The 110,782-nt window shown below is 72.2% G+C and carries 109 protein-coding genes and 3 pseudogenes (1 of these 112 cut by a window edge); 57 read left to right on the top strand and 55 right to left on the bottom strand.

Annotated elements, in window-relative coordinates; genetic code table 11:
* Positions 1–94 precede the first annotated feature (94 nt).
* Positions 95–817, top strand: coding sequence for a SigE family RNA polymerase sigma factor (locus ACFWV2_RS15775; protein ID WP_384405576.1), 723 nt, complete (start codon positions 95–97; stop codon positions 815–817).
* A 169-nt stretch (positions 818–986) separates the two neighbouring features.
* Here ACFWV2_RS15775 and ACFWV2_RS15770 read toward each other — a convergent pair whose 3' ends face one another.
* Positions 987–1,682, bottom strand: a complete 696-nt coding sequence (locus tag ACFWV2_RS15770) for a uridine kinase (RefSeq protein WP_384405575.1) — start codon at positions 1,680–1,682, stop codon at positions 987–989.
* 52 nt (positions 1,683–1,734) lie between these two features.
* Between ACFWV2_RS15770 and ACFWV2_RS15765 the strand changes: the two genes are divergently transcribed.
* Positions 1,735–2,133 (top strand): hypothetical protein, encoded by a 399-nt coding sequence (locus tag ACFWV2_RS15765; RefSeq protein WP_384405574.1) that lies wholly within the window; start codon positions 1,735–1,737, stop codon positions 2,131–2,133.
* 124 nt (positions 2,134–2,257) lie between these two features.
* Here ACFWV2_RS15765 and ACFWV2_RS15760 read toward each other — a convergent pair whose 3' ends face one another.
* From ACFWV2_RS15760 to deoC, 3 genes are read right to left on the bottom strand one after another with little or no spacing between them, the layout of a single operon-like run.
* Positions 2,258–3,154, bottom strand: a complete 897-nt coding sequence (locus ACFWV2_RS15760) for an aldehyde dehydrogenase family protein (protein WP_384405573.1) — start codon at positions 3,152–3,154, stop codon at positions 2,258–2,260.
* Positions 3,147–4,583: an aldehyde dehydrogenase family protein gene (locus ACFWV2_RS15755; RefSeq protein ID WP_384405571.1), complete on the bottom strand. Its 1,437-nt coding sequence runs from the start codon at positions 4,581–4,583 to the stop codon at positions 3,147–3,149. Before ACFWV2_RS15755 ends, ACFWV2_RS15760 begins: the two co-directional genes overlap by 8 nt.
* A gap of 5 nt (positions 4,584–4,588) precedes the next feature.
* On the bottom strand, positions 4,589–5,548 hold the full coding sequence (gene deoC, locus ACFWV2_RS15750) for a deoxyribose-phosphate aldolase (protein ID WP_384405570.1): 960 nt from the start codon (positions 5,546–5,548) through the stop codon (positions 4,589–4,591).
* 291 nt (positions 5,549–5,839) lie between these two features.
* On the opposite strand from deoC, the gene ACFWV2_RS15745 reads away from it, so the two are divergent.
* The gene (locus ACFWV2_RS15745) at positions 5,840–6,526 is read left to right on the top strand and encodes a PH domain-containing protein (RefSeq protein WP_384405569.1); all 687 of its coding nucleotides are present in this window, start codon (positions 5,840–5,842) and stop codon (positions 6,524–6,526) included.
* 151 nt (positions 6,527–6,677) lie between these two features.
* Here the strand turns inward: ACFWV2_RS15745 and ACFWV2_RS15740 are convergent, their stop codons facing one another.
* From ACFWV2_RS15740 to ACFWV2_RS15730, 3 genes are all read right to left on the bottom strand, one after another.
* Positions 6,678–8,330 (bottom strand): phospho-sugar mutase, encoded by a 1,653-nt coding sequence (locus tag ACFWV2_RS15740; protein WP_384405568.1) that lies wholly within the window; start codon positions 8,328–8,330, stop codon positions 6,678–6,680.
* Positions 8,331–8,588: 258 nt separating this feature from the next.
* Complete coding sequence (locus ACFWV2_RS15735; protein WP_384405566.1) at positions 8,589–9,392, bottom strand: purine-nucleoside phosphorylase; 804 nt, start codon at positions 9,390–9,392, stop codon at positions 8,589–8,591.
* 190 nt (positions 9,393–9,582) lie between these two features.
* The gene (locus tag ACFWV2_RS15730; protein WP_352016873.1) at positions 9,583–10,020 is read right to left on the bottom strand and encodes a gamma-glutamylcyclotransferase; all 438 of its coding nucleotides are present in this window, start codon (positions 10,018–10,020) and stop codon (positions 9,583–9,585) included.
* Positions 10,021–10,259: 239 nt separating this feature from the next.
* Here ACFWV2_RS15730 and ACFWV2_RS15725 point away from each other — a divergent pair, with 239 nt between their 5' ends.
* Positions 10,260–11,699, top strand: coding sequence for an NAD(P)H-quinone dehydrogenase (locus ACFWV2_RS15725; RefSeq protein WP_384405565.1), 1,440 nt, complete (start codon positions 10,260–10,262; stop codon positions 11,697–11,699).
* A gap of 132 nt (positions 11,700–11,831) precedes the next feature.
* A complete protein-coding gene (locus tag ACFWV2_RS15720) occupies positions 11,832–12,794 on the top strand; it encodes a DeoR/GlpR family DNA-binding transcription regulator (RefSeq protein ID WP_360785612.1) in 963 nt (320 codons plus the stop codon).
* Between the two features lie 169 nt (positions 12,795–12,963).
* Here ACFWV2_RS15720 and ACFWV2_RS15715 read toward each other — a convergent pair whose 3' ends face one another.
* Positions 12,964–13,509, bottom strand: a complete 546-nt coding sequence (locus ACFWV2_RS15715) for a TetR/AcrR family transcriptional regulator (protein ID WP_384405563.1) — start codon at positions 13,507–13,509, stop codon at positions 12,964–12,966.
* A 79-nt stretch (positions 13,510–13,588) separates the two neighbouring features.
* Complete coding sequence (locus ACFWV2_RS15710) at positions 13,589–15,343, bottom strand: acetyl/propionyl/methylcrotonyl-CoA carboxylase subunit alpha (RefSeq protein WP_384405561.1); 1,755 nt, start codon at positions 15,341–15,343, stop codon at positions 13,589–13,591.
* 355 nt (positions 15,344–15,698) lie between these two features.
* On the opposite strand from ACFWV2_RS15710, the gene ACFWV2_RS15705 reads away from it, so the two are divergent.
* Positions 15,699–16,154 (top strand): hypothetical protein, encoded by a 456-nt coding sequence (locus ACFWV2_RS15705; protein WP_384405559.1) that lies wholly within the window; start codon positions 15,699–15,701, stop codon positions 16,152–16,154.
* A gap of 74 nt (positions 16,155–16,228) precedes the next feature.
* Here the strand turns inward: ACFWV2_RS15705 and ACFWV2_RS15700 are convergent, their stop codons facing one another.
* The 3 genes from ACFWV2_RS15700 to ACFWV2_RS15690 all read right to left on the bottom strand — a co-directional run bounded on the left by ACFWV2_RS15700 (position 16,229) and on the right by ACFWV2_RS15690 (position 17,741).
* A complete protein-coding gene (locus ACFWV2_RS15700) occupies positions 16,229–16,834 on the bottom strand; it encodes a nucleoside triphosphate pyrophosphatase (RefSeq protein ID WP_384405558.1) in 606 nt (201 codons plus the stop codon).
* A 25-nt stretch (positions 16,835–16,859) separates the two neighbouring features.
* On the bottom strand, positions 16,860–16,988 hold the full coding sequence (gene mmpB, locus ACFWV2_RS15695; RefSeq protein WP_261993113.1) for a morphogenic membrane protein MmpB: 129 nt from the start codon (positions 16,986–16,988) through the stop codon (positions 16,860–16,862).
* An 84-nt stretch (positions 16,989–17,072) separates the two neighbouring features.
* Positions 17,073–17,741 carry a TetR/AcrR family transcriptional regulator gene (locus tag ACFWV2_RS15690; RefSeq protein ID WP_384405557.1) on the bottom strand — a complete coding sequence of 223 codons (669 nt, stop codon included), beginning with the start codon at positions 17,739–17,741 and terminating at the stop codon, positions 17,073–17,075.
* Between the two features lie 36 nt (positions 17,742–17,777).
* Between ACFWV2_RS15690 and ACFWV2_RS15685 the strand changes: the two genes are divergently transcribed.
* A complete protein-coding gene (locus ACFWV2_RS15685; RefSeq protein ID WP_384405556.1) occupies positions 17,778–19,142 on the top strand; it encodes an MFS transporter in 1,365 nt (454 codons plus the stop codon).
* 75 nt (positions 19,143–19,217) lie between these two features.
* Here the strand turns inward: ACFWV2_RS15685 and ACFWV2_RS15680 are convergent, their stop codons facing one another.
* Both ACFWV2_RS15680 and ACFWV2_RS15675 read right to left on the bottom strand, forming a co-directional pair.
* The gene (locus tag ACFWV2_RS15680; RefSeq protein ID WP_384405555.1) at positions 19,218–19,430 is read right to left on the bottom strand and encodes an acyl-CoA carboxylase epsilon subunit; all 213 of its coding nucleotides are present in this window, start codon (positions 19,428–19,430) and stop codon (positions 19,218–19,220) included.
* Positions 19,431–19,457: 27 nt separating this feature from the next.
* The gene (locus ACFWV2_RS15675; protein ID WP_384405553.1) at positions 19,458–21,050 is read right to left on the bottom strand and encodes an acyl-CoA carboxylase subunit beta; all 1,593 of its coding nucleotides are present in this window, start codon (positions 21,048–21,050) and stop codon (positions 19,458–19,460) included.
* 134 nt (positions 21,051–21,184) lie between these two features.
* On the opposite strand from ACFWV2_RS15675, the gene ACFWV2_RS15670 reads away from it, so the two are divergent.
* The 6 genes from ACFWV2_RS15670 (at position 21,185) to hutH (ending at position 27,483) form a co-directional block, all read left to right on the top strand.
* A complete protein-coding gene (locus tag ACFWV2_RS15670) occupies positions 21,185–22,030 on the top strand; it encodes a biotin--[acetyl-CoA-carboxylase] ligase (protein ID WP_384405551.1) in 846 nt (281 codons plus the stop codon).
* Between the two features lie 173 nt (positions 22,031–22,203).
* Entirely contained in the window at positions 22,204–23,343 is a 1,140-nt protein-coding gene (locus ACFWV2_RS15665; protein ID WP_384405549.1) for an adenylate/guanylate cyclase domain-containing protein, read from the top strand.
* 64 nt (positions 23,344–23,407) lie between these two features.
* Positions 23,408–24,205, top strand: a complete 798-nt coding sequence (locus tag ACFWV2_RS15660) for an enoyl-CoA hydratase/isomerase family protein (protein WP_384405548.1) — start codon at positions 23,408–23,410, stop codon at positions 24,203–24,205.
* An 80-nt stretch (positions 24,206–24,285) separates the two neighbouring features.
* Positions 24,286–25,515, top strand: a complete 1,230-nt coding sequence (locus tag ACFWV2_RS15655) for a diguanylate cyclase domain-containing protein (protein ID WP_384405547.1) — start codon at positions 24,286–24,288, stop codon at positions 25,513–25,515.
* 55 nt (positions 25,516–25,570) lie between these two features.
* Positions 25,571–25,861 carry a hypothetical protein gene (locus ACFWV2_RS15650; RefSeq protein ID WP_384405545.1) on the top strand — a complete coding sequence of 97 codons (291 nt, stop codon included), beginning with the start codon at positions 25,571–25,573 and terminating at the stop codon, positions 25,859–25,861.
* An 80-nt stretch (positions 25,862–25,941) separates the two neighbouring features.
* Positions 25,942–27,483 carry a histidine ammonia-lyase gene (gene hutH, locus ACFWV2_RS15645; RefSeq protein ID WP_384405591.1) on the top strand — a complete coding sequence of 514 codons (1,542 nt, stop codon included), beginning with the start codon at positions 25,942–25,944 and terminating at the stop codon, positions 27,481–27,483.
* Between the two features lie 39 nt (positions 27,484–27,522).
* On the opposite strand, the gene ACFWV2_RS15640 is transcribed toward hutH, so the two are convergent.
* Positions 27,523–27,792, bottom strand: a complete 270-nt coding sequence (locus ACFWV2_RS15640) for a hypothetical protein (RefSeq protein WP_360785639.1) — start codon at positions 27,790–27,792, stop codon at positions 27,523–27,525.
* Positions 27,793–27,902: 110 nt separating this feature from the next.
* Between ACFWV2_RS15640 and ACFWV2_RS15635 the strand changes: the two genes are divergently transcribed.
* A complete protein-coding gene (locus tag ACFWV2_RS15635) occupies positions 27,903–28,268 on the top strand; it encodes a hypothetical protein (RefSeq protein WP_384405544.1) in 366 nt (121 codons plus the stop codon).
* 203 nt (positions 28,269–28,471) lie between these two features.
* Positions 28,472–29,743, top strand: coding sequence for an Ig-like domain-containing protein (locus tag ACFWV2_RS15630; RefSeq protein WP_384405543.1), 1,272 nt, complete (start codon positions 28,472–28,474; stop codon positions 29,741–29,743).
* Positions 29,744–29,830: 87 nt separating this feature from the next.
* Here the strand turns inward: ACFWV2_RS15630 and ACFWV2_RS15625 are convergent, their stop codons facing one another.
* The gene (locus tag ACFWV2_RS15625; RefSeq protein WP_384405542.1) at positions 29,831–30,697 is read right to left on the bottom strand and encodes a helix-turn-helix domain-containing protein; all 867 of its coding nucleotides are present in this window, start codon (positions 30,695–30,697) and stop codon (positions 29,831–29,833) included.
* A 129-nt stretch (positions 30,698–30,826) separates the two neighbouring features.
* Here ACFWV2_RS15625 and ACFWV2_RS15620 point away from each other — a divergent pair, with 129 nt between their 5' ends.
* Both ACFWV2_RS15620 and ACFWV2_RS15615 read left to right on the top strand, forming a co-directional pair.
* Positions 30,827–31,879, top strand: a complete 1,053-nt coding sequence (locus tag ACFWV2_RS15620; protein ID WP_384405540.1) for an NAD(P)-dependent alcohol dehydrogenase — start codon at positions 30,827–30,829, stop codon at positions 31,877–31,879.
* 93 nt (positions 31,880–31,972) lie between these two features.
* Positions 31,973–32,332 carry a DUF1330 domain-containing protein gene (locus ACFWV2_RS15615; protein WP_384405539.1) on the top strand — a complete coding sequence of 120 codons (360 nt, stop codon included), beginning with the start codon at positions 31,973–31,975 and terminating at the stop codon, positions 32,330–32,332.
* A 14-nt stretch (positions 32,333–32,346) separates the two neighbouring features.
* On the opposite strand, the pseudogene ACFWV2_RS15610 reads toward ACFWV2_RS15615, so the two are convergent.
* Positions 32,347–32,433, bottom strand: a pseudogene (locus ACFWV2_RS15610) (peptide-methionine (S)-S-oxide reductase); the annotation flags it as partial.
* A gap of 57 nt (positions 32,434–32,490) precedes the next feature.
* Between ACFWV2_RS15610 and ACFWV2_RS15605 the strand changes: the two are divergent.
* Complete coding sequence (locus ACFWV2_RS15605; RefSeq protein ID WP_384405538.1) at positions 32,491–33,975, top strand: recombinase family protein; 1,485 nt, start codon at positions 32,491–32,493, stop codon at positions 33,973–33,975.
* Between the two features lie 480 nt (positions 33,976–34,455).
* Here the strand turns inward: ACFWV2_RS15605 and ACFWV2_RS15600 are convergent, their stop codons facing one another.
* From ACFWV2_RS15600 to ACFWV2_RS15590, 3 genes are all read right to left on the bottom strand, one after another.
* Positions 34,456–35,061, bottom strand: a complete 606-nt coding sequence (locus ACFWV2_RS15600; protein ID WP_384405536.1) for a hypothetical protein — start codon at positions 35,059–35,061, stop codon at positions 34,456–34,458.
* Complete coding sequence (gene msrA, locus ACFWV2_RS15595) at positions 35,058–35,726, bottom strand: peptide-methionine (S)-S-oxide reductase MsrA (protein WP_384405534.1); 669 nt, start codon at positions 35,724–35,726, stop codon at positions 35,058–35,060. Before msrA ends, ACFWV2_RS15600 begins: the two co-directional genes overlap by 4 nt.
* Positions 35,727–35,808: 82 nt before the next feature.
* Positions 35,809–36,915, bottom strand: coding sequence for a hypothetical protein (locus ACFWV2_RS15590; RefSeq protein WP_384405533.1), 1,107 nt, complete (start codon positions 36,913–36,915; stop codon positions 35,809–35,811).
* A 71-nt stretch (positions 36,916–36,986) separates the two neighbouring features.
* On the opposite strand from ACFWV2_RS15590, the gene ACFWV2_RS15585 reads away from it, so the two are divergent.
* The gene (locus tag ACFWV2_RS15585) at positions 36,987–38,141 is read left to right on the top strand and encodes a cystathionine gamma-synthase (RefSeq protein ID WP_384405531.1); all 1,155 of its coding nucleotides are present in this window, start codon (positions 36,987–36,989) and stop codon (positions 38,139–38,141) included.
* Positions 38,142–38,328: 187 nt separating this feature from the next.
* On the opposite strand, the gene ACFWV2_RS15580 is transcribed toward ACFWV2_RS15585, so the two are convergent.
* Genes ACFWV2_RS15580 through ACFWV2_RS15565 form a run of 4 tightly spaced genes read right to left on the bottom strand, consistent with a single transcriptional unit; the run spans position 38,329 to position 39,903 of the window.
* Positions 38,329–38,520, bottom strand: a complete 192-nt coding sequence (locus ACFWV2_RS15580; RefSeq protein ID WP_384405530.1) for a DUF1059 domain-containing protein — start codon at positions 38,518–38,520, stop codon at positions 38,329–38,331.
* Between the two features lie 42 nt (positions 38,521–38,562).
* Complete coding sequence (locus tag ACFWV2_RS15575) at positions 38,563–38,814, bottom strand: hypothetical protein (protein WP_384405529.1); 252 nt, start codon at positions 38,812–38,814, stop codon at positions 38,563–38,565.
* Positions 38,811–39,320: a sigma factor-like helix-turn-helix DNA-binding protein gene (locus ACFWV2_RS15570; RefSeq protein WP_384405527.1), complete on the bottom strand. Its 510-nt coding sequence runs from the start codon at positions 39,318–39,320 to the stop codon at positions 38,811–38,813. The genes ACFWV2_RS15575 and ACFWV2_RS15570 overlap by 4 nt, the downstream gene beginning before the upstream one ends.
* A 31-nt stretch (positions 39,321–39,351) precedes the next feature.
* Positions 39,352–39,903 carry a MarR family winged helix-turn-helix transcriptional regulator gene (locus ACFWV2_RS15565; protein WP_384405526.1) on the bottom strand — a complete coding sequence of 184 codons (552 nt, stop codon included), beginning with the start codon at positions 39,901–39,903 and terminating at the stop codon, positions 39,352–39,354.
* 147 nt (positions 39,904–40,050) lie between these two features.
* On the opposite strand from ACFWV2_RS15565, the gene ilvA reads away from it, so the two are divergent.
* From ilvA to ACFWV2_RS15550, 3 genes are all read left to right on the top strand, one after another.
* Positions 40,051–41,280: a threonine ammonia-lyase gene (gene ilvA, locus ACFWV2_RS15560; protein WP_384405524.1), complete on the top strand. Its 1,230-nt coding sequence runs from the start codon at positions 40,051–40,053 to the stop codon at positions 41,278–41,280.
* Between the two features lie 142 nt (positions 41,281–41,422).
* On the top strand, positions 41,423–42,454 hold the full coding sequence (locus tag ACFWV2_RS15555) for an ATP-binding cassette domain-containing protein (RefSeq protein WP_384405522.1): 1,032 nt from the start codon (positions 41,423–41,425) through the stop codon (positions 42,452–42,454).
* Positions 42,451–43,245 (top strand): ABC transporter permease, encoded by a 795-nt coding sequence (locus tag ACFWV2_RS15550; protein ID WP_384405521.1) that lies wholly within the window; start codon positions 42,451–42,453, stop codon positions 43,243–43,245. Before ACFWV2_RS15555 ends, ACFWV2_RS15550 begins: the two co-directional genes overlap by 4 nt.
* On the opposite strand, the gene ACFWV2_RS15545 is transcribed toward ACFWV2_RS15550, so the two are convergent.
* The 5 genes from ACFWV2_RS15545 to ACFWV2_RS15525 all read right to left on the bottom strand — a co-directional run bounded on the left by ACFWV2_RS15545 (position 43,242) and on the right by ACFWV2_RS15525 (position 46,987).
* Complete coding sequence (locus ACFWV2_RS15545) at positions 43,242–44,336, bottom strand: sensor histidine kinase (protein ID WP_384405519.1); 1,095 nt, start codon at positions 44,334–44,336, stop codon at positions 43,242–43,244. The two genes, ACFWV2_RS15550 and ACFWV2_RS15545, sit on opposite strands and share 4 nt — an antisense overlap.
* Positions 44,329–45,009 carry a response regulator transcription factor gene (locus ACFWV2_RS15540; protein ID WP_384405517.1) on the bottom strand — a complete coding sequence of 227 codons (681 nt, stop codon included), beginning with the start codon at positions 45,007–45,009 and terminating at the stop codon, positions 44,329–44,331. The genes ACFWV2_RS15545 and ACFWV2_RS15540 overlap by 8 nt, the downstream gene beginning before the upstream one ends.
* Before the next feature lie 36 nt (positions 45,010–45,045).
* Positions 45,046–45,750, bottom strand: coding sequence for a VanZ family protein (locus tag ACFWV2_RS15535; protein WP_384405516.1), 705 nt, complete (start codon positions 45,748–45,750; stop codon positions 45,046–45,048).
* A gap of 147 nt (positions 45,751–45,897) precedes the next feature.
* On the bottom strand, positions 45,898–46,395 hold the full coding sequence (gene greA, locus ACFWV2_RS15530; protein WP_384405515.1) for a transcription elongation factor GreA: 498 nt from the start codon (positions 46,393–46,395) through the stop codon (positions 45,898–45,900).
* A 190-nt stretch (positions 46,396–46,585) separates the two neighbouring features.
* Entirely contained in the window at positions 46,586–46,987 is a 402-nt protein-coding gene (locus ACFWV2_RS15525; protein WP_384405513.1) for a DUF4307 domain-containing protein, read from the bottom strand.
* A 98-nt stretch (positions 46,988–47,085) separates the two neighbouring features.
* Here ACFWV2_RS15525 and mca point away from each other — a divergent pair, with 98 nt between their 5' ends.
* The 4 genes from mca (at position 47,086) to ACFWV2_RS15505 (ending at position 51,199) form a co-directional block, all read left to right on the top strand.
* Positions 47,086–47,967, top strand: a complete 882-nt coding sequence (gene mca, locus ACFWV2_RS15520) for a mycothiol conjugate amidase Mca (protein WP_384405511.1) — start codon at positions 47,086–47,088, stop codon at positions 47,965–47,967.
* Positions 47,960–48,232 carry a hypothetical protein gene (locus tag ACFWV2_RS15515; RefSeq protein WP_384405510.1) on the top strand — a complete coding sequence of 91 codons (273 nt, stop codon included), beginning with the start codon at positions 47,960–47,962 and terminating at the stop codon, positions 48,230–48,232. Before mca ends, ACFWV2_RS15515 begins: the two co-directional genes overlap by 8 nt.
* Before the next feature lie 369 nt (positions 48,233–48,601).
* Entirely contained in the window at positions 48,602–48,988 is a 387-nt protein-coding gene (locus ACFWV2_RS15510) for a rodlin (protein WP_384405509.1), read from the top strand.
* A 144-nt stretch (positions 48,989–49,132) separates the two neighbouring features.
* Entirely contained in the window at positions 49,133–51,199 is a 2,067-nt protein-coding gene (locus ACFWV2_RS15505) for a thioredoxin domain-containing protein (protein ID WP_384405508.1), read from the top strand.
* 62 nt (positions 51,200–51,261) lie between these two features.
* Here ACFWV2_RS15505 and ACFWV2_RS15500 read toward each other — a convergent pair whose 3' ends face one another.
* Both ACFWV2_RS15500 and ACFWV2_RS15495 read right to left on the bottom strand, forming a co-directional pair.
* The gene (locus ACFWV2_RS15500; RefSeq protein ID WP_384405507.1) at positions 51,262–52,305 is read right to left on the bottom strand and encodes an LCP family protein; all 1,044 of its coding nucleotides are present in this window, start codon (positions 52,303–52,305) and stop codon (positions 51,262–51,264) included.
* A 455-nt stretch (positions 52,306–52,760) separates the two neighbouring features.
* Entirely contained in the window at positions 52,761–54,173 is a 1,413-nt protein-coding gene (locus ACFWV2_RS15495; protein WP_384405505.1) for an ATP-grasp domain-containing protein, read from the bottom strand.
* Between the two features lie 156 nt (positions 54,174–54,329).
* On the opposite strand from ACFWV2_RS15495, the pseudogene ACFWV2_RS15490 reads away from it, so the two are divergent.
* Positions 54,330–55,448, top strand: a pseudogene (locus ACFWV2_RS15490) (glycoside hydrolase family 26 protein); the annotation flags it as partial.
* Positions 55,449–55,972: 524 nt separating this feature from the next.
* On the opposite strand, the gene ACFWV2_RS15485 reads toward ACFWV2_RS15490, so the two are convergent.
* The 8 genes from ACFWV2_RS15485 to ACFWV2_RS15450 form a co-directional block, all read right to left on the bottom strand.
* Positions 55,973–57,121: a GNAT family N-acetyltransferase gene (locus tag ACFWV2_RS15485; protein ID WP_384405504.1), complete on the bottom strand. Its 1,149-nt coding sequence runs from the start codon at positions 57,119–57,121 to the stop codon at positions 55,973–55,975.
* Positions 57,118–57,717, bottom strand: coding sequence for a lipopolysaccharide biosynthesis protein (locus ACFWV2_RS15480; RefSeq protein WP_384405503.1), 600 nt, complete (start codon positions 57,715–57,717; stop codon positions 57,118–57,120). The genes ACFWV2_RS15485 and ACFWV2_RS15480 overlap by 4 nt, the downstream gene beginning before the upstream one ends.
* 113 nt (positions 57,718–57,830) lie before the next feature.
* Complete coding sequence (locus ACFWV2_RS15475; RefSeq protein WP_384405501.1) at positions 57,831–58,976, bottom strand: glycosyltransferase; 1,146 nt, start codon at positions 58,974–58,976, stop codon at positions 57,831–57,833.
* Complete coding sequence (locus tag ACFWV2_RS15470; protein ID WP_384405499.1) at positions 58,973–59,773, bottom strand: polysaccharide deacetylase family protein; 801 nt, start codon at positions 59,771–59,773, stop codon at positions 58,973–58,975. Before ACFWV2_RS15470 ends, ACFWV2_RS15475 begins: the two co-directional genes overlap by 4 nt.
* Positions 59,670–61,316 (bottom strand): lipid II flippase MurJ, encoded by a 1,647-nt coding sequence (locus ACFWV2_RS15465; protein WP_384405497.1) that lies wholly within the window; start codon positions 61,314–61,316, stop codon positions 59,670–59,672. Before ACFWV2_RS15465 ends, ACFWV2_RS15470 begins: the two co-directional genes overlap by 104 nt.
* Before the next feature lie 364 nt (positions 61,317–61,680).
* Positions 61,681–63,012, bottom strand: coding sequence for an O-antigen ligase family protein (locus ACFWV2_RS15460; protein ID WP_384405495.1), 1,332 nt, complete (start codon positions 63,010–63,012; stop codon positions 61,681–61,683).
* A gap of 2 nt (positions 63,013–63,014) precedes the next feature.
* On the bottom strand, positions 63,015–64,475 hold the full coding sequence (locus tag ACFWV2_RS15455) for a sugar transferase (protein ID WP_384405493.1): 1,461 nt from the start codon (positions 64,473–64,475) through the stop codon (positions 63,015–63,017).
* Positions 64,472–65,632, bottom strand: a complete 1,161-nt coding sequence (locus ACFWV2_RS15450) for a glycosyltransferase family 4 protein (protein WP_384405491.1) — start codon at positions 65,630–65,632, stop codon at positions 64,472–64,474. The genes ACFWV2_RS15455 and ACFWV2_RS15450 overlap by 4 nt, the downstream gene beginning before the upstream one ends.
* Positions 65,633–66,130: 498 nt before the next feature.
* Here ACFWV2_RS15450 and ACFWV2_RS15445 point away from each other — a divergent pair, with 498 nt between their 5' ends.
* From ACFWV2_RS15445 to ACFWV2_RS15425, 5 genes are all read left to right on the top strand, one after another.
* Positions 66,131–66,370: a chaplin gene (locus ACFWV2_RS15445; protein WP_384405489.1), complete on the top strand. Its 240-nt coding sequence runs from the start codon at positions 66,131–66,133 to the stop codon at positions 66,368–66,370.
* Positions 66,371–66,927: 557 nt separating this feature from the next.
* Entirely contained in the window at positions 66,928–67,194 is a 267-nt protein-coding gene (locus tag ACFWV2_RS15440; protein ID WP_384405488.1) for a hypothetical protein, read from the top strand.
* A gap of 431 nt (positions 67,195–67,625) precedes the next feature.
* Positions 67,626–68,579 carry a hypothetical protein gene (locus ACFWV2_RS15435; protein WP_384405486.1) on the top strand — a complete coding sequence of 318 codons (954 nt, stop codon included), beginning with the start codon at positions 67,626–67,628 and terminating at the stop codon, positions 68,577–68,579.
* A gap of 199 nt (positions 68,580–68,778) precedes the next feature.
* Entirely contained in the window at positions 68,779–69,255 is a 477-nt protein-coding gene (locus ACFWV2_RS15430; protein ID WP_384405485.1) for a hypothetical protein, read from the top strand.
* A 294-nt stretch (positions 69,256–69,549) separates the two neighbouring features.
* Positions 69,550–69,828 (top strand): chaplin, encoded by a 279-nt coding sequence (locus ACFWV2_RS15425; protein WP_360785702.1) that lies wholly within the window; start codon positions 69,550–69,552, stop codon positions 69,826–69,828.
* A gap of 83 nt (positions 69,829–69,911) precedes the next feature.
* Here the strand turns inward: ACFWV2_RS15425 and ACFWV2_RS15420 are convergent, their stop codons facing one another.
* Complete coding sequence (locus ACFWV2_RS15420; protein ID WP_384405483.1) at positions 69,912–70,778, bottom strand: tyrosinase family protein; 867 nt, start codon at positions 70,776–70,778, stop codon at positions 69,912–69,914.
* Positions 70,762–71,175, bottom strand: a complete 414-nt coding sequence (locus ACFWV2_RS15415; protein ID WP_384405482.1) for a tyrosinase family oxidase copper chaperone — start codon at positions 71,173–71,175, stop codon at positions 70,762–70,764. The genes ACFWV2_RS15420 and ACFWV2_RS15415 overlap by 17 nt, the downstream gene beginning before the upstream one ends.
* A gap of 172 nt (positions 71,176–71,347) precedes the next feature.
* Here ACFWV2_RS15415 and ACFWV2_RS15410 point away from each other — a divergent pair, with 172 nt between their 5' ends.
* Genes ACFWV2_RS15410 through ACFWV2_RS15400 form a run of 3 tightly spaced genes read left to right on the top strand, consistent with a single transcriptional unit; the run spans position 71,348 to position 73,539 of the window.
* Positions 71,348–71,851: a DUF5949 family protein gene (locus ACFWV2_RS15410; protein ID WP_384405481.1), complete on the top strand. Its 504-nt coding sequence runs from the start codon at positions 71,348–71,350 to the stop codon at positions 71,849–71,851.
* Position 71,852: 1 nt separating this feature from the next.
* Positions 71,853–72,521: a vitamin K epoxide reductase family protein gene (locus ACFWV2_RS15405; protein ID WP_384405479.1), complete on the top strand. Its 669-nt coding sequence runs from the start codon at positions 71,853–71,855 to the stop codon at positions 72,519–72,521.
* 1 nt (position 72,522) lies between these two features.
* On the top strand, positions 72,523–73,539 hold the full coding sequence (locus ACFWV2_RS15400; RefSeq protein WP_384405477.1) for a glycoside hydrolase family 26 protein: 1,017 nt from the start codon (positions 72,523–72,525) through the stop codon (positions 73,537–73,539).
* A 16-nt stretch (positions 73,540–73,555) separates the two neighbouring features.
* Here the strand turns inward: ACFWV2_RS15400 and ACFWV2_RS15395 are convergent, their stop codons facing one another.
* On the bottom strand, positions 73,556–74,239 hold the full coding sequence (locus tag ACFWV2_RS15395) for a hemolysin III family protein (protein ID WP_384405476.1): 684 nt from the start codon (positions 74,237–74,239) through the stop codon (positions 73,556–73,558).
* 195 nt (positions 74,240–74,434) lie between these two features.
* On the opposite strand from ACFWV2_RS15395, the gene ACFWV2_RS15390 reads away from it, so the two are divergent.
* The gene (locus tag ACFWV2_RS15390; protein ID WP_384405475.1) at positions 74,435–76,291 is read left to right on the top strand and encodes a phosphoenolpyruvate carboxykinase (GTP); all 1,857 of its coding nucleotides are present in this window, start codon (positions 74,435–74,437) and stop codon (positions 76,289–76,291) included.
* A 125-nt stretch (positions 76,292–76,416) separates the two neighbouring features.
* On the opposite strand, the gene ACFWV2_RS15385 is transcribed toward ACFWV2_RS15390, so the two are convergent.
* The 6 genes from ACFWV2_RS15385 to ACFWV2_RS15360 all read right to left on the bottom strand — a co-directional run bounded on the left by ACFWV2_RS15385 (position 76,417) and on the right by ACFWV2_RS15360 (position 82,929).
* Positions 76,417–77,007 carry a hypothetical protein gene (locus tag ACFWV2_RS15385; protein ID WP_384405474.1) on the bottom strand — a complete coding sequence of 197 codons (591 nt, stop codon included), beginning with the start codon at positions 77,005–77,007 and terminating at the stop codon, positions 76,417–76,419.
* On the bottom strand, positions 76,994–78,619 hold the full coding sequence (locus ACFWV2_RS15380) for a substrate-binding domain-containing protein (protein WP_384405473.1): 1,626 nt from the start codon (positions 78,617–78,619) through the stop codon (positions 76,994–76,996). Before ACFWV2_RS15380 ends, ACFWV2_RS15385 begins: the two co-directional genes overlap by 14 nt.
* Positions 78,616–79,836, bottom strand: coding sequence for a toxic anion resistance protein (locus ACFWV2_RS15375; protein WP_384405472.1), 1,221 nt, complete (start codon positions 79,834–79,836; stop codon positions 78,616–78,618). Before ACFWV2_RS15375 ends, ACFWV2_RS15380 begins: the two co-directional genes overlap by 4 nt.
* On the bottom strand, positions 79,833–80,966 hold the full coding sequence (locus ACFWV2_RS15370) for a hypothetical protein (RefSeq protein ID WP_384405471.1): 1,134 nt from the start codon (positions 80,964–80,966) through the stop codon (positions 79,833–79,835). Before ACFWV2_RS15370 ends, ACFWV2_RS15375 begins: the two co-directional genes overlap by 4 nt.
* 272 nt (positions 80,967–81,238) lie before the next feature.
* On the bottom strand, positions 81,239–81,640 hold the full coding sequence (locus tag ACFWV2_RS15365; protein ID WP_360785713.1) for a hypothetical protein: 402 nt from the start codon (positions 81,638–81,640) through the stop codon (positions 81,239–81,241).
* Positions 81,641–81,717: 77 nt separating this feature from the next.
* Positions 81,718–82,929, bottom strand: coding sequence for a pyridoxal phosphate-dependent aminotransferase (locus ACFWV2_RS15360; protein ID WP_384405470.1), 1,212 nt, complete (start codon positions 82,927–82,929; stop codon positions 81,718–81,720).
* A gap of 313 nt (positions 82,930–83,242) precedes the next feature.
* On the opposite strand from ACFWV2_RS15360, the gene mptB reads away from it, so the two are divergent.
* Entirely contained in the window at positions 83,243–84,676 is a 1,434-nt protein-coding gene (mptB, locus tag ACFWV2_RS15355; RefSeq protein WP_384405468.1) for a polyprenol phosphomannose-dependent alpha 1,6 mannosyltransferase MptB, read from the top strand.
* Positions 84,677–84,715: 39 nt separating this feature from the next.
* Here the strand turns inward: mptB and ACFWV2_RS15350 are convergent, their stop codons facing one another.
* Positions 84,716–86,308 (bottom strand): amidohydrolase family protein, encoded by a 1,593-nt coding sequence (locus tag ACFWV2_RS15350; RefSeq protein ID WP_384405466.1) that lies wholly within the window; start codon positions 86,306–86,308, stop codon positions 84,716–84,718.
* An 11-nt stretch (positions 86,309–86,319) separates the two neighbouring features.
* A complete protein-coding gene (locus ACFWV2_RS15345; RefSeq protein ID WP_384405464.1) occupies positions 86,320–87,585 on the bottom strand; it encodes an alanine racemase in 1,266 nt (421 codons plus the stop codon).
* Between the two features lie 123 nt (positions 87,586–87,708).
* Between ACFWV2_RS15345 and ACFWV2_RS15340 the strand changes: the two genes are divergently transcribed.
* From ACFWV2_RS15340 to ACFWV2_RS15330, 3 genes are read left to right on the top strand one after another with little or no spacing between them, the layout of a single operon-like run.
* Positions 87,709–88,839: a sugar kinase gene (locus ACFWV2_RS15340; protein ID WP_384405463.1), complete on the top strand. Its 1,131-nt coding sequence runs from the start codon at positions 87,709–87,711 to the stop codon at positions 88,837–88,839.
* Entirely contained in the window at positions 88,836–89,597 is a 762-nt protein-coding gene (locus tag ACFWV2_RS15335) for an IclR family transcriptional regulator (protein ID WP_384405461.1), read from the top strand. Before ACFWV2_RS15340 ends, ACFWV2_RS15335 begins: the two co-directional genes overlap by 4 nt.
* Entirely contained in the window at positions 89,594–90,055 is a 462-nt protein-coding gene (locus ACFWV2_RS15330; RefSeq protein WP_384405460.1) for a RidA family protein, read from the top strand. Before ACFWV2_RS15335 ends, ACFWV2_RS15330 begins: the two co-directional genes overlap by 4 nt.
* A 62-nt stretch (positions 90,056–90,117) precedes the next feature.
* Here ACFWV2_RS15330 and ACFWV2_RS15325 read toward each other — a convergent pair whose 3' ends face one another.
* Positions 90,118–91,476, bottom strand: coding sequence for a M14 family metallopeptidase (locus ACFWV2_RS15325; protein WP_384405459.1), 1,359 nt, complete (start codon positions 91,474–91,476; stop codon positions 90,118–90,120).
* Between the two features lie 171 nt (positions 91,477–91,647).
* Between ACFWV2_RS15325 and ACFWV2_RS15320 the strand changes: the two genes are divergently transcribed.
* Positions 91,648–92,895, top strand: coding sequence for a serine/threonine-protein kinase (locus tag ACFWV2_RS15320; protein WP_384405590.1), 1,248 nt, complete (start codon positions 91,648–91,650; stop codon positions 92,893–92,895).
* A 72-nt stretch (positions 92,896–92,967) separates the two neighbouring features.
* On the opposite strand, the gene ACFWV2_RS15315 is transcribed toward ACFWV2_RS15320, so the two are convergent.
* Complete coding sequence (locus tag ACFWV2_RS15315) at positions 92,968–94,689, bottom strand: chitinase (protein WP_384405458.1); 1,722 nt, start codon at positions 94,687–94,689, stop codon at positions 92,968–92,970.
* A gap of 324 nt (positions 94,690–95,013) precedes the next feature.
* Between ACFWV2_RS15315 and ACFWV2_RS15310 the strand changes: the two are divergent.
* The 12 genes and pseudogenes from ACFWV2_RS15310 to ACFWV2_RS15255 all read left to right on the top strand — a co-directional run.
* Positions 95,014–95,829 (top strand): annotated as a pseudogene (locus tag ACFWV2_RS15310) (hypothetical protein); the annotation flags it as partial.
* A gap of 379 nt (positions 95,830–96,208) precedes the next feature.
* Positions 96,209–96,916: a Flp pilus assembly protein CpaB gene (gene cpaB, locus ACFWV2_RS15305; protein ID WP_384405456.1), complete on the top strand. Its 708-nt coding sequence runs from the start codon at positions 96,209–96,211 to the stop codon at positions 96,914–96,916.
* Between the two features lie 7 nt (positions 96,917–96,923).
* Entirely contained in the window at positions 96,924–98,207 is a 1,284-nt protein-coding gene (locus ACFWV2_RS15300) for a CpaE family protein (protein ID WP_384405455.1), read from the top strand.
* A gap of 3 nt (positions 98,208–98,210) precedes the next feature.
* Complete coding sequence (locus ACFWV2_RS15295) at positions 98,211–98,585, top strand: TadE/TadG family type IV pilus assembly protein (protein WP_384405453.1); 375 nt, start codon at positions 98,211–98,213, stop codon at positions 98,583–98,585.
* Positions 98,582–98,971 (top strand): TadE/TadG family type IV pilus assembly protein, encoded by a 390-nt coding sequence (locus ACFWV2_RS15290; protein ID WP_384405452.1) that lies wholly within the window; start codon positions 98,582–98,584, stop codon positions 98,969–98,971. Before ACFWV2_RS15295 ends, ACFWV2_RS15290 begins: the two co-directional genes overlap by 4 nt.
* Positions 98,968–100,314, top strand: a complete 1,347-nt coding sequence (locus ACFWV2_RS15285; protein WP_384405450.1) for a CpaF family protein — start codon at positions 98,968–98,970, stop codon at positions 100,312–100,314. Before ACFWV2_RS15290 ends, ACFWV2_RS15285 begins: the two co-directional genes overlap by 4 nt.
* A 193-nt stretch (positions 100,315–100,507) precedes the next feature.
* Positions 100,508–101,449: a type II secretion system F family protein gene (locus tag ACFWV2_RS15280; protein WP_384405449.1), complete on the top strand. Its 942-nt coding sequence runs from the start codon at positions 100,508–100,510 to the stop codon at positions 101,447–101,449.
* A gap of 11 nt (positions 101,450–101,460) precedes the next feature.
* Positions 101,461–102,348 (top strand): DUF5936 domain-containing protein, encoded by an 888-nt coding sequence (locus ACFWV2_RS15275; RefSeq protein WP_384405448.1) that lies wholly within the window; start codon positions 101,461–101,463, stop codon positions 102,346–102,348.
* Between the two features lie 227 nt (positions 102,349–102,575).
* Positions 102,576–102,788: a Flp family type IVb pilin gene (locus tag ACFWV2_RS15270; protein WP_384405446.1), complete on the top strand. Its 213-nt coding sequence runs from the start codon at positions 102,576–102,578 to the stop codon at positions 102,786–102,788.
* Between the two features lie 11 nt (positions 102,789–102,799).
* The gene (locus ACFWV2_RS15265; protein WP_384405445.1) at positions 102,800–103,429 is read left to right on the top strand and encodes a pilus assembly protein TadG-related protein; all 630 of its coding nucleotides are present in this window, start codon (positions 102,800–102,802) and stop codon (positions 103,427–103,429) included.
* Between the two features lie 65 nt (positions 103,430–103,494).
* On the top strand, positions 103,495–104,040 hold the full coding sequence (locus ACFWV2_RS15260) for a hypothetical protein (protein ID WP_384405444.1): 546 nt from the start codon (positions 103,495–103,497) through the stop codon (positions 104,038–104,040).
* A 9-nt stretch (positions 104,041–104,049) separates the two neighbouring features.
* Positions 104,050–104,664 (top strand): OmpA family protein, encoded by a 615-nt coding sequence (locus tag ACFWV2_RS15255; RefSeq protein ID WP_384405443.1) that lies wholly within the window; start codon positions 104,050–104,052, stop codon positions 104,662–104,664.
* On the opposite strand, the gene ACFWV2_RS15250 is transcribed toward ACFWV2_RS15255, so the two are convergent.
* Entirely contained in the window at positions 104,661–105,581 is a 921-nt protein-coding gene (locus ACFWV2_RS15250) for a hypothetical protein (protein WP_384405441.1), read from the bottom strand. The two genes, ACFWV2_RS15255 and ACFWV2_RS15250, sit on opposite strands and share 4 nt — an antisense overlap.
* A 312-nt stretch (positions 105,582–105,893) precedes the next feature.
* Here ACFWV2_RS15250 and ACFWV2_RS15245 point away from each other — a divergent pair, with 312 nt between their 5' ends.
* Positions 105,894–106,238 (top strand): hypothetical protein, encoded by a 345-nt coding sequence (locus ACFWV2_RS15245; protein WP_384405440.1) that lies wholly within the window; start codon positions 105,894–105,896, stop codon positions 106,236–106,238.
* Between the two features lie 30 nt (positions 106,239–106,268).
* On the top strand, positions 106,269–107,387 hold the full coding sequence (locus ACFWV2_RS15240) for a glycosyltransferase family 39 protein (protein WP_384405439.1): 1,119 nt from the start codon (positions 106,269–106,271) through the stop codon (positions 107,385–107,387).
* Between the two features lie 193 nt (positions 107,388–107,580).
* Here the strand turns inward: ACFWV2_RS15240 and ACFWV2_RS15235 are convergent, their stop codons facing one another.
* Positions 107,581–107,937, bottom strand: coding sequence for a DUF192 domain-containing protein (locus ACFWV2_RS15235; protein WP_384405438.1), 357 nt, complete (start codon positions 107,935–107,937; stop codon positions 107,581–107,583).
* Positions 107,938–107,977: 40 nt separating this feature from the next.
* On the opposite strand from ACFWV2_RS15235, the gene ACFWV2_RS15230 reads away from it, so the two are divergent.
* Complete coding sequence (locus ACFWV2_RS15230; RefSeq protein WP_384405436.1) at positions 107,978–108,715, top strand: prepilin peptidase; 738 nt, start codon at positions 107,978–107,980, stop codon at positions 108,713–108,715.
* 277 nt (positions 108,716–108,992) lie between these two features.
* Here the strand turns inward: ACFWV2_RS15230 and mgrA are convergent, their stop codons facing one another.
* A complete protein-coding gene (gene mgrA, locus ACFWV2_RS15225; RefSeq protein ID WP_384405434.1) occupies positions 108,993–110,030 on the bottom strand; it encodes an L-glyceraldehyde 3-phosphate reductase in 1,038 nt (345 codons plus the stop codon).
* 127 nt (positions 110,031–110,157) lie between these two features.
* Between mgrA and ACFWV2_RS15220 the strand changes: the two genes are divergently transcribed.
* On the top strand, positions 110,158–110,782 hold the 5' portion of the coding sequence (locus ACFWV2_RS15220; protein WP_360785763.1) for an isoprenyl transferase. 137 nt of this gene lie beyond the right edge of the window; 625 of the gene's 762 nt are visible here — the first part of the coding sequence; its start codon is at positions 110,158–110,160; the stop codon falls past the right edge of the window.

Here is a 110,782-nt window from a genome sequence, read left to right as displayed (position 1 = left end):
CCTGTGACAGTCGGCGGACAGCGCCATGAAGTCCGCTGGGCAAGCTTCTCGGCACACGGACCCACACACACTCCAGATCGACGGGGGGCGCGAGATGAACGCACTGCACAGCACCACCTCGAGCGCAGTAGTCACGCGTCTCCACGATGTCGTACGGAGCACGGAGAAGTCCGGCGGTGTGAACCCGCGGGGGTGCGTTCGCAGTGTCGGACGTCAGCGCAAGGCGCCGTACATGGTGGCCGTCGCTGACGGGGGAGCGGCGTACGGGGAGGGCACGGGGGAACGCGCCACCTGTTCGGAAGCCGAGTTCACGGCTTACGTCCAGGAGCGTCGTGCCTCCCTGTACGCCACCGCCTACCACCTCACCGGTGACCGGTTCGAGGCCGAGGACCTGCTCCAGAGCGCGTTGTTCTCCACGTACCGGGCCTGGGAGCGGATCAGCGACAAGGCCGCCGTCGGCGGATACCTCCGCCGCACCATGACCAACCTGCACATCAGCGCCTGGCGCCGACGCAAGCTCAACGAGTACCCGACCGAGGAGCTGCCGGAGACGGTCGGCGAGACGGACGCGATGCGCGGCACGGAGCTGCGCACGGTGCTGTGGCAGGCCCTCGCCCGGCTGCCCGAGCTCCAGCGGACGATGCTGGTGCTGCGCTACTACGAGGGCCGGACCGATCCGGAGATCGCGGAGATCCTGGACATCAGTGTCGGCACGGTGAAGTCGAGCATCTGGCGCTCGCTGCGGCGACTGCGCGAGGACGAGGTGCTGAGCTTCGGCCGTGACGAGGAGGAGTCCTTCGGCGAGTTGGTGGCCTGAGGTCTGGGGGGACCCCACGACGGCCTACGGGGGAACGGGGCCGGCGCGGGGACCGTACGGGGGTACGGGGGAAGAGAAGCGGGCTGTACGAGCCGGGGGGTCTCGTACGGCCCGCTTCCGCGTGTGCGGCCCGCCGCGACGCACGGAGGCGGGACGTCGGCCCGGGGGCTCAGTGCGGGGTCGGGGTGCGGTGGTGGTCCGCCGCCGCTGTCGTCAGGCGGCTCAGGGCCTCGTTCCTGGCGCAGGGGTGGGCGCCGAGGGCCGTCTGGCGGGCCACGATCGCCCGCTCCGCCCGCATCAGCCGCCATCCCCGCCGCAGCAGGAACGGCACCGACTTGCGCCCCTCCCGGAGGTCGCGGGCGAGCCGTCGGCGGAACGTCGTCGACGGGCGGCCGCGCAGACAGAGCGCGTCGGCGAGGACGTCCAGCTCACGGCAGCGGGTCACGATCTCCGCCGCGAAGATCCCCTCCGCCACGAAGAGCGGCGTCCGCTCGATGTCGAGCCGCTCGCGGTCCACCCGGGAGCTGGTGGCGAGGTCGTACACGGGGACCTCCGTCCGCCCCGTACGGCACAGTTCGACGATGGCGGCGACGGCGGCGTCCGCGTCCCAGGACCGTGGAGAGTCCCAGTCGATGTCCGAACTGCCGTCGACGACGGGGAGGGACGGGTCGTCACCCTCCTTGTAGAAGTCGTCGAGGCGCAGGACCGGAAGGCCGGTGACGGCGGCGAGGGACGACTTGCCGGAGCCGGAGGGGCCCGCGAGCAGGACGACCCGGGTCGGGATCGGTAGGGAACTCACGGGACACCAGTGTGAACCATCCCCCCGTGCAGGGGACCCCCGAGGAAGACCGTTGGTATCGAGCATCACACCTGAACTACTGTCGGTGTCCGTCCGGTCACGCCTCGGAAGGATCGTCATGTCCCGTCACGCAGCCACCCCTCGTCCCCGCCGCAGCGCCCTGCTCAGGGCAGGTCTCACCGTCACGGCGGTGGGCGCCGCCGTACTCGGCGCGGGCGGCGGGGCGCAGGCGGCGGCCCCCGTGCCGCTGCCCGTCGACGCGCCGACCAGGACGGACGCCGCCGCGGCCGGGGCGGGCGCCCTGTCGGGCGTCACCCACGGCCTGGGCCCGCTGACCCGGCTCCAGCTCGACCCGCTGGCCAACACCGGGGTCGACCCGCTCGACAACGGCCTCGGCGCCCAGGTCGCCGACTTCAAGCCGGTGGGCACCGGCCTGGTGACCGACCACCTCACGAAGGGCGGCGCGGTCGCCGACCTGCCGGTGGCCGGAGCGCTCACGCAGAGCCTGCTCCCCTAGGGCACCGGGGGACGCGGACACATGCGTTCGAGGGGCTCTGGGACAACTCCCGGGGGGAAGGGGACCGGGAACGCGGGACGGCCCCCGGGTGCGTGCACCCGGGGGCCGTCCTGCCGCGAGGGAGTCAGTACGAGGAGCCGCTCGCGCCCAGCGAACCCGTCGGGTGCCAGACCGTCTTCGTCTCCAGGAAGGCGGTCATGCGGTCCGTGGTCGGGGACTCCGCGAAGTCCTCGGCACGCGGGCGCAGGACGCGCTTCAGGTTGTCCGCCGCCGCGATCTCCAGGTCACGGGCCAGTTCGGCGTCCGTGCCCGTGAGGTCGATGCCGTTGACGTCCTGGTGGGCCGCGAGGTGGGGGCCCATCTCCGCGGCCTTGCCGGAGAGGATGTTCACGACGCCGCCCGGCAGGTCGGAGGTGGCGAGCACCTCGCCCAGGGAGAGCGCCGGCAGCGGCGACCTCTCGCTCGCGATCACGACGGCCGTGTTGCCCGTCGCGATCACCGGGGCGATCACCGACACCAGGCCGAGGAAGGACGAGTCCTGCGGGGCCACCACCGTGACGACACCGGTCGGCTCGGGCGTCGAGAGGTTGAAGTACGGGCCCGCGACCGGGTTGGCGCCGCCCACGACCTGGGCGATCTTGTCCGTCCAACCCGCGTACCAGACCCAGCGGTCGATGGCCGCCTCGACGACGACCGCGGCCTTCGACTTGGGCAGGCCCTCCGCGTCCGCCACCTCGTGCACGAACTGGCTCTTGCGGCCCTCCAGCATCTCGGCGACGCGGTAGAGGATCTGGCCCCGGTTGTACGCGGTCGCGCCCGCCCAGCCGCCGAACGCCTTGCGGGCGGCGACGACCGCGTCACGGGCGTCCTTGCGGGAGGAGAGGGGCGCGTTCGCCAGCCACTTGCCCTTGTGGTCCTGCACTTCGTACACCCGGCCGCTCTCGCTGCGGGGGAACTTGCCCCCGACGTACAGCTTGTAGGTCTTGAAGACGCTCAGACGCTGCTCGGACTTCTCAGACATCGAGGTAGGCCTCCAGACCGTGACGGCCGCCCTCGCGGCCGAAGCCCGACTCCTTGTAGCCGCCGAAGGGCGAGGTCGGGTCGAACTTGTTGAACGTGTTGGCCCAGACGACACCCGCGCGGAGCTTGCCGGCCACCGCGAGGATGCGGGAGCCCTTCTCCGTCCAGATGCCGGCCGACAGGCCGTACTGGCTGTTGTTGGCCTTCGCCACCGCCTCGTCGGGCGTACGGAACGTCAGCACCGACAGGACCGGGCCGAAGATCTCGTCGCGGGCGACCGTGTGCGCCTGCGTGACGTTCGTGAAGAGCGTCGGGGCGAACCAGTAACCGGCCGACGGGAGGTCGCAGGCGGCGCTCCAGCGCTCGGCACCCTCCGCCTCGCCCTGCTCCACGAGGGTGGTGATACGGGCCAGCTGCTCGGACGAGTTGATGGCACCGATGTCGGTGTTCTTGTCGAGCGGGTCGCCGAGACGGAGCGTCGACAGACGGCGCTTCAGGCTGTCCAGCAGCTCGTCCTGGATCGACTCCTGGACCAGGAGCCGGGAGCCCGCGCAGCAGACCTGGCCCTGGTTGAAGAAGATGCCGGTGACGATGCCCTCGACGGCCTGGTCGATGGGGGCGTCGTCGAAGACGATGTTGGCGCCCTTGCCGCCCAGCTCCAGGGTCAGCTTCTTGTCCGTGCCGGCGACGGAGCGCGCGATGGCCTTGCCGACGGCGGTCGAACCGGTGAAGGCGACCTTGTTGACGTCCGGGTGCCCGACGAGCGCGGCGCCGGCGTCCCCGTACCCGGGAAGGATGTTGACGACGCCCTTCGGCAGCCCGGCCTGGCGGCAGATGTCCGCGAAGAACAGGGCGGAGAGCGGGGTCGTCTCGGCGGGCTTCAGGACGACCGTGTTGCCGGTCGCGAGCGCCGGGGCGATCTTCCACGCCAGCATCAGCAGCGGGAAGTTCCACGGGATGACCTGGCCGGCCACGCCGAGCGGGCGCGGGTTCGCCCCGTAGCCTGCGTGGTCGAGCTTGTCGGCCCAGCCCGCGTAGTAGAAGAAGTGCGCGGCGACCAGGGGAAGGTCCGCGTCGCGGGTCTCCCTGATCGGCTTTCCGTTGTCCAGGGTCTCCAGGACGGCCAGCTCGCGGCTGCGCTCCTGGATGATCCTGGCGATCCGGAAGAGGTACTTGGCGCGCTCGGAGCCGGGCAGTGCCGACCACTTCTCGAAGGCCCTGCGCGCCGCCTTCACCGCACGGTCGACGTCCTCGGCACCCGCCCGGGCGACCTCGGACAGGACCTCCTCGGAGGCGGGGGAGACGGTCTTGAAGACCTTGCCGTCGGCCGCCTCGACGAACTCGCCGTCGATGAACAGGCCGTACGAGGGGGCGATGTCGACGACGGACCGGGACTCGGGCGCCGGTGCGTACTCGAATGCAGATGCCATGTTGATCAGTCCACCGTCACGTAGTCGGGGCCGGAGTAACGGCCGGTCACCAGCTTCTGGCGCTGCATCAGCAGGTCGTTGAGCAGGCTGGAGGCGCCGAAACGGAACCAGTGGTTGTCCAGCCAGTCCTCGCCCACGGTCTCGTTGACGAGGACCAGGAACTTGATCGCTTCCTTGGTGTTGCGGATGCCGCCGGCCGGCTTCACACCGATCTGGACGCCGGTCTGGGCGCGGAAGTCGCGCACGGCCTCCAGCATCAGCAGGGTGTTGGCCGGGGTGGCGTTGACCGCGACCTTGCCGGTCGAGGTCTTGATGAAGTCCGCGCCGGCCATCATGCCGAGCCAGGAGGCGCGGCGGATGTTGTCGTACGTGGACAGCTCGCCGGTCTCGAAGATCACCTTGAGGCGGGCGCGGTCACCGCACTCCGCCTTGATCGCGGCGATCTGCTCGAAGACCTGGAGGTAGTGACCGGAGAGGAAGGCGCCACGGTCGATGACCATGTCGATCTCGTCGGCGCCCGCGGCGATGGCGTCCGCCGTGTCAGCGAGCTTCACGGGGAGCGCGGCGCGGCCGGCCGGGAAGGCGGTGGCGACCGAGGCGACCTTGACGTCGGAACCCGCGAGGGCCGCCTTGGCGGTGGCGACCATGTCGGGATAGACGCAGACGGCGGCGGTCGTCGGGGCCGTGCGGTCGGTCGGATCGGGACGGACGGCCTTGGCGGCGAGCGCCCGGACCTTGCCCGGGGTGTCCGCGCCTTCGAGCGTCGTCAGGTCGATCATGGAGATGGCCAGGTCGATGGCGTACGCCTTGGACGTGGTCTTGATCGAGCGGGTGCCGAGGGACGCGGCGCGCGCCTCCAGGCCGACGGCGTCGACGCCGGGCAGCCCGTGGAGGAAACGGCGCAGCGCACTGTCGGACGCGGTCACGTCGGCGAATGCGAGAGCTGCGGGTGCAGTGGTGGGCATGGTCACCAGTCGAGCATATCTACGCGCGTAGCGACCTGTACAGGGGGCAGGCTTCGCCGAGCCCGAGGTCACACCGCCGCGCCGGCGCCCGCCGAGGACCGGGCGCGAGACGGATGGCTCCGCCGCCCTCCGGCGCCGTCCGCGAGCACCTGGCCGACGGCCACCGCACGGACGGCATCACGTAGCGCCTGGCCGGCGGACACCGCCCGGACGGCATCGTTCTGTACGCGGATGCCGTGGCCACGCGGGCCGCCTGAGTCCCCACGGGTCCGCTGAGGCACAATCGGCGGCATGACGACCCCCGAGCCGACCCCCGAGCCCAGCCACGAGCCGAGCCGGGAGTCGACCCCCGAGCAGCCGTCCGCGAGGCAGCCGTCCCCCGACCGTGTCTTCCGGTCGCCGCTGGGGATCGCCAGCGGCGTCTTCCTGCTGCTCCTCGCGATCGTGTTCGCCGGTGACGTGGTGCTGCGCGGCGAGGGCCGCTCGCCGTGGATCGCGCTCGCGGCTCTCGTCCTGGCCGTCCCGCTGATCGTCGCCTTCACCATCCGGCCCGCCGTGTACGCCGACGACGACCGGCTCAGGATCCGCAACCCGTTCCGGTCGATCACGCTGCCCTGGGCGACGGTCGCCGACGTCCGCGCCGGGTACTCCAGCGAGGTCCTCACCCGGGACGGCACCAAGTACCAGCTGTGGGCCGTCCCCGTGTCGCTGCGCCAGCGCAAGCGGGCGGCCCGTCGCGCCGCCCGCGCCTCCCAGGACGACCCGCACGGCCGTACCTCGGTCAACGTCGACGTACGGGACGCCGCCTCGCGGACGGCGCCCACCGACCAGACCGTCGCCGACCTGCGTGAACTCGCGGAGCACCGCTCCGGGACGCCGGGGGCGCAGGGCGAGCCGCGGGTGCGCTGGGCGTACGAGATCGTCGGGCCCGCCGCGGCCGGGCTGCTGCTCCTGGTGGTCCTGCTGGCGACGGGCTGATCCGTAGCCGGGAGCCGGGAGCCGGGAGCCGGGAGCCGGGAGCCGGACGCCGGACGCTTCGGCCGGGCGCCGCCGTACGGGCCCCCGGAACGACGAAGGGCCGGTACGGGGTGGATTCCCGTACCGGCCCTGCCGTGTCCGCCCGGTGGGGTCAGAGCCCGGCGGCCGCCGACAGGTCGCGCTTGACCGCGACCAGCAGCTCCGTGGCCTTCGCGCGCGCCGTGGCGAGGTCGGCCGCCGACGCGACCGGCACCACGACCTCCAGGTAGCACTTGAGCTTGGGCTCCGTACCGCTGGGCCGGACGATCACCCGGGCCCTGTACGCGCCCTCCAGGTGGTAGCGCAGCCCGTCCGTCGGGGGCAGCGACTCCGTCCCCTTCGTCAGGTCCTCCGCCGAGACGACCGTCAGGCCGGCCAGCGAGACCGGCGGCCGCTCGCGCAGCGCCGCCATGGCGTTCGCGATGACGCTCAGGTCCTCGACCCGCACCGACAGCTGGTCCGTGGCGTGCAGCCCGTGCTCCACCGCCAGGTCGTCGAGCAGATCGGTCAGGCTCCGGCCCTGCTCCTTGAGCACCGACGCCAGCTCGGTGACGAGCAGCGCCGCCGTGATGCCGTCCTTGTCGCGGACGCCCTCCGGGTCGACGCAGTAGCCGAGCGCCTCCTCGTACCCGTACCGCAGGCCCTCGACCCGGGCGATCCACTTGAAGCCCGTCAGGGTCTCCTCGTAGCCGACGCCCGCGGCCTCGGCGATCCGGCCGAGCAGCGAGGACGACACGATCGACTCGGCGAAGACGCCCGTGGCGCCCTTGTCGACGAGGTGCGCGGCGAGCAGCGCCCCGACCTCGTCGCCGCGGAGCATCCGCCAGCCGCCGACGACCGACGGGTCCGGCACGGCCACCGCGCAGCGGTCGGCGTCCGGGTCGTTGGCGATGACCAGGTCGGGGTCGACGGCCCGGGCCGCCTCGAAGGCCAGGTCCATGGCCCCCGGCTCCTCCGGGTTGGGGAAGGCGACCGTCGGGAAGGCCGGGTCCGGCTCGGCCTGCGCGGCGACGAGCGCCGGCGGCGGGAACCCGGCCCGGGCGAACGCGGCCGTCAGGACGTCCTTGCCGACGCCGTGCATGGCCGTGTAGACGGTCCGGGCGGTACGGGGGGACCCGGCGGTCAGGACGGCGTCCGTACGCTCCAGATAGGCGTCGAGCACCTCGTCGCCGAGGGTCTCCCAGCCTTCCGTCGGACGCGGTACGTCGGCCAGCGAGCGGACCGCGGCGATCTCCGCGGCGATCTCCGCGTCGGCGGGCGGCACGATCTGTGAGCCGTCGCCCAGATAGACCTTGTAGCCGTTGTCGCGGGGCGGGTTGTGGCTCGCGGTCACCTCGACACCGGCGACGGCGCCCAGATGCCTTATGGCGTAGGCGAGGACGGGCGTCGGCAGCGGGCGGGGGAGGAGCGCGGCGCGCAGCCCGGCGCCGGTCATCACGGCGGCGGTGTCGCGGGCGAAGTCGGCGGACTTGTAGCGGGCGTCGTAGCCGATGACGACGAGCCCGCCCTCCTCGCCCTTCGCCTTGAGGTACGCGGCGAGCCCGGCGGCCGCGCGGATGACGACCGAGCGGTTCATCCGCATGGGCCCGGCGCCCAGCTCCCCGCGGAGCCCGGCGGTGCCGAACTGGAGGGTGCCGGCGAACCGAGCGGCGAGCTCGGCGCTCGCGCCGCCGTCGATGAGCTGCGCGAGCTCGTCACGGGTCTCCGGGTCGGGGTCCTCGGCGAGCCATGCCTGGGCCTGGGTGAGGAGATCGTCCTGCGTCACGGTGTGCCTTTCGGGGAGTCGGCGGGGGCGGGTACGGGTGGGCGGTGCGGGTGCCGCTGCGCGGAGCCTTCCCCCACCCCGCCCCTTCCCGAAACCGGGCGGGAACCAGCCCCGGCGGTCGAGGCGCCGGCCCTGGGACGGAGCCCGTGCGGGAAGGGGCTGGGGCGCCGGCCCTGGGACGGAGCCCCGGTGCGGGAAGGGGCTGGGCGGCCGTGGCGCTGCCGGGTCGGGAAGGAAGCCCCGCGGCCCCGACCGGTGTCAGATGCGGTCGAGCACCCGGGTCAGCAGCTCGCCCATCCGCGCCGCCGAGTCCCGCCCGGCCTGGAGGACCTCCTCGTGGTTCAGCGGCTCGCCCGAGAGCCCCGCCGCCAGGTTGGTGACCAGGGAGATGCCGAGGACCTCCGCGCCGGCCTCGCGGGCGGCGATGGCCTCCAGGACGGTGGACATGCCGACCAGGTCGCCGCCGAGGACGCGGACCATGTTGATCTCGGCCGGGGTCTCGTAGTGCGGGCCGGGGAACTGCACGTACACGCCCTCTTCGAGGGTCTCGTCGACCTCCTTGCACAGCGCGCGCAGCCGCGGCGAGTACAGGTCGGTGAGGTCGACGAAGTTCGCGCCGACGATGGGGGAGGCCGCCGTCAGGTTGAGGTGGTCGCTGATGAGGACGGGCTGGCCGGGGCGCATGCCCTCGCGCAGGCCGCCGCAGCCGTTGGTGAGGATGACGGTCTCGCAGCCGGCGGCGACGGCGGTACGGACGCCGTGGGCGACGGACGCGACACCGCGGCCCTCGTAGAAGTGGGTGCGGCCGAGGAAGACGAGGGCGCGCTTCGCGCCGATCTTGTACGAGCGGATCTTGCCGCCGTGGCCCTCGACGGCGGGCGGCGGGAAGCCGGGCAGGTCGGTCACCGGGAACTCGGCCTCGGGGGCGCCGAGCGCGTCGACGGCGGGCGCCCAGCCCGAGCCCATGACCAGGGCGACGTCGTGCTTCTCGACTCCGGTCAGCTCGCGAAGACGTGCGGCAGCGGCCTCGGCGGCCTCGTACGGGGTGGCAGTTGCGTTCACTGACTCTCTCGCCTCGGGGAGGGGGGTCCGAGGCGGGCCCCGGACGGATTTCCTACGCGCAGAAGCGTAGCCGGAGATTGCCTACGCGCGTAGATGACGATGCCGACGGACATGCGATCGTTGTCTTGTCGTTTCCGACGAAAGGCGCACACCTACCCCCGTCCCCGTCCCTGGGGTGTTCGCACACGTGTCAGCAGGGGCGCTTGCGCAACTCCATCACGTAGTCGTGCGGCGCGCCCGCGGACTCGGCCGCGTCGGCGACCTCGCCCAGGTACCGCGCCGACGGCAGCCCTCCCTCGTACGCGTTGAGCACGTACACCCAGGCGGCCTCCTCACCGTCCAGGGTGTGCACCCGCACCCGCATCCGGCGGTAGATGTCGAGGCCGACGCCCTCCCACCGGTCCATGGAGTCCTCGTCCATCGGCGCGATGTCGTACAGCGCCACGAAGACCTGGGAGCGGGGGGCCTCCACGATCGTGGCCAGCGCTCCCTCCCAGCCCATCTGCTCGCCGCCGAAGGTCAGCCGCCAGCCGTTCAGCCAGCCGGTGCCGCGCAGCGGGGAGTGCGGGGCGCGGCGGCTCATCAGCCGCGCGTCGAGGTTGCCGGCGAAAGCGGCGTAGAGCGACATGGGACCGAGGGTACGGGAGGGGGCGGGGTGTCCGCCGAACTCCGAGGTGGCGACCGGGCGGCCCCCGCCGCCGGGGAGCCGCGCCGCCGGGGGCTCGCCCCTTCACAGGCCCCGGCGTGAGACCGCGCCGGACGTGCGGGAGAATGGGGTACGCACTTGAAGCGTGCGGGACAATGGTGTACGCACTGCATCCCACGGGGGACCCCCCGGCAGAACGAGAGCGCGAGGCGTAGATCCCAGTGACCCGGATCGTGATCATCGGCGGCGGACCCGGCGGATACGAGGCGGCCCTGGTGGGCGCCCAACTCGGCGCGGAGGTGACCGTCGTCGACTGCGACGGCCTCGGCGGCGCGTCCGTCCTGACCGACTGCGTCCCGTCCAAGACGCTCATCGCCACGGCGGAGGTGATGACCACCTTCGACTCCTCCTACGAGGAACTCGGCATCATCGTCGCGGACGACACCCCCCACCTGGAGCAGGCCGCCCGGGTCGTGGGCGTGGACCTCGGCAAGGTCAACCGGCGGGTGAAGCGCCTCGCGCTCGCCCAGTCGCACGACATCACCGCCTCCGTCACCCGGGCCGGCGCCCGGGTCCTGCGCGGCCGCGGCCGGCTCTCCGGCCGGCAGGCGACGGACGGCTCCCGCCAGGTGATCGTCACCGCGGCCGACGGCACCGAGGAGACGCTGACCGCCGACGCCGTGCTCATCGCGACGGGCGCCCACCCGCGCGAGGTGCCGGACGCCAAGCCGGACGGCGAGCGCATCCTGAACTGGACGCAGGTCTACGACCTCAAGGAGCTCCCGGAGGAGCTCATCGTGGTCGGCTCCGGCGTCACCGGCGCCGAGTTCGCCGGCGCCTACCAGGCGCTCGGCTCGCGGGTCACCCTGGTCTCCTCCCGCGACCGGGTGCTGCCCGGTGAGGACCCGGACGCGGCGGCCGTCCTCGAGGACGTCTTCCGGCGGCGCGGCATGAACGTCATGGCACGCTCCCGCGCCGCGTCCGCCAAGAGGGTCGGCGACCGGGTCGAGGTGACCCTCGCGGACGGCCGGGTCATCTCCGGCACGCACTGCCTCATGGCGGTCGGCGCGATCCCGAACTCGGCCGGGATGGGGCTGGAGGAGGCGGGCGTCAGGCTGAAGGACTCCGGTCACATCTGGACCGACAGGGTCTCCCGTACGAGCGCCCCCGGCGTGTACGCGGCCGGTGACGTCACCGGCGTGTTCGCGCTGGCCTCGGTGGCGGCCATGCAGGGCCGTATCGCGATGTACCACTTCCTCGGTGACGCGGTGGCCCCGCTCAACCTGAAGACGGTCTCGTCGAACGTCTTCACCGACCCGGAGATCGCCACCGTCGGCTACACGCAGGCCGACGTGGACGCGGGCAAGATCGACGCCAAGGTCGTCAAGCTGCCGCTGCTGCGCAACCCGCGCGCGAAGATGCAGGGCATCCGGGACGGCTTCGTGAAGATCTTCTGCCGTCCGGGCACCGGCATCGTGGTCGGCGGCTGTGTCGTCGCCCCCAAGGCGAGCGAACTGATCCATCCGATCTCGATCGCGGTCGACAACAATCTGACCGTCGAACAGATCGCAAACGCCTTCACCGTGTACCCCTCCCTGTCGGGTTCGATCGCGGAAGTGGCACGGCAGTTGCACACCCGGAAGTCCGCGGGCGAGGTGTAACTCCCCGTACCGGCACAAGCCGCAGCAACGACGGGGTCTCCCATACCACTTGGAGGCCCCGTCTGTGTTCATCTTCTGCAAATCGGCGCATACTGCTGAAAACTATCGGCCGGTCACGTTACTGTCAGTTTCGTGTTCGCTGCAGAACGTCGCCAGTTGATCCTCGAAATGGTGCGAGCCAATGGGGCCGTGTCGCTCCGCGAGCTCGCCCGCGTCGTCCAGACCTCAGAGGTGACCGTACGGAGAGACGTACGGGCCCTCGAGGCAGAAGGACTCCTCGACCGCCGGCACGGCGGTGCGGTGTTGCCGGGCGGATTCACGCGAGAATCCGGCTTCCCGCAGAAATCCCATCTCGCGGCCGCGGAGAAGACGGCCATCGCCGACCTCGCCGCGAGCCTGGTCGAAGAAGGCGAGGCCATCGTCGTCGGCGCCGGGACGACCACGCAGGAGCTGGCCCGTCGGCTCGCCCGCGTGCCCGGTCTGACCGTGGTCACCAACTCCCTGCTCGTCGCGCAGGCCCTCGCCCACGCCAACCGGGTCGAGGTCGTCATGACCGGCGGCACCCTGCGCGGCTCCAACTACGCGCTCGTGGGCAGCGGGGCCGAGCAGTCGCTCCAGGGACTCAGGGTCTCCCGCGCCTTCCTCTCCGGGAGCGGACTGACCGCCGAGCGCGGCCTGTCCACGTCCAACATGCTCTCCGCGAGCGTGGACCGGGCGCTCGTCCAGGCCGCCGCGGAGGTCGTGGTCCTCGCCGACCACACCAAGCTCGGCGCCGACACCATGTTCCAGACGGTGCCCACGGACGTCATCACCCGACTGGTGACCGACGAGCCGCCCGCCCACGACGACCGGGCCGCCACCGAGCTCCAGGCCCTCGCGGACCAGGGCGTCCAGATCACCGTCGCCGGTACGGGCGCCGCCGGCGGACCCCCGGGCGGTGAGCAGGTCCCCCCGGGCGTCCGGCCCCGTCGTGACATGCCGCTCCCGGTCCAGCGCGGACGGATGGCGGCCGGTCAGTTCAGGGGCCCGGGCGGAGGAATGGCCGCCGAGACACTGGAGCGCACGGCCCGCGTCGCGGACATGCGCCGCCGCTGAGGTGGTGCCCCGAGGAACCTCGCCCCGGGGGTCCCCCCACGCCCTGGGCCCCCGCGCGCCCGGCCCGACGCGTCCCCCCCCCCCGGCTCTCGGTCCCCGCGCGCCCGGCCCGACGCCTACCGCACGTCCTGGGCCCCCGCGCGCCCGGTCCGGCACGTACCGCCCGTCCTCAGTCCTTGATGCCCCGTAGCGTCAGCGCGAGCAGGCGGTCCGCCAGCCCGTCGTCCTCCGGGCACTGTTCCGCCGCCAGCGCGATCGCGTTGGTCAGCTGCATCAGGTCGCCGATCGACACGTCGGCCCGCACCTGACCCGCCTCCCGAGCACGCCCGAGCAGCCGCTCACCGGCCGCGCGCAGCGGCTCGCTGCATCCGGCGAGCGCCGAACTCCGGTCGTACGAGGCGGACATCAGCGCGTGCGCGAGGCCCCGGTACTCGCCGGCGTGGGCGATCAGGGCCCGCAGCCACTCCACCAGGGCCCGGCACGGTTCCTCGGTCTCGGCCAGCTCCCGGGACCGGCTGAGGAGTTCGGCCAGGGCCTCCTGGAAGACGGCGTTCAGCAGCTCTGCCCGGGTGGGGAAGTGGCGGTAGAGGGTGCCGATCCCCACACCCGCGCGACGCGCGATCTCCTCCAGGGACGCGTCGGCGCCCTGCGCGGCGAAGGTGCGGCGGGCCTCGGTGAGCAGCCGCTCGTGGTTGCGGCGCGCGTCGGCTCGCATGGTGTGACGATGCCTCCCCTTGACGAAGGGCCCGCAGGCGGGTGCCTGCGGGCCCTTCGTACCGTACTCGGTGCGCCGGTCAGTCCTTGATGTCGCAGATGACGGCGCCGGAGGTGACCGAGGCGCCGACCTCGGCGCTCAGGCCCTTGACGGTGCCGGAGCGGTGCGCGTTGAGGGGCTGCTCCATCTTCATGGCCTCGAGGACGACGATCAGGTCGCCCTCCTTGACCTCCTGGCCCTCCTCGACCGCGATCTTCACGATCGTGCCCTGCATCGGGGAGGCGAGGGTGTCGCCGGAGGCGGCCGGGCCGGACTTCTTCGCCGCCCGCCGCTTCGGCTTCGCACCCGCCGCGATGCCCTGACGGGCCAGGGTCATGCCGAGGCTGGACGGCAGGGAGACCTCAAGACGCTTGCCGCCGACCTCGACCACGATCGTCTCGCGGCCCGACTCGTCCTCGTCGGCGTCCGCGCCGGCCGGGGCGAACGGCTTGATCTCGTTGACGAACTCCGTCTCGATCCACCGGGTGTGCACCCGGAACGGGTCGGCGGTGAAGTCGGGGTCGACGACGACGGCCTGGTGGAAGGGGATGGCCGTGGCCATGCCCTCGACCTTGAACTCCGCCAGCGCCCGCGCGGCACGCTGGAGGGCCTGCTCACGGGTCGCGCCGGTCACGATCAGCTTGGCGAGGAGCGAGTCCCACGCCGGGCCGATCACCGAGCCGGACTCCACGCCCGCGTCCAGACGGACACCGGGGCCGGACGGCGGGTCGAACAGGGTGACGGTGCCGGGCGCGGGCAGGAAGCCACGGCCCGGGTCCTCGCCGTTGATGCGGAACTCGAAAGAGTGACCCCGCACCTCCGGGTCGCCGTAACCGAGCTCCTCACCGTCCGCGATACGGAACATCTCCCGCACCAGGTCGAGACCCGTGACCTCCTCGGTCACCGGGTGCTCCACCTGCAGACGCGTGTTGACCTCCAGGAAGGAGATCGTGCCGTCGGTGCCGACGAGGAACTCGACCGTGCCGGCGCCGACGTAGCCGGCCTCCTTCAGGATCGCCTTGGAGGCCGCGTACAGCTCGGCGTTCTGCTCGGGGCTGAGGAACGGCGCGGGGGCCTCCTCCACCAGCTTCTGGTGGCGGCGCTGCAGCGAGCAGTCACGCGTCGAGACGACGACGACGTTGCCGTGGGTGTCGGCCAGGCACTGCGTCTCCACGTGGCGGGGCTTGTCGAGGTAGCGCTCGACGAAGCACTCGCCCCGGCCGAAGGCGGCGACCGCCTCACGGACGGCCGAGTCGTACAGCTCCGGGACCTCCTCCAGCGTGCGGGCGACCTTCAGACCACGCCCGCCACCGCCGAACGCGGCCTTGATCGCGATCGGAAGGCCGTGCTCCTCCGCGAAGGCCACGACCTCGTCCGCGCCCGACACCGGGTCCGGCGTACCGGCGACCAGCGGGGCGCCGGCGCGCTGCGCGATGTGACGCGCCGCCACCTTGTCACCCAGGTCACGGATCGCCTGCGGCGGCGGACCGATCCACGTCAGGCCCGCGTCCAGGACGGCCTGGGCGAACTCCGCGTTCTCCGACAGGAACCCGTACCCCGGGTGCACCGCGTCCGCACCGGAGTCCTTCGCCGCCTGGAGCACCTTCGCCATGTCCAGATAACTGGTCGCCGGAGTGTCACCGCCCAGAGCGAAGGCCTCGTCGGCGGCCCGGACATGCACAGCGTCCCGGTCCGGCTCGGCGTACACGGCCACGCTGCCGATACCCGCGTCCCGGCACGCCCGGGCCACACGGACAGCGATTTCGCCACGGTTGGCGATGAGCACCTTGCGCACGATGGCTCCCTCCTTGAAACAAGCTGAGTTTAGGGACTGCCGACACGCCCTTTCGACCCGTCCCCAGTGGTGAGCTTGCCCACACGGAGCGTGACCCCGGGCCCGCTCGGGTCGTGAATTCCCTTGTCGCACCACGGTACGCAGGGTTCCTTTACGGCACAGTAGCTCCGGGGTGTGGCGCAGGTCTCTGTTCGTGCGGCCAGTCGCCATTCGGGTTTCTTTGTGGAGTCCCTACGAATGGGTCGACGATTCTTTGCCGCGCCGTCTGCCGTCGCCCGCCGCGTCCGGACTCTTGTCCGGGGGTTTACCGGCCAGTAGCCTGCGCGCTGTCGATCGTACTGTCGGTAACAGGCGAATGCAGGGGGTGGCCGAGGTGGTCCGCAGACCGATAGCTCTCGTGACGGCGGCGGTGCTGCTCCTCGAAGCACCCGGGATCATCGTCGTCAACGCCGTGATGGCCCGGTTCGTGAAGGCCCAGTCGATGTCCCTCGACGGCATGGACCCCGGCGCGATGTACACCGGCACGTGGGCGCTCGGCGTCGTGTCCGGGATCGCCCTCGCCGTCTGCGCCCTCGTCGCCTTCCTCGCGGGCGTCCGCGACCGCCGGCCCGGCCGGGCGGCCCGGGTTCTGCTCATCGGCTGCGCGGTCGTGCACGGCGTCCTCGCCGCCGTGGCGGTGGGACTGCTCGGCTGGGCGGCGTTCACCTTCCTGGTGGTCGTCCTCGGCCTGGTCGTGCTCACCCTCGTGGCGTACGGCGAGGGGTACGACAAGGCCGCCGAACCCCTCGGCGAGGCCCCGGCGGCCGCGTGACACGCGGTCAGGGCGACCGCCGGGCCCGGAGGCGGGCGGCTCACGGGGGTCGCCGCCGGCCGCGTCGGGGTGCCTCAGGCCCAGAGGTCGGTGATCCGCACGTCCAGCTTCGCGAGGAGCCGGCGCAGCAGCGGCAGCGACAGGCCGATCACATTGCCCGGGTCCCCGTCGATGCCGTCGATGAACGGCGCCGAGCGCCCGTCCAGGGTGAACGCGCCCGCCACGTGCAGCGGTTCGCCGCTCGCCACGTACGCGGCGATCTCCTCGTCCGTCGGCTCGCCGAAGCGGACCACGGTGGAGGCCGTCGCCGACTCGAAGCGCTTGGCGGCCGTGTCGTACACGCAGTGACCGGTCTGGAGGATGCCGACCCGGCCCCGCATCGCCTTCCAGCGGGCCGTGGCCTCCTCGGCGTCGGCCGGCTTGCCGAGGGCCTGTCCGTCGAGTTCGAGGACCGAGTCGCAACCGATGACCAGGGCGCCGAACACCTCGGGTCGCGCGGCCACATGGGCGGCCTTCGCCTCCGCGAGGGTGAGCGCGAGCTCGGCGGGGGTCGGGGCGTGCACCTTGTCCTCGTCGACGCCGCTCACGATCACCTCGGGGGCGAGACCGGCCTGCCGGAGCAGTCCCAGGCGGGCGGGGGAGGCGGAGGCGAGCACGACACGGCGCGGATCAGCAGTCATGGGGGCAGCGTAGCCAGTGGGCGCGTCAGCGCGCGCTGACCGCGAACATGGCCACCACCATCGCGAGTGCCAGCAGCACGCCCGCGCGGCGGAGCATCGCCTGCATGTCGCGCATGAACTTCGGCGGCTGGTTCTTCGGGTCGGACCACAGCATGCCTCCGATCCTGCGGCCGGGACGGGCGGGGCGCCTGAGTACGGGTACTCAGGCGCCCCCGTACCGGAGGACTATTCGCGGAGGCTACGCGCGGAGGAACACCCCGTCCCGCGCCGCCGCGAGCGCCGCCGACACCGCCCGTTCCACCACGGCCGCGGTGAGCTCCTCGCGGGTGACGGTGAAGCGGTAGTAGAGCGGGGCGGAGACGGCGCGGAGCAGCTCGACCGGGTCCGTCCCCTCGGGGATCTCGCCGCGCGCCTCGCCCCTGGCGACGACGGGGGCCCATTCGGCGAGCCGGGTCCGGTAGAAGTCGGCGAGCGCGCGGGCACACTCCTCGTCGCAGGCGCCCGCGGCGATGACCGCGCGGAAGACGGCGCCCATCCGGGGGTCGGTGAGGGTGTCCCGGACGAGTTCGGCGTTGGCCCGCAGGTCGCCCGCCAGGCTGCCGGTGTCGGCCGCGGGCAGCGACTGCTCGGCCATGTCGTGCAGGAGGTCGGTGACCAGGCCGACGGGGGAGCCCCAGCGGCGGTACACGGTGGTCTTGCCGACGCCGGCGCCCGCCGCGATCCGGTCCATGTTCAGGGCGTGGAAGCCGCTCTCCGCAAGGGCGTCCCGGGTGGCGTCGAGGACGGCCCTGCGGACCTTCGCGGTACGTCCACCGGGGCGCAGGGTGCCGGGCGAGGCCGGCTGGCTCTCGGTCAAACGGGTCTCCTGTTCCATTAACGCCATCGACTCTGCTACGGTACGGGACATCTTAACGGAACTAGTCTCCCATTAAGGGGCTCGCTCATGGTCGCCCTGGATCTCCCCAAGCCCGCGGAACACGTCGGCACCCGCATGACCGGCCGGATGCGACTCGTCCTCGTCGTCCTCCTCCTCGCCCAGTTCATGCTGGCCGTGGACTTCTCGATCCTGAACGTCGCCCTGCCGGTCATCGGCGAAGGACTCGGCTTCACCCTCGGCGGCCTCCAGTGGATCGCCACCGCCTTCGCCCTCGCCGCCGCCGGCTTCACCCTCCTCTTCGGGCGCGTCGCCGACCTCGTCGGACGCCGACGCCTCTTCCTCGGCGGCATGGCCCTCCTCGGCGTGTCCTCCCTCGCCGGCGGCCTCGCCACCGGTCCCGAGACGCTGATGGCCGCCCGCGTCGCCCAGGGCCTCGCCACCGCCGCCGTCACCCCCGCGGGCCTCTCCCTGCTCACCGCCTCCTTCCCCGAGGGCCCCCTGCGCGCCCGCGCGCTCGGTCTCAACGGCGCCCTGATGTCCGCCGGTTTCACCACCGGCGCGATCCTCGGCGGCGTCCTCACCGACCTGCTCTCCTGGCGCTGGGCCTTCCTCGTCAACGTGCCGGTGGTCCTCGCCGTCCTCCTCGTCGCCCCCGTCGTCCTGAAGGAGAGCCGCCCGGCCGTCCGGCCCCGCCTCGACGTCCCCGGCGCGATCACCGTCACCGCCGGACTCCTCGCCCTCGTCTACGGACTGACCACCGAGCCCCTGGCCCTCGTCGTCGGCGTCGCCCTGCTCGTCGCCTTCTGGTTCGTGGAGCGGCGGTCCCCCTCGCCCCTCGTGCCCGTACGGATCCTCACCCGCCGCACCGTCGTCTGGGGCAACGTCGCCGGGCTCGTCGCCTTCGTGACCGAGACCTCGCTGGTCTTCCTGATGACGCTCTACCTCCAGGACGTCCTGGGCTTCTCCCCGCTCGCCGCCGGACTCTCCTTCGGCGTCCTCGGCGCCGGCACGGTCCTCGGCGGAGTGCTCGCCTCCCGCTTCATCGGCCGCCACGGCGCCCGCACCGCGCTCGTCGCCGGCGGGCTCCTCCAGGCCGCCGCGACCCTCGCCCTGTACGGACTGGGCGACGACCGGGGCAGCCTCTGGCTGCTGCTCGCCGCCACCTTCGCGGGCGGCGTCGGCAACATGCTCGCCATCGTCGGTTTCATGGTCACCGCCACCTCCGGCATCCCCGACCACGAGCAGGGCACGGCGACCGGCCTCGCGACCATGACCCAGCAGATCGGCATCACCATGGGCACCCCGATCATGAGCGCCGTCGTCGTCACCACGCCCGTGCTGCTCGACGGCATCGGCCTCGCGGTCCTCGTCAACGCCGCGATCGTCGCCGTCGGAGCCGTCCTGTCCGGTCTCCTCCTGCGCCGTACGTGACGGACGACCGCGGCACGCGAGAGGCCGGACCCCCCGCACACGGGGTCCGGCCTCTCACGCTTCGACGGGCGACTGCTACACGGGCCAGTAGGACCTGGCCCAGGCCCGCGGGCCCGGCCGGTGCCGTACGGCACGCGCGATCCGGGACGGGTCCGACCACCCCTCCGGCACCGCGGGGCCGCCGCTGCCGGCGGCCGCCGCCGCCGTCGCCGCGGCCCGCGCCTGGACCACCGCCAGTGCGGCGGCCAGCTCCTCGGGGGTCGGATTTCCTCGTACGACCTTGATCACAACGACTCCTTCGAGGTCCTGGAGGGGTTAGAGCGGGATGTTGCCGTGCTTCTTCGGGGGCAGGGAGGCCCGCTTCGTCCGCAGCTGACGCAGGCCCTTCACGATCTGCGGGCGCGTGTCCGACGGCATGACGACACCGTCGATGTAGCCGCGCTCGGCCGCCGTGTACGGGTTGAGCAGGGTGTCCTCGTACTCACGGATCAGCCGCGCCCGCTCCGACTCCTGGTCCTGCGCCTCCGCGATGGTGCGCCGGTGCAGGATGTTCACCGCGCCCTGCGCCCCCATGACCGCGATCTGCGCCGTCGGCCACGCCAGGTTCAGGTCCGCGCCCAGGTGCTTGGAGCCCATGACGTCGTACGCGCCGCCGAAGGCCTTCCGCGTGATGACGGTGATCAGCGGGACCGTGGCCTCCGCGTACGCGTAGATCAGCTTCGCGCCGCGCCGGATGATGCCGCCGTACTCCTGGTCCACGCCCGGCAGGAAGCCCGGCACGTCGACGAAGGTCAGCACCGGGATGTTGAAGGCGTCGCAGGTACGGACGAACCGCGCGGCCTTCTCGGACGCGTCGATGTCCAGGCAGCCCGCGAACTGCATCGGCTGGTTCGCGACCACGCCGACGGGGAAGCCCTCCACCCGGCCGAAGCCGGTCAGGATGTTCGGCGCGAACAGCGACTGCGTCTCCAGGAACTCGCCGTCGTCCAGGACGTGCTCGATGACCCGGTGCATGTCGTACGGCTGGTTCGCCGAGTCCGGGATCAGCGTGTCCAGCTCGCGGTCCTCGTCGCTCACCTCGGTGTCCGCGACCTCCGGGAACGTCGGCGGCTCGGAGAGGTTGTTCGACGGCAGGTAGGACAGCAGGGACTTCACGTACTCGATGGCGTCCTTCTCGTCCCCCGCCATGTGGTGCGCCACGCCCGAGGTCGCGTTGTGCGTCCGGGCGCCGCCCAGCTCCTCGAAGCCCACGTCCTCGCCGGTCACCGTCTTGATGACGTCCGGGCCCGTGATGAACATGTGCGAGGTCTGGTCCACCATCACCGTGAAGTCGGTGATCGCGGGCGAGTACACCGCGCCGCCCGCGCACGGGCCGACGACCAGGGAGATCTGCGGGATCACGCCGGAGGCGTGGGTGTTGCGGCGGAAGATCTCGCCGTACATGCCGAGCGCGCTCACCCCCTCCTGGATGCGGGCGCCGCCGGAGTCGTTGATGCCGATGACCGGGCAGCCCGTCTTCAGCGCGAAGTCCATCACCTTGATGATCTTCTGGCCGTACGTCTCGCCGAGCGCGCCGCCGAAGACCGTGAAGTCCTGCGAGAACACGGCCACCGGACGCCCGTCGACCGTGCCGTAGCCGGTCACGACACCGTCTCCGTACGGCCGGTTCCTCTCCAGGCCGAAGTTGGTCGACCGGTGCCTGGCCAGCTCGTCCAGCTCGACGAACGACCCCTCGTCGAGCAGCAGCGCGATCCGTTCGCGCGCGGTCAGCTTGCCCTTCGCGTGCTGCTTCTCCACCGCACGCTCCGAGCCGGCATGGGTGGCCTCGTCGATACGGCGCCTGAGGTCCGCGATCTTGCCTGCGGTCGTGTGAATGTCGATCTCGTACTGCTCTGCCGGCTCGGACATCGGGATGCGGCTCCCTGCCTGGTCACGGGGGGTTCGTTGACTACGAATGGGCTACTGCTCAGCTACTGAGGCGTAGCGTATCCACGCCGATACGGTTCGGCACTGCGGTCTTTGCCACACCTAGTCTGGCTTGCATGACGTCCTCCCAAGGCTCCGGCGGACCCTGGTCCGACCTCGACCGGCCCCCGCTGAACACCGCCGCCCTGCGCCGCGCCCTCGTCCTCCCCGACGGCCTGTGGACCTCGCTCGACGTGGTCACGACCACCGGATCCACCAACAGCGACCTCGCCGCCCGCGCCGACGAGCTGCCCGGCGGCACGGTCCTCGTCGCCGAGGAGCAGACCTCGGGCCGCGGCCGCCTCGACCGCAGCTGGACCGCGCCCGCCCGCTCCGGCCTCTTCCTCTCCGTCCTCCTCAAGCCGGAGGTGCCCGCCCACCGCTGGGGCTGGCTCCCGCTGCTCACCGGAGTGGCCGCCGCGACCGGCCTCGCGAAGGCGGCCGGTGTCGACATGTCGCTCAAGTGGCCCAACGACCTCCTTGTTTCCGTCGCGGGCGAGGAACGCAAGACCGGCGGCATCCTCGCCGAACGGGCCGGCGCGGACGCCGTCGTCATCGGCCTCGGCCTCAACGTCACCCTCCGCGAGGACGAACTGCCCGTCCCCGGCGCGGGCTCCCTCCTCCTCGCCGACGCCGTCTCCACCGACCGCGACACCCTCCTGCGGGCCGTCCTGCGCTCCTTCGAGCAGTGGTACGGCGACTGGGTACGGGCCGACGGAGACCCCGACGCCTCCGGCCTCCAGGCGGCCTACGCGGCCGGCTGCGCGACCCTCGGCCGCCGGGTCAGGGCCGACCTGCCCGGCGAGCGCGTGCTGGAAGGCGAGGCGGTCGCCCTGGACGGCGACGGCCGCCTGGTGGTCGCCACGGAGGGCGGCGGCACGGAGGCGGTGGGCGCGGGCGACATCGTCCACCTGCGGAGCTGACCCGGGGGTGCGGGCCCCCGGTCCGTCCACCGGGAGGCCCGCACCGGCGGGCCCGGGAACCACGGCCGCGGACCGTCGGCGCGTGAGCCAGCCCACACCTGCCGTATCGTGGACCGCGATCCAGGCGACAGATCGGCAGGGCAAGTGGGCAGGGAACGGGCAGGAGGCGGCCGGTGACCGTCGACGACGAGAACTCGGGCGGCGCGCCCGGGCCTCCCACGTACCCCACCCCCCATCACGAGGTCGACCACACGGCCGAGCCGACCGACGACCCCCTCGCCATCCGCCTCGAACAGCTCATCCTCGGCGCCGACCGCCGCTACACCCCGTTCCAGGCCGCCCGCACCGCCGGCGTCTCCATGGAGCTCGCCTCCCGCTTCTGGCGCGCCATGGGCTTCGCCGACATCGGCCAGGCCAAGGCGCTCACCGAGGCCGACGTCCTCGCGCTGCGGCGGCTCGCCGGTCTCGTCGAGGCCGGGCTGCTCAGCGAACCGATGGCCGTGCAGGTCGCCCGTTCCACCGGGCAGACCACCGCCCGGCTCGCCGAGTGGCAGATCGACTCGTTCCTGGAGGGCCTCACCGAGCCGCCCGAACCGGGGATGACCCGTACGGAGGTCACGTACCCCCTGGTCGAGTTGCTCCTCCCCGAGCTGGAGGAGTTCCTGATCTACGTCTGGCGGCGGCAGCTCGCCGCCGCCACCGGCCGGGTCGTGCAGGCGGCCGACGACGAGGAGATGGTCGACCGGCGGCTCGCGGTGGGCTTCGCGGACCTCGTCGGCTTCACCCGGCTCACCCGGCGCCTGGAGGAGGAGGAGCTCGGCGAACTCGTCGAGGCCTTCGAGACGACCTGCGCCGACCTCGTCGCCGCCCACGGCGGCCGGCTCATCAAGACCCTCGGCGACGAGGTGCTGTACGCGGCGGACGACGCCGGTACGGCCGCCGAGATCGCGCTGCGTCTGATCGAGACCCTCAGCCACGACGAGACGATGCCCGCCCTGCGCGTCGGCATCGCCTTCGGCACCGTGACGACCCGCATGGGCGACGTCTTCGGCACCACCGTGAACCTGGCGAGCCGCCTCACCTCGATAGCGCCGAAGGACGCCGTCCTCGTCGACGGCGCGCTCGCGGAGGAGCTGTCCAGGACGGGCGAGGCGCCCGTCTCGGAGGCGGAGGCCGCGGAGCAGGCGGCCCGCGCCGAGAAGGAGGGCCGCAAGCCCGCCTCGTACCGCTTCGCGCTCCAGCCGATGTGGCAGCGCCCGGTTCGTGGCCTCGGTGTCGTCGAACCCTGGCTCCTGACCCGCCGCCCGACCTAGGATCTCCGCGAACACCTGTTAACAGCCGTTAACGGGGGTCCTCGGGTCGGGAGGGTGTGCGGTCATGTCCGAGCAGCGCTTCGGTGAGTTCGTGGTGGTCCGGAAGGACGGGGGTGACGGGCACGTCGCCGAGCTGGTCCTCGACCGGCCCAAGGCGCTGAACGCCGTCTCCTCCGAGATGGCCCGCTCCCTCGGCGCCGCCTGCGACGCGCTCGCCGCCGACCCCTCGGTCCGCGTCACCGTGCTCACCTCCTCGAACGACCGCGCCTTCTGCGTCGGCGCCGACCTCAAGGAGCGCAACTCCTTCACCGACGCCGACCTGGTCCGCCAGCGGCCGACCGCCCGCGCCGCCTACACCGGCGTTCTGGAGCTCCCGATGCCGACCGTGGCCGCCGTGCACGGCTTCGCCCTCGGCGGCGGCTTCGAGCTGGCCCTCGCCTGTGACGTGATCGTGGCGGACGCGACCGCCGTGGTCGGCCTCCCCGAGGTCTCCGTGGGCGTCATCCCCGGCGGCGGCGGTACGCAGCTGCTCCCGCGCCGCGTGGGTGCGGCGCGCGCCGCCGAGCTGGTCTTCACGGCCCGCCGGGTGGAGGCGGCGGAAGCCCGTGCGCTCGGCCTCGTCGACCTCCTGGAGGAGGACGCGCGGACGGCGGCCCTGGAGCTCGCGGGACGGATCGCGACGAACTCGCCGGTCGGACTGCGCGCGGCGAAGAAGGCGATGCGGCTCGGTCAGGGCCTCGACCTGCGGGCGGGCCTGGAGGTCGAGGACGCGGCCTGGCGCTCGGTGGCGTTCTCGGGGGACCGGGCGGAAGGCGTGGCGGCCTTCAACGAGAAGAGGAAGCCGAACTGGCCGGGCGAATAACTTCTACCATTTTGCACTAAATATCACGGACAGTGACGTCTCGAAAGGGAAATCACTACAAACCTCCCTAAGCTTGGGGGATGGGTGAGGACGGGCGGCTGCGAGCCGTAGTGGCGCTGGCGCAGGCGATGGCGGCGGCGCACACTCCACGCGAGTTCTGGCGGGCGGCGGCGCTCGGGGCCGTGCACGGTCTCGACGGGAACTTCGCCGCCCTGTCGGTCTGGCAGCGGGATCACGGCCGCCTCAAGGTCCTGGTGAACGCGGGGGAGCGGGCCGTGGGCGAGGAGGAGTTCCCGGACTCGGAGACGTATCCGGTGCACCAGTTCCCCGAGATCACCGAGTTCCTGCACGAGCGGTGGGCGGGCGGCGGGGAGCCGGACGCTTGGGTGGAGACCGCCCGCGACCCGGTGCCGACGGGCCGGGTGACGGGGCTGCGCCGGCGGGGGCGCGGCTGCTGCGTGGTCGCGCCGATCGTGTTGCACGGGCGGGCGTGGGGCGAGCTGTACGTGGCCCGCCCGCCGGAGGCGAAACCTTTCACCCGCGCGGACGCCGACTTCGCGACCGTGCTCTCCGCGGTCGTCGCGGCGGGTGTCGCCCAGGCCGAGCGCCTGGAGGAGGTGCGCAAACTCGCCTTCACCGATCCCCTCACCGGCCTCGCCAACCGACGGGCCGTCGACACCCGCCTGGACGAGGCCATCGAGCGCTACCGGCTGGACGGCTCCGTCGTCAGCCTGATGGTCTGCGACCTCAACGGCCTCAAGCGCGTCAACGACACCCACGGTCACGCCGTCGGGGACCGGCTCCTCGAACGCTTCGGGTCCGTCCTCTCCCGGTGCGGCGCCATACTTCCCGGCGCGCTCGCGGCCCGGCTGGGCGGTGACGAGTTCTGCCTCCTGACGGTCGGCCCGACGGCGGACGAGGTGGTCGCGGTCGCCGAGGAACTGTGCGTACGGGCGGCGGAACTGGAACTGGGGGAGGGCGTGGCCTGCGGGGTGGCGTCCACCGGCGACCCCATCGGCCCCCTCAGGTCGGCGCGCCGTCTCTTCCGGCTCGCCGACGCGGCCCAGTACCAGGCCAAGGCGGCCCGCTCGACGAAACCGGTGGTGGCGGGCCGCGACGGCACGGTGGTCCGCCTCGCGGACGCCCCTCCGGGAGCCCGAGACCGCCGCCGCTTCCGAGACGCGCCACCCTTGCCGGAACCACCCCGGTCGGAAGGACCCCCGTCGAATGGGCCCTCGCCGGAACCGCCCCCGCCGCCCCCCGCGCCCCTGCCGGAACCCCCGCCGGAGGCCCCGCCTCAAGCGCCCTGAGAGGCCGCCGGGCCGATGGCGACGCGCCTGAAGGGTGGCCGCGTACCTTGTGGGCGTGGACATACCCGTCGTGTTTCGCTGGGCGCTGCTCGCCCTGGCCGTCCTCCAGCTCCTCTCCCTCGTCCGCGTCCTCCGCGGGCTGCGCCGAGCGGGACCCGGGCGGCGCGGCGCGCCGGTGTGGGACCTCCTCGATTCCGCGAGCGGCCTGGTGGTCGTCGCCGGTCTCGCGCTCGCCGACTTCACGGTCGTGCTCGCCGGTCTCGCCCTCATGGGCGTGGCCGTCACCGGCCGCGGAACGCGGGCGTTCCGCGCCCACACCGCCGCCCGCCCGCCAGCGGGCGCGTAAGGGTCCGGCGGCCTTCGGGGGCGTGACGAAGCCCGCTAGTGACAGGTCGGTCTTCAATCCGTAGGGTGCTGAATATGGATATGCAGACAGTCGTCCTCGGCACGTCCGGCACGACCCCGCAGGACGTCATCGACGTCGCCCGTCACGGCGCCCGCGTCGAGCTGTCGACCGAGGCCGTGCAGGCGCTGGCCACCGCCCGGGACGTCATCGACGCGCTCGCCGCCAAGCCCGAGCCCGTCTACGGGGTCTCCACCGGCTTCGGCGCGCTCGCCACCCGGCACATCGGCCACGAGCTCCGCGCCCAGCTCCAGCGCAACATCGTCCGCTCGCACGCCGCCGGCATGGGCCCCCGCGTCGAGCGCGAGGTCGTACGCGCCCTGATGTTCCTGCGGCTGAAGACCCTCGCGTCCGGGCACACCGGCGTCCGCCCCCAGGTCGCGCAGACCATGGCCGACGTCCTCAACGCCGGCATCACCCCGGTCGTGCACGAGTACGGCTCCCTCGGCTGCTCCGGCGACCTCGCCCCGCTCTCCCACTGCGCCCTCGCCCTGATGGGGGAGGGGGACGCGGAGGGGCCCGACGGTGTGCTCAGGCCCGCCGGCGAGCTGCTCGCCGCCCACGGCATCGCGCCCGTCGAGCTCAGGGAGAAGGAGGGCCTCGCCCTCCTCAACGGCACCGACGGCATGCTCGGCATGCTGATCATGGCCCTCGCCGACCTCGACACGCTCTACAAGTCGGCCGACATCACCGCCGCGCTCTCCCTCGAAGCCCTCCTCGGCACCGAGAAGGTCCTCGAACCCGAGCTGCACGCCGTCCGCCCCCACCCCGGCCAGGCCGCGTCCGCCGCCAACATGCTGGCCGTGCTCAAGGGCTCGGGCCTCACCGGCCACGCCCAGGCCGGCGAGGCGCCCCGCGTCCAGGACGCCTACTCGGTGCGCTGCGCCCCGCAGGTCGCCGGCGCGGGCCGCGACACCCTGGCCCACGCCCGGCTCGTCGCCGAGCGGGAACTCGCCGCCGCCGTCGACAACCCGGTGGTCCTGACGGACGGCCAGGTCCGCTCCAACGGCAACTTCCACGGCGCCCCCGTCGCGTACGTCCTCGACTTCCTCGCGATCGCCGCCGCCGACCTCGGCTCCATCGCCGAGCGCCGCACCGACCGGCTCCTCGACAAGAACCGCTCGCACGGCCTGCCGCCGTTCCTCGCCGAGGACGCCGGCGTCGACTCGGGCCTGATGATCGCCCAGTACACGCAGGCCGCCCTCGTCAGCGAGATGAAGCGGCTCGCCGTCCCGGCCTCCGCCGACTCCATCCCGTCCTCCGCCATGCAGGAGGACCACGTCTCCATGGGCTGGTCCGCCGCCCGCAAGCTGCGCACCGCGATCGGCAACCTCAACCGGATCATCGCCGTCGAGCTGTACGCCGCCACCCGCGGTGTCGAACTCCGCGAGGGCCTGACCCCCGCCCCCGCCTCGCGGGCCGCCATCGCCGCCCTGCGCGCGGCCGGCGTCGAGGGCCCCGGCCCCGACCGCTTCCTCGCCCCCGACCTGGCCGCCGCCGACACCTTCGTACGCGAGGGCCGGCTGGTCGCCGCGGTGGAGCCGGTCACCGGTCCGCTGGCCTGACACCGACCCCCACGCGCGCCGCCCCGCGCGCGTGGGGTCTCAGGACGCCCGGCCCCGGCGCCTCATCGCGAGGGCCACGAAGCCCGCGCCGACCCCCAGGAAGCCCGTCCCGCCCAGCAGGTACGGCACGGTGTCCCGGCCGCCCGTCTCCGCGAGATGCCCGCCGCCCGATGAGGACTCGTCGAGGGTCACCCCGACGCGTACCCCGCCGGGGTCGTCGGTGGCGTTCGCGGACGGTACGAACCACAGGGCGCACAGCAGCGTCCCCGCGGCGGTCGCGGTCAGCAGTGGGCGTCGGGCGGCGGACACGGAAATTTCGATCCCCCTTGCGGAAACCGCGAATTGGTCGGTGCGGTGATGCTAATGAACACAGCGGGTCGCGGGAAAGCCGAGGGCCCGCGACCCCTACGCTCCGGACCATGAGTACTTCTGAGACAGCACGCTATGTACGCCTTCGCGTCGATGTGGTTCTGGAGATCGACGGTCCCGCCGAGCTGGCCGAGGCCGCCGTGGGCCGGATCGACGCCGACGAGTTCATGCCGGAGGAGGAGCGGGTGCACGCCCGCACCGCCGCCCGCGAGGACAGCGCCGAGGCCCTCGCCTATCTCGTCGAGCCCTTCGACCTGATCCGCGACGTCCCCGGCATCGAGATGGTCCAGGCCTCCTGGAGCAGCGAGGAGGTCGAGTACGACCCCGACGCGCTGGAGTGGGACCTCGGCGAGGAGGATGAGGAAGACGGGGAAGACGGGGAAGACGGGGCGGAGGACGACGACGCCCGGTCGTAGCGGCGCGGCTTCCCGGCCATGAGGCCGGGAAGCGCCTGTTCGGAGGCCTCGGGGCATCGTCCCGGGGCCTCTCGTCCGTCACGGGGAACCGAACGCGCCGACCGTGCGTGTCGATCAGTGGCGTTCCCCACATATCGTCCGGTTGCGGAACCGGACGGGGTGTCATGGGTATGCAGATAAGTGTTGGCAGGGAATCGGCGACGATGGAGAAGCGTGTGATGAAGGACGGCAAGCGTCGCAGGAGTCTGGCGGTCGCGGCCGCGGTGCTCGGCGGCGTCATGGTGCTCTCGGCGTGCAACGACGGCGACAAGGGCGGCAGCGCTTCCGGATCCGCGACCCCACAGTCACAGGCCCAGGTCGACGAGGCGGCGGAGGCCGCCAAGTCGTCCAAGGCGCAGATCACCATCGCGCCCAAGAGCGGCACGCAGAACGTGTCCATCAACAACGACGCCAAGGTCACCGTCGCCGACGGCAAGCTCACCGAGGTCACCATGACCTCCGCCGAAGGCACCGCGGTCAAGGGCGAGATAGCGGCCGACGGCCTCAGCTGGAAGCCGAGCGAGCAGCTGGAGCGGGCCACGGTCTACAGGATCACCGCCACCGCCGAGGACGCGGACGGTCTGGAGGCCCACGAGAACTCCTCGTTCACCACCGTCTCCAAGGCCAACAGCTTCATCGGCAACTTCACGCCGGAGGACGGCTCGACCGTCGGCGTCGGCATGCCGGTCTCGATCAACTTCAACAAGGCGATCACCGACAAGAAGGCCGTCCAGAGCGGCATCACCGTCACCTCCAGCACCGGCCAGGAGGTCGTCGGACACTGGTTCGGCAACCAGCGCCTCGACTTCCGTCCCGACGACTACTGGACCGAGGGCTCGACCGTCACCCTCAAGCTCGACCTCGACGGTGTCGAGGGCGCCGACGGTGTCTTCGGCGTCCAGCAGAAGACCGTCACCTTCAAGATCGGCCGCAATCAGGTCTCGACCGTCGACGTCGCCACCAAGACCATGACGGTCACCCAGGACGGCAAGACGATCAAGACCATCCCGATCTCCGCCGGCTCCCCGGAGAACCCCACGTACAACGGTCAGATGGTGATCTCCGAGAAGTTCAAGGAGACCCGGATGAACGGCGCCACCGTCGGCTTCACGGACGACGACGGCAAGGGCGAGTACGACATCAAGGACGTGCCGCACGCCATGCGCCTGTCCACCTCGGGCACGTTCATCCACGGCAACTACTGGGGCCCCGACTCGATCTTCGGCTCCGCCAACACCAGCCACGGCTGCGTGGGCCTCAACGACGTCAAGGGCGCCGGCGACCCGAACCAGCAGGCCGCCTGGCTCTACGACCACTCGCTCGTCGGTGACGTCGTGATCGTCAAGAACTCCAAGGACAAGACGATCTCCCCCAGCAACGGCCTCAACGGCTGGAACATGAGCTGGGCGGAGTGGAAGGCCGGTTCGGCGGTCTGACAGCCGGACACAGGTACGCAGAAGGCCCCCTCCCGCACTCGGAAGGGGGCCTTCCCCATGCCCCACCGGGAGGGGCCTGCCCAAGCCCTACTTCCCCACATCCACCGGCTCGTCCACACCCCACTGCGCAAGCAGCCGCAGCGCGTCCGCCGACGCCGTGCCCGGCTCCGCGTGATACGTCACGAGCACCAGGTCCGGGTCGTCGCCCGCCACCTTCAACGACTCGTACGACAGCGTCAGCTCACCCACCAGCGGGTGCCGCAGCCGCTTCGTGCCGTGCCCCTTGTCGGTCACCGTGTGCGCCGCCCACAGCGAGCGGAACTCCTCGCTCCGCACGGACAGTTCGCCCACCAGCGCGAGCAGCAGCGGATCGTCCGGGTAGCAGCCCGCGTACAGCCGCAGCACGCTCACGACCTCGACCGCCTTGGACTCCCAGTCGACGTACAGATCACGCGCGTTCGGGTCCAGGAAGATCATCCGGGGCATGTTGCGCTCGGCCGGCTCCCACGCGGCGAAGTCGCCGATCAGCGCCCGCGCCATCCGGTTCCACGCCAGGATGTCGAGGCGGCGCCCCAGGACGAACGCGGGCACCCCCTCCAGCGAGTCGAGGAGCTGCGTCAGCGACGCCCGGACCCGCTGGGGGCGGGCGATCGCCGCCCGCTGCCGCTTCTTCACCGTCGGCTTCGCCAGATGCGTCAGATGCGCCCGCTCGGTGTCGCTCAGCCGCAGCGCCCGCGCGATGGCGTCGAGCACCTCCATGGACACGTTCCGCCCATGACCCTGTTCCAGCCGGGTGTAGTACGCCACCGACACCCCCGCAAGCTGCGCCAACTCCTCACGGCGCAGTCCCGGCACCCGCCGGTGCCGTCCGTACTCGGGCAACCCGACATCCTGCGGCTTCAGCCGGGCCCGCCGGGAGCGCAGGAATTCGCTGAGTTCCGCACTGGGATCCATACGACCCCATTATCGCCGCCCGGCCCCGCCGCCGGACGTACGTTCCTGACCCTGCCAGTGGTAGGCACACCGGTCGTAGGCAGAACAGGGGGCTGGGTGGAACCGGAGTCCTCGGGCACCGTGGACGGCATGACCACGAACGTGACCACCGTCCCCGCCTACGCCGCACCCGCCGCCAACGCCCCCCTGGAGCGCACCACCGTGCCGCGCCGGGCCGTCGGCGAGCACGACGTCCTCATCGACATCCAGTACGCCGGCATCTGCCACTCCGACATCCACCAGGCGTGCGACGGCTGGGGCGAGGGCATCTTCCCGATGGTCCCCGGTCACGAGATCGCCGGAATCGTCGCCGAGGTCGGCCCCGGAGTCACCCGGCACAAGGTCGGCGACCGGGTCGGCGTCGGCTGCTTCGTCGACTCCTGCCGCACCTGCGCGTACTGCCTGCAGGGTCTGGAGCAGTTCTGCACCCAGGGCATGACCGGCACGTACAACGCCCTCGACAAGAACGGCGAGCCCACCTACGGCGGCTACTCCCGCCAGATCGTCGTCGACGAGAACTACACCCTCCGCATCCCCGAGGGCATCGCGCTCGACGAGGCCGCGCCGCTGCTCTGCGCCGGCATCACCCTCTACTCGCCGCTCGCCCACTGGAAGGCGGGCCCCGGCAAGAAGGTCGCGATCGTCGGCCTCGGCGGCCTCGGCCACATGGGCGTCAAGATCGCCCACGCCCTCGGCGCGGAGGTCACCGTACTCAGCCAGTCGCTGCGCAAGCAGGAGGACGGCCTGAAGCTCGGTGCCGCCCACTTCCACGCGACGAGCGACCCGCAGACCTTCACCGACCTGGCCGGCACCTTCGACCTGGTCATCTCCACGGTCTCCGCGCCCCTGGACTTCGGCGCCTACCTGAGCCTGGTCAAGCCGGACGGCGCCCTGGTGAACGTCGGCGCCCCCGAGGAGCCCGTCGCGCTCAACCTCTTCTCCCTCATCGGCGGCCGCAAGACCCTCGCGGGCTCCATGATCGGCGGCATCGCCGAGACGCAGGAGATGCTCGACTTCTGCGCGGAGCACGGCCTCGGCGCCGAGATCGAGGTCATCTCCGCCGACCGGATCAACGAGGCCTACGAGCGGGTCATCGCGAGCGACGTCCGCTACCGGTTCGTGATCGACGCGTCGACGATCTGACGCCTCCGGGGGCCGTCGGCCCGGGAACAGGCGGCCGGGGCATGACCTGCGGGGTAATCGACCCCGCACGCCATGCCCCGGCACCCTTGCGTCATGACCGCTTACGCCATCGGAAACCTGCACCCGAAGCCCGTCCTCGACGACGAGGTCCTCACCTACATGGAGCGCGTCCAGGGGACCCTCGACCCCTTCGGCGGCCGTTTCCTCGTGCACGGCGCCCCCGACCGCGAGGTCCGCGAAGGCACCTGGCCCGGCGCCCTCGTGATCATCGGATTCCCCACGTACGAGAACGCCCGCGCCTGGTACGACTCCGAGCCCTACCGGGCCCTGATCCCCCTCCGCGCCCGCCACATGACCGGCGACATCCTCCTGATCGACGGCGTCCCGGAGGGCTACGACCCGGCGTCGACCGCGGCGACGCTGCGCGCCGCCGCGTCGGACCGGACGGTCTGACCGCCCGGGTGTCCCTACTCGGCCCTGGCCACGCCGATCGGGCACGAGACGCCGGTCCCGCCGATGCCGCAGTAGCCGCCGGGGTTCTTGTCGAGGTACTGCACGGGGCGCCACCACTCTTTGCGTAGGATTAGTAACTCTTCGTAAAGGGGTGGGAAGTGAACGAAACGCCGCCGGTGATCCCGGTTGTCTCGTACGCGCGTATCTCCGCTGACACGGCCAGAGACGGCCACGGCGTCGAGGACCAGCACAAGGTGAACGGGGAGACGGCGGCCCGGCTCGGCTGGACGATCGTGCACCGGTACACCGACAACGACCTGTCGGCGGCCAAGGCAGCGGTGGTGCGTCCGGACTTCGAAGCCATGGTGAAGGCGCTCAAGCCGGGCCACATGGCGGACGGCCGGCCGGTGCGCGGCGTGATCGTCGTCGCAGACGACCGGCTCACGCGCAGGGCCGGAGACTACGAGCGGTTCGTGGATGCGCTCACGTACGAGGAAGGGCGGCTGTACGCCGACGCCACGGGGTCGAAGAACCTCTACAGCGAGGACGTGGAGTCCATGGGCCTCTTCGGCGTCGTCATCTCCAAGATGGAGGTGCGCAAGATGCAGCGGCGCGCGCGCCGCTCGCACAGGGCCCGTGCCGAGCTGGGCATCCCGGTGGGCGGAAAGCGCCCCTTCGGCTGGCAGGACGACAAGCTCACGCTGGAGCCCGAAGAAGCGGCGTGGCTGGCGAAGGGCGCCCGAGAGGTGATCGCGGGCAAGTCCCTGCACTCGATCCTCCGCGAGTGGCGGGAGGCCGGCGTCCGCACGATCAACGACAAGGAGTGGGCGAGCCGCTCCCTCAAGCTCGCGCTGTGGAACCCGCGGCTGTGCGGTTGGCGGAAGCACGACGGGGAGTTGGTCCGCGATGCCAACGGTGTGCCGGTCGTGGGCCGCTGGGAGTCGATCATCACGCCGAAAGAGTGGATGGCCATCGACGCCGTCTTCTCGGCCCGCGTCGGTCCCAACGTGAAGTCTGACGGAACGGTCACGGACTTTCGCACCCCGTCGTACCTGCTGACCGGAATCCTCCGATGCGGAAAGCCCGGTACGGACGGCCAGATCTGCGACTCACCCCTCCGCGCGACCGCGCGGCCGGATCTCTCCGGCGGATATCTCTATCAGTGCCCCAGCAAGGAAATGGGCGGTTGCGGTGGCACGGGACGCAACGGCGCCAAGATTGATGAATTCATCACGGAGGCAGTTCTGGCGAAGCTGGAGGAACGGGCAGCCAGGACGGCGCATGCGGACGAGGAATGGACAGGGGAAGATGAACTGGACCGCCTGACGCGGAAGCAGCGCAAGCTGCTCCAGGCTTGGCAGGAGGACCAGATCGCGGATGAGCTGTTCTTCCCTGAGAACCAGAGGGTGCAATCTCGGGTCAAGGAACTACGCGCGGACCGCGCGCGCCACGTCCTCAACCAGCAGCGTGCGGCCGAGGTCACCGGCGACGTACGTGCGCGCTGGACCTCCGGCAGGCTGGACCTGGCACAGAAGCGCGCTCTGATCAGGGAGGCACTGCACGCGGTGATCGTGCTGCCGGTGGGCGGCGGAGGTCGGCGCCCCTTCAACCCTGACCTGTTGGTCCCGAAGTGGCGCGACTGACAGGGAGCGGAAACGGAAAGGGGCACGGCCGCCCGGTTGATGCCCCTTCGTTCGCCTTCCGGTCTGGACCGCTCCCAGTAGTCGGCGAATGACGCCGCTTCGGCCAGGGCGCGGTCTCGGTAGTCCCGCAGGAGGCCTCGAAGAGCAGGCCGAACTCCTCACCCCTGAGCACGGAAGTACTCCTCCAGCACCGCGGCCGGGAGCACGACGGCGGTCTCGCCCTCGGGCAGGTCGAGCTGCGCCAGCCGCTCGGGGTCAGTGATGACGTAGCCCTGCACTACGTAGTCCTTGGCGTCCTCAGTACGCCACAGCGTCGGGCACGTTCCGTTCCTGCGGATGCTGCGGACCGTCCGGAGACAGCGGACACAACCGTGCCTGTCCTTGTGGCGCCAGAGTGGCCACGCTGGCCGCTGATTGCTTCGGCCCCCGCACGAGCTCCATCTGGACGCGAAGCGGGTCTACGGCTACAACCCGTCCTGATCAGTACCCCGAGGGGTGTGTGGACAGCCAGGCGGAGTATTGCTCGCGCATCCGGTCCCGTTCGACCGGGCTTGACAGGATGACGTCCGCGCCGCCGTCGTACGGGTGGTGGATCTGGGTGAGGCCGGGGTCCGTCACGAAGTTGCCGGACAGTGTGTCGTCCGCGACGGCGCGGAGCATCGGGTCGAGGCAGCCGCGCTGCCAGCGGCGGCGGTCGGTGTAGAGGTACCAGCGTGTCTGGAAGTCCGGATCCGGGTCGTCCGTATCGTCCAGGGTGGTCCACAGCGTGCCTTCCGGATGTAGGGCAGCGCGGTGGGCCGAATAGTCCGTCGGCTCGGACGGATCGGCCCAGTCGGTGGTCACCACGTACGCCTCGCCGCCCGCGAAGAGTGCATCGAGGACCGTGTTGTACCGGTCGAGGAGGACGGCGTACTCCGGCTCGTCCTCCGCGTAGCGCTTCGACCCGGGCAGGCTGTGGAAGCGGACCCAGCGTTCCCGATACACCGTCTTCAGCTCCCACGGTGGCATCGGCCCGGCAGGCCTGTGGGCCTGCCAGAGCTGAGTCAGCCGCTCGTGCGCCGGGTCGGGGAGCAGGGCGCCGTTCACTCCCCGGGGGCCTCGGCGATGCCGATCGGGCAGGTTACGCCCGTGCCGCCGATGCCGCAGTAGCCGTTGATGTTGCGGTCGAGGTACTGCTGGTGGTACGGCTCCGCCGGGTAGAGCGGGCGGCTCTCGTCGGCGGGCAGGATCTCCGTGGTGATCGTGCCGTAGCCCGAGCCCGTCAGGACCTTCTGGTAGGCCTCGCGGGACGCCTCGGCGGCAGCCGCCTGGGCGTCGGAGTGGGTGTGGATCGCCGAGCGGTACTGGGTGCCCACGTCGTTGCCCTGGCGGAAGCCCTGGGTCGGGTCGTGCGACTCCCAGAACAGCTTCAGGAGACTCTCGTAGGAGACCTTCGCGGGGTCGAAGACGACCCGGACGGCCTCGGTGTGACCGGTCAGGCCCGAGCAGACCTCCTCGTACGCGGGGTTCCGCGTGTGGCCGCCCTGGTAGCCGACGAGGGTCGTCCAGACGCCCTCGACCTGCCAGAACGTGCGCTCGGCGCCCCAGAAGCAGCCGAGGGCGAAGTCGGCGACCTCCAGACCCTCCGGGTACGGGCCGAGGAGCGGGTTGCCCAGCACGGTGTGGCGCTCGGGCACGACGAACTCGGGCTCGGAGCGGCCGCGCAGGGCCTGCTCGGGGGTGGGGAGGACGGGGGTGCGGGACAGGAACATGCTGCATCTCTCCTTGACGGTCGGCAGTCGGCACAACAAGGAACCGGGGGGAAACCTTCCCCCGGCCCGCTCCCCGCGGACGTCAGCGCGGCAGCGTCGCCGGGCTACCGCCGTTCGCCTCGTACCCCGCCACCGCCAGGTTCCGGAAGACCGTGAACTCCGCCGCCGGGTCCCCGCTGAGCGTCCACGGCACCGCGCCCACGTGCCCGTCGACCTTCACCAGCTGGTGCATGGCCTCCGCCCAGCGTTCCGCCCGCACCAGGAACCAGACCAGCAGATGACGGACGTGCGCCAGCATCGGGTCGTCCGCGCGGGCCGAGTGGACCGCGTACAGCGCGCCGTCCATCGCCTTCGACACCACCGCCGTACGGAAGAAGTCCTGCACCAGCACCACGTCCGGCACGTGCTCGTACACCGCGAACAGCGGCAGCGCCGCGAGCAGCGAGCCGCGCGGGGCCCGCGCCGCCGCCGACGTCGCGAAGTGGTCGGCCTCCTCGCGCGAACCGTGCCACTTCTCGCACCAGTAGTGCAGGGCAGCCAGATGCGCCCCCATGTGCTGCGGCGCCCGGTCGATGACCTGCGCCCACACCTGGTCGAACTGCTCGTGGCCGTAGCCGAGCCCGCGCGCCACCGCCAGCTGCGTGATGTAGGGGACGGGGTCGCCCGGAGCGAGCAGCGCCGCCTCCTCGGTGACCTTGCGCGCCTCCTCCAGGATGATCCGGAAGTCGTCGGTCCCGGCGGCGGAGGACCGCCACGCCTGCTGCACCAGGAACTCCGCGTGCACGGCCGCGCCGCCCGCGTCCTTCGGCGCCTCCGCCCGCCAGGACCGCAACCACGCCCCGCCCACGCCCGGCCGCTCCTGCAGCTCCAGGGACGCGGCGCCCGCGAAGGCCTGGACACGCTGCCAGCGCACCTCACCGTCCTTGCCGGTGGCGGCGAGCAGCCGCGACGCCGCCCCCCAGTCCTGGGTGGCCTGGACGATGTCGAGCACGTGCAGCAGCTCGTCGTCCGCGCCCGGCAGCCGCACGTCCTGGTCCTCCTGCCGCACGAACCCGTACGCCTCCGGGTCCGCCGCGTCAGGCGACCCCGGCGCCGCCAACCGGATCCCGCCACCGCGGCGGCGCAGCAGATAGGGACCGAGGACGCCGAACAGCAGCCCCAGCGCGATCAGGAACCAGAGAATCTCCATGTGTCCATTGTCCAGGACACCGAATGAGACGATCGCGGCGGCCGGGGGTGCTCGGCACTACGCTCGTGACCATGAGCGACCAGCACTCCCACCAGAGCTTCGAGACCCGCGCGATCCACGCGGGCAACACCGCCGACCCGCTGACCGGCGCGGTCGTCCCGCCCATCTACCAGGTGTCCACCTACAAGCAGGACGGCGTGGGCGGGCTGCGCGGCGGTTACGAGTACAGCCGCAGCGCCAACCCCACCCGTACCGCCCTGGAGGAGAACCTGGCGGCCCTCGAGGGCGGCCGGCGCGGGCTCGCCTTCGCGTCCGGTCTGGCCGCCGAGGACTGCCTGCTGCGCGCGCTCCTCGCGCCCGGTGACCACGTGGTCATCCCGAACGACGCCTACGGCGGCACGTTCCGGCTCTTCGCCAAGGTCGTGCAGCGCTGGGGCGTGGACTTCTCGGTGGCTAACACCTCCGACGTCGACTCGGTGCGGGACGCCGTCAACGACCGTACGAAGCTGATCTGGGTCGAGACCCCGTCGAACCCGCTCCTCGGCATCACCGACATCGAGGCGGTCGCGGGCGTCGCCCGCCAGGCCGGCGTGAAGCTCGTCGTCGACAACACCTTCGCCTCGCCCTACCTGCAGCAGCCGCTGGCGCTCGGCGCCGACGTCGTCGTGCACTCGCTCACCAAGTACATGGGCGGCCACTCGGACGTCGTCGGCGGCGCCCTGGTCACGGCCGACGAGTCGCTCGGCGAGGAACTCGCGTACCACCAGAACGCGATGGGCGCGGTCGCCGGCCCCTTCGACTCCTGGATCGTGCTGCGCGGCATCAAGACGCTCGCGGTCCGCATGGACCGGCACAGCGAGAACGCCACCCGGATCGCCGAGATGCTCACCCAGCACCCCGAGGTCACCCAGGTGCTCTACCCGGGCCTCCCGGAGCACCCGGGGCACGAGGTCGCCGCCAAGCAGATGCGGTCCTTCGGCGGCATGATCTCGTTCCGCGTGCGGGGCGGCGAGGAGGCGGCCGTCGAGGTCTGCAACCGCGCGCAGCTCTTCACCCTCGGGGAGTCCCTCGGCGGCGTCGAGTCCCTCATCGAGCACCCCGGCCGGATGACCCACGCGTCCGTCGCGGGCTCCGCCCTCGAAGTCCCGGCCGACCTCGTGCGCCTCTCCGTGGGCATCGAGAACGTCGACGACCTGCTCGCCGACCTGCGCCAGGCGCTGGGCTAGGACCTCTCGTCCGGACCGGCCCGGACCCGCGGGCCGGTCCGGACCGGCCTGCTCCGAGCGGAAGACCCTGTACGTACGCGGGGCCGGCACCCGGATCCGCGGGGCACGGCACCCGCATCCGCCGGCCCGGCACCCGAATCCGGAGGGCCCGGCACCCGAATCCGCGGGGTCGGGTCCTCCGTGTCGTTCAGGTGCCGGGCAGCGGGTCCTTCAGGAACCCCCGGACCTCCTCGCGGAACTCGGGCGTGTCCGTGTGCTCGTGCACGGACACCGCGTGCTCGACGGCCGCGCGGAGAACTTCCTCCTCCTCGCCCGAGATGTACAGCGAGCAGCCGGAGACGCTCGGGGCGTCCCGGCAGTCGGATGCTTTCCTGGCCATGTCGACCTCCAGACGGCCCCTTCCTCCAGGTTAGGCCCGTCCTCACCAGCCTTCGAGCGGTGGTGTCGTCTCCGCCGGCGGGACCTCCCAGGGCCGGGCCACCGACGCCCACGCCACGAACACGAGCACGGCGACCGTGCCCAGGAACCAGAGCGCCCGGCGTACCCTCCGCGCCCGTTGCGCCCGGCGGGCCCCGCGCTCCGCGGCCCGGCGCGCGAGGTCGCCGGGGACCGGCGGGTGCGGGGTGTCGAGCAGCCGGCGGACCGCCGCCTCCCTGTCCTCGTACCGGCTCACGCGGCCGTCTCCCGGGACAGGCCGTCCCGCCCGGAGGGCGCCCCCGGTGCGCCGTCCTTGCGGGACGCCGCCCTCAGCGCGGCCACGGATCGGGCGCAGACCGCCCGGACCCGGGCCTCGGGCAGGCCGAGCAGGGCCGCGACCTGCTCCTCGGCGATCCCCTCGTACAGCCGGAGGACGAGGACGAGCCGTTCCTGAGGGGGGAGGGCCCCGAGCACCCCGCCCCGGCCGCCGCGGTGCCGCCAGGCGGTGCGGGCGAAGCGGGCGGCGAGGTCGCGCCGGGTGAGGTCGTACGGATCCTCGTCGCGCAACCGGTCCCACACCGCGTACGTGTGCGCGAAGGCGTCGGTCAACAGGGCCTGGGCGTGCGGGTTGCGGGTCCGGGTCTCGGCGGTGAGCAGGGTCGCCGCGTGCAGCAGCCGACCCGCCGCCCCGGCTACGAACGCGTCGAACTCCCGGGCGCGGTGGGCGCGTTCGGCACCTGGTCCGCCTCGCTGCTCTCGCACGTCCTCATCTGAGGACAGCGCGGGTGCGGGGTCAAGAGGTCGGCGAGGACTCGCTCGGCCCCTCGGCCGTGGAGGCGGTCGCGGACTCGGCGCCCGGATGGGCCGCGTGGGCCGACTGCCGAGCGGACAGCGCGGTGTTGAAGCGGGTGAGGAGGGTGCAGAAGGACTCCCGCTCGGTCGGCGTCCAGCCCTCCGTGACCTCCGCCATCAGCTGCCGGCGCGAGGAGCGGACCTCCTCCAGGCGGGCCAGGCCGCGCGCCGAGAGCTGGAGCACGACGGCCCGTCCGTCCTCCGGGTGCGAGGTGCGCTTCACCAGGCCGGTGTCGACGAGCGGGGCGACCTGCCGGGTGACGGTCGACGAGTCGATGCCCATGCCCGCGGCGAGCGCCTTGACGCCCATCGGGCCTTCTTGGTCGAGCCGGTTGAGCAGGAGGTACGCGGCCCGGTCCATCGAGTTCCGCAGCTGTCCCGTGCCGCCGAGGCGGGTCTGCTCGGCCCGGCGGGCGAAGACGGCCACCTGGTGCTGGAGGGCGTCGAGGAGACCGGGGTCGAGCTCAGTCGTCATGTCCTGAGATGTGGGCATGGCTGGGGTCTCTCTCGTGCGGGGGTGGTCGGTCGGTGGGGGACAGAGTACGCGGCCCCGGGGAGGTCCGTACCGGGGCTGCGCAAACCTGTTGCGCCCCTGCCCGCCGGGCGGCCACGAGGGCCGTGAGCTGCGAGACTTGATGTCATGAGCTTCCGTACGCCAGACCCCTTGCACCGGTTGATGCTCGACGATGTGAGGGGGGCGCGGAAGATGCTGTCCGGGGTGGCCCGGATGACGGCGATGGAGGGCAGCCGCCATCTGTCGTCGCTGGTGGGGGCGCCCGTGCACCTCAAGTGCGAGAACCTCCAGCGGACGGGTTCCTTCAAACTGCGCGGCGCGTACGTACGGATCGCGGGGCTGCGGCCCGAGGAGCGGGCCGCCGGGGTCGTCGCGGCCTCCGCGGGAAACCACGCGCAGGGTGTGGCGCTCGCCTCGAAGCTCCTCGGGGTCCATGCCACCGTGTTCATGCCGGTCGGCGCCCCGCTGCCGAAGGTGGCGGCGACCCGGGAGTACGGCGCGGACGTCCGGATGCACGGACACGTCGTGGACGAGACGCTCGCGGCGGCGGAGCGGTACGCGCGGGAGACCGGGGCCGTGTTCATCCACCCCTTCGACCATCCCGACATCATCGTGGGGCAGGGCACGGTGGGCCTGGAGATCCTGGAGCAGTGCCCCGAGGTCAGGACGGTCCTCGTGGGCGTCGGCGGTGGTGGTCTCGCGGCCGGCATCGGGCTCGCGGTGAAGTCGGTGCGCCCGGACGTGAAGGTGATCGGTGTGCAGGCGGAGGGCGCGGCCGCCTACCCGCCGTCGCTGGCGGCCGGGCACCCGGTGGTCGTCGACTCGCCGGTGACGATGGCGGACGGGATCAGGGTGGGGCGGCCGGGCGACGTGCCGTTCACGCTGGTCCAGGAGTACGTCGACGAGGTCGTCACGGTCTCCGAGGACGCGCTGTCGTCGGCGCTTCTGCTCTGCCTGGAGCGGGCGAAGATGGTCGTGGAACCGGCGGGCGCCAGTCCGGTGGCGGCCCTGCTCAGCGATCCGAAGGCCTTCGCGGGGCCGGTGGTGGCGGTGCTGTCCGGCGGGAACGTCGACCCGCTGCTGCTCCAGCGGATCCTGCGGCACGGCATGGCCGCGGGGGGCCGCTATCTGAGCCTGCGGCTGCGGGTCACGGACCGGCCGGGCGTCCTCGCGACGCTGCTCGCGGTCCTGACGGTGGCCGACGCGAACGTCCTGGACGTCAGCCACGTACGGACCGACCCGCGGCTCGGCCTGACGGAGGCGGAGGTCGAACTGCACCTGGAGACGAAGGGCCCGGAGCACTGCCGGGAGGTCGAGGACGCGCTGAGGGACGCGGGGTACACGGTCCTGGGCTGACCGGTGGGCCCGCGCGGCCGGGCCGTGGGCGGCCCGCTTCCGAGCAAGATCATGTGGCGGGGGTCACAAATTCGGTGGGCGGGGCGCCCCCGCTGATCCTAGGATCGATGGGAAAACGCCTCCTCTCCCCTGGAGAACCCACATGCCAGGCGCGATCCATGCCGAAGGTCTGGTGAAGACCTTCGGTGACGTACGAGCTCTGGACGGCGTGGACCTCGACGTGCCCGAGGGCACCGTCCTGGGTCTGCTCGGCCCCAACGGCGCGGGGAAGACGACCGCCGTCCGCGTGCTGACCACTCTCCTCCAGCCGGACAGCGGCAGGGCTGTCGTCGCCGGCATCGACGTCCTCAAGCACCCCGACGAGGTGCGCCGCTCGATCGGTCTCTCCGGTCAGTTCGCGGCCGTCGACGAGTACCTCACCGGCCGGGAGAACCTCCAGATGGTCGGGCAGCTCTACCAGATGAAGGCGAAGGCCGCGAAGGCGCGGGCCGGTGAGCTCCTGGAGCGTTTCGGCCTCGCCGACGCCGCCGACCGCACGGCGAAGACGTACTCCGGTGGCATGCGCCGCCGGCTCGACCTCGCGGCGGCCCTGGTCGTCTCCCCGCCGGTCATGTTCATGGACGAGCCGACCACCGGCCTCGACCCCCGCAACCGGCAGGCCCTGTGGGAGGTCATCAAGGAACTCGTCGCGGGCGGTACGACCCTGCTCCTCACCACCCAGTACCTGGAGGAGGCCGACCACCTCGCCCACGACATCTGCGTCGTCGACCGGGGCAAGGTCATCGCGCGGGGCACCTCCGACCAGCTCAAGGCCCAGACGGGCGGCGAGCGCGTCGAGGTCGTCGTCCACGAACCGGGGATGATCCCCGGCGCCCGTGACGTCCTGGCCCGTTACGGCGTCGCGGGCGTCGGCCATGGCGAGGTGTCCGTCGAGGACCACACCCGCAAGCTCACCGTCCCCGTCGCCGGCGGCGCCAAGCTGCTCGCCGAGGTCATCCGGGACCTGGACGCCATCGGTGTCGAGATCGACGACATCGGCCTTCGCCGCCCCACCCTCGACGACGTCTTCATCTCCCTGACGGGCCACGTGGCCGCGCGGGAGGCCGAGGAGAACGGCGGACCGGCCGGACCGGGCGGCGGCGACCGCACCCACACGAAGGAGGTGGCCGAGTGAGCACCGTGAACGACTCCCTGGTCGTCGCCCGCAGGAACCTGATCCGCATGAGCAGGATTCCCGAGATGATCTTGTTCGGGGTCATCCAGCCCGTCATGTTCGTCGTGCTGTTCAGCTACGTCTTCGGCGGCTCGATGATGATCGGCGGCTCGACCAGCGCCTCGGAGTACCGCGAGTTCCTCATGGCCGGCATCTTCGCGCAGACCGTCACCTTCGCCACCGCGGGCGCGGGCGCCGGCATCGCCGACGACATGCACAAGGGCCTGATCGACCGGTTCCGTTCGCTGCCCATGGCGCGCGGCGCGGTCCTCACCGGCCGTACGCTCGCCGACCTCGTCCAGACCCTGCTCACGGTCGTCGTCCTGACGATCGTGGCCCTGCTGGTCGGATGGCGTATCCACGAGGGCGTCCCGAAGGCGCTGGGGGCCTTCGCCCTCCTGCTCCTGCTCGGCTACGCCTTCTCCTGGATCGGCGCCCTGATCGGCCTGTCGGTACGCACCCCGGAGGCGGCCACCTCGGGCGGGCTGATCTGGCTCTTCCCCGTCACGTTCATCTCGAACGCCTTCGTGCCCACCGAGAACATGGCGAGCTGGCTCCAGCCCATCGCGGAGTGGAACCCGTTCAGCGCCACCGTGCAGGCGTGCCGCGAACTCTTCGGCAACCCGGGGGTCTCCACGTCCGACGCCTGGCCGATGCAGCACCCGGTGTGGGCGTCGCTGCTCTGGTCCATCCTGATCATCGTCGTCTTCCGTACGCTCGCCGTCCGCAAGTACCGCCGCGCCGACGGTTAGGGCCTTTCCGATGGACCCCCGCCGGGCAGTCGGACCGTGACCAGGAGGCCTCCGGCGGGGCGGGGGACGAGTTCGAGGGTCCCGTCGTGGGCGCGGACGATGCTGTGCACGATGGCCAGGCCGAGGCCGGCGCCCGCGTGCTCGTCGCCGCGTACGCGCTCCGTTGCTCGCTGGAAGGGTTCGGTGAGGGTCGGCACCAGGTCCGGTGGGAGCGGCGGGCCCGTGTTCTCCACGCGCAGCACGCCCGCCCCGCCCCGCTCCTCGGTGTGGACCGTCACGGTCCCGCCGACGGGGAGGTTGTGGACGACGGCGTTCTGGACGAGGTTCGTCACCATCCGCAGCAGAAGCTCCCCGGATCCGCCGGTCCGGGTCGCTCCGCCGGTGACGTCGAGCGTGATCCCGCGCTCCTCGGCGAGCGGGAGCAGGGTCTCGGCGGCCTCTTCGGCGACGAGGGAGAGGTCGACGTCCTCGCGGGCGAAGGTCCCGCCGTCGCTGCGGCTGAGCAGCAGGAGGGCCTCGGTGAGGTCGACGGCCCGGGTGTTGACGGCCTGGAGGCGGGCGAAGAGCGCGTCCGGGTCCCCCGCGGGGTCCCCGCGGGCGACGTCGAGCAGCGCCCGCGAGATGGCGAGCGGGGTGCGCAGTTCGTGGGAGGCGTTGGCGGCGAACCTCCGCTGCTCGTCCACATGCGACTCGAGGCGTTCCAGCATGGTGTCGAAGGCGTCGGCGAGTTCGCGGAACTCGTCCTGGCGGTCCTCCATACGGATCCGGTGGGACAGCGATCCGTTCCCGGCCGTCCGTGCGGCGGCCGTGATCCGGGTGAGCGGTGCGAGCATCCGGCCGGCGAGGATCCATCCCCCGACGAGGCCGAACACGAGCAGGAAACCCATCGCCACGGCCGCGGCGGGGGCGAAGGTGCGCACCAGCAGGTAGCGGTTGGGCGAGACCCCGAGCAGACCCCGAGAGTTGTCCGGTACGTAGCGCAGCAGGTACGCCCACACGACGGCCAGCAGGAGGGCGCCCGCGACGGCGAGGAACCCGGCGTAGCTGAGGGTGAGTTTCATCCGGGCGCTGAGCCCTGGGCGTCTACGCACGTGTGCCGCCGGGGCCGGTGTCGATGCGGTAGCCGACGCCGGGCACCGTGGCGATGAGCCATGGTTCGCCGAGTCGTTTGCGCAGTGCGGAGACGGTGATGCGCACGGCGTTGGTGAGGGGGTCGGCGTTCCCGTCCCAGGCCCGTTCGAGCAGGTCCTCGGCGCTGACGACCCCGCCCTCGGCGGCGACGAGGACGTCGAGCACGGCGAACTGTTTACGGGTGAGGGCGACGTACCGTCCGTCGCGGAAGACCTCCCTGCGGAACGGGTCGAGGCGCAGGCCCGCGATCTCGCGGACCGGGGGCCTGGCGTACGCGCGTCGGCGGTCGAGCGCCCGCAGCCGCAGGACGAGCTCCCGCAGGTCGAACGGCTTGGTGAGGTAGTCGTCGGCGCCGAGCTCGAACCCCGACGCCTTGTCGTCGATCCGGTCGGCGGCGGTGAGCATGAGGATCGGGATGCCGCTGCCGGAGGCGACGATCCGGCGGGCGACCTCGTCGCCCGAGGGGCCCGGGATGTCGCGGTCGAGGACCGCGAGGTCGTAGGAGTGGACGCTGAGCAGTTCCAGGGCGGTGTCGCCGTCGCCCGCGATGTCGGCGGCGATCGCCTCCAGGCGCAGACCGTCCCGGACGGCTTCGGCCAGGTAGGGCTCGTCCTCCACGATCAGTACGCGCATGCCCGAAGCCTAGACAGCGCGCCGGTGCCGGACACGTCAGCCGACCGGTGTCGGCACGGGGCGGGGCAGCTCCGAAGGCCCTGCCGCCCGGGTCCGCCACCAGCGGCGCGACGCCAGGGCGGCCAGCGCGGCGCCGGTGGCGTTGACCAGGACGTCGTCCACGGACGACACACGGTCGAGCCGCAGGACGTACTGCGCGGTCTCGACCAGGACCGAGCAGCCCGCCCCGAGCGCCAGGACCCGCGGCAGGGACGCCACCGCCGCGAACCGCATCGGGGCGAAGAACCCCAGCGCCGCGAGGACCAGCAGGTTGCCGCCGATCCCGAGCGGGCCCATCGTGACCAGGTCCCGCAGCGGCACCAGGCTCACCCGGGCGGGGACGACGCCGGCCCCGCCGCCCGGCATCATGGTCATCCACAGGAACGGCACCGTCCCGTGGACCATGCCCACCTCGGCCAGTGACAGCCGCCACGCCGAGGGGACGCCCGCTGCCCGCCGACGGCGCGCAGACACCCACGCCACCAGCACGGCCAGGGGCAGCGTGACCAGCGTCATGAGCACCACGCCGTTGAACGTGTCGAGGCAGCCGTGCCACCGCCCGGCCAGGCACGTCGGAGCGGCCATCGTCAGCGGCCTGCGCACGACGAACAGGGCGCCCGCCACGCCCAGGACCGCCAGGCCGACGAAGACGACCCGGCGCGTGCGTCGGGACGGGGGCGGCAGGGAAGCGTCGTGGTTCATCCCCCCATGGGAGCCGGAGGGCCGTTGCGATGGCGTATGCGGTTTCCGATACGCCCGCGATACACGGGCACCGGGCCCCGGCGCCGGACCGGGAGACGACGAAGGACCGGACCCCCGGGGTCCGGTCCTTCGGGGAGATCAGGCGCCTCAGCCGGTGTACGGCTTGGCGCTGAGGATCTTCACCGCGGCCTTCTTGCCGTTCGGCAGCTCGTACTCGGCGTCCTCACCGGCCTTCTTGCCATTGACGCCGACGCCGAGCGGCGACTGCGGCGAGTACGTCTCGATGTCACCGCTCGCGTACTCGCGGGAGGCGAGCAGGAAGGTCATCGTGTCGTTCTCGTCGCCGTCGAAGGCGATCGTGACGACCATGCCGGGCTCGACGACACCGTCGTCCGCGGGGGCCTCGCCGACCTTGGCGTGCTCCAGGAGCTGGGTGAGCTGGCGGATCCGGAGCTCCTGCTTGCCCTGCTCCTCCTTGGCCGCGTGGTACCCGCCGTTCTCGCGCAGGTCGCCTTCTTCGCGCGCCGCGGCGATCTTGGCGGTGATCTCGGTACGCGCGGCGCCAGACAGGTACGCAAGCTCGTCCTGGAGCTTGTTGTACGCCTCCTGGGTGAGCCAGGTGACGTTGTCGCTGGTCTGGGTCACGGGTGCTCCTCGTAGGTACTGGGAATACAAAGCATCGCCCTACACGGGAAAGCAGCGCTGTCCCGGGTGGGCGAAACCACGAGCCTAACAATGAGTGGCGAAAAGCGGGAGGACATAACCATCGGGGATGGTGTCTTCCCAGGTCACCGTGGCGACTCGCCGGGGCTCGACACCTCGTCCCTACCCACCGCTACCGGGCCGTACACCCCAGGAGCTCGGCGCTCGTCGCGGGGGCGGTCGTACGGAGCGAGAAGACGCTGTCGACCCGGTCGGCGGGGTCGTCGATGCGGACGTCCTTGCGGGCCACCTCGGCGCCGTCCTCGGAGCGGGAGCGCAGGGTGCAGACGCCCAGGACGCCCTCGTCCTTGCGGATCTCCAGGTGCACCTGGACCTCGGTGGCGCTCACCACGTCGAACTTGATCATCTCGGCGCTGATCCTGCTGTCGACGACGTAGTACCAGCCGAACCAGCCCAGCATCCCGAGGAAGAGGACACCGAGCACCGAGCCCGTGATCTTGAGCTTGCGGTCCGCAGCCTGGTCCGCGGAGCGTCCGTAGCGCTCCTGGGGCAGCTGCTCTCGCGCCGCGCTCATGATCGATCCTCTCGAAGCCGGGGGTGGCGGAATTTTCCCTCCCCCGATTCCGTCACTATAGAGACCACGCTCCGCGTCGAATCACTGAGGATCGAGTCTTGACAGAGCAGCTGCGACTGATGGCCGTTCACGCCCACCCCGACGACGAGTCGAGCAAGGGTGCGGCGACGATGGCCAAGTACGTGTCCGAGGGGGTGGACGTCATGGTGGTGACGTGCACGGGCGGCGAGCGCGGCTCGGTCCTCAACCCCAGGCTTCAGGGTGACCCCTACATCGAGGCGAACATCCACGAGGTGCGCCGCAAGGAGATGGACGAGGCCCGCGAGATCCTGGGCGTCTCCCAGGAATGGCTGGGTTTCGTCGACTCGGGTCTCCCCGAGGGCGACCCGCTGCCCCCGCTCCCCGAGGGCTGCTTCGCCCTCGCGGACGTCGACACGGCGGCCGGTGAGCTGGTCCGGAAGATCCGCTCGTTCCGTCCGCAGGTCATCACGACCTACGACGAGAACGGCGGGTACCCGCACCCCGACCACATCATGACCCACAAGATCTCGATGGTGGCCTTCGACGGTGCGGGCGACGCCGAGAAGTACCCGGAGGCCGAGTTCGGCCCGGTCTGGCAGCCCCTGAAGCTCTACTACAACCAGGGCTTCAACCGCCCCCGCACCACCGCCCTGCACGAGGCGCTCCTCGCCCGCGGCCTGGAGTCCCCGTACGGCGAGTGGCTGGAGCGCTGGAAGGAGTTCGAGCGCACCGAGCGGACGCTGACGACCTTCGTGCCCTGCGCCGACTTCTTCGAGATCCGCGACAAGGCCCTGATCGCCCACCGCACCCAGATCGACCCCGACGGCGGCTGGTTCCGGGTCCCGATGGAGATCCAGAAGGAGGTCTGGCCGACGGAGGAGTACGAGCTCAGCAAGGCGCTGGTCCCGACCTCCCTCCCCGAGGAAGATCTCTTCGCGGGCATCCGCGACAATGCCTGACATGAGCGCACACCTGGCACTGACCCAGCTTGTCCCCTTCGCCGCCGAAGAGCTGGACAAGAACAAGGTGACCCCCGGCGTCCTCGGCTTCATCGTCTTCGCCGTCCTGGCCCTCGCGGTCTGGCAGCTGATGAAGTCGATGAACCGCCACATGGGCAGGATCTCCTTCGAGGAGGCCCCGGACCCGGCCGCCCGGACCGCCCCCGCGGCCGCCCGGACCGCCCCCGCGGCCGCGCGGTCCGGCAAGGCGACGGCAGGGGAGTAGCGGGTACGGCCCCCGACCACCAGGGCCCCGGGACGACCTCCCGGGGCCCTGAGTCGTACCCGCCCGGAGAACGGCCGGAGAGCGGCCGCGGTCTCCGCCCCCGCCGAGAGCTCCCGCCTGCGCGAACACCTGTTCCGGGCGGAGCGCGTCGTCGCGGGCGAGCGGAGCGGTCGACCGGTGTCCCGCCCGGCCTCCCCAGGGACGCACGCCCCTACCGAACGCGTGCCCTTCGAGATCACGTCCGATGGCGTTCATCTGCCGAATAGCGCATCAGGGTGATCAGCCGGAACCAATCCATTGTCCGGCAGTTGATCAGGCTGCTTCGGTAACGGAGCATTCCAGGGCCCTCCAGCTCAAGAAGGAAATCTCGTGATCAAGAAGGTTCTCGCCACCGCGGCAGTTGCGGCCTCCGTCGTCGGCATGTCGGCCGCCACGGCGTCTGCGGCGGCTGATGACGGCAACAGCACCAACGTCATCGGCAACACGTCGAAGCAGGCCATCGGCAGCAACTCCACCGGTGGCTACATGAGCCCGAACTTCGGCCTCATCAACGGTGGCGTCCTGCACTGCTTCGATGTCCAGGACATCACCGCGCAGGTTCCGATCGTCAACGTCGTTGCCGTCAACGTGGACGACGTTCTGAGCCCGAAGCAGAACATGACGTGCACCCAGAACTCGGTGCAGCAGCAGCAGAACAACCCGCTGTCGGACCTGGTCGACCTCCTGGCCGACAACGGCAACACCGACGTCAGCTGACGTCAGCTTCGTCGCTGAGCGGCCCCGCCCCCCTCGCAGCTCCCCTGCGAAGGGCGGGGCCGCTCCGCCGTACCGGTGCCCCGACCGTTCGACGCCCCCGTGGCGCACGGACGGGGCTCAGCCGTGTGCGGGAGGATGGGGAGCATGCCGAACCGACTGGCCCATGAGACGTCCCCGTACCTCCTCCAGCACGCCGACAACCCGGTCGACTGGTGGCCGTGGTCGCCCGAGGCGTTCGCCGAGGCGCGCCGTCGCGACGTGCCCGTGCTGCTCAGCGTCGGCTACAGCAGCTGCCACTGGTGCCATGTGATGGCGCACGAGTCCTTCGAGGACGACACCACCGCCACCCACGTCAACGAGCGCTTCGTCGCCGTCAAGGTCGACCGCGAGGAGCGCCCCGACGTCGACGCCGTCTACATGGAGGCCGTGCAGGCGGCCACCGGGCAGGGTGGCTGGCCCATGACGGTCTTCCTCACCCCGGACGCCGAGCCGTTCTACTTCGGTACGTACTTCCCGCCCGAGCCCCGCCACGGCATGCCCTCCTTCCTCGACGTCCTCGACGGCGTCTCCCGGGCGTGGACCGAGCGCCGCGACGAGGTCGGCGAGGTCGCCGGCAACATCGTCAGGGACCTCTCGTCCCGCTCCCTGGCCTACGGCGGCGACGGCGTCCCCGGCGAGGCGGAACTGGCCCAGGCCCTGCTCGGCCTCACCCGGGACTACGACTCCCGCAGCGCCGGCTTCGGCGGCGCGCCCAAGTTCCCGCCGTCGATGGTGCTGGAGTTCCTGCTGCGCCACCACGCCCGTACGGGCGCGGAAGGCGCCCTGCAGATGGCAGCCGACACCTGCGCGGCGATGGCCCGCGGCGGCATCTACGACCAGCTCGGCGGCGGCTTCGCCCGCTACTCCGTGGACCGCGAATGGGTCGTGCCCCATTTCGAGAAGATGCTCTACGACAACGCCCTGCTCTGCCGGGTGTACGCGCACCTGTGGCGGGCCACCGGAGACGACCTGGCCCGGCGGGTCGCGCTGGAGACCGCCGACTTCATGGTCCGCGAACTGCGCACCGCGGAGGGCGGATTCGCCTCGGCGCTGGACGCCGACAGCCCCGTCGAGGACGGAGGCGAACCCACCCGGGACGAAGGCGCCGGCGGGGGCGAACGGCACGCGGAGGGCGCGTACTACGTGTGGACACCGGCGCAGCTGACCGAGGTGCTGGGCGAGGAGGACGCCCGGGATGCCGCCCGGTACTTCGGCGTGACCGAGGAGGGGACCTTCGAGGAGGGCGCCTCCGTCCTCCAGCTCCCGCAGGAGGCGGGTCCGGTCGACGCCGACCGGCTCGCCTCGATCAAGGAGCGGCTCCTCGCCGCCCGCGCGCGGCGGCCCCGCCCCGGCCGCGACGACAAGGTGGTCGCCGCCTGGAACGGTCTCGCGATCGCCGCCCTCGCCGAGACCGGTGCCTTCTTCGACCGCCCCGACCTGGTCGAACGCGCCACCGAGGCCGCCGACCTGCTCGTTCGCGTGCACATGGGAGAGGGCGCGCGGCTCTCCCGGACCTCCAGGGACGGCCGGGTCGGGCCCAACGCCGGAGTGCTGGAGGACTACGCCGACGTCGCCGAGGGCTTCCTCGCGCTCGCCGGTGTCACCGGAGAGGGCGCCTGGCTGGAGTTCGCCGGCTTCCTCCTGGACATCGTGCTCGACCAGTTCGTCGCCGAGGGCGGGGCGCTGTACGACACGGCCCACGACGCGGAGACCCTGATCCGCCGGCCGCAGGACCCCACCGACAGCGCGACACCGTCCGGCTGGACCGCCGCCGGGGGCGCGCTCCTCTCGTACGCCGCCCACACCGGCTCGGAGGCGCACCGGGCGGCCGCCGAGGGCGCCCTCGGCGTCGTCAAGGCCCTGGGGCCGCGCGCTCCCCGCTTCATCGGCTGGGGCCTGGCCACGGCGGAGGCCCTGCTCGACGGGCCGCGCGAGATCGCGGTGGCCGGCCCCGCCGGGGACGACCTGGCCCGCGCTCTGCACCGCACCGCCCTGCTCGCGCCCGCGCCCGGCGCGGTCGTCGCCTTCGGCACCCCGGACAGCGACGAGTTCCCGCTGCTCAGGGACCGCCCGCTGGTGAACGGAGGAGCGGCGGCCTACGTCTGCCGGCACTTCACCTGCGACGCGCCGACGACGGACCCGGCCGAGCTGGCCGGCAAGCTCAGCCGCTGACGGCGCCCGGGACCGGACGGGACCGTCACCGCCCCACCCCGGACCGGCACCGGCCCGGCGGGCTACGCGCAGACGAGCGAAGCGCCGCCGGCCGGCCGGTACTCGGCCTGGGGGATCTCACTGGACGGGGTGGGGCGGGCCGGCGGCAGCGGCTCGTCCGCGCGCAGCCGCGCGAACACCTCCTCGGCGTGCGCCACGTTCCAGGCCACCGAGGACCCGGCGCCCTGGACGGTCTCGAAGCGGAGTACGGGCACGGTCGCGAACTCCATCCGGTCGGGGGTGAGGTTCCGCAGGCGCACGGCGAGGAGCATCAGGTCCAGGGTGGAGAGCGCGCGACGCTCCGCCAGCGCCGGCCCGCGCAGCACCGAGGCGAACGTCATCAGCTCCACCGGGCTCCCCAGCAGGTCCGAGCGCACCTTCCGCAGGGTGTTGACGACGAACTGCTGCTGCTTGCGGATCCGCCCGAAGTCCATCTGTCCGTCGGCGCGCCGCGAGCGCACGTACTGGAGGGCCTCCCCGCCGCCGACGTTCGTGGTGCCCGGCGCGAGTTCGATGCCGGTGACCGTGTCCTTCAGCGGTTCCTTGGCGCAGATCGGCACGCCGCCGTCGAGCCGGTCCACGGCGTCCATGAACCGGCGGAAGTCGATCTCCAGATAGCGGTGTACGGGGAGCCGCGTCGTCCTCTCGACCATCTCCATCGCGTACGACGGCCCGCCCTCGGCCCAGGCGCTGTTGAGCTTCGCCGCATGGGCGTCGTGCGGCGCGCCCGTCCGCCGGTCCCGGTGGCCGGCCGGGAACCGGGTGAGCGAGTCGCGCGGCAGCCCCAGCACGCTGACCCGGCCGTGGTCGGCGGAGACGTGCACCAGCATCATCACGTCGGTGCAGCCGCACTCCTTGCCACCGAGGCGGTACGCCTCCTTCTCCCGCGCGGTCACGCCCTTCCGGGTGTCGAGACCGACGACCAGGATGTTGAGCCCCCGGTCGGGGGACGGCAGGGACGGGGAGGGCAGGGCGGGGGCGGCGGCGAGCGCCCCGGAACCGAGGGCGACGAGCGCCGCAGTGGCGAGCACGAGTCGCCGCGGGCGCGTGAGTTTCCTGACGGACACGGTCGTACACCACCAGAGCTCGGGAATATGGACCCGCACAGTAAATCGATATCTGTCGCACACAGGTTCGCGACGCGACATCGACCGATCGAATCACTCTCCTGCGGGGTCTGTGGAATGATGCGGGAACCACACCGGATGGGAGGGGAAGATGGCGCCCGATCCCGGCAAATGGGAGCGGATGGCCTTCATTCCGAAGAGCCGTTATGTGGTGGACCCGCCACCCGCCGACCAAGGACCGTTCCCCCTCTATTCCTCGCTGGTACAGCGGTGGGCCCAAGCAGGCCGCACGGTGCCGGGAGCCCCCGATCACGAGTGGGAGCGGCTGATGAGGACGCCGATCTGGCCGCGCTGAGCCGGGATGCGCGGCGTCCGGCGTAATTCGGTCTGTCCGATGGAGTGAATACCGTCGGGAAAATGGCGTGCGATGCGGCCGTCGGTTTTCCCGGGCGCCCTCACGCCTGCCGGGCCCGGTCTTTCGTCGTGCCTCCCTCGCACGCCCCCTGGGAGGGGATACGCGCCGCGGGCGGAGACGGCAGCGCGGTCGCCGGACCGTTCGCCGGCGTAAGGCCTTCGGGCCGGGCGGGTCGGCGGAGTGCGGTGAGTCCCCTGCGCAGGGCGTGGCGGAACCAGGCCCAGGTCATGGCGAGGGCCGGCACGGGGTCGTCGGCGGCGAACCAGGCCGTCTCCACGCGCCGCGTCGCGTTCCCGGACTCCGCGGCCGGTGTCGCGTCCGTCTCCGTACCGCCTTCGGCGCCGTGGTCCGCTCCGCCCCCGATGCCCCGCTCGGCGTCGGGGCGGCGGCGCGGGGAGGTGAGCAGGGCCAGCGCCGCGTAGTTCTCCACCACGAACCGGCGGCCGTACGCGGGGGAGTGCGGCGGGACCCGGCGCCCGGTCAGGTCCAGATGCATCGCGCGGACGACGTCGAGCCCCTCGCGGTCCGCGAAGAGCCGGAACTGGGCGCCGGGGCGCGGGTTGAAGTCGAGCAGGTGGTACGTGTCCGTCGACCGGTCGAGCCGGAAGTCGAGGTCGACCACGCCCCGGTGGCCGAGAGCGGTGAGCAGGTCGCGGGCGACGCGTTCGACGGCGGGATTCGGCGTCCATCGGCCGACCGCGGTGAGCCCGGCCCCGTGCGGCCACGAGCGTTCCTTGCGCCCGGTGGCGGCGGCGGAGCAGCGGCCGGTGGAGTCCGCGTACCCGTGGAAGAACCAGTCCAGGTGCCGCCCCGCCGGCAGCAGTCGCTGGAGCAGCAGCCGGCTGCCGGCCTGCGGGGTGCGGGCGTACAGCGCGCGTACCTCGGCGAGTGACCGCACGATCGACGTACTGCGCAACCCGCTTCCGGCCGGGAGCAGCCAGGGGCGGCTCCACTTGGCGACGGCCGGCAGGCCGAGCGACCACGCCATGGCAGCCGCCTCGTCGGCGCCGGCGGGGATCTCGGTACGGGGATGGGGGAGGCCCAGGGCCCGGCAGGTCTCGGCTAGGGCCGCCTTGTCGGCCACCCGTACGAGCCGCTCGGGCGTCTGATCCGGCAGCAGGTACCTGCCCGCGAGCTCGGTGCGGTGCTCGGCCAGCGCGAGGGCGCTGACGTCGTCCATGGGGACCAGGAGCGCGGGTCCGGGGCCCGGGAGTCCGTCGGACAGCGTCAGCAGGAGGCGGGCGAGCTCGGCCGGGGAGGGGGCGTCGGGGCTCACGTGGACGTCGCGGACGTAGCGCGAGCGGGTGACGGGGCTGGTGAGCGATTCGATCACCGCGTGGACCGGAATGCCGGCCCGCCCGAGGGACCGGGCGGCGCCGAGCGTGCCGTGATGAAAGGGATTCCGGTCCAGCCGCACGAGGAGCGCGGGGACGCTGGTGTCAAAACTCGGCACGGCATGCCCTCGTCTCGGGTGCCCCAAGTGGGCGATGAAAGCCACCAATGGACTACGGATCAGATTGTCGGCGCGTTCACGGTCGGCTTATTAGGAATACTTTCTGGACATCGGATTGACGGCTCATCAAGTGGCGCGGGACGAGTAGGAGTAGTCATGGCCATCGGAAGACGGAAAGTGTCGAGGACATGGTTGGGGGTGTTCACCGCGGGGCTCCTCGCCTCGGGCTCGGTCGTGTTGTCCTCTCCGGCTCACGCCACCGAACCCCTAACGACCGGGGCCCCCGAACCGACTCCCTCCAGCGCGATGGGCGCGTTCCTGGAATCGGGCCCCGTCGGGGTCAGCCGCATCGGCCAACTGGAGCGCTGGCTCGGCGGCAGGGAGCTGCGGGTCGGGCACACGTACCTCCCCGGCGACCTCTGGTCGAACATCGAGGGCCCCCCGGGCTTCCTGGACGCCTGGGCGGACTGGCGCAACGAGCGGGCGGACCGGCTGTTCGTCCTGAACGTGCCGATGCTGGAGCGCAACGAGGCCGGGGTCTCCGACCGCGAGGTCCGCAGGCAGCTCGGGCTCGGCGCCGCGGGGTACTACGACCATCACTTCAAGGCGCTGGCCGAACGCCTGGTCGACCTGGAGGCGACGGACACGGTCATCGTCCTCGGGTGGGAGATGAACGGCACCACGTACACCCACCGGTGCGCACCGGATCCGACGGCGTGGAAGAAGTACTGGACCCGGATCGTCACCGCGATGCGTTCCGTCCCGGGCCAGGAGTTCCGCTTCGACTTCAACCCGAGCCGGGGCAGGGACGCCGTTCCGTGGACGGAATGCTATCCGGGTGACGACGTGGTCGACATCATCGGAATGGATTCGTACGACCAGCCGTCGGGGTCCACGTTCGACAGCCACGTCAACGAGCCGTACGGGCTGCGCAAGCAGGTGGAATTCGCGGCCGAGCACGGGAAGCAGATCTCGTACCCGGAATGGGGGCTCTTCCGGAACGGGGACAACGCCGAGTACATGCGGCGCATGATCGAATGGATGAAGCAGCACCAGCCGCTTTACCACACGATCACCGACTACTGCCCGCACGGCGTCTGGCAGTGCGACGACAATCCGAGGTCGTCGCAGGTGTTCCGTCAGATGCTGTACGGCGCCGAACCCGAGGTGCCCGAGGTGCCGGAGGTGCCGACGGAGCCGGAGGTGCCCGAGGTGCCGCCGAGGCCCGAGGTGCCGCCGAAGCCGGAGGTCCCGCCGAGGCCCGAACTGCCGCCGAAGCCGGAAGTTCCCCCGAAGCCTGAGCCGAAGCCCGAGCCGAAGCCTGAAGTTCCCCCGAAGCCTGAGCCGAAGCCCGAGCCGAAGCCTGAAGTTCCGCCGAAGCCCGAGCCGAAGCCTGAAGTTCCGCCGAAGCCCGAGCCGAAGCCGGAAGTTCCGCCGAAGCCCGAGCCGAAGCCGGAAGTTCCGCCGAAGCCCGAGCCGAAGCCTGAGCCGAAGCCCGAGCCGAAGCCTGAGCCGAAGCCCGAACCCAAGCCCACGCCCAAGCCCACGCCCAAGCCGGAACCCAAGCCGACGCCCAAGCCCGAGAAGGACTGCTGGAGCATCAATCTCGGTTCCTGGGTCGAGAGCTGGATCGGCGGGCCCATCTGCATCGACAAGGGCGGCTCGAAGGACGCGATCGACGATGTCGTCGACATCGTGGACCTCAACGACGTCGACGACATCGAGCCCTGGGAGGAGCTCATGGACAGCGAGACCTGGCCCTTCTGATCACCCGAGGGTCACCGCGGCGGCGCGGGAGCTCATCCTTCGCCGCCGCTCGGCCGCCCGCGCAGGCGGCCGACCGCACGCCCCACCCACGCCCGCTCACGCGCCTGCCGCGCCAGTCCGCGCCGCGCGTCCGCCGCGCCCGCCCGCAGCCACAGCAACGGAGCCGCGCCCCGGCCGGACAGCATCAGCCGCTGGTTGGGCACGGTCTCCGGCCGCCAGTGCCGCTTGTACGGCTCCGTGCCCCGCAGCATGCTCAGCGTCGCGCGCCCGCTCGCGCTCGTCTCGCGGGCCCCGTGCCGCAGCAGCATCGTCGCCACATCGACCTTCCGGGCCCGCAGCACCGGATCCGCGCCGTACAGATAGCCGCCCGCGAGCCGCGGTGACATCAGGGTGAGGTCGGCCGCGACCACGTCCCCGGCGAGCCGGAACTCGGTCACCCGCGCGTCCCCGCACTCGACCATCGGCCGGACCGCCCGCGCGAGATGCTGCGCGAACCGGTCGCTGGTGTGTTCGGCGGTCACCCCTCTGCCCTGCCACTGGAGCTGGTGGAGCCGCAGCAGCCGTTCCAGCGCCGCCGGCACCTCCTCCCCGGTCACGACCCGCTCGTCGATGCCGAGCGCGTCGAGCTTGCGCAGCTTGGCCCGCACCCGCTGGGCCTTGGCCGACGGGATCCGCTGGAGCAGGTCGTCCATCGGCACCGCGGGCAGCTCCAGGCAGAGGGAGTCGGCGAGCCGCCTGCGCGGACCGCTCCAGCGGCCGAAGACCCGCTCGGCCGCCGCTCCCGGCCGTACCTCGCGCAGATCGATCACCCCGCCCCGCGCCGCCCGGGCCAGCGCCCCGGCCAGCGCGGGGACGGCGTCCGGGCAGGAGTCGTCGAGGAGGACGTCGGTGAAGTCGGTGATGGCGCCGCCGAGCTGGGTGAGGACCGGGAGCGGGCCGCGGGCGCGCATCAGGGGCGCCGCCGCGACCAGTTCGCCGTCCGCCCGTCGTACGAGCACCACGCGCAGCGCGCCGGGCCTGCCGTACGACACCCACCACGAGTGCAGCCACGCATGGGACTGGAACGGGGTCGCCGTCGAGCAGCGCGCGTACAACGACGTCCACCGGTCCGCGAGTCGGCCGAACTCCGCGTCGTCCCGGCAGATCTCGGCCCGCAGACCGCCCCCGCCCGCCGTACTCACACCGTCTCCGGTTCCGGCACGTACTGTGCGCCCGCCGGACCGGGGACGGCGGCGGGCTGCCGCGAGTGCCGCGCCTCGGCGCGTGTGGCACGCCCGGGGCGGACCAGGAGGGCCAGACCGCCGAGGAGACCGCCCGCGCAGCCGCCGACGAGCGCCGAGAGCGGCGCGGACGGCGAGACCGGCGCGGAGGGCCTGGTCGCCCGCGAGAACTGCACCACCTTCACACCCGTGCTCCCGGAGACGTGCGAGCTGTTGAGGACCAGCGCGCGGGCCACCCCGTCGGCCATGGACACCGCCCGGGCCGGTTTGGCCGCCCGTGCCGTGATGGAGATCATCGGCGCGTCCGGGCTGGTGGCCGCCTGCACGCTGGAACGCAGGGTCTGCGCCGAGACCCCGGCCCACACCTGGGCGTCGCCGGTCACCGCGATGTCGGTGGCGACCCGCCCGTACGCCTGGGCGAAGCCGAGGGCCGCGGCCGGGTCCGACTTCCCGGCCGGGACCACGATGACGTAGCTCGTCGCCGCGTACTCCGGAGCCTTCAGCGCTCCGTATCCTCCGCCGAGGAGGACGCCCGCCAGCACGGAGGCGGGCAGCACCCACCCGCGGTGCGGGGTTCGCAGAGCCGTCGGGAGGGGGGAACGGCGCGAGGGCGGCGGGCCGGGATCCGCGGAGCCGGGGGAGCTCGCCGGTCGTGAGGAGCGTGAAGGGGTCATCGGGTGTCTCGCTTCGCGGGGAGAGGGGTGCCGGGAACGGCCTGTTCGTAGAGGGACATCAATTGCCGTGCACTGTGGGCGATGTCGTAGCGGGACGCCGCGGTGGGCGCCGGGAGCCGGGTGGGCCGGGCGTCCTGGACGCCGCGCAGCGCCGAGACGAGCTCCAGGACCGACCCGCCGATCCGGCGGGCGCCGGGCGCCGCGTCGGCCGGCAGGTCGTCGATCGCCGGACACGCCACGTACAGCACCGGCAGTCCGGCGGCCAGCGCCTCGACGACCGCCAGGCCGAACGACTCGTCGGGCGAGGTGGAGACGAAGACGTCCATCGCGGCGAGCAGCGACGGCAGATCGGGCCCCTCGGCTCCCTCCGGCGCCGGGTCCTCGCACGCCCCCGCGAACAGCACCCGGTCGGCGGCCCCGCACTCACGGGCCAGCGCCGTCAGCCGCGCGCGCTCCTCGCCCTCGCCGACGAGGAGCAGCCGCGCCTCCGGCACCGACGCCACCGCCCGTACGAGACGATCGAACCGTTTCGCGGGCGCGAGCCGCCCCACCCCGCCGACGACGAACGCGTCCTCGGGCAGATCGAGCAGCTTCCTGGCGAGCCGCCGGCGGTCCTCGGTGTAGCCGAAGCGGGCCGTCTCGATGCCGTTGGGCACGACGCGGATACGGGACGGGGCCACCCCCCACTCCTCCAGGCGGCGCGCGACGCTGGGGGAGACGGCGACGGTGGCGGTGCCCAGGCGCTCGCCGGCCAGATAGAGGGCGCGGGTGCCGGCGGACAGCGGGCGGCCCTCGATCTGCGTGTCGCCGAGGGAGTGCTCGGTGGCCAGGACCGGACGGACCCCGGCGACGCGGGCGGCGAGCCTGCCGTACAGGTTCGCCCGGTACAGATGGGTGTGGACGAGGTCGTACCGGCCCCGTCGGATCAGCCAGGTGAGGCGGGGCAGCGCGCCGAGGTCGCGGTTGCCGGCCATGCCGAGGTGGGTGACGGGCGTGCCGTCGGCCTCGATGCCGCGGGCGACCACGCCCGGGTTGGTGAGCGTCACGACCTCGGCGCGGACCGGCAGATGGCGCAGCAGCAGCCGCAGCTGCTGTTCCGCGCCGCCGATGCCGAGACCGGTGATGACGTGCAGGACCTTCATGAGACGTCCGCTCCGACGAGTCGCTGCGGGGCGGGCACCAGATCGGCGGGGCGACGGCGGCGCAGCGGGTGCAGGACACGCTTGGCGGTGAGGCGCCAGGCGGCGTCCCGCTCGTCGATGTGGATGCGCGGCAACGCGTGCGTGCTGGTCAGCGCGCCGGGGTCGATGGCGCAGGCGTGGCGGTAGCCCGCGGCCCGCACGGCGTGGATCGTGCGGGCGTCGACGTGGCCGTACGGGTAGCAGAACCCGTCCACGGACGTCCCGGTGAGGTCCTGGAGGAGGGCGCGGCTGCGGCGGGTCTCGTCGGCGAGGGCCGCGTCGTCGGCCGCGGGCAGCGAGACGTGCCGCAGACCGTGGGAGCCGATCTCCATGCCGGCCGCGGCGGCGCGCAGGATGCCCTCCTCGGTCAGCAGCGGCTTGCGCGGGCCGTCTCCGTCCCAGGTGTTCGCGCCGCCGAAACGGCCCGGCAGGACGTAGACGGTGGCCGTGAACCGGTGGTGGCGCAGCAGCGGCACCGCCGCTTCGACGAAGTCCGCGTACCCGTCGTCGAAGGTGAGTCCGACCAGCCCCTTCGCGCGGCCCGCGGCCGTGGCGGCGAGCAGTTCCCGTACCGAGACACCGCGCAGTCCCCGGTCGCTCAGCCAGTGCAGCTGCCTGGCGAAACGCACGGGGGAGACGGTCACCCGGTACGGATCATTCGGTGTGTCCGCGATCGAGTGGTACATCACCACCCAGGGGGGCGGCTTCGGCAGCAGACGACGAATCGCGGGGGTGCGGGGCGCCAAGGCAACGGGCATGGGCGAGCCTTCGTGATGCGACGGGGGTGAGGGGCGGGATGTCGGGCGCGCGGGGCGCGCAGGCGGTGAAGAGCAGGAAGACGGACGCGGTGACCACGCTCGCGACGGCGAGCGAGAGGAGCGCAGGGCTCACGAGGGAGGCGCAGAACCAGCCGGCTCCGGTGGCCCAGGCGGCGGCCGTGGCCAGTCGCAGGAGCCCCTCACCGAGGTAGCGGACGCGTAACGGGATGGACTGGCGGCGGGCGCCGACCAGCATCATCACGGCGGTGAGCGTGATGCCCAGCGCGTTGGCCGCGGCGATGCCGACCGCGCCCCAGAGGAGGGCGCCGGGGATTCCGGCGAGGGCGGTCACGGCGAGCCCCGTGGCCATGGCGGCGGCCGGGTACCAGAGCGGCCGCGCGGCGGAGAAGTAGCAGCGGACGAGGGTGCCGACCAGTGTCTGGCCGAGCAGCCCGAGGGCGTAGACGCGCATGACGGCGGCGGTGGCGTCGGTGTCGGCGCGGTCGAACGCCCCCCGCTGGAAGAGGACTTCGACGATCTGGGGGGCGGCGGCGATCACGATCGAGGCGCCGACGAGTACGACGACGGCGGCCAGCAGCAGGTCGCGCTCGACGCGGCGGCGGGCGCCCTCGGCGTCACCCGCGGCCATGGCACGGGCGACGACGGGGAAGCTGACCGTGCACAGCATCAGGGAGAGGATCATCGGCATCTGCGCGATCTTCTGCGCGTAGTTCAGGTGCGAGATGGCGCCCGCAGGGAGGGGGGAGGCGAGGAAGCGTTCGACCAGGATCTGGGACTGACGCGAGAGCGCGAAGGCGATGACGGGTGCGATGAGCCCGAGGACGAGCAGCCGCCCGTCACCGGAGAGCCCCGTCCCCGCCGTCTCCTTCGGTGCCGGTGCCGGTGCCGGTGCCGGTGCCGACTCGGGTCGGCGGCGCAACTCCTTCACCAGGTAAGGAGTCTGGACCAGCACCATCAGCAGGCCGCCGACGGCGACCCCGGCGGCCGCCGACCGGACGCCGAAGGACTGGCGGAGCACCACGACCGTGCCGATGATGCCGATGTTGTACGCGACGTAGATGGCGGCCGGTGGCAGGAAGCTGCCGTGGGCGCGCAGCGCGGCGGAGCAGTAGCCCGCGAGCGCGAAGGTGAGTACACAGGTCGCGGTCAGCCGGGTGCAGTCGACGGCCAGCCGGGGATCGGCGAGACCGGGCGCGAGGGCGGCGACCAGGAGCGGTGCGGTGAGGACGAGCAGTCCCGCGACGGCGCTCACGACGAGCGCGAGCCTGGGCAGGGTGGAGCGTACGAGGGAGAGGACGGGGTCACCGGAGAGGGCGCCGCTCCGCCGCGCGAGCGCCCGGCTGAACGCGGGCACCAGGATCAGCGCCATCGCGTCCTCGATGAGCAGCGTCGAGGCGAACTCGGGCACCGTCCAGGCCACCAGGAAGGCGTCCGTCTCGGCGCCCGCGCCGAAGAAGTGCGCCAGGATCTGGTCCCGTACGAGCCCCAGCGCCGCACCGGCGGCGGTGAGCCCCGCGGTCACGGCGGCGGCCCGCGCGAGGAACCGGCCGGAGGACGGCTGCGGGCGGAGCCGGTGGCGGCCTCGGCCGCCGGTGGCGTGCGCGCGCGTGCCATCCGGGCCCCCGGCCCCGTCGGTCCTGCTCCGGTCCGCCGTGTCGCCGCGCCCGCCAGTCCTACCGGCCGCACCGGTCCCGGTCCCGTCAGCCGTACCGGTCCTGGCCCCACCGGCCCCACCGGCCCCACCGGTCCCTACCCCACCGGCCCCACCGGTCCCCGCCGTCCCGGCCCCGGGCTGTCCCGGGGCCGGAGAAGGTGCCGGCACCGGGGACGACCCCGGAGCCGGGACCGTCACCGCGTCCGTCGCGTCCGGCTCCCCGCCCCAGCGGTCACGCACGCTTCACCTCCGCCAGGGACCACCAGGCCGCCAGACCGAGGACCACCGACATCAGGACCGTGGAGGGGCCGCCGATGTCCGCGTAGAAGAAGTCGATGAGCTGCCAGGACAGCAGGCCGACCGCCACAAGCGCGCAGTCCGCGCCCCGACCGCGCCGCCACAGCGCCCCCGCCAGCAGCGCCACCCAGCTGCCCGCCAGGGCGAGCAGCCCCACCAGGCCCTGCTCGCTCAGCACCAGCAGGTACATGTTGTGCGGGGAGAGCAGCGGCTGACGCCGGAAGTCGGCGCCCGCGCCCGCCGTGTCGCTGCCCGAGGACAGCGCCACCGAGGCATGGGAGTCGCGGTACTGCGGGAAGCCCTTCAGCCCGACCCCCGTCACCGGCTCCGCACGCCACATCCGCCCCGCAGCCGCCCACATCGTGTAACGGTCCGTCACCGACTGGTCCGGCGCGGCCGTCACCTGCGTGATGCTGGCGACCCGCTCCTTCACCATCGACGAGCCGACGCCGAGACCGCCGACGAGGACCACGGCCAGCGCGCCCACCACCAGCGCCACCCGGCCGGCCCGCCGGAGCCCCGACAGCACCAGCTGGAGCGCGCACGCCAGCACCGTCGCGATCCACGCGCCCCGGCTGAACGACACCACCAGCGGCACGCACAGCAGTGCCGCGCAGACGACCGCCGCCGTCCGTGTCCGGCCGCCGCCGCCCAGCGCGAACCCGGTGACGACGACGAGTCCGTACGACACGATCGTCGCCATGCCCATCACGTCGGTCGGTCCGAACGTCCCGACCGCCCGGATGTCCTCCCCCATGTACGAGGCGCCCGTGCCGGTCAGGTACTGCACCACGCCGACCCCGCCCTGGACCAGAGCCAGGGCGACCAGCGCCCACGCGACGAACGCGAAGTCCCGCCGGTCCCGGATCGTCAGCAGCACGGCCGCCGGGACGAGCACGAAGACCTGTACGTAACGGGCGACACCCGGCAGGCTCGCCGCCGGGTCGTTCGACGTGATCGCCGACAGACAGATCCCGAGGACCGGCAGCCCGAGCACGACGGCCGCGCCCCGGGTCAGCGGCCGTGCCCCGCCCCGCACGACCCGTACCAGGCAGACGAGCACGAGCAGCCCCGAGGCCGCGTCGGCGAGCGTGCCCGAACCGCCCGTGCCACCCTCCGCGCCACCGGACGGGACGAGCAGCAGGGCGATCACCGCGAGGACCGGGGACAGCGCCCCTGCCCGGCGGAGCCCGTCCCGCACCTGTCGGCGCGCGGCGACCGGCCCGGGAACGGGTACCGGCACGCGTACCGGTACGGCTGTCGCCATCATCAGCTCCCCGCGGGCCGGACGAGCCCGGCCGCGGTCCGCAGCAGAATGCGGATGTCCTGCCAGAACGACCAGTGGTCGATGTAGTGGTTGTCGAACCGGCAGCGGTCCTCGATCGAGGTGTCACCGCGCAGTCCGTGCACCTGCGCCAGACCGGTCAGCCCCACCGGCATCCGGTGCCGGTCGGCGTACCCGGCGTGGATCTTGCTGAACTGCGAGACGAAGTAAGGGCGTTCGGGCCTCGGGCCGACCAGGCTCATGTCCCCGCGCAGTACGTTCCACAGCTGCGGCAGCTCGTCCAGCGACGTCCGCCGCAGGAAACTGCCGACCGCGCTCATCCGCCGGTCGTTGGCGACGTTCCACCGCGTCGCCGACTCGGTCTCGTCGGCCGGGCGCAGCGTACGGAACTTCAGCAGCGTGAACAGCCGCCCGTTCTGCCCCACCCGTTCCTGGTGGAACAGCACACCGGGCCCGTCCGCGAGCCGTACCGCCACCGCGCACAACAGCAGCACGGGCAGCGCGAACACCAGGGCCGGACCGGCCAGGGTCACGTCGAGGACGCGCTTCGCGGTGACACCGCGCCGCTCCGCCGGCGGTACCAGCCGACGGCAGCCGTGCCCCCACAGGTGCTCGCCCATCGGCCCGCCGTGGCGCTGCTCGCCCACCCGCCAGGTGGTGCACCCGTAGTGCTGGAAGAGCATCACCAGAGCCGGGTCGTCGGTCAGGAACACGGCGTCGAGGACGGTGTTCTGGATGACAGCGCGGTGGATCTCCTCCGTGGTGCTCAGGACCGGCAGCCCCGTCTCCCCGGCCGGTTGCGGCGAGTCGCCGTTCTGCCGGTCGCCGACGATGCCGACCGGCCGGATCCCGTACTCCGGGTGCTGCCCGAGCGCGGTCGCGAACTGCCGCGCGGCGGCCGTGCCGCCGACGACCAGCGCGGACCGCGGATGCGCCCGCGCCGTCCGCCGCCTGCGCGCGTGCACCGCGCCGCGGAGCAGGCACACGGCGACGAGCTGCGTGGCGTACGCGGAGCAGAGCGCGGCCGGACCGATCGCGAGAGCCGGGGTGTACGCGGCCACGGCGGCGGCCGCCGCACACCACGCGACGCCGATCCGGGCGGCCAGCGCGGGCAGCTCGTCCAGGACGGAGGTGAGGGGCCCGGGCCGGTACAGTCCGGCACGGCCGTTGAGTACGAGGACGACCGCGACGATCAGCAGGAGCGGCCGGATCTCGCGGTGCGCCTCCGCGAGCGGTCCGGCCGCGAGCAGCACGGCCAGGGCGTCGGCCGCCAGCAACGGGACGGCGGCGGACCGCGTCCGCGTCGCGGACCTGCGCGGCGGCAGCGCGAGCCGGTCGGCCGCGCCGCGCCGCGGTGCGAGGGAGGCGAGTCCGGGAGCGTGGCCCCGGCTCGCCGGGGGCCAGGCGCCCGGTGCGGAAGGGACGCTGGTGCTTTCCGTGGTCACGGCGAAATCGGCTCCCTGTGCTCGGTGCACCGCACTCCGGCCAGCTCGCGGTACATGTCCGCGACGGCAGCGGCGGTGCGCCGCACATCGAATCTGCTGAGTACGTGTTCGTGGGCCTGACGGCCCAGTGACCGCCGCAGCTCCGGCCGGCCGAGGAGGCGGCCGACGGCGGCGGCGAGGGCTGCCGGGTCCCCGGGTGGGACCAGGCACAGGGGTTCGTGGCCCGGCGGCAGGCTCTCCCGCGCGCCGTCCACGTCGCTGACCACCACCGGACGGCCGCTCGCCATCGCCTCCAGGGGGGCGAGCGCCATGCCCTCCCAACGGGACGGCAGGACGACGAGGTCGGCCGCCCGGTACCAGGGGGTGGTGTCGTCGACGGCGCCGGTGAAGCGCACCGACGGGGGAGCCCCGGCCCGCAGCCGCTCGCCGTCCGGGCCGTCACCGACCAGGACGAGGCGGGCCGTGGGGATCTGGGCGAGGACGGCGGGCCAGGCGGCGAGCAGGGTGTCCTGCCCCTTCTGGCGGCAGAGCCGACCCACGCAGACGACGACGGGGCCGTCACCGGACCGGTCTGACGCGGCGGCACGGGCGTCGGTGGAGGTGTCCGCGAACCGGGCGACGTCCACACCGTTGTGGATGACGGACCAGGAGGCGCGTACGCCGGCCTCCTCGCCGGTGCGGCGCTCGGCCTCGCTGACGCAGACGATGCGGTGGGTCCAGCGCGCGGCCCGGCGTTCCCAGCGCCGGGCCAGCGCGGCGACCGTGCCTTCGACCGCTTCGAAGGACCAGGCGTGCGGCTGGTACACCGTCGGCAGGGCGCCGCGCAGCGCGAGCCGGGCGCACAGTCCCGCCTTGGCGCTGTGGGCGTGGACCAGGTCGGGGCCGGCGGTACGGATCAGACGGGCGAGGTCGAGGGTCTCGCGGACCAGCCGGGGGCCGGGGTCGCGTCCGGCCCGCCACGCGTGCACGTCGGCACCCTCGGCGCGGACGGCCGCGGCGAGCGGCGTGCCGGGCGGACAGGCGACGGTGACCCGCATCCCGGCGCGGAGCTGGTCGCGGACCAGGTCCGCGACGACACGGGCGACGCCACCGTCACCGGGCTGCACCGCGTGCAGGACGGAGAGGGGGGAGGCGTCCGGTTCTCGTGGAGGCAGCATGTCAGCGTCCGACGTCCGCCCGGAGGGAAAGCGCCGCCCGCCGAGTGGCGCCGGACCGGGCGCGCGGCACGCCGCGGCGCACAGCAAGAACCGTTGAATTCCGCATACAGGTTCTCCGCTTTGATGAGAGAAACAAGGAAACACCCGTGAAGATCGGGGAAGAGGAAGCAGCCGGCCGTGCGAAAAAAGTGTCCGCGCGGCTGGGCCGTGAGCGACGCTGGGAAACGTTATAACGCTGATTCCGGGCGATAGTAAGCATTAGATGCTCACAAAGACTAACTTTCGTATCCGGGCGGCCGGTTCTTCGTTGGGCGTGTTGCGCCGTTCCTGGCTCATTCGCTCGAATACCCCTCTGATGGCCCAAAGATAGGGTGAACGTCACCCATTCGGGAGCGCAACCGAAGAAAGGGAACCGCGTTGTTGATGGAGCCGGGCAGATCCGGTCACACCACCGGCCTTCCGGTCCGAATGGTTCGCAACGATCGAGGAGCGCTTCCCATGTCCCGTATCGCAAAGGCTGTCGTCCTGTCCGTGGGTGTCGCCGCGTCCGTCGCGGGTGCCACCGGTGTCGCCGTGGCCGACGCCGGGGCCAAGGGTGCGGCCGTGGCGTCCCCGGGCGTCCTGTCCGGCAACGTCGTGCAGGTCCCGGTCCACGTGCCGATCAACCTCTGCGGCAACACCGTCAACGTCGTCGGCCTCCTCAACCCCTCCTTCGGCAACACCTGCGTCAACGCCTGATCCCGCACGCCGATCGCGGTCCTCCCGAGGCCGGTGCGCCCCCCTCCGGGGTGTGCGCGCCGGCCTTCCGCTTGCTCGGACGCATCCGTGTGCGCCGCCCGGTGCAACGGCGTACGCCCCCGGGAGTAGCAGGTCGCAGGGGTGGATTCACTCGAACGAATGCGTGGCGCTCGGTAGTTCTCCCATCGCTGAGAGCTATAAGCGCAGGCGCGGTGGGGGGAAGTCGCACACCCTCGGCCCGACGGGGCCCGCCCCCGCCGACGTGCACCAGCGACCCCACGGGCCACCGCCGCCCCCGTTCTCCGGCGGCGGCGCGGACTGCGCCGTACCGGCCCGGCACCCCTGGGCCGGTACGGCGTTCATGTGTCCGATCGGGAAATAGGACCGGGCCCTTCCTTCGGGTGCAGTGTCGAGAAATCGCTCCTCCCGGAGTTTCCGGCGGGCGCACCTCTCGTTACAGAAGCGGAACGACGCGCGGGAGTTACTCAACTCCACCGCGCCGCAAGCGACTTGCTTGCGCAGAGGACGCATTGACGCTTAGAGGAAGGACTCACTCCATGAAGCCCATCAAGGTCGCCGCGATCGTCGCCGGTTCCGTCATGGCCCTGGGCGCCGCCGCGCCCGCCATGGCCATGGGGCCGGCGGAGCTTCCCACCAGCCTCGACGGGGGTCTCGGCGCGATCTCCAGCGATGGCCTGGAGACGGACGCGCTGAGCAGCACCACGAACGGTTCCCCGGTCAAGACCGTGGGCGATGTCGCCGGGCAGCTGAACGAGGCCGGCAAGAAGGCGCCGCTGCTCGGCGGCGTCCCGCTGGGCGGCTGACCCTCTCCCGGTGACGACGATCCCCGCGCCCTTTTCCCGCGCGGACGACCGCGTCACGCGGTCCCGACCCCTCTGGAACGGCCCCTCGCTCCGCCCGGTTCCGGCGGCCGCTCCCCCCGGCACTTCCCTGCCACCCGCTGCGATCGGCTGATCGAATGATTTTCTGATCTGACGCAGTGTGGGACCGGTTCTTCGTCCTGTGCCGCTCCTTACGCTCTCGCCCATCATCCACGGAAGGTCGGGGCATGGAGAGACCGAGGGCGGCAGCATTCGATCTCGCGCCGCAGTCGCCGCGGCGTATCCGTCCGGTGTCCCCAAGTCCCGCGTTCCGTAACCAGATCGTCAGTGACTGACGCACTGGGCGCGCGGAAGGACCGGCGGAGCGAGGGGACTCCCCGTCGGTCGCTCCCTTTCTCCAGAGGAAGAGCGGTATGCGATCCACCATCACCAGGAAACTGCTCACTGCCGCGGCCGCGACGGGCATTCTGTCGCTGACCGGAGGCTTCGCCGTGGCGGCGAATTCCACGGGCGATGCGCCGGGGTCCGGCGCGGGTCACCACCGTCAGGCCCCCCTGTCGGTGAGCCTGTGCGGGGACCCCGTGCACCTCGGCGACATCGCCGGCCAGGCGGCCCGTGACCTCTGCGCCCAGGCCGTCGACGACCCCGGCGGCTACGGGGACGAGGACGGCCCGGACGGCGAAACCCCCGGCCACCCGGGCGAGAACCCGGCCCCTCCCGGCCACCCGACGACCCCGGGGCATCCCACGACTCCGGGGCATCCCACGACTCCGGGGCATCCCACGACTCCGGGCGAACCGACGAAGCCGGGGTATCCGACGAACCCGGGGCACCCCACACACCCCGGTGAGCCGACGAAGCCGGGGCATCCCACGAATCCGGGTGAGCCGACCAAGCCGGGGCACCCCACGAATCCGGGGCACCCCACACACCCCGGTGAGCCGACCAAACCCGGTGAGCCCACGAAGCCGGGGCATCCCACGCACCCCGGTGAGCCGACCAAGCCGCCGACCGCTCCGCCGACCACTCCGGGGCAGCCCGGTGAGCCGGGTGAGCCGACGAAGCCGCCCACGGCGCCGCCCACCCATCCCGGTGAGCCAACGCCGCCGCCCACCCATCCCGGTGAGTCGACGAAGCCCCCCACCACCCCGCCGAACCACCCCGGCGAGCCGACGTCGCCGCCGGCCACGCCGACTCACCCGGGCTCGACCGGGCCGGGTGAGCCCCAGCTCCCCGACACCGGAAGCGACACCGCCGCACTGGCAGGTGCCGCGGCCGTCAGCGCCGCCCTGATCCTCGGGGGGACGGTCATCCGTCTCCGCGCCGGACGCGCGGTCCGGGCCGGACGCACCGAACGCCGCCACTGACACGTGGGTTGACCGCCTGTCAACAAGGGTCCTCACTTTCACCAGTGAGGACCCTCGGCGTTGCTGCATACAGGCGAATTCCGCGACGTTCTCCCCGGAGGGATCGTTCAACAGGCGACAGCTCCACCGCACCGTCGTCACCCTCCGAAGGGCACACGCAGTCATGAACCTGCGATCACAAGCCGGCATGGGAATCCTCATGACCGCTCTCGCCTCCGTGGCCATGGCCGCCCCCGCATCCGCCGCCGAGGCACCGGTGGTCGTCCCGCTCCAGGGCCTCGAGCCGGCGATCCCGATGGACGCGCCCACCGTGGCCGCCGGTGTTCCGCTGCCCGTGCCGGGCGCTCCCACCGTCTTCCACGAGGGGGGCTCCCCGACAGTGCCGGACATCGGCCTGCCGCGGGTCCCGGTCTCCAGCACGCTCCCGAGTACGGTCCTCGCCGCCCCGCTCCCCGAGGTCATCGAGAGAAGCCACCCCGGCACCGCTCTGTTCACCCACGCCGGTTCGCCCCTGAGGGCGGCCACTCCCGCGGCCCGGGTCGGCAACCCGGTCGGCCTGCCGCGTGGCGACAGGTCCGGGCTCCCGGACCTCGCGACCCCGGACGCCGGCATCGTCACCCCCGCGGTGCAGGGGGGGCTGGACCCCCAGCTGGGCCTGGCGCAGCCGACGGCCTGACCGGAATCTCTTCGTACGACCAATGGCCCGGCGGGTGAAGACACGATTCTTCCCCGCTACCCGAGGGGTCGTTGCTCGTTACAACATCAGGCTTGTCGCATGGCCGTGGCCCGCGGGTCCGGAGGTTCGCCCCGTCGTATCCGACGGCGGGGCGGACCACTGGCCCGCGGGCCTTCCTTTCTTCCTTCCGCCCCGTCCGGCCTAAAGCCCGTTACTCGTGTGCCTTTTCGGCGTTGAACGGGAGTGTGCGGCCGTGATTCTCGCGGTCGACTTTCCACGTCCAAGGAGTTCTTGATGTCTCGCATCGCGAAGGCTGCCGCTGTCCTCGCCGGCACGGGTGCCGTTGCCCTCAGCGGAGCCGGCATGGCCGTCGCCGACTCGGGCGCCGAGGCCGTCGCCGCCGCGTCCCCCGGTGTCCTCTCCGGCAACGTCGTCCAGGTCCCGGTCCACGTGCCGATCAACCTGTGCGGCAACACCGTCACCGTCATCGGTCTGATCAACCCGGCGTTCGGCAACTCCTGCGCGAACGTCGACGGAGGCCACGGTCACCGCGACGGCGGCTACGGCGGCTGATCCCCTTTCCCACGGAGCGGCCCCCCGGCAGACCCGCCGGAGGGGCCGCTTCCGCGTGTGCGGCGCGCCCGCCCTGTCGCGCCTCAGGCGTACCGGTAGATCGCGCTGTGGTCGAGCATCTGCGCCGGGGTGACGCCCCACGGGCCCATCCGCTCGTCGCGGGCCGCGATCCGGCCGTACTGCGGGTCGCCCAGCGGAGGGGGCTGCGCCGGCTGGTAGCCGGCGCGCGGGTTGCGCCGCTGCCAGCGTGACCAGAGCAGGTCGACGAAGGAGTGGTGGAGCCAGAAGACCGGGTCGTTGACCGAGGCGCCGCCCAGCATCAGGCCGCCGATCCAGCGGTGCACCCGGTTGTGGATCCGGAAGCGCTCGTTGCCCCGGCCCGGGGCCCAGCCCTCCAGACGGTTGCGGAAGCCGGAGGCGCTCGTGGAGTTCCAGGGCGCCACGTCGTACACCGTCTCGCGCATCACCTCGTCGAGCTCCGCCGCGGTGGGGAGCGTGATCGGGTCGCGGGGGCGGCCGAAGTCCCTGGTGAGGAAGGCGCCTTCGGTCATCCCGTGGGTGATGGTCCAGCGTCCGCCCGCGTGGGCGAAGGGCCCGGTCATCACCTGGAGATCGCTGCGCCGACCGTTGCCGCCCAGGAAGTCGTCGTTCCAGAGGGAGGCGGCCGGGGTGTTGTCGCGGGTCCAGTCCCAGTACGGCACGGTGACCGTCGGGTCGATCCGGCGCAGCGCCCGCTCGAACTCCAGCAGGAACTTGCGGTGCCAGGGAAGGAAGCTGGGCGTCATGTGGGCCACGCGCAGGCGGCCGTCGCCGTCGGACGTGTAGTAGTCGATGTGGGTGCGGACGAAGTCGTCGTACTTCCCGCTGCGCTTCAGCTCCAGGACCGCGGCGACGAACTTCTTCCGCTCGGCGCTGGTCAGATCGCGCTGGTTCTTACGTGTGTAGGCCACGCGGACTCCCTCCCGGGACACCGTGGGCGGCGGCGAAGCGGGTCAGCGGCGCGGACCCGAGCTCGTCCACGGCCGCGCGCGTGGCCGCCAGCGGCGTCGGATAGGTCTGGTAGTGGTCGATGGGGGTGAGATAGCCGCCGTCCGCGCAGCGCATCAGATGCAGCGGCCGGTCGTCGACGAGGATCTCGATCCCGTCACCGGGAGCCGGCCGCCCCTGGATGCGGCGTCCCCGGTACATCTCGTCGAACGTCCCGCCGGGCAGCGCGTCGGCGACGGGGGCTCCGCCCGCCGCTCCGCTCCGGGGCGTCAGGGCGATACGGGCGAGCGCGCCACCGGTGAGGGCGGCGACAGTCAGGGTGAAGAGGGACCGCAGTGCGAGGCGGCGTGGGACGGTCATGAGTGATCTCCTGGTGGTCCGGAGGACCCGCCACAGGCGGAGGGAAATGCCCTGAGGGAACAACGAGGAAAACGCCGTTTCGTTGTGGTGAGAATTGCAGCTGGGTGAATGTCGGCCGTTCGGGTGAATGGGGTGCGGAGTTGCGGACGCGCGGCCATTAGCATCCGGACCCATGACTACCTCCAATTCCGTTTCCGAGTCGCGCAGCGTCTCCCCGCTGGGCACCCTCTCGACCGTCTTCTGGACCACGGGCCCCACCGAGGAGAAGCCGGCCGCTCCGTATCTGATGGTGTATTCGCTCGGCAACGGCAGGGACGGCCGCGAGGCCGGTGCGGAAGCGATGCGGGCCGCCATCGAGGGCATGGGTCTGACCGTCGGCGGGCCGGTAGTCGACGCGTCCCAGGAGTCCGGTGTCGACGCCCACCTCCTCGTCGAGGCCCAGCGGGCGGTCCTCACCCTGCCGTTCATCAAGGTGCAGTGCTCGGTCCCGGCGGAGTGGGAGGCCGCTGCCACCCAGCTCGGCCACGCCTACCTGGTCTGCTCCGTCCGCCCGTGGCCCGAGGTCGCGCCCGGTGAGCCGGTCTCGGAGGAGCAGCTGCGTTCCTTCTTCGCCGGCGAGGACCCCCTGGCGGACGCGGCGCACGTGGTGCTGCCGGTCCGCCGACTGCAGGGCTGAGATGACGGCGGGCGGCGGCGACATGGCGACGACGGTGGATGCCCGGGGCGTGCCGGGGCAGCGGCGGCTCGCGCGGGACGACGGGACGGACGGGACGATCGGCGCGGGCCGGGCCCTCGCCTGGCTGCTGGTGATCACCGGGGCGGCGGGTGTGCTGTCCGGCTGGGTGATCACGATCGACAAGTTCAAGCTCCTGGAGGACCCCGGCTTTCAGCCCGGGTGCAGCCTGAACCCGGTGGTCTCCTGCGGCAACATCATGAAGAGCGAGCAGGCGGCGGTCTTCGGCTTCCCCAACCCGATGCTCGGGCTCGTCACGTACGCCGTCGTCGTCGCCCTCGGGGCGGGACTGCTCGCCGGTGCCCGCTACCGGGGCTGGCTCTGGCTCGGCCTGAACGCCGGCATGCTCTTCGGTGTCGGTTTCTGCACCTGGCTGATGTACCAGTCGCTGTACGAGATCAACTCGCTCTGCCTGTGGTGCTGCCTGGCGTGGGTCGCCACCATCGTCATGTTCTGGTACGTCACCGCGCACAACGTCCGCCACAGGGTGATCCCCGCGCCGGCGGGGCTGCGGAGCTTCCTCGGCGAGTTCACCTTCGCCCTGCCCGTCCTGCACATCGGGATCATCGGGATGCTGATCCTGACCCGGTGGTGGGAATTCTGGACGAGCTGACGTGAGCCGTCCCCTCCTCCGGCCGTGGGCCGCACCGACCGTGCTGCTCGCGGCCGTTCTCGTGCTCCTGCTCGTGCCCGACCGGATCGCGCCCGGCGGGCGGCACACCGGGACCCCGGCCGCGCCGGAGGCGGCGCCCCTGCCGGGGGTGCCCTCGGGGTTCTTCACCGGCTCCGACGAGGCGGGGATCGGCAGGATCGCCCAGGCGCAGGCCTGGCTCGGCGGCGGGGCGCTGACCGTCGGTCACACGTATCTGCCGGGCGACCGGTGGTCCAACATCGAGGGTCATCCCGCGCTGTTCGAGCCGTGGGCGCGCTGGAAGAAGGCACGGCCCGGGCGTCTCTTCGTCCTCAACGTGCCGCTGCTGGACCGCAGCGAGGAGGGGCTGCCGGACGCCGAGGTGCGGGCGGGGCTGCGGAGCGGCGCCACCGGCGCGTACGACCGGCACTTCCGGGTGCTCGGGGAGCGGCTCGTGGAGCACGGCCTCGGGGACGCGGTCCTGGTCCTCGGCTGGGAGATGAACGGCACCACGTACAGCCATCGCTGCGGCCCGGATCCGGCGTCCTGGAAGACGTACTGGCGCAGGGTCGTCGGGGTGCTGCGGGGTGTGGCGGGGGAGCGGTTCCGCTTCGACTTCACCCCGAGCCGGGGGCGGGACGCCGTGGAGTGGCCGCGCTGCTACCCCGGGGACGACGTCGTCGACATCATCGGTCTCGACGCGTACGACCAGCCCGAGGGGCTCGCCTTCGAGGACCAGGTCTCCGAGGAGTACGGGCTCGCGCACCATGTCCGCTTCGCGGCGGCGCACGGCAAGCCGGTGTCGTACCCGGAGTGGGGGCTCTTCAGGAACGGGGACAACCCGGCGTACGTGCGGGGGATGCTCGACTGGTTCGCGCGGCACCGGCCCGTGTACCAGACGGTCACCGACTACTGCCCGCACGGCGTCTGGGGGTGTGCCGACAATCCCGAGTCGGCGCGGGTGGTCAAGGACGCGCTGGGGGCGCCGGCCCGCCCGTGAGGGGGGCCGGGGTCGGTCAGCCCTGCTGGTGCACCACCAGGGAGATGGCGACGTAGTGGGCGATGAAGGCGGCCAGGGTCAGCGAGTGGAAGACCTCGTGGAAGCCGAAGTAGCGCGGTGACGGGTTGGGGCGCTTGAGGCCGTAGATGACCCCGCCCGCGCTGTAGAGCAGTCCGCCGGCGATCACCAGGACGAGGACGGCGACACCGCCCGCGCGCAGGAAGTCGGGCAGGAAGAAGACGGCGGCCCAGCCCATCGCGATGTAGCAGGGCGTGTACAGCCAGCGGGGGGCGCCGACCCAGAAGACCCGGAAGGCGATGCCCGCGAGGGCCGCCGTCCAGATCGCCCACATGAGCGGCTTCGCCGTGGAGTCGGGGAGCAGGAGCAGGGTGAGCGGGGTGTAGGTGCCCGCGATGATCAGGAAGATGTTGGCGTGGTCGAGGCGCCGGAGCACGGCCTCGCCGCGCGGGCCCCAGGTGCCCCGGTGGTAGAGCCCGCTGGTGCCGAAGAGCAGGCAGGCGGTGAGGACGTAGATCCCGCAGGCGACGCGGGCGCGGGGCGAGCCGGCGACGGCGACCAGGACGGCGCCGGCGACGATCACGGCGGGGAACATGCCCGCGTGCAGCCAGCCTCTGAGCCGGGGCTTCGTCGGGAGCGCGGGGAGCTCGATCGGGGGCACGTCCGGCGTTGCTGCAGTCATGGGAGAAATCGTACCTACGCCCCCGTAGGTCGCGGATATGAGTGGCGATGCTCACGTGGGCGGCCCCCTGGACATATGGGCGTTTCCGTCGGATGATCAAATGAGTGCGGTCGGCACCGGATGAGCGGCTACGAAGCATCCGGGTCGCGGCCCCCACGGGGCACACAACAAAAAACCCCTCTACAAGGAGCAATCGTGGCGCGCGACAACGCGGCTCCCCCTACCCTTCCGACCCAGCACCAGGAGCTCGTCTCCTGGGTGAACGAGATCGCCGAGATCACCCAGCCGGACAGCATCGTCTGGTGCGACGGCTCCGAGGCCGAGTACGAGCGCCTGTGCGAGGAGCTCGTCGCCAAGGGCACCTTCACGAAGCTCGACCCGACCCTGCGCCCCAACTCGTACTACGCCGCCTCCGACCCGACCGACGTCGCGCGCGTCGAGGACCGGACCTTCATCTGCTCCGAGAAGGAGGAGGACGCGGGCCCGACCAACCACTGGAAGGCCCCGGCCGAGATGAAGGAGCTCTTCGTCGGCCGACGTGGGGGTACCTCCCAGGCCGAAGGCTCCGGGGGAGGCATCTTCCGCGGCTCCATGCGCGGCCGCACCATGTACGTCGTGCCCTTCTGCATGGGCCCGGTCGGCTCCCCGCTCTCCGCCATCGGCGTCGAGATCACCGACTCCGCGTACGTCGCCGTCTCCATGCGCACCATGACCCGCATGGGCCAGGCCGTCCTCGACGAGCTCGGCACCGACGGCTTCTTCGTCAAGGCCGTCCACACCCTCGGCGCCCCCCTGGAGGAGGGCCAGGAGGACGTGCCGTGGCCCTGCAACTCCACCAAGTACATCTCGCACTTCCCCGAGAGCCGCGAGATCTGGTCGTACGGCTCGGGCTACGGCGGCAACGCGCTGCTCGGCAAGAAGTGCTACGCGCTCCGCATCGCCTCCGTCATGGCACGTGACGAGGGCTGGCTCGCCGAGCACATGCTCATCCTGAAGCTGACCCCGCCGCAGGGCGAGGCGAAGTACGTCGCCGCCGCCTTCCCCTCGGCCTGCGGCAAGACGAACCTGGCCATGCTGGAGCCCACGATCTCCGGCTGGACCGTCGAGACCATCGGCGACGACATCGCCTGGATGCGCTTCGGCGAGGACGGCCGTCTCTACGCGATCAACCCCGAGGCCGGTTTCTTCGGCGTCGCGCCCGGCACCGGCGAGCACACCAACGCCAACGCCATGAAGACCCTCTGGGGCAACTCCGTCTTCACCAACGTCGCGCTCACCGACGACGGCGACGTGTGGTGGGAGGGCATGACCGAGGAGGCCCCGGGCCACCTCACGGACTGGAAGGGCAACGACTGGACGCCCGCGTCCGAGACGCCCGCCGCCCACCCCAACGCCCGCTTCACCGTCCCGGCCGGCCAGTGCCCCACGATCGCGCCGGAGTGGGAGGACCCCAAGGGCGTCCCGATCTCCGCGATCCTCTTCGGCGGCCGCCGCGCCACCGCCGTACCGCTGGTCACCGAGTCCTTCGACTGGAACCACGGCGTCTTCCTCGGCGCGAACGTCGCCTCCGAGAAGACCGCCGCCGCCGAGGGCAAGGTCGGCGAGCTGCGCCGCGACCCCTTCGCCATGCTGCCGTTCTGCGGCTACAACATGGGCGACTACATGGCCCACTGGGTCAAGGTGGGCGCCTCCGCGGACGCCGCGAAGCTCCCGAAGATCTACTACGTGAACTGGTTCCGCAAGAACGACGCCGGCAAGTTCGTCTGGCCCGGCTTCGGCGAGAACAGCCGCGTCCTGAAGTGGATCGTCGAGCGCCTGGAAGGCAGGGCCGAGGGCGTCGAGACCCCGATCGGCATCCTGCCGACCGCGGAGTCCCTCGACACCGACGGCCTGGACCTGCCGGCCGAGGACCTGGAGTTCCTCCTCAAGGTCGACCGTGACGTGTGGCGCGAGGAGGCCGCCCTCGTCCCCGACCACCTGAACACCTTCGGCGACCACACGCCGAAGGAGCTGTGGGACGAGTACCACGCGCTGGTCGAGCGCCTGGGCTGATCCCGCACCGCAGACTCGTGGTGGGTTGCCCCGACATTCCGCCCTGACCAGTGGGGTCACGACGGCCCACCACGATCCGCCCGGCCCCCGGTGCCCCCTCAGGCTCCGGGGGCCGGCGCATGCCCTCAGGCGCCGCGGCCCTCCACGTACCGCGTGATGATCTCCTGGTGCAGCGCCCCCGCGTCCCGGAGGGTGGCGGCGATCGCCGTCGCCTCTTCGAGGAGCGCGGCCAGCTGTCGTTCGAGGTGGGTCTCCGGCGGCTCGCCGCCCGGGGTGAACCGCGACCACCACCGCGTCCGTACGAAGGCGTCGACCGCCTCCGGCACGTCCTGGCGGACCGCGCGGGCAAGGACGTGCAGGTGCTCCGGGTCGCTCACCGAGCCCGGTTCGAGCAGGGCCCCGACCAGGGTGTCGAGTGCGGTGAGCCGCTCGCGCGCGGCGGCCGGCAGGTCCACCTCCGCCAGGTACGCGCGCAGCGTGGTGAAGTCGGCGCGCAGCGCTTCGAGCTGCTCGCCCGCGTCCGGGAAGTCCGGGGTGCCGGGTCGCTCGGGCGGGGCGATCAGCGCCCCCGCCCCGTAGAGCCCGGCGATCACCAGGGGCCAGAGCGCGCCCGCCGCGCCGGTGAGGGTGAGGCCGACGCCGGCGAGCCCGCCGACGCACCCGGCGAGGTTCTTGCGGGACTCGGCGTACCTCAGCAGCCGGTCACTGGTAGCCACGGATCTCCTCGAAGGCGCCGTCCAGCGAACCCCTGGTGGCGTCGAAGAGCTTGCCGCCGGTCAGGCTCGCGATGTGGTCGAGCTCGGCCCGGTCGGAGTCGCCGAAGAGGATCGGGAAGACCGGTGTGCCCTTCCGCTCGGCGGACAGCGAGCGGTAGAAGGCGTCGAAGGCGGTGGCCGGGTCGCCGTCGGTGTTCTCCCCGTCCGTCATGAGCACGATCGAGGTGAACGTGTCACCGGGCGCCTCGCCGAGGAAGCGGTACGCCTCCTGGACGCTGGAGTAGATCGCCGTGCCGCCGGAGGCCGAGAGCCCCCGCGCGTCGGACCTGATCGCGTCGAGCGCCGCTGCGGGCGAGGCCGGGTCGACCGTGTGCGTACGGACCTCACCGCGCTTCACCGCCGAGCCGAAGGGCATCAGGGTGACCTCCTCCCGGTCCCGGAAGTCGCCGGTCAGCTCGGCGAGGGCGGACTTGAGCCGGTCGAGCCGCTCGCCCGCCATGGAGCCGGAGGTGTCGAGGACGTAGACCGTGCGTGACGGCCTGCGCAGGGTGTTGTCGTACGCGTCGAGGAGACCGTCCGCCACGGCCCGGCTGCCCGGGAACGGCAGCTCCCGCCGCTGGTCGCGGGCGAGCGCGGACGCCGGGCGGACGCCGGGGACCACCGGGCGGCGCAGGGTCGTCCCGGTGATGCGCTGCTGGACCTCCGGGGTGCGCAGATAGCGGGTGAGCCGCCCGGCCGCCGCCTTCGCCTCCGGACGGGCCGAGGTCAGCAGGGTGAGGGGATAGTCGGCGGTGACGACCCCGTCGGTCGGCCGGATCACGGTCAGGTCGCCGGACGGGAACGAGGAGAGCAGCACCGACTCGTAGTTGACGAGCGCGTCGACGTCGTCCCGGCGCCCGTAGGCGGTGGCCAGCCAGCCGGAGGAGCCCGAGGTGAGCTTCTGCCCGGTGAAGAACTCCTTGAGCTTCGGGGTGGACCGGCGCACATCCTCCTCGGTGAGCGCGGCCTGGGCGCCGGAGAGCCCCGACGCCACCGAGACGAGGGCGGAGAAACCGGAGTTGGAGCGCATGGGGTCCGTCATGCCGTAGCTGAGCTCTCCGTCGGCGACGGCCCGGTGGAGCTGCGACCACGTGACCTTCGCCGGGTCCCAGCCGAGACGGGTGACGGCGGCGGGCCGCACCCCGAGGGCGACCGGCGAGACCATGATCGGCGTCTCGCCGGTGATCCTCTTCGCGGTGTCGGGGCGGAGCCGCAGGTAGTCGTTGGAGGAGAGCCAGACCGCGTCGTAGTCCTTGTCGGCCTGCCCGGAGGCGATCTGCTCGACGGCGTCGAGGGTGCCGACGTACGTGGGACGGACCTGGACGCCGGTCGCCCGCCGGGCCGTTTCGAGGACGGGCTCCATGTCGGTGAGCTCGGAGGAGGCGAGGACCCGGAGCGTGCCGGGGGCGAACTCCGTGCCGTTCCGCTCGACCGGGTCGGCGGCGCGATCGGTGCCGTCGCAGGAGCTGCCGGTGGCGGTGACGAGGAGGGCGAGGGCGAGTCCGGCGAACGTACGCCTCAGGCGGCGGGCGCGGGCGCGGGTGCGGGTGGTGGTGCGGGTGGTGGTCGTCATGCGGGGCCGCCACCCTCCAGGGCTCCGGTGCGGCGGCTGCGCTCCAAGTGGGTGCTCGCCCCCTGGAGTTCGGCCGTCAGCGACTCGACCGTCGCCGCCATCGACTCCGTCGCCCGCGCCTTGTACGTGTCGATGGCGTCGAGCGTCCGGTAGATCTGCTGGAACGCGGTACGGAGGGTCTCCGCGCCGACCGCCGGGTTCGCCGCCATCACCTGGATCTCACCCGCCTGCTCGGCCAGCATGTCGGCGTTGCCGCGGATCAGGTCCTCGGTCGTGGAGCGCAGCACGTCCACCTGCTCGGTGACCTTCCGCTGGTGTTCGAGTGCGGAGGCGAGCATCACCGCGATCCGCAGCGCCGACACGGTCGTCGTCGCCGCCCGCTCCACGCCCTTGATCAGTTCGTCGTTGTTCCGGCGGACCACGTCCATCGCCAGGTACCCCTGCGCGCAGACGGCGAGCTGGGTCAACAGGTCCTGGTGCTTCTGCCGGACCGGGAAGAGGAGGTCGGCGCGGAGCGCGTCCGCCTGCCCCGGGTCGGGCGCGAGGGCGATGCGCCGCTCCACGACCGCGTCGAGGGCGTCGGTGAGCACCGCGTACTCCTGGAGCCTGCCCATGGTCTCCCACAGCCTGGTCCGCTCGGTCAGCAGCGCGGCGTTGTCGCGCCGCAGTTCGTCCTGGCCGCTGCGCAGGGCTCCGACGATCCGGTTCAGCGTGGTCTGCGACGAGGCGTACCTGGCGACGTGGTCGCGCAGCCTGTTGCCGCCGGGAAGCTTCGCGAGGAGACCCCTCAGACCCTTGCCGGGGGTGTCCCGGGGGTCCAGATCCTCCACGGTGCGCCGGAGTTCGACGAGGGAGGTGCCGACCCGGGACGGGGCACCGCCGCCGGTGGCGCCGGAGCCGAGCGAGCGGACCGTGCGGTCGAGCATGCGGTTCGACTGCTGCGCCGCGGAGCGCATCTCGCCCGCGCCGAGCGCGGCGATCTCCCCGACGCGGCCGGCGAACTCGGGGGAGCGCGGGTCGAGTCCCTCGATCGAGCCGACGTACTCGGCCGCCCGGCGCGACATCTCCGTACGGGTCGCCTCGTCCATCGGCACGAGCCCCGAGGCCTGCGCGGCACGCACCGGGGGCACGGGCTCGGGCGGGGTGAGGACGAGCGGGGTGTCGTGCTCGGGCGGTGTCAGGGCCATCGTCCTTCTCGGATCCTCGGGCGTGGTCATGCGGCATCCCCCTGGTCACGGGCCCGCAGGGCCATGTCGTGCAGCACCTTGCCGGTGGGCACGGGCGCCTGGCGGACTCCGGTCAGCGTCTGGTTGAGGTACTCGGTGTGCGGGTCGGTCGCGGCGGTGAACTCGCTCGCCGCGCCCTGCGGCCGGAAGCCGTGGCGTACCACGAGCCTGCGCAGTTCGGGGTCGGTGGAGAGGAGTTCGCCGAGCGCCCGGCCGTTCGCGGTGATCGGTACGAGGGTGTGGTCGCTGTTGACCGTGGTGTCCGGGTAGAGGACGACGAGGTCCCCCATCGGCCGGCCTGCCAGGAGCTGCGCGGCGACCTGGGACTCGTACACGAGGACCAGCGGATTGCCGACGCCGCTGACGAAGTCGCGGAAGGGGGCGTCGGAGCCGGACTGCTGGGCGCCCTGCACCTGGACGAGCTTGCGGAGCAGCGGGGCCGTGCGGGTGACGGCGGCCTTGTCGCCCGCGACCCGGCCGCCGTCGGCGACGTAGCCGGCGGCGGCGAGGTAGAGGGCGCCGGAGTTCGAGGCGACCGGGTCGGTGGAGGTGATGAAGAGGGTGCCGCTCAGTTCGGCGTGGCCCGCGGAGCCCTTGAGCTGCTGCCAGGTCCGGTCGGCGCGGGCCGCCGCGAGATAGGCGTCCATCTTCAGGGTGCCGCTGGTGCCGCGCGGGCCGAGGGTCGCCAGGCCGTTCCCGGCGAGGACCCGGGCGGCGGAGCTGCGGGCGACGACGACGAGCGGCGAGTAGAACGGCCGCAGCGGGGCGCTCGCCGTGTTCTCGGCCTGCGCACGGGCCTTCGCGCGGAGCTCGTCGGCGGGGCCCTTGGAGGACGGGAAGGCGAAGTCGTAGCCGTCGAGAGGAAGTTCCTCCATGTCCCAGGACCCGGAGGTCTCGGATTCCACGGTGAAGCCCTTCGCGGCCAGGGCCTTCACCACGTGCGGGTCGGCGAAGAACTCGGCCTTCTCCGACCCGATGACTCCTCGCACGGTCTTCGTCGCCGTGCCCGTTCCCTTGTCGCCGCCCGTCACGAGGACGGCGGCCACGCCGCCGAGGAGCAGGACGGCCAGGACGATTCCCAGGATGCGTCTCACGCGGGCAGCGTGCTCGCGGAAACCCACATTCCAGGGGGAGTCGGGTGGACGAGGGGTGAAGTACCGATCCCGGTACCGAACCGGAGCGGGCCCTACCGCGGCGGGTTCCGATGCCGCCTCCGGGTGGTGCCTTCGGGTCGTCGCGAGTGCCGCCGAGCTTCCGGTCGTCGCGAGGTGCGCTGTGGGTGGTGCCTTCGGGCCGTCCCGAGTGCCGCCCTGGGTGGCGCCGTCCGGTCTTCCCGAGTGCCGCTGTGGGTGGCGCCCGGTCCGCGCGGTTCATGGCGCGCGGACCGGGGCCGTCAGGGGGTGCCGGCCGCGGCCAGGGTGGGTTCCCCGGCCAGCGCCTCGGTGTGCGCGTCCATGCGCTCGGCGGCGAGGATCGCGGCGGTCGTGTCGGCCCGGGAGGCGGCGACGACCAGGGCGCGGCCCGCGAGGGCGTGGGCCCTGCGGTGCAGGTCCTGGGCGGGGGAGCCGCTCAGGCCCGCGTGCCGCGCGGGCGGTGCCCCGCGCAGCCGCGCCACCTGCCGGGCGATCCGCTCGCCGGCCTCCGTGTCGCCGAGCTCGTCGGTGACGGCGAGCAGGGCGGAGAGGTGTCCGGCGAGCTGGATGTCCAGCTCCTCCTCGCGGGAGCGGTGCGGGTACGCGTCGGGGGCGTCGTCGGCCATCCGGTGGACCGACTTGGTGCGGATCGGTTCGTACATGGGATGGCCTCCTCAAGCTCTGGAGCCATCCTAGCTTAGATCCTGTCTAAAGTTGATTAGGGTCCGATCCGGGGAGATCAGGGCTGGCTGTAACCGTCCAGGAAGCGGCCGATCCGCGTGACCGCGTCCGCCAGGTCCGCCGCCGCCGGAAGCGTGACGATCCGGAAGTGGTCCGGCTCGTGCCAGTTGAAGCCCGTCCCGTGCACGACCATGATCTTCTCGGCCCGCAGCAGGTCGAGGACCATCTGCCGGTCGTCCTTGATCTTGTAGACGGTGGGGTCGAGGCGCGGGAAGAGGTACAACGCCCCCTTCGGCTTCACGCACGTCACCCCCGGGATCTGCGTGAGCAGCTCGTACGCCGCGTCCCGCTGCTCCAGGAGCCGCCCGCCCGGCAGCACCAGGTCCTCGATCGACTGCCGGCCCTGGAGCGCGGCCGCCACCGCGTGCTGCGCCGGCATGTTCGCGCAGAGGCGCATGTTGGCGAGGATCGTGAGGCCCTCGATGTACGAGGACGCGTGGTGCTTCGGACCGCAGACCGCGAGCCAGCCCGAGCGGAAACCGGCCACCCGGTAGTTCTTGCTCATCCCGTTGAAGGTGAGGCAGAGGAGGTCCGGGGCGATGGCCGCGGTCGGGGTGTGCGTGGTGCCGTCGTAGAGGATCTTGTCGTAGATCTCGTCCGAGCAGACGACCAGGTCGTGCCGACGGGCGATCTCCGTCAGGGAGCGGAGCATCTCGTCGTCGTAGACCGCGCCCGTCGGATTGTTCGGGTTGATGATCACGATCGCCTTGGTGCGGTCGGTGATCTTCCGCTCGATGTCGGCGAGGTCCGGCATCCAGTCCGCCTGCTCGTCGCAGCGGTAGTGCACGGCCGTTCCGCCCGCCAGCGAGACCGACGCGGTCCACAGCGGATAGTCGGGGGCCGGTACGAGGACCTCGTCGCCGTCGTCGAGCAGGGCCTGCATCGACATCTGGATCAGTTCCGAGACGCCGTTGCCGAGGTAGATGTCCTCGACGGAGAGCGGAATGCCCTTGGTCTCGTAGTGGCTCATCACCGCGCGCCGGGCCGAGAGCAGCCCCTTCGCGTCGCCGTAGCCGTGCGCGTCGGAGAGGTTGCGCAGCACGTCTTCGAGGATGGCGGGCGGGCACTCGAAGCCGAAGGCGGCCGGGTTCCCCGTGTTCAGCTTGAGGATGCGATGACCCGCGGCCTCAAGCCGCATCGCCTCTTCGAGCACCGGACCCCGGATTTCGTAACAGACGTTGGCGAGCTTCGTGGACTGGATCACCTGCATGACGAGAGCTTACGGCCGGGTCGGCCGGGCCGCCTCGTGTTTTGGGACACGTCGGACACGGGGGCGGTCACCGGGCGGGTGTGCGGATGACGGAGGGGCGGGGCGCCGGCCGGTCCCGGATGGCGGAGGGGGCCAGGGGCCCGCCGCCCTCCCCGCCGGTCGCGGAACCCCCAGGGGGCCAGGGGACCCGCCGCCCCCGACCGCCGGCGGACCCGGGTCCGAGCGCTGCTCCACCCGGGTGGGCTTGTCGGCCTGGGGCTCCGCCCGCGGGCGGAGTAGGGGTCCTCGGGCCGTCGGGATAGGTTGGCCCGTCATGTGGGTCGTTAGCGCCTCCGGATGCCGGTGGCTGGGTGTGGGCGGGTCCGTCGGCGTCGCCGTGGGCGGTTGGGCCGCCGGGACGCTGCCCGTACGCGGCGGCTGGGGGCTGTGGGAGCCGCGCGGCTCCGGGCTCGCCCTGGCCGGCGCCCTCCTCGCGTACCTCGGCCTGACCCTGCTCGTCGCCGCCTGGTGGCGGTACGGCGTCCTCCTCGCCCGTGGCGCACGGGACGGCGTGCTCGCCACCCTCGCCTGCTGGACGGCGCCGCTGCTCCTGGCCCCGCCCCTGTACAGCGCCGACGTCTACAGCTACATCGCCCAGGGCGCCATGGTCCTCGAAGGACACGACGTGTACGGCGGCGGGCCCTCCGTCCTCGGACCCGACGAGCTCGGGGCGGACGCGGCGGCGAGCGTCGGCGGGAACTGGACGGACACCCCCGCCCCGTACGGCCCCGTCTTCCTGCTCCTCGCCGCGGCCGTGGTGAAACTGACCGGCGGCGCGGTCGTCCCCGCCGTCCTCGGCATGCGGCTGATCGCCCTGGCCGCGCTCGCCCTGATCGTCTGGGCCGTACGCGGGCTCGGCGGCGGGCCCGGCGGCCGCGAAGGCGCCCTCTGGCTGGCCGCCCTCAACCCGCTGCTCCTCATCCATGTCGTCGGCGGCATGCACAACGACGGCCTGATGATCGGGCTCCTGCTCGGCGGCGTACTGCTGGCCACGCGCGGGCGATGGGTGCTCGGCTCCGTCCTCGTCGGCCTCGCGGTGATGATCAAGTCGCCGGCGGCCGTCGCGCTGCTGTTCATCGGCGTGCTGGTCGCCCGCAGGGACGGTGGCGTACGGGGGCTGCTCAAGGGCCTCGTCCTGCCGGGGGCCGTCGCGGGCGCGGTGGCCGCGGGGGCGACGGTGCTCGCCGGGACCGGGTTCGGGTGGCTGCGGACCCAGAGCGTCGCCGGGTCGATCCACACCGCGCTGTCGGTGACCAGCGATCTCGGGCTCGGGCTCGGGCTGCTCGTCGGGGACGACCCCGACCCCGTGAAGAGCGCCGTGCAGACGGCGGGCCTCGCCGTCGCCGTCGCCGTGATCCTCGTGCTCGCGTGGCGGGCGTGGCGGGGGGCGCTCGATCCGGTCCTCGGCCTCGGGCTCTCGCTGGTGGCGCTCGTCGCCCTGTCCCCGATGGTGCAGCCCTGGTACGTGCTGTGGGGGACGACGGTCGTCGCGGCGGTCGCCTGGCGCAGCCGGGCGGGCCAGGTGCTCGCCGTCGTCTCGGCGGCGCTGGTGTACGAGACGGCGCCGTCCGGACGCACGCCCTGGTTCGGGTTCGTGGTGGCCGGGGCCGTGCTGGTGGCGGGGCTCGTGCGGGTGCGGCGGGATCCGCGGCCGACCGCCGCGGGCGGCGCCGCGGAGGACGCCGCCCCGGTGGCCGCCGGGCGGTAGGGCCGGAGGCGCCCGCTCCGATGCGGGCGCGTGGGCCCGTCAGGGCGTCCGGCGGATCGAGCGGCCCGCGAGGATGTCCGTTCGGCGGCCGTCCTCGATGACGAACCTGCCGTCGATCAGGACGTGCGGGACGCCCACCGGAAGGGTGCGCGGGGCGGCGTACGTCGCGCCGGGCGCCACCGTCGCCGGATCGAAGAGGACCAGGTCCGCCACGTACCCCTCCCGGACCAGGCCCCGGTCCGGGAGCCGCAGGCGGGCCGCCGGGCGGGAGGTGAGGTGGGCGACGCACTCCTCCAGGGACAGGACGCCCAGCTCGCGCACGTACCGGCCCAGATACCGCGGAAACGTCCCGTACGCGCGCGGGTGCGGCTTCAGGCCCTGGAGGATGCCGTCCGACCCGCCCGTGTGCGCCGGGTGCCGCATGATCGCCCGCACGTTCTCCTCGTGGCCCACGTGCTGGAGGACCGTCGTGCCGAGCCGGTCCTCGACCAGCAGCCGCCGGGCCGTCGGCCAGCCGTCCAGGCGGCGGCCCGTGAACTCCGCGAGCGCCGGGTCCGACACCCCCGACACCTCGACCGTGTCCCACTCCACCGGCACCCCGTGGCAGCCGTCCGAACCGAGGACTTCGAGGTGGTGCCGGATGCGCTCGGCCGTCCCGTCGTCCCGGAGCCGCGCGCGCACCGCCTCCGGGCCGCCCTCGCCCGCCCAGCTCGGCAGCAGGGCGACCAGGCTCGTACAGCCGGGCGTGTACGGGTACGTGTCGAGGCTGATGTCCGCGCCCGCGTCGAGGGCCTCGTCGAGGAGGGCGAGCAGCTCGGGGGCCCGGCCCCTGTTCACGCCGAAGTTCATGGTCGCGTGCGCCAGGTGCAGCGCGCAGCCCGCCTCCCGGCTGAGGGTGATCATCTCCTCGTACGCGCGCAGCGCCCCCGCCCCGTACGAACGGTGGTGCGGGCAGTAGTAGCCGTCGTACTCCGCCACCACGCGGCACAGCTCGGTGAGCTCGGCGTCCGGCGCGTACATCCCGGGGGTGTACGTCAGGCCGGAGGACATGCCGACCGCGCCCTGCTCCAGGCCCTCCGCGACGAGCCGCCGCATCCGGTTCAGCTCGGCCTCGGTGGCGGGGCGGTCCTCCCAGCCGACCGCGTGCATCCGGACCGTGCCCTGGGGGACGAGGTAGGCGGCGTTGACGGCGATGCCCCGGCCGTCGTGGGCGCGGTCGAGGCGGTCCAGGTATCCGCCGACCGTCCGCCAGTCGAAGTCGATGTCGTCGCCGTACCCGTTCCACCCGGTGATCGCCCCGCGCACCTCCGCGAGCGTCCGGTCGTCGACCGGCGCGTACGAGAGGCCGTCCTGGCCCAGGACTTCGAGGGTCACGCCCTGCGCGGCCTTCGCGCTGTGGTCCGGGTCGCGGAGCAGCGCGAGGTCGCTGTGGGCGTGCATGTCGATGAAACCGGGGGAGAGGGCGAGACCCTCCGCGTCCACCACCCGCCGGGCCGTGGGCCGCTGACAGCCGGCCGCCGCGCCCTCCTTGACGATCGCGGCGATCCGGCCGCCGTCGATCGCCACGTCGGCACGGTAGGAGGGGCCGCCGCCGCCGTCGACGACCTCCGCGTCACGGAAGACGAGATCCATGACCCGTTCCCCTAGAAGAAGGTGCGGACGTGGTCGACCACCGTGCCGTCCGCCTCGACCAGCGGGATCAGCTGCCACTTGTCGAAGGACGTGCACGGATGGGACAGCCCCATGCCGACCCAGTCGCCGACCTCCAGGTCCGCCCCCGGCCCGGTGGCGAGCCAGGCGTGCTGGTCGGAGAGGCGGGTGACGGTGATGCCCTCGGCGGCGCGGATCTCGCCCGTACGGGCGTCGCGGACCACCTGCGCCTCGGGGAGGTGCAGGTCGTGGGCGGCGTCCCGCTTGCCCGCGTTGGTGAAGGCCTGCTCGTCGGTGGGGCGGGAGACGACCTGCGACCACAGCCGGAACGCGGGCTGGAGCGCGCCCTCCCCGGGAACCCGGTTGAAGGGGGTGAGGTCGCGGTACTGGCCGTCGTCGTGCGAGACGTACGCCCCGGAGCGCAGCAGCTTGAGGACCGGGAGCGAGAGGTCGGGCAGCTCCGCGAAGACCTCCGCGACCGTGTCGAACCAGGCGCTGCCGCCCGCGCTGACGACGATCTCCCCGATGCCGGCGTCGAAGCGGCCCTCCTTGTCGAAGGCGGCGGCGAGCGCGGTCAGCCGGAGCAGCCAGGCACGCACCCGCTCCGGGTCCGGCGCCGGCACCTCGCCCTCGTATCCGGCGACGCCGACGAGCCGCAGGGTCGTGACGGCGGCGACCGCGTCCGCGACGGCGGCGCACTCGGCCTCCGTACGGACCCCGGTACGGGCCCCCTCGCCGGCGCCCAGCTCGACGACGACGTCCACGGCGCGGCCGGCACCCGCAGCGCGCAGGGCCTCGTCCATCAGCTCCACGCCACGGACCGAGTCCACGTAGCAGACGAGGCGGAAGTCCGGGTCGGCGTCGAGCTCGGCGGCGAGCCAGCGCAGCGCGGCGGCGTCGACGACCTCGTTGGCGAGGAAGATCCGGGCGATCCCGTGCGCCCGGTAGACGCGCGCCTGGTGGGGCACGGCGGCGGTGATGCCCCAGGCGCCGTGCGCCAGCTGCCGGTCGAAGAGCTGGGGGGCCATGGAGGTCTTGCCGTGCGGGGCGAAGGCGAGGCCGTGGCGCTCGGCGTAGGTCTCCAGGAGCCGCAGGTTGTGCTCGACGGACTCGGCGGAGAGGGCGAGCACGGGGGTGGTGAAGCCGCCGGTGAAGAGGTTGCGCCGCTGGGCGGAGAGCTCGCCGACGGTCAGGCCCTCGGCGTCCGGGGGCAGGGCCTTGAAGCGGTGGTCGACGCGCTCGTTCGCCAGGTCGGGCATGTGGCCTCCTCGTCGGAAGTGTTGCATTCCATGCAACACTCATTGCACATCTTGCTCGTCGCTGTCTAACATCCGGGCCGAGGCCGGGTCAATGGACCCGTAGGAGTCACAGGGAGCCCGAGAGTGAGCGGACACGCGCCCCCGGACGGGACCACGCCCCCGGACCTCGTCTGCCTCGGTGAGTCCATGGTCACCTTCCTTCCCGACCGCCCGGGACGCCTCGCCGACGTCACCGCCTTCACCCGCGCCATCGGCGGCGCCGAGTCCAACGTCGCCTGCGCCCTCGCCGCCGTCGGGCACCGGGTGCGATGGGTCGGCCGGGTCGGCCGGGACGGGTTCGGCGACCACCTGGTGGAGACGATCGGCGGGTACGGCGTCGACGTCAGCGCCGTCCGCCGCGACCCGCACCGGCCCACCGGCGTCTACTTCCGCACCGCCACCGACCGGGCCGCCGACGGGCACGAGGTCGCCTACTACCGGGCGGGTTCGGCCGCGTCGGCCATGTCGCCGGCCACCGTCCCGTACTCCTCCGTCGCCGGCGCGCGGATCCTCCACCTCACCGGCATCACGGCCGCGCTCTCCGCCGACTGCCTCGCCCTGATGCGGGAGCTCACCGCGCCCCGGCCCGGCCGGCCGCTCGTCTCCTTCGACGTCAACCACCGGCCCGGCCTGTGGCACCGGGACCCCGCCGCCGAGGTGCTGCTCGAACTGGCCCGCCGGGCGGACCTCGTGTTCGTCGGCGCGGACGAGGCGGAGGCGCTGTGGGGGGTCGCCGATCCGGCCGCGATCCGGGCGGTGTTGCCCGAACCGGCGGGGCTCGTGGTGAAGCGGGGCGGGGAGGGGGCGGTCGTGTTCGAACGCGGTCCGGGTCCCGGCGGGGCCGAGTTCCGGCCGGCTCACGACACCGTCACCCGCGTCCCCGCCCCCCGCGTCGACGTCGTCGCCCCCGTCGGTGCCGGGGACGCCTTCGCCGCCGGGTTCCTCTCCGGTGTCCTCCGGGGGCTCGACGCACGGGCCCGGCTCCGGCACGGGCACCTCATGGCCGCCGCCGCGCTCACCGTCCCCGGCGACCTCGCCGTCCCGCCCGCCCGTCACCCGGCCAGCACCCCTCCCGCAGCCGGCGCGCGGCGCCCCTCCTGGATCGACCACGCCGACCGGCTGGCCGCGCTCGACGAGGCCGCCTGGGGGACACTTCACCTCGGCCCCGGCTGGACGGTGCGCCGGGGCCCCGACCAGGAGGTACGTACGCCATGAGCCAGACCGTCGACCGGGCGCTCAGCATTCTTCCGCTGCTCGCCCAGGGCCCCGCCGACCTCGGGCAGGTCGCCGAGCGGCTCGGCGTCCACAAGTCCACGGCCCTGCGCCTGCTGCGCACCCTCCACGAGCACGGCCTCGTCCACCGGCAGCAGGACCAGCGCTACCGCCTCGGGGCCCGGCTCTTCGCCCTCGCGCAGGAAGCCGTCGAGAACCTCGACGTCCGGGAGATCGCCCACCCCTACCTCGTGGCCCTCAACGAACGCATCGGGCACACCGTGCACCTCGCCGTGTACGAGGAGGGCGAGGTCCTCTACATCGACAAGGTCGAGAGCCGCTACCCGGTCCGCATGTACTCCCGCATCGGCAAGCCCGTCGCGATCACCGTCGCCGCCGTCGCCAAGCTGCTCCTCGCCGACCTGCCCGAGCCGGAGCGCCGCACCGTCGCCGCGAAGCTCGACTACCCCCCGTACACCCCCCGTTCGACCCCGAACGCCGCCGCCTTCCTCAAGGAGCTGGCGACCGTACGCGAACAGGGGTGGGCCACCGACCTCGGCGGCCACGAGGAGTCCATCAACTGTGTGGGCGCTCCCATCCGCGGCGCCGACGGGCGCGTGGTCGCCGCGATGTCGGTCTCGGCGCCGAACGTGGTCGTCACCGCCGAGGAACTCCTCACCCTCCTTCCGCAGGTGCGCGGCACCGCGGACGCCATCAGCCGCGAGTACTCCGGCGACGCCCCGACGAAGGACACCGCATGAGCATCGAGAAGACCACCGGGACGACGGCCGGGACGACGGCCGGGAGTCCGGTCGAGAAGATCGCCCTCACCCCCGCCACCCACACCGCCCCGCCCGCGAAGTTCTCGCACGGCGTGAGGAAGGGCAACATCCTCCAGGTCGCCGGCCAGGTCGGTTTCCTGCCCGCCGTCGAGGGCCGGGCGCCGACGGTCGCGGGCCCGACCCTGCGCGAGCAGACCCTCCAGACCTTCGCCAACGTCAAGGCGATCCTGGAGGAGGGCGGCGCGAGCTGGGACGACGTGATGATGATGCGCGTCTACCTCACGGACGTGGACCACTTCGCCGAGATGAACGCGATCTACAACCAGTACTTCGAGGAGCAGGGCCTCGAGGCCCCCGCCTCCGCCCGCACGACCGTCTACGTCGGCCTCCCCGCCGGACTGCTGATCGAGATCGACGCGCTCGCCGTCCTGGGCTGAGCCCGGCACGGCAGGGCGCCCCGGCCGGTTCGGCCGGGGCGCCGCCTTGCTCCGTGCGAGGGTCAGCTGCAGTACTGCGCCTGCTTGCCGATCGAGCGGTACATGCAGTCCGCGTTCTCCAGGAGTTGGAGGACGGCGTCGCGGTTGCGGCTGGTCTCGCGTTCGATGACCTCGTCGGGCGGGTAGAAGCCGCCGCCGCCGGACGACGCGGGGTACATCTCGAAGGTGTAGCCGAAGATCCTGTGCACGCCCCACAGGTAGTCGTCGATCGAGCCGTCCGTGATGTAGAGGTCGCTGGACTGCTCGGGCGTGTAGCCGTTGCTCGCGGCCATCTTGCCGCCGACGGCCGCGAAGGCGTTCCGGTCGTCCTGTGTCATGCCGGGCGCGGTGTCGGCGCTGGTCCAGCCGAAGGGCCAGAGCACCAGTTCGCTGTAGGTGTGGAAGTCGATGGCCGCGGTGATCTGCTGCTTGCCGCCGACCACCCGGGAGCGGACGAAGTCGGCGATGACCTTCACCTCGGGGGCGGATTCGGGGGCCGTGCCGCGGTACGTCTCGGAGCTCTTGGAGCCGGAGGAGCCGCCGCAGCAGCCCCACTTGTAGTTCCAGTTCCGGTTCATGTCGGTGCCGATGTACGACGAGCCGGAGTTGGGCTGCCGGTTCTTGCGCCAGCTGCGGTAGGACCCGCTGGCGATGTCGTACTCCCCGCCGTCCGGGTTGAGGTCCGGGACGATCCAGATCTCGCGGCCGTTGACGGCGTTGGTGACCCGGGAGTCGCTGCCGTAGCCCGCGCCGAGTTCGCGCAGCAGGTAGAGCGCCATCTCGACGGTGAGGTGCTCGCGGGCGTGCTGGTGGTGGGTGAACAGGACCTCGGGCTCGTTCTCGTCGGTGGCGACGTTGTCGCTGATCTTGACGGCGACGATGTCCCGGCCCTGGTACGTCTTCCCGATCACCTGCTTGCGCATGATGGACGGGTAGGCGGCGAGACGCTGGTCGATCTCCGCGTTCATCTCCGCGTAGTTGTGGTACCTCGAGTCGGCGGACGGGAAGTCGAGCGCGCCGACGCCGTGGTCGTGGCCGTCCTCGGTCGCGCGGTTCGGCGGGCCGGGCAGCGCCACCGGCCTGTAGCCGAGCGCCTTGAGGTTCCTGAGCTGCTCGGTGTTGGCGCTGACGACGACCGACCGGGCGTCGACCTCGTCGATCGAGACGCCGGTGGCGAGGAGCGCGGTGCGGGCGGCCGGGGTGGAGGGTCCGGTGACCTCGTACTGCCGGATCACCTCCTCGACGCCGGCGGCGATGCGGGCGGCGGTCGGCGCCGGGTCTGCCCCGGCGGGTGAGGAGAGGGCGGACAGGGGCGCCGCGAGGGTGAGCGCCACGAGGGCCGCGAGGGTGGCGGACCTTCTTCCGCGGGTGGGACGTCGCATGCTGTCTCCTGGGTGGGGAGTGTGGGGGTGTGCGACAAACTGGTGCGGGTCTCCGGCCACATGGTGAGGCCATGTCATGGACCGGTCAAGATACCGAGTTCGGCCATACTGTCCCGCGTGGGGACTCACATCGGCAGATACGTCATCGAGCACAAACTAGGCGAAGGCGGGATGGGTACCGTCTATCTGGCCCGATCGCGCGGCGGGCGTGCCGTCGCCGTCAAGGTGGCCCGGCCGGAACTCGCCGCCGATCCCTCCTTCCGCGCCCGCTTCCGCGCCGAGGTCGCCGCCGCCCGGCAGGTCGGCGGTTTCCACACCGCGCAGGTCGTCGACGCCGACCCCGACGCCGAGGCGCCCTGGCTCGCCACCGCCTACATCCCGGGCCCCACCCTCTCGGCCCTCGTCACCGCAGAAGGCCCCATGGACGAGGCGCGGCTGCGCTCGCTCGCGGCCGCGCTCGCCGAGGCCTTGGAGGCCATCCACGCCTGCGGGCTCGTCCACCGCGACCTCAAGCCCGGCAACATCGTCATGGCCCCCGACGGGCCCCGCGTCCTCGACTTCGGCATCGCCCGCGCGGTGGAGTCGACCCGCCTCACCGCCACCGGCTCCGCCTTCGGCACCCCCGGCTACCTCGCCCCCGAACAGGCCCTCGGCGAGGAGGTGACGGGCGCCGCCGACGTCTTCGCCCTGGGCGCCGTGCTCGTCGCCGCGGCGGGCGGACGGCCCTTCGGCGACGGTACGCCGATGGGCCTCATGTACCGGGCGGTCCACGAGGCCCCGGACCTGACGGCGGTCCCGGCCGGGCTGCGCCACCTGGTGGGAGCGTGTCTCGCGAAGGCCCCGGGGAAGCGCCCGGCGCCCGGCGCGATCCTGGACACCCTGACGGACGCACCGCTGCGGGAGAGGACGCCCACGGTCGTCGTACGGGACGCCGAACCGGTATCCGTACGGGAGGGGGTGCCGGGGCCCGTACGGGATGTGACACCGGTTTCCGTAAGGGCCGCCGAACCGGTATCCGTACGGGATGCGACACCGGTTTCCGTAAGGGCCGCAGACCCGGCAGCCGTACGGGACGCGGTGCCGGCACCCGTACGGGACGCGCCCCCGCTGACCGCGCTGCCCACCATGCCCGCGTCGCCGCCCCCGCCCGCTCCGGCGCTCGTCGCCGCCGACGGAGACTGCGGGGTGGTGGCCGACGCCGATGGGATCCGATTCGAGGTCTTCGACGAGGAGGCCGAGTTCGCCTGGGCGGAGATCGGGTCCGTCGAGTACGGGGCCGTCCGCAGGGGCCGTCAGCTCCGGGTCGTCGTCACGCTGTACGACGGCTCGGCGTACGAGTGCGAGGTCAACGGCCGCGCCACCCTGGTGAAGGAGTGGGTCGCCCAGCTCGACCTCGTGCTGGGCCACTGCATGCCCTAGCGGACACGCGGGTGGCGCCGGCGGGGGAGACCGCCGGCGCCACCGTTTCCTTACCGCTGTACCGCCGTGTCGTTACGGCAGGTTGTGGACGTGCGGGCCCACCGCGTTCGACCAGGCGTTGCCGGCCGTCGCGTCCCAGTTGGTCGACCAGGTCATGGCGCCGCGCAGCGACGGCCAGGTCTGGGCGGGCTTGAAGGTGCCGCAGCCGGTGCCCCAGGTCAGGCAGTCCAGCGCGTTCTTCACGATCTGCGGGTCGACGTAACCGCTGCCCGCGCCCCGCGTGGAGGCGGGGACGCCCAGGCCGACCTGGGACGGGGCGAGACCGCCCTGGAGCTGGATGCAGGCCAGCGCGGTGAGGAAGTCCACCGTGCCCTGGCTGTACACCTTGCCGTCGCAGCCCAGCATCGAACCGCTGTTGTAGTACTGCATGTTGACCACCGTGAGGATGTCCTTCACGGCGAGCGCGGTCTTGAAGTACTCCGTTCCCGTGTTCTGCATGTCGATGGTCTGCGGGGCCATCGTCAGGACCATGGTGGGGCCCGCCTTGGCGGAGAGCTGGCGCAGTGCCTTGGTCAGGTAGGTGGAGTTGATGCCGTGTTCGAGGTCGATGTCGATCCCGTTGAAGCCGTACTCCTGCATCAGGGTGTACGCGCTGTTCGCGAAGGCGGTCGCGGAGGCGTCACTGTTGATCGTGACGTTCCCCTTCTCGCCGCCGACCGAGATGATGACGGACTTGCCGGCCGCCTTCTTGGCGGCGATGTCGGCCTTGAAGTCGGCGACGGAGGCGTAGCCGACTGCCGGGTCGAGGTTGAAGACGATCTGGCCGGGCGTGGCCGTCGAGTCGGCGAACGAGACGGTGATGATGTCGTACTGGGACTGGACGTCCCGCAGCTTCTGGACCGTGGCGCCGTTGTTGAAGTTCTGCCAGTAGCCGGTGAGCGCGTGCCTGGGTACGGCGGGGCCGGGGCCCGGGTCGGTGACCTTCGCGGTCCGCGCCGTCACGGCGGTGGACTTCGCGGACTCGCCGGCGGAGTTCGTCGCGGCGACCTGGAACTGGTACGCGGTGTCGGCGGTGAGCCCGGTGACGGTCGTCGACGTACCGGTCACGGCCTGCGGGTTCGCGCCGTTGCGGTACACCTTGTAGCCGGTGGCGCCGGAGACCGCGCCCCAGCTGAGGGCGACGGAGTTCGAGGTGACCGTGCCCGCCGCGAGACCGGCCGGGGTGGCGGGGACGACCGGGTCGGGGTCCTGGCCGCCGCCCCCGTCGGGACCGAAGACGCTGACGTCGTCCACGAGGTAGGGGGAGGTCCCGTACCAGCCGTGGGTGTAGATCTCGACCGAGGTGGTGCTCGCGCCGGTGGTGAAACCGGTGGTCAGCTGCTTCCAGGCGGCGCTGTCGGGCGTCCAGGTGGAGACGCTGCCGCTGCCGGTTCCCGTGCCGTTCACGCCGAGGTAGGCGTAACCGCCCTGGACCCAGGCGCTCAGCGTGTACGTCGAGTTGGGCTTCACGGCCACGGTCTGCACGCACTTGGCGTTGTCGAGCCCGGCCGGGGTGGCCCTGAGCGCGCCGGCGCCGGTGCGGACCGGGGAGGAGACGGCGGCGCCGCTCCCGGCGGAACACGCCCAGTTGGTCAGGCCGCTCTCGAACCCGGCGTTCTTGGCGACGTTGACGTCGGCCGCCTGCGCGGTGCCGGCGCCGCCGACGAGGACGAGCCCGGAGCCCACGGCGAGCGCGAGGGCTCCGCCGAGCCAGCGGCGTCCGAGCGGGCGGGTGGTGGTGCGGTCCACGTGCATCCTCCGGTGGGGGAGTTGGGGATGTGGCGGTGTCGTACGCGTACGGGAGTGCGGGACGTCGGGAGGCGGGTGCGGACGTCGGCCTCCGTTGTCGGAACAAGTTGGTCCAGACCAATCACATTGTCAAGGCCTGACGCGGCAGAGGCTGTTCGCCCGGGGCGGGAGGTCGAAGAAATGGGGGCGGCTTGGCGGATTGTGTGTTCACCACCCCGGGTGACGCCGATAGGGTGCAGGCACGGCAGCACCCTGCGGTGACGCCGTGAACGCGGTAAGTGATCCACGGCCCCCGTGAGCCCGGAGGCCGGAGGGGACGGGGTATCCGACGTGGCGACAGCGATCGCGGTCACCAGCGCCGACCTGGTGCTGCCGCCGACCGACCCTGGAACCCCGCACGCGGCCGTCCTCCCGGCCCCCGGGACGCAGCCGCTCGACGCGTCCCTCGCCGATATGCAGCAGCTCCTCGCCCGGTACGGACACGTGGTCGTCGTCTGTCCCACCTCAGCCCCGGCCGCCGTCGAGCGCCGGCTGCTCGCCGTCCGCGCCCTGCTCGAAAGCGACCGGATCGCGCTGGTCCGCACCGACCTGCCGCCCCTCGGAGCGGCCGTACTCGTGCGGCAGCTCCGACAGTTGGCGGGCTGCGACTTCAGCCCCGGCGTCCTCGCGTCCGCCGCCCGGCTGCTCGCCCACTACATCTACGCGGGCGCCGTCCTCGGCTCCGTCTCCCGGCTCGACCGCGTCCCCGTCAGCCTCGGCTCCCACCTCAAGAGCTGGCTGCCCGGCGCGCACTTCGCCGTACTCGCCGGACCGACCCCGCAGATCACGCGCGTCGGCACCGGCGAGAAGCCCCTCGCCGGACCCGAGTTCACCACCGAGCTCCTCCTCGCCCGCGGCCAGCTCCAGACCGACTGGCCCACCACCACCCTCGTGCCCCGCTGGCGGATCCAGGGCGCGACCCAGGAGGCGCCGCTGCCCGAGACCTCGCCGGGCTGGTGGGGCACCGGCAAGCTCGTCGAGTTCGCCGCGTACCTCCCCGACCTGTCCGTCCTCTACCAGCTCGTCTCCTCCGTACGGCGCGAGACCTGCCACTGGTGCGCGATGGACCTCATCGGCGACCGCTGCGGCTTCTGCGCGGCGCCCCTGACGGTGGGTACGGCGCCGGAGGCGGGGGGACGCGGGGCGGGGGAGGTGGGGGGCCGCGCGGTGGGGGACGGCGGGCACGACGTTCGAGCCCTGGGCCCGGGCGCGCCGCGGACCGCTTCACACGGCCCTGGCGCCCTCGGACCCGGCACCCCGGGCGTCGGCGGACAGGCGACCCGGGTCCTGAGGTCCGGTGCGCACGCCCCCAGCGCCCTCGCCCCCGGCGCCCTCGGACCCGGCACCCCGCGGCCCGCCTCACCCGCCCCCCGCGCCCTGCCATGAACCGCACCGGCGCGACGTCCCCGTACGACCGCCCACCCACCGGCCCCGTCCACCAGCCCCGTCCGCCCGGACCCACGTCTCCGATCGAGGTAGTACGGCCATGAACTCCCGCCAGCGCCGCGGCGTCATCCTGCTGCTGCTGTCCGTCCTGTGCGCCCTCGGGGCCTTCGCCGGTGTCCTCGCCGTCATCAGCGACGTGAACTCCAAGGTCGGCCCGGAGACCACCGCGTACCGGGTCAAGAGCGCTGTGGCCCCCTACACCCCGCTGCGGGCGGCCCAGTTCGAGAAGATCTCCATGCCGGAGCGCTGGCTCTCCGACACCGCCGTCACCGACCTCCGCCAGATCGAGGGCAGGATCGCCGTCACCAAGCTCAAGGCCGGCTCGCTCCTCCAGACCGACATGATCGTCGAGCAGCCCGAACTCCAGCCCGGCCAGCAGGAGATCGCGATCATGGTCGACGCGGCGACCGGCGTCGCCGGGAAGATCAACGCCGGCGCCACCGTCAACATCTACGCCACCTTCGCCGGCGAGAAGAAGGACGCCCCCTCCCAGTCACGGATGATCGTCGCCGGTGCCCGCGTGCTCTCGGTCGGCAAGCTCACCGCCATCAGCGACAGCACCGACCGCGCCGGCCGCACCTCCCAGGCCGTCCCGATCAGCTTCGCCCTCTCCACCCTCGACACCCAGCGCGTGGCGTACGCCGAGTCCTTCGCCGAGCACGTACGCCTCGCCCTCGTCGCCCCCACCACCGGCGGCGCCCCGGCCGACCAGCGCGACCGCACCTACACGCTCGACAAGGACAAGTGAGGCCGGTATGACCACCAGGATCCTGCCGGCCGTCGGGGACCCCGACGCGGCCCGGTCGGTCACCACCCTGATCGGCCAGCTCCCCGACGCCGAACCCGCCACCCCGGTCACCGACTCCACCCAGCTCCTCGACACCCTCGCCCGCCTCGCCGCCGCCTCCCTCGACGAACTCCCCGAGGTCGTCCTCGTCCACGAGCGGATCGGTCCCGTCCCCGCGCTGGAACTCGTCCGCGAGGTCGCCCTCCGCTTCCCCGCCGTCGGCGTCGTCCTCATCACCGCCGACGCCAGCCCCGTCCTCTTCTCCGCCGCCATGGACTCCGGCGCCCGAGGCCTCGTCACCCTCCCCCTCGGATACGAGGAGCTCGCCAGCCGCGTCCAGGCCGCCGCCCAGTGGTCCGCCGGCGTCCGCCGCCACCTCGGGGCCGGAGCCGAGCAGGTCACCGGTCCCGGCGGCACCGTCGTCACCGTCAGCGGCGCCAAGGGCGGTGTCGGCACCACCGTCACCGCCGTCCACCTCGCCCTCGCGGCCCGTGCCTCCGGCCGTACCGTCGCCCTCGTCGACATGGACCTCCAGAGCGGCGACATCGCCTCCTACCTCGACGTCCAGTTCCGGCGCTCCGTCGCCGACCTCGCCGCCATCACCGACATCTCGCCGCGTGTCCTCCAGGACGCCGTGTACGTCCACGAGACCGGCCTCTCGCTGCTTCTCGCCCCCGCGGAGGGCGAACGCGGCGAAGAGGTCACCGACCGCGCCGCCCGACAGGTCGTCAGCGCCCTGCGAGGCCGGCACGAGGTCGTCGTCGTCGACTGCGGCTCCCAGCTCACCGGCGCCGGTGCGGCCGTCATCGAGATGGCCGACACCGCCCTGCTCGTCGCCACCCCCGACGTCGTCGCCGTCCGGGCGGCCAAACGGACCGTACGCATGTGGGAACGGCTCCAGGTCCGCAAGGCCGAGGAGACGGTCACCGTGGTCAACCGCCACCACCGCACGAGCGAGATCCAGCCACCCCTCGTCCAGAAGATCACCGGCACCCGGATCGCGGGCGTCGCCGTTCCCGCCCACTTCAAGGAACTCCAGGCCGTCGTCGACGCCGGCCGGCTCCACGAACTCGACGCCAAGTCGACGGTCAAGCAGGCGCTGTGGACCCTCGCGGGCGAGCTGGGCCTGGTCGGAGCCGCGGCGGCCGGGGGTCCCGGAAAGCCCGGGAGGCCGGGAAAGCCCGGCAAGCAGCTCGCCCGCGCCGGTGACCGGGGCTCGCTCGGGCTGCGGCGCCGTACCGGAGGACGCTGAGGGATGCGTGGCTACCGGGACGCGCGCACGGACGACCGGGGGCAGGTGGCCGTCGAGTTCCTCGGCATGGTGCCCATCATCCTGCTCACCCTCGTCCTGCTCTGGCAGGTCGTCCTGGTCGGCTACACGTACACCCTGGCGGGGAACGCGGCGGACGAGGCGGCGCGGGCCGCGGCGGTCGGCGACGACTGCGGCGAGGCCGCGATGCGGCACCTGGACGGGCCATGGAGGAGCGGCGCCGAACCGGTCTGCTCCGAGGGCGGCGGCGTGGTGACCGCGGTGGTGACGATCCGGGTCCCCGTCCTCGTCCCCGGCGTGGGCGGCCTCTTCGACGTCAAGGGCAGGGCGGGCGCGATCTCGGAGGTCCCGACACCATGACTGGACAACCGGGCACGAGGCCGCGCGACCGGGGCCAGGCCGCCATCGAGTACCTCGGGTTCCTCCCGATCCTGCTCCTCGTCGGCCTCGCGGGTCTGCAGCTCGGCGTCGCCGCGTACGCCGCCCAGCAGGCGGGCTCCGCGGCCCGCGCGGCGGCGAGGGCCGCGAGCATGGACGAGGACGAGGGCGGGAACGCGCCCGACGCCCGGTCGGCCGGCTTCGCCGCCGCCGAGTGGGCCACCGACGTCGTCGTCGCCCGGGAGGGGGGCGCGGCCGTCGCCACCGTCACCGTACGCGTCCCCTCGGTCGTCCCCTTGTGGGACTTCGACCCCGTGACGAAGACCGCCACCATGCCGATGCCACCGGACCATGAGGAGGGGCCGTGAGCCTGCGTTCCCGCATCAACGCCCCCGAGGAGCACGGCGGCGCCGCGGCCGCCCGGGAGGACGGCCACCTCGTCGCCTCCTTCCGCGCCAAGCTCCTGGAGGAGATCGACCTCACCGAGATGTCCGCGCTGGCGGCGGCCGAGCGCCGGGCCCGTCTGGAGCGCGTCCTCGGGCACATCATCAGCCGCGAGGGCCCGGTCCTCTCCACCGCCGAACGCGCCCAGCTGATCCGCCGTGTCGTCGACGAGGCCCTCGGGCTCGGCGTACTCGAACCGCTCCTCGAAGACGCCTCCATCACCGAGATCATGGTCAACGGCCCCGACCAGATCTTCATCGAGCGCAACGGCCGCGTCGAACTGCTGCCGCTCCGCTTCGCCTCCCACGACCAGCTGATGCAGACCATCGAGCGGATCGTGTCCACGGTCAACCGGCGCGTCGACGAGTCGAACCCCATGGTCGACGCCCGGCTCCCCTCCGGCGAGCGCGTCAACGTCATCATCCCGCCGCTCTCCCTCACCGGCGCCACCCTCACCATCCGCCGCTTCCCCCGCGCGTACACGCTCCACGAGATGCTCGGCCTCGGATCCCTCGACGAGCAGATGCTGCTCCTGCTGTCGGGGCTCGTCCAGGCGAAGTTCAACCTGATCGTCTCCGGCGCCACCGGCACCGGGAAGACGACCCTCCTCAACGCCCTCTCCGGTCTCGTCCCGGACGGCGAGCGGATCATCACCATCGAGGACTCGGCGGAACTCCAGCTCCAGCAGTCCCACGTGATCCGCCTGGAGGCCCGCCCGCCGAACATCGAGGGCCGCGGAGCCATCTCCATCCGCGACCTCGTCCGCAACTCCCTCCGCATGCGCCCCGACCGGATCATCGTCGGAGAGGTACGCGGCGGCGAGACCCTCGACATGCTCCAGGCGATGTCCACCGGCCACGACGGCTCCCTCGCCACCGTCCACGCCAACTCCGCCGAGGACGCCCTCATGCGCCTCCAGACCCTCGCCTCGATGTCCGAGGTGAAGGTGCCGTTCGAGGCGCTGCGCGACCAGATCAACAGCGCTGTCGACGTCCTCGTCCAGCTCACCCGGCACCCCGACGGCACCCGCCGGATCACCGAGATCGCCGTCCTCGCCTCCCACGGGCGCGAACGCTTCCTGCTCGCCACGGTGTGCCGCTTCCACGCCCAGCCCCTCGCCGCCGACGGAAGGGTGTACGGGCAGTTCACGTACCACCCCCTGCCACGACGGGTCGCCGAACGCCTCTACCTGGCCGGTCAGCCCATCCCCCAGGCCTTCGGTGTGGCGCCGACCGACGCCCACCTGGCCACCCGGGAGGCGGAATGATGACCGGCGGTCCCGTGGCCACCCGAGGCGGAGTGACGACGACCGGTGGCCCCGTGGCCACCCGAGGCGGAGTGACGATGACCGGCGGGCCCCTTGCCGTCCGAGGCGGAGTGGCGACGACCGGCGGCCCCCTTGCCGTCCGAGGCGGCATGACGATGACCGGCGGCCAGCTCGCCACCCGGGAGACGGAGCGATGACCGATCCCTTCTGGTTGACCACGGGCGTGACACTGCTCGCCTGCGTCCTCGGCATCATCGGCGTTCAGGTGTACGCGAACGGCGCCCGCCGGCACGCGGAGCTGGTCGCCCGCCTCGACGACTCCGGGACCCCCGACACCACCGGCCGCCGCAGGCGCCGCTTCCGGGCCGTCGACCGGCGCGTCCGGCGGACCGCCCTCGGTCGCCGACTGGAACTGCGGATCGCGGCCACCGGTCTCGACGTCACCCCCGGCGAGTTCACCGTCGGCCTCGCCGCGACCGTGGCCGTCCTGTGGGTCGTCGGCCAGGCCGCGCTGTCCCCGTTCTTCGGACCGATCTGCGGACTTCTCGGCGTATGGGTGGCGATGGGCTTCCTCAGCTGGCAGCGCCAGAAACGCATCGAGAAGTTCATCAACCAACTCCCCGAACTGTCCCGCATCCTGGCCAACGCCACTCAGGCCGGGCTCGCCCTCCGGATGGCCCTCAGCCTGGCCGCCGACGAGCTGGAGGCCCCCGCCGGAGTCGAACTGGAGAAGGTGGCCCAGCAACTGGCCGTCGGCACCTCCCTCGACGACGCACTCGGCGAACTCGCCGAACGCCTGCCCTCCCGCGAACTCGTCGTCCTCGTCACCACCCTCGTCCTCGCCAACCGGGCCGGCGGAACCGTCGTCTCCTCCCTGCGGAACCTCACCGAGACCCTGGAGGAACGCAAGGAGACCCGGCGCGAGGTCCGCACCCAGCTCTCCCAGGTGAGCATGACCGCGTACTCCGTGCCCGTCATCGGCGTCGGCTCGCTCCTGCTCATCGACAACATGCAGCCCGGCGCCCTCGACCGGATGACCAGCTCGGGCGTCGGACAGTTCGCCGTCGTCGCCGCCTTCGCCCTGTACGTGGTCGGCTTCGTCGCCATCCGCCGCTTCTCCAAGATCGACGTGTAGGGACCGCCGCCGTGGAACTCCTCCTCGCCCTCCTCGCCGGCCTCGCCGTCGCCGGCGTCAGCTACGGCCTGCGCCTCTACCGCGCCGACGCCCGGCTCCCGGACGACCTCAGACTCGCCCTGGAGGTCGGCGCCACCCGCACCGGCGCCGTCGACTCGGCGGTCGACCGACTCGGCATGCGCTGGTCCCCGGCGGTACTCCGGCTGATGGGTCCCAAACGGGTCAACGCCGTCCGCCGCCGCATCGACCTCGCGGGAAACCCCGGCGGCCTCACCATCGACCGGTACGGGGCGAGGCGGGCGGTCTACGGCTTCCTCGGCGTCCTCGGCGGCCTGCTGATGCTGTCGAAGGGGTCGTTCCTGGTCGCGCTGCTGCTGTTCGCCTTCGGCGCGTTCTGGACGGAGGTCGGCATCTGGTCGGCGGTCCGCATCCGCAAGGACCAGATCGAACGCACGCTGCCGGACTTCCTGGACGTCCTCGCCGTCGTCGTCTCGGCCGGCCTCGGCTTCCGCCAGGCCCTCGAACGCGTCGCCGAGAAGTACGAGGGCCCCTGGTCCGACGAACTCCGCATCACCCTGCGCCAGATGGACATGGGCGTCAGCCGCCGCCAGGCCTTCGACGAACTGCGCCGCCGCAACGACTCCGAACAGGTCGCCCAGTTCGTCACCGCCCTCCAGCAGGGCGAGGAACTCGGCGCGCCCATCGTCGACACGCTGATCCAGATCGCCAACGACATGCGCCGCACCGACGCCCAGAACGCCCGCCGCAAGGCCGCGAAGGCCGTCCCGAAGGCCACGATGGTGATCACGACGCTGATGGTCCCGGCGACGATGATCCTGCTCGGCGCGGGCCTGTTCCTGGGCACGGGCACGGACTTCGGGTCGGTGACCGGCGAGTGAGCGTGCGGGATGACAAATTCGGGGGAAAGGCCTTCGCGCGCGCAACAGGATGTGCCACAGTGCGGACTGAGTGTGAGGGAGGTGGAGGAGTGACGCACACGAGCACGACGAGCCGCGACAGCGGCCGAACCGCTCCCCACGCACCCACCGAGGCCATAGCCTCCCGGCAGGGCACCAGGCCCACCCGATGACCCAAGCGCCGACGTCCGAACGCGGAGGGGACCACGATGAACGACGCGATGCTGAAGGCCCTGACCAAGGCCAAGATCGTACTGACCCCCGCCCGGAGGCAGAGGGACAGCGGGCAGACGGCGGTGGAGTATCTGGGGATCATTGTGGTGGTGGTCGCGATTGTGGTGGCGATTACGGGGACGGATATCGGCCAGTCGATCAAGGATGCTATTGCCCAGAAGATCACCGAGCTTACCGGCGGCGAGTAGCCACGCGGCGTGTGCAGGGCGACGCGGGGCAGGCATTTCCCGTTTACATCGCAGTCGTGGCTGGCTTGTTGTTTCTCGGCTTTGCGTACTTCGCTGTGGGGCAGGCTGCTTCTACGCGAAATAGCGCTCAGACCGCTGCCGATGCGGCGGTCCTGGCGGCGGCACTCGACGCCAGGGAGCAACTGCGCGACGGTTGGCTTGAAGTCATTCTCGACCCAGACCAGTGGGGCGGGTTCATTGAGGGTGAGGCATACGTCGACAGTTCCTCTGCGTGTAGAAACGCAGCGGAGTTTGCCTCGCGTAACAGGGCTAGGCTGGCAGACCCCCCTTGTGAGCGCCTGTCCTCGGAGGGCAACGGATTTAGGGTGACAGTGCTCACGGCGGGTGGAGAAGCGGATCCAGCCAAAGCGTCCGCCGAGGCGGTGATCGAGCCGCGCTGCACGTTCGAGGAGCAGGAGCCAGAGCCCACGGTGGAGCCGTCGACCTCACCCCCGTCCCCACCGCCGTCGGGTGAGCCCCAAGAGGAGGATCCCGGTCCGATTCTCGGGCTCTTCTGCGACGGTAAGCCGTGGGAGATCGATCCAGCGGATCCCAGACTTCCCACTGCCGCCGAGCTGTTCACTGTCCGACTGTCTGAATGACCTGCGACGAGCAAAGAGAAGAGCGGTACATGAGCGTGCGATACGCATGGAATGGCCGAGGCGCGGTGGCCGTCGTCGCCGCTGCGTCGGTGACACTCTTCGTGGCTGGCTGCGGAGCAGAGGAGAAGCCGCGGGCAGACAAGCCGACTGCGGCCACTACTTCGCCTCAGAAGACCCAAGCGAGTCAAGGGCAGCCGTCCATAGAGGAGCCTACCGAAGTGGTGGCTGTCCTCAAGGGCCAGAAGGGGCTTGAGATGTCCGTTAACTCGATAGAGCGAGACGCGGGCGGGTTTCTCACGATCAAAGGTCAGTTGAAAAACACGGCCGCTACCGCGACCATCATTCCCTCTCGCCTGAGCGGCGACGAGACAGAGGTCGTGAAGCACGGGAACTCCCTGGGCGGGGCCACCTTGGTCGACTCCCTGGGAAAGAGACGGTACTACGTGCTGAGGGACACTGACGGGCGTCCGCTGACCACTTCAGGGCTCTCCAATCTTGGCGCCGACCGGTCAATCCCCGTCTTCATGCAATTCCCCGCCCCCCCCACCTCCACCACCGAGGTCTCCTTCCAGCTCCCCACCTTCGAACCCGCCACCCTCAAACTCTCCTGAGGCGACGCCATGACGACGACCTACCGCCGCCTCGCCGCACTCGCCATCGTCTCCCTCGCGTTGGGGCCCCTCACCATGCCCACCGCTCACGCCGACGATCCCCCCGGGTCCGCCGCCAGCGCCTCGCCCCCGCCCGTCATCGACCCCACCGCCCCCGGCCTCATGCTTCCCGACGGTGCCACCCTCGCGGCCGCCAAGGTGCTCGACATCAAGCAGATCGTCGAGGAGGAGGGCGGGCAGCAGCGGCGGCAGGACACCAACGTGGACGTGACGTTCGCGCTGCAGGCCGAGGTGCTGTTCCCGAAGAACAGCGCGAAGCTCGGGCCCGCCGCCCACGCCCGGATCGCCGCCATCGCCGCGGAGATCGACAAGCTGGGGTCCGGAAGCGTCCGGGTGTTCGGGTTCACCGACAACCTCGGGACGTACGAGCACGGGCTCAAGCTGTCGAAGCAGCGGGCCGTCGCCGTGCAGCAGGTGCTCGCGCGGAGTCTCCAGCCGGGGACGGCCTTCGACATCCGCGGGTACAGCGAGGACTACCCGATCGCCGACAACGGCTCCGAGGAGGGCCGGAAGAAGAACCGACGCGTCGAGATCTCCTTCCCCCGTACCTCCTCCGCGCCCTAACCGGAAAGCCACGCGAGCGCCGTCCGGATCGTGGCCGTCATGCGGTCCGGGCGGTGGAAGACCTCCCCCGCCGTGAACCGAAGCACCCGGCGCACCTCGGGACAGGACTGGAGCGCGTTGTAGCGGGCGACGTCCCGTTCGTGGGCCCGGCGGGTGCCGTGGAAGGCGTAGCCCTCGACCTCGACCGCCAGGCCCTCCGCCCGGAGGAGGAAGTCGGGGCGGAGCAGCAGCCGCCCGCACGCCGTGCGTACCGACGGCTGGCACTCGGGGAGGAGTCCGGCGTCCCGTATCCGCAGTCTCGCGACCGTCTCCGCCGGGGAGCCCGACGCCGCCTCCGCCAGTCGCAGCCACGCGCGGGCGCGGGCCGCCCCCCGCCGGGGCGCCGCGAGTTCCTCGTAACGGACGCGCGCTTCCCGCCGTACTCCTCCGACCATCCGCCGCGCGAGCGCCGAGTCCGCCGTCACGACCGCCTCCTCGCGGCTGCCGCAGCCCCGTATGAGGTCCCCGACCGTCCTCGTCGGGGTCGTCGTCCGCAGGCCGCGCCGGGTCGTGCGGTCACGGTCGGTCAGGTGGATCGTGGCGTGCACCCGTATCCGGTCGCCGCGGGACGAGGAGGCCGGCCGGAGGGCGGTGCACTCCAGCTCGTCGGTCCCCTCCGTCGCTCCGAGCCGCTCGATCCGGTGCAGTCCGGCCGTCGTGCCGTGGCTGCACACCAGCTCCGGGCGCAGGAGCTGGAGCGCCGTCGCCCGCACCCTCCAGTCCACCTCTTTCCCCGGCGCCGCCCACGCGCCCCGGCAGATCCATTGCCGGCCGTCGCGGCGCAGGCGGCCGGCCAGGCGTCCCGGTGGGCAGCCCGCCGCGACCGCCCAGACCGTCAGGAGGACCCCGCCCCTGGCGAGGACCGCCAACTCGTGCATACGCCCAACGATCCACGGAAGAGGGACACTTCGCACCCCCTGTGGAAAACCTCCCGAAAGTCGTCGTCAGGAACGCGCAAAGGTAGGGACAGGTGCGGCGGCGCGGAGCATTCTGGACGGATGACGACGACTCCGAGCGACACGCCGAGCCAGGCTGCTCGCGCGACGCCGAGCCAGACACTGGGGCAGACGCCGAGCCCGACACCGGGTCAGAGCCAGAAATCGAGCCAGGCGTCGAACCAAGCGTCGGGCCAGGCGTCGACCCAGACATCCGGTCAGACATCGGGCCAGGCACCGGGCCGGACACCGGGGGTGCAGTTGGTCAGTGATCTCGTCAGCCGGATCCCCGAGTTCCGGGACGTGTACGACAACCACGTCCTCCATCAGGGCGGTGTGCTGCCCCATGTGTTCTTCTGGGACGTCGTGCAGAGCACCGTCCGTTCCTTCCTCGGCGAGGCCCCGGGCGCCGCCGACTGGCGTCGCACCCTCGCGTTCCTGGAGGAGCAGAGCTGTCGAGGTGTTCTCGGGGTCGACGAGGTCATCGTGACGTCGTTCCTCAACGACCTGCCCTCCCCGCAGGAACCCGGCCACGCCATCGTCCACCAGCTCGGCCCCGTCATGGCCGCGAGGTTCGGCCGCATAAGGCCCCTCGGCTGACCCTTTTTCCGCCTCGGGATAATCGGACGCATGTCCGAGTCCCGTCCCGGTAGCCCCATACGTCCCACCCACCCCATGGTTCTCGCCGTCGGCGGGTACCTCGCCACCCGTCTCATCGGCCTCCTCGTCCTCGCCGTCGCGGCCGCCGCGACCGGCGAGGACGGGCTCCACCGGCTCAAGGGGCGCTGGGACTCCGTCTGGTACGTGCGGATCGCCGAGCACGGTTACGGGTACGAGACCACGCTGCCGAACGGTGACGTCCACTCCGACCTCGCCTTCTTCCCGCTCCTCCCGGCCCTGGAGCGCGGCCTCTCCGCCGTCCTCCCCGTGGACGCGGACACCGCCGGGCTGCTGGTCTCCTGGACCGCCGGGGTTCTCGCCGCCTGGGGCGTGTACCGGTGCGGCGCACACGCCTTCGGGACCCGTGCCGGCGTCGTGCTCGCCGTCCTCTGGGGCGTGTACCCGACCGCGTTCGTCCAGTCGATGGCGTACACGGAGACGCTGTTCACCGCCCTCGCCGCCTGGTCCCTGTACGCGGTCCTGCGCGGTCGCTGGATCCTGGCCGGCGTCCTGTGCGCGGCCGCCGGGCTCACCCGGCCGACAGCCGTCGCCCTGATCGCCGCCCTCGGGATCACGGCGCTCGTCACGCTCGTGCGGGATCGGCGGCTGCCCCCGCGGACGGTGATCGGGGTCCTGATCGCCCCGCTCGGCTGGCTCGGCTACGTCGGGTACGTCGGTGTCCGTGAGGGCCGCCCCACCGCCTACTTCGACGTCCAGGCCGACTGGGGCAACTCCGTCGACGGCGGTGTCGCCCTCGCCCGGTTCATCATCGGCCTGCCGTGGCCCGCGGCCCTCGGGCTGTCCGCGGCGCTCGCGCTGCTCGGCGGGCTCGTCGCGCTGTGCGTACGGCAGCGGCAGCCGCTGCCGCTGCTCGTCTACACGGTCGGGGTCGTGTTCGTCTCGCTCGTCGGCGCCGCGTACTTCGGCTCCCGGCCGCGTCTGATGATGCCCGCCTTCGGGCTGCTGCTCCCGCCCGCCGTGGCCCTGGCGCGAGCCCGGACCCGTAGCGTCGTGCCCGTCGTCGCCGGCCTCGCGCTGGCCTCCGCCGCGTACGGCGCCCTCACCCTCCTCGGCTCGGGCCCTCCGTGACGTCCACCCGCACGCGCACGCGTACCCGACGCTCTACGAAGCCCTGACGACCACGCCCCCGCGTACGCCCGTCTACGGGACTCCCGGACCCCACGCCCCCGCGTACGCCCGTCCACCGGACCCCACGGACCCCCGAACGCCCGAACCGCCCCGGACCCCGAACGCCCCGGACCCACGCCCCCCGTACGCCCGTCTACGGCACCCCCGCGTCCACCCCCACGCGTACCCCCGGACCGAGCCCCCACCCCGCCATCGCCCCCGCCTCCGCCTCCAAGACGTGTCGGCCGCGCGGTCGGACCATGCCGAGGCGGCCCGGCCGCATCGTGACCACGGACAGGACCCTGAACGAGCGGTCGAGGTAGGCCACGTCGATCGGGAACCGCATGCCGAAGGTGTGCACGCTGTTCGTCCTGACGATGAGCAGCGCCCCCGCGATCCCGTCCCGCCCGAGCAGCCCCCGCCGCCGCGCCCGGTACGAGGCCGCGACCTCCAGCGGCACCACCGCACCCGACGCCGTCAGCGTGCCCCGCCCGTCCCGCCATTTCCCCATGCGCCAGACCGTAGCCGCCCCGCGACCCTAGGGTCTTCCCGTGTACGTCACGCTGATCGCCCTCGCCGCCCTCTGGGGCGCCGTCGTCGGCCTGCTCGTGCCGCGGGCCGCGTACCGGCTCGCCGTGGCGTCCGACGAGCCGTGGCGGGACCGCTGTCCCGCCGGGCACGTGCTCGTGGGGCCCGCGCGCGGCTGGCTCGGCGGGCCCGGCCGGCGGGACTGCGCGACGACCGCCGCCCCGCTCACCGCGCCGCTGCTCACCGCCGTGGCCTGCGCCGCGCTCGCCGCGGCGACCGGCGGGCCCCGGCCCGAGCTGCTGGTCTGGCTCCTCGGCGCGCCCTTCGCCGTGCTCCTCGCCAGTGTCGACGCGCGCGTGCACCGGCTTCCGGACGGGGTGACCCTGCCGCTCGCCGCCGCCGTCCCGCTGCTCCTGGGTGCCGCCGAGCTCCTCCCGTACGACGCGGGTTCCTGGCTCCACGCCCTGCTCGGCGCGCTCGTCCTGGGCGGTGCCTATCTGGTGCTCTTCCTGATCAACCCGAGCGGTCTCGGCTTCGGGGACGTCAAGCTGGCGCTGCCGCTGGGCGCCGCGCTCGGCTGGTACGGCTGGGGTGTCCTCTTCGCCGGCGCCTTCGCGGGCTTCCTGCTCGGCGCGGTGTACGGCCTCGGGCTCGTCCTGCTGCGGCGGGCCGGCCGCTCATCGGCGATCCCCTTCGGGCCCTTCATGCTCGCGGGAGGTCTCCTGGGCCTGCTCCTCGGGGCCTTCACCGCCGTTCCCTGAGAGCACCGGCCCGGGGTCTCCCCGCGTCAACGCGGCCCGGTCCCGCCGGTCCCTCGTGGGAGGGACGGAAGTCCGCCGCCACGCCGGGGCGCAAACCCGCCACGAGGCCCCACAGCCCTTGTGGCGACTGGGATCCGACGAATTCCGCGAGGTTCGTACGGCGTACGTGGCGCGCAACACGACTATCGAAGGGTTATGGTGGAAACCCCCCCTCGGGCCGGTCCGTATCCCCCCCACGGACCGGCCCGTTTTTTCTTTCTCCGCCCCGTCGGGTGAGTCAGCCCCGACCGGCCCAGATGTTCGTCCCCCGGGTGTCCACGGCGAACGAGTCGATCTCCACCAGCTCCTCGTCGGACAGCGGCGCACCCGCGAGCGCGGCCACGTTCTCCTCCAGCTGGGCGACGCTCGACGCGCCGATCAGTGCCGAGGTCATCCGCTCGTCGCGCAGGACCCACGAGAGCGCCAGCTGCGCCAGGGACTGCCCGCGCCGCGCCGCGATGTCCGCGAGCCCGTGCAGGCGCCGCAGCACCTCGTCGGAGAGCAGGTTCGGGTCGAGGGACTTGCCCTGGGTGGCCCGCGAGCCCTCCGGGATGCCCTTCAGGTACTTGTTGGTGAGCAGCCCCTGCGCCAGCGGCACGAAGGAGATGCAGCCCATGCCGGCCTCCTCCAGGGTGTCGAGGAGGCCGTCCTCCTCGGTCCAGCGGTTGATCATGGAGTACGAGGGCTGGTGGATGAGCGCGGGGACGCCCATCTCCCGCAGGATCCGCGCGGCCTCGGCGGTCTGCTCGCTGGTGTATGAGGAGACACCGACGTACAGCGCCTTGCCCCGGTGGACGGCGGAGGCGAGGGCCCCCATCGTCTCCTCCAGGGGGGTGTGCGGGTCGAAGCGGTGCGAGTAGAAGATGTCGACGTACTCCAGGCCCATCCGCTTCAGGGAGGCGTCGAGCGAGGACAGCAGGTACTTGCGGGAGCCCCACTCGCCGTACGGGCCGGGGTGCATCTCGTAGCCGGCCTTCGTGGAGATGATCAGCTCGTCCCGGTACGGCGCGAAGTCCTGGGCGAAGAGCTTGCCGAAGTTCAGCTCGGCGGAGCCGGGCGGCGGCCCGTAGTTGTTCGCCAGGTCGAAGTGGGTGACGCCGAGGTCGAAGGCGCGGCGCAGGATCGCCCGCTGGGTGTCGAGCGCGCGGTCGTCGCCGAAGTTGTGCCAGAGGCCGAGCGAGACGGCCGGCAGCTTGAGGCCACTGCGGCCCGAACGGCGGTACTCCATGGCGTCATAGCGGTCCGCGGAGGCGCGGTACAGGGGGGAATCAGTCACGTATCTCTGCTTATCACGGACTTGTGACAGTCCCGGACTGGGAGCCCGTCGCCCGTGCGCAGTACTGTGGCGGCTTGCGGACCGCCGTTGCAGGGCGGACCGCCGCTGCACGGAGGGGTAAAGAACGGTGAACCTGCGCGACCTGGTGTACGGGCTCTACGCACGCCGGGTGGAAGGCCGCCTCGACCATGATCAGGTCCCCAAGCACATCGGGGTCATCCTCGACGGGAACCGCCGCTGGGCCAAGGCGTCCGGCGGGACCCCCGAGCAGGGGCACAAGGCCGGCGCGGACAAGATCCAGGAGCTGCTCGGCTGGTGCGCCGAGACCGACGTCGAGGTCGTCACGCTTTGGATGCTCTCCACGGACAACCTGAACCGGCCCGAGGAGCAGCTCGTGCCGCTGCTCGGCATCATCGAGAACGCCGTGCGGGCGCTGGCCGCCGACGGCCGCTGGCGGGTCAACCACGTCGGCACGATGGACCTGCTGCCCTCCCGGACGCAGTCCGTCCTGAAGGAGGCCGAGCAGTCCACCCACGGCAACACGGGGATACTCGTGAACGTGGCGGTGGGCTACGGCGGCCGGCAGGAGATCGCGGACGCGGTCCGTTCGCTGCTCCTGGAGCACGCGGAGCGGGGGACGAGCTTCGAGGAGCTCGCCGAGATCGTGGACGTCGAGCACATCTCGGAGCACCTGTACACGCGGGGCCAGCCCGATCCGGACCTGGTGATCCGCACCAGCGGCGAGCAGCGTC

Origin of the sequence: Streptomyces sp. NPDC058671 (genome assembly GCF_042716475.1) — a bacterium.
Classification (GTDB): Bacteria; Actinomycetota; Actinomycetes; order Streptomycetales; family Streptomycetaceae; genus Streptomyces.
This window is presented reverse-complemented; position numbering and strand designations above follow the sequence as displayed.

Excerpts from the sequence above, each read along its gene's own strand:
- ACFWV2_RS15350 (WP_384405466.1), bottom strand. The coding sequence starts at position 86,308 with ATGGATCTCGTCTTCCGTGACGCGGAGGTCGTCGACGGCGGCGGCGGC.
- ACFWV2_RS15635 (WP_384405544.1), top strand. The coding sequence starts at position 27,903 with ATGAGTACTTCTGAGACAGCACGCTATGTACGCCTTCGCGTCGATGTG.
- ACFWV2_RS15375 (WP_384405472.1), bottom strand. The coding sequence starts at position 79,836 with ATGACCACGCCCGAGGATCCGAGAAGGACGATGGCCCTGACACCGCCC.
- deoC (WP_384405570.1), bottom strand. The coding sequence starts at position 5,548 with ATGCCCACCACTGCACCCGCAGCTCTCGCATTCGCCGACGTGACCGCG.
- ACFWV2_RS15730 (WP_352016873.1), bottom strand. The coding sequence starts at position 10,020 with ATGTCGCTCTACGCCGCTTTCGCCGGCAACCTCGACGCGCGGCTGATG.
- ACFWV2_RS15270 (WP_384405446.1), top strand. The coding sequence starts at position 102,576 with ATGAACGACGCGATGCTGAAGGCCCTGACCAAGGCCAAGATCGTACTG.
- ACFWV2_RS15430 (WP_384405485.1), top strand. The coding sequence starts at position 68,779 with ATGACCGCTCTCGCCTCCGTGGCCATGGCCGCCCCCGCATCCGCCGCC.
- ACFWV2_RS15690 (WP_384405557.1), bottom strand. The coding sequence starts at position 17,741 with ATGTCCCGTACCGTAGCAGAGTCGATGGCGTTAATGGAACAGGAGACC.
- ACFWV2_RS15425 (WP_360785702.1), top strand. The coding sequence starts at position 69,550 with ATGTCTCGCATCGCGAAGGCTGCCGCTGTCCTCGCCGGCACGGGTGCC.
- ACFWV2_RS15505 (WP_384405508.1), top strand. The coding sequence starts at position 49,133 with ATGCCGAACCGACTGGCCCATGAGACGTCCCCGTACCTCCTCCAGCAC.
- ACFWV2_RS15290 (WP_384405452.1), top strand. The coding sequence starts at position 98,582 with ATGACTGGACAACCGGGCACGAGGCCGCGCGACCGGGGCCAGGCCGCC.
- ACFWV2_RS15565 (WP_384405526.1), bottom strand. The coding sequence starts at position 39,903 with ATGCCCACATCTCAGGACATGACGACTGAGCTCGACCCCGGTCTCCTC.
- ACFWV2_RS15745 (WP_384405569.1), top strand. The coding sequence starts at position 5,840 with ATGACGACCCCCGAGCCGACCCCCGAGCCCAGCCACGAGCCGAGCCGG.
- hutH (WP_384405591.1), top strand. The coding sequence starts at position 25,942 with ATGCAGACAGTCGTCCTCGGCACGTCCGGCACGACCCCGCAGGACGTC.
- ilvA (WP_384405524.1), top strand. The coding sequence starts at position 40,051 with ATGAGCTTCCGTACGCCAGACCCCTTGCACCGGTTGATGCTCGACGAT.
- ACFWV2_RS15440 (WP_384405488.1), top strand. The coding sequence starts at position 66,928 with ATGAAGCCCATCAAGGTCGCCGCGATCGTCGCCGGTTCCGTCATGGCC.
- ACFWV2_RS15755 (WP_384405571.1), bottom strand. The coding sequence starts at position 4,583 with ATGGCATCTGCATTCGAGTACGCACCGGCGCCCGAGTCCCGGTCCGTC.
- ACFWV2_RS15770 (WP_384405575.1), bottom strand. The coding sequence starts at position 1,682 with ATGCTCGATACCAACGGTCTTCCTCGGGGGTCCCCTGCACGGGGGGAT.
- ACFWV2_RS15765 (WP_384405574.1), top strand. The coding sequence starts at position 1,735 with ATGTCCCGTCACGCAGCCACCCCTCGTCCCCGCCGCAGCGCCCTGCTC.
- ACFWV2_RS15655 (WP_384405547.1), top strand. The coding sequence starts at position 24,286 with ATGGGTGAGGACGGGCGGCTGCGAGCCGTAGTGGCGCTGGCGCAGGCG.
- ACFWV2_RS15775 (WP_384405576.1), top strand. The coding sequence starts at position 95 with ATGAACGCACTGCACAGCACCACCTCGAGCGCAGTAGTCACGCGTCTC.
- ACFWV2_RS15590 (WP_384405533.1), bottom strand. The coding sequence starts at position 36,915 with ATGGAGATTCTCTGGTTCCTGATCGCGCTGGGGCTGCTGTTCGGCGTC.
- ACFWV2_RS15535 (WP_384405516.1), bottom strand. The coding sequence starts at position 45,750 with ATGAACCACGACGCTTCCCTGCCGCCCCCGTCCCGACGCACGCGCCGG.
- ACFWV2_RS15460 (WP_384405495.1), bottom strand. The coding sequence starts at position 63,012 with ATGGCGACAGCCGTACCGGTACGCGTGCCGGTACCCGTTCCCGGGCCG.
- ACFWV2_RS15630 (WP_384405543.1), top strand. The coding sequence starts at position 28,472 with ATGGAGAAGCGTGTGATGAAGGACGGCAAGCGTCGCAGGAGTCTGGCG.
- ACFWV2_RS15625 (WP_384405542.1), bottom strand. The coding sequence starts at position 30,697 with ATGGATCCCAGTGCGGAACTCAGCGAATTCCTGCGCTCCCGGCGGGCC.
- ACFWV2_RS15325 (WP_384405459.1), bottom strand. The coding sequence starts at position 91,476 with ATGCGACGTCCCACCCGCGGAAGAAGGTCCGCCACCCTCGCGGCCCTC.
- ACFWV2_RS15295 (WP_384405453.1), top strand. The coding sequence starts at position 98,211 with ATGCGTGGCTACCGGGACGCGCGCACGGACGACCGGGGGCAGGTGGCC.
- ACFWV2_RS15380 (WP_384405473.1), bottom strand. The coding sequence starts at position 78,619 with ATGACGACCACCACCCGCACCACCACCCGCACCCGCGCCCGCGCCCGC.
- ACFWV2_RS15620 (WP_384405540.1), top strand. The coding sequence starts at position 30,827 with ATGACCACGAACGTGACCACCGTCCCCGCCTACGCCGCACCCGCCGCC.
- ACFWV2_RS15615 (WP_384405539.1), top strand. The coding sequence starts at position 31,973 with ATGACCGCTTACGCCATCGGAAACCTGCACCCGAAGCCCGTCCTCGAC.
- ACFWV2_RS15415 (WP_384405482.1), bottom strand. The coding sequence starts at position 71,175 with ATGACCGTCCCACGCCGCCTCGCACTGCGGTCCCTCTTCACCCTGACT.
- ACFWV2_RS15675 (WP_384405553.1), bottom strand. The coding sequence starts at position 21,050 with ATGTCCGAGCCGGCAGAGCAGTACGAGATCGACATTCACACGACCGCA.
- ACFWV2_RS15405 (WP_384405479.1), top strand. The coding sequence starts at position 71,853 with ATGACGGCGGGCGGCGGCGACATGGCGACGACGGTGGATGCCCGGGGC.
- ACFWV2_RS15670 (WP_384405551.1), top strand. The coding sequence starts at position 21,185 with ATGACGTCCTCCCAAGGCTCCGGCGGACCCTGGTCCGACCTCGACCGG.
- ACFWV2_RS15525 (WP_384405513.1), bottom strand. The coding sequence starts at position 46,987 with ATGAGCGCGGCGCGAGAGCAGCTGCCCCAGGAGCGCTACGGACGCTCC.
- ACFWV2_RS15395 (WP_384405476.1), bottom strand. The coding sequence starts at position 74,239 with ATGACTGCAGCAACGCCGGACGTGCCCCCGATCGAGCTCCCCGCGCTC.
- ACFWV2_RS15585 (WP_384405531.1), top strand. The coding sequence starts at position 36,987 with ATGAGCGACCAGCACTCCCACCAGAGCTTCGAGACCCGCGCGATCCAC.
- ACFWV2_RS15445 (WP_384405489.1), top strand. The coding sequence starts at position 66,131 with ATGTCCCGTATCGCAAAGGCTGTCGTCCTGTCCGTGGGTGTCGCCGCG.
- ACFWV2_RS15435 (WP_384405486.1), top strand. The coding sequence starts at position 67,626 with ATGCGATCCACCATCACCAGGAAACTGCTCACTGCCGCGGCCGCGACG.
- ACFWV2_RS15410 (WP_384405481.1), top strand. The coding sequence starts at position 71,348 with ATGACTACCTCCAATTCCGTTTCCGAGTCGCGCAGCGTCTCCCCGCTG.
- ACFWV2_RS15315 (WP_384405458.1), bottom strand. The coding sequence starts at position 94,689 with ATGCACGTGGACCGCACCACCACCCGCCCGCTCGGACGCCGCTGGCTC.
- mmpB (WP_261993113.1), bottom strand. The coding sequence starts at position 16,988 with ATGCTGTGGTCCGACCCGAAGAACCAGCCGCCGAAGTTCATGCGCGAC.
- ACFWV2_RS15705 (WP_384405559.1), top strand. The coding sequence starts at position 15,699 with ATGCAGGGGGTGGCCGAGGTGGTCCGCAGACCGATAGCTCTCGTGACG.
- ACFWV2_RS15300 (WP_384405455.1), top strand. The coding sequence starts at position 96,924 with ATGACCACCAGGATCCTGCCGGCCGTCGGGGACCCCGACGCGGCCCGG.
- ACFWV2_RS15580 (WP_384405530.1), bottom strand. The coding sequence starts at position 38,520 with ATGGCCAGGAAAGCATCCGACTGCCGGGACGCCCCGAGCGTCTCCGGC.
- cpaB (WP_384405456.1), top strand. The coding sequence starts at position 96,209 with ATGAACTCCCGCCAGCGCCGCGGCGTCATCCTGCTGCTGCTGTCCGTC.
- ACFWV2_RS15360 (WP_384405470.1), bottom strand. The coding sequence starts at position 82,929 with ATGCAGGTGATCCAGTCCACGAAGCTCGCCAACGTCTGTTACGAAATC.
- ACFWV2_RS15475 (WP_384405501.1), bottom strand. The coding sequence starts at position 58,976 with ATGAAGGTCCTGCACGTCATCACCGGTCTCGGCATCGGCGGCGCGGAA.
- ACFWV2_RS15345 (WP_384405464.1), bottom strand. The coding sequence starts at position 87,585 with ATGCCCGACCTGGCGAACGAGCGCGTCGACCACCGCTTCAAGGCCCTG.
- ACFWV2_RS15700 (WP_384405558.1), bottom strand. The coding sequence starts at position 16,834 with ATGACTGCTGATCCGCGCCGTGTCGTGCTCGCCTCCGCCTCCCCCGCC.
- msrA (WP_384405534.1), bottom strand. The coding sequence starts at position 35,726 with ATGTTCCTGTCCCGCACCCCCGTCCTCCCCACCCCCGAGCAGGCCCTG.
- ACFWV2_RS15515 (WP_384405510.1), top strand. The coding sequence starts at position 47,960 with ATGCCTGACATGAGCGCACACCTGGCACTGACCCAGCTTGTCCCCTTC.
- ACFWV2_RS15450 (WP_384405491.1), bottom strand. The coding sequence starts at position 65,632 with ATGCTGCCTCCACGAGAACCGGACGCCTCCCCCCTCTCCGTCCTGCAC.
- mptB (WP_384405468.1), top strand. The coding sequence starts at position 83,243 with ATGTGGGTCGTTAGCGCCTCCGGATGCCGGTGGCTGGGTGTGGGCGGG.
- ACFWV2_RS15320 (WP_384405590.1), top strand. The coding sequence starts at position 91,648 with ATGGGTACCGTCTATCTGGCCCGATCGCGCGGCGGGCGTGCCGTCGCC.
- ACFWV2_RS15685 (WP_384405556.1), top strand. The coding sequence starts at position 17,778 with ATGGTCGCCCTGGATCTCCCCAAGCCCGCGGAACACGTCGGCACCCGC.
- ACFWV2_RS15660 (WP_384405548.1), top strand. The coding sequence starts at position 23,408 with ATGTCCGAGCAGCGCTTCGGTGAGTTCGTGGTGGTCCGGAAGGACGGG.
- ACFWV2_RS15335 (WP_384405461.1), top strand. The coding sequence starts at position 88,836 with ATGAGCCAGACCGTCGACCGGGCGCTCAGCATTCTTCCGCTGCTCGCC.
- ACFWV2_RS15330 (WP_384405460.1), top strand. The coding sequence starts at position 89,594 with ATGAGCATCGAGAAGACCACCGGGACGACGGCCGGGACGACGGCCGGG.
- ACFWV2_RS15235 (WP_384405438.1), bottom strand. The coding sequence starts at position 107,937 with ATGGGGAAATGGCGGGACGGGCGGGGCACGCTGACGGCGTCGGGTGCG.
- ACFWV2_RS15555 (WP_384405522.1), top strand. The coding sequence starts at position 41,423 with ATGCCAGGCGCGATCCATGCCGAAGGTCTGGTGAAGACCTTCGGTGAC.
- ACFWV2_RS15240 (WP_384405439.1), top strand. The coding sequence starts at position 106,269 with ATGTCCGAGTCCCGTCCCGGTAGCCCCATACGTCCCACCCACCCCATG.
- ACFWV2_RS15280 (WP_384405449.1), top strand. The coding sequence starts at position 100,508 with ATGACCGATCCCTTCTGGTTGACCACGGGCGTGACACTGCTCGCCTGC.
- ACFWV2_RS15255 (WP_384405443.1), top strand. The coding sequence starts at position 104,050 with ATGACGACGACCTACCGCCGCCTCGCCGCACTCGCCATCGTCTCCCTC.
- ACFWV2_RS15715 (WP_384405563.1), bottom strand. The coding sequence starts at position 13,509 with ATGCGAGCCGACGCGCGCCGCAACCACGAGCGGCTGCTCACCGAGGCC.
- ACFWV2_RS15365 (WP_360785713.1), bottom strand. The coding sequence starts at position 81,640 with ATGTACGAACCGATCCGCACCAAGTCGGTCCACCGGATGGCCGACGAC.
- ACFWV2_RS15470 (WP_384405499.1), bottom strand. The coding sequence starts at position 59,773 with ATGCCCGTTGCCTTGGCGCCCCGCACCCCCGCGATTCGTCGTCTGCTG.
- ACFWV2_RS15250 (WP_384405441.1), bottom strand. The coding sequence starts at position 105,581 with ATGCACGAGTTGGCGGTCCTCGCCAGGGGCGGGGTCCTCCTGACGGTC.
- ACFWV2_RS15540 (WP_384405517.1), bottom strand. The coding sequence starts at position 45,009 with ATGCGCGTACTGATCGTGGAGGACGAGCCCTACCTGGCCGAAGCCGTC.
- ACFWV2_RS15760 (WP_384405573.1), bottom strand. The coding sequence starts at position 3,154 with ATGTCTGAGAAGTCCGAGCAGCGTCTGAGCGTCTTCAAGACCTACAAG.